We start from the raw sequence: 115,343 nt of genomic DNA on the forward strand, positions 1-115,343 counted from the left end.
GCGCAGCCGCTTTATTCATTATTTCTGGCTTCATTGGTGTTCAAAAGAGTGAAATTATTGGTGGAATTGCCGTTGGATTGATCCTCTTACAATTAATTTATGTACAAATAAAAATGGTTGTCTAGCAAAAGAGGTGCGACAAAAGTCGTTTTGCTCTGAAAAACTGGAAGGAAATTGGAACAATCGACTTTTTCAATTGCTCGAATTTCGTGAAGTTTCCGAAAGAGCAGCCTTTTGTTGCCCATTTATCCACCTAACGTTCGTAAATACCCAGGGACTGTGACAGATGTCATAGTCCTTTTTTTAAAACGCCCATGTTTCAAGCGTAATCGTAAAGAATTGTTCTTGAAAAGATACGGCAGATAAGATTTCTTCCTTACTAAAAGTTTGGCCGATTGGAGCAACTACCCATTTTGTTTCAACATCTTCTTGACGGTGAATAACCCCTATCACTCTTCCTCTAAAAGAAGTCACGGCCTGATTGATACCAATCAGGTAAGCGTCCTGGTCTTCCCCATCTGGAGCCATGATTCCTTTGATAAAGCCATAATTTATCGGATAAACAAGTAGAGGGAAATCCGGATGGTGACTCCCCAATGCGCGGTCCACCGTAACAGTTACAATTTTTCCTAACATCATTGCCTCCTTTAAATAAATATTCGACGGATCAACGGTCTATCACTTTCCTCACTTCAAGATATTCTTTTTTCCACTTCTTCCAAGCGATTAAATAAGCAGGTAAATCAATTGGATGATGGTAGAAACAGCGGGGGAAGCGAAAGTATAACCCCATTAATACTTCTTCCACTAGATTCCTTCTTGACCATTGCTCGCCTGCTAAATTACTTGCGGCAGTAGCGATCACCTCGTAAGTTAAGTCTTTTGGAGTCGAACAAAAGGCACAAATTAAATCATATATTCTCGGTCCGATAAGGGGCTCTGGATCAATCACACCGACTAATTCCCCTTCTTTTTGCAAAAAATTATGTACACCACTATCTCCATGAAGCAAATAAGGCTTGCTCGAATTCTGCATTATCTTTTGTCCAATTTCTTTTATGAGTCGATCATCCTCTGGCGTCAATATCTGGCGATTCACTTCTTTGACAACTTCCATTTCTGTCAGTAAAAAATCTTGCCAATTTTTTTTCGGCTCATTCACCCATCCCCAAGGACCTTCTTCCACGACTTGATAATTGTTCAGTACTTTGATAACAAAATCTGTCAGAATCTTTTGTTTATCCAGCATTTTCTTTTCCACCTGACCAGGCATAAAGGAATACAAATACCCACTTCTTTCCAAGTCGCAATATAAAACACGAGGGAAAAGGGAAATTTTTGAATATTGCGTAAGGTAGTCAATTTCTTCTCTAATATTGTCGTTGCTTTTGAATACATAGCTTTCTTGCTGCGCATCTGTTAATAAAAAAACTTGACTTGAAGTACCTCCAGTCAGCGGTTGACAATCAATGATTTCAAAACCGAATGCTGCTTTTCCAAGATATTCTTCTATTTTATGAGGTCGCATCAAATCCTCCTTCCCTTTCAAAGACTTTAAAATAAAGACTCTTCTTTTCTTCTATCATACCACGAATAGACCAAAAACACTTGATGCCTCAGTCGTGAAACTTTGGCACCAAGTGTCTTTCACTGATCGATTCGGACAAAATGTTCAAACGCAATTTCTCGCCATTCTGCCTTTTCTGACAGGATTATTTTGTCTTGAATCACTTCTTCTTGCATTCTTTTACGAGCAGTTTTCGGATCTGCGACTAGAGCCGCTGCTAGTAATTTTTTCGTATACGGATGTTGGGGATTTTCAAAAAGAGTGTCTGTTGGTGCAAGCTCCACCAACTTCCCTTGATACATGACTGCGATTCGATCAGAAATATGACGGATGACTGATAAGTCATGAGAGATAAAGAGATAAGACAAGGCGTATTCTTTTTGCAAAGTCCGTAACAATTGAATAATTTGTGCTTGAATCGAAACGTCTAAAGCAGAAGTTGGTTCATCGCATAAGATAAAGGAAGGGCGATTGACAACTGCTCGGGCGATGCCAATTCGTTGACGTTGTCCGCCGCTAAAATGACGGGGGATTTTATGGATATCGTCACCAACAATCCCAACAACCGCTAAGATTTCCTCCGCTTTTTTTTGAGCACTTGCTTTGGCTTCTTTTTTTAATAGTGGTTCCATCACTAGTTCTAAAGCCGTTAATCGTGGGTTTAATGCCGAATAAGGGTCTTGAAAAATAATTTGCATTTGCTGATAGATGGATTGTCCTTCCTGTTTCGATAACTGGCTCAGATTCTGTCCTTCATAAAACACATGGCCTTCTGTTAGTTTTTCCAAATTTAGGATGCTCCTGCCAAGTGTTGTCTTTCCGCTACCAGATTCACCGACTAAACCTAAAGTTTCTCCTTTATGAATGATTAAGGTCACGTCATCCACTGCACGAACTTCTGTTACGGCTCCATGCCAGTTTTTCGATGTGAAAATTTTCGTTGCTTTTTCTATACGAATCAGTTCACTCATTGATTCCCCTCCTCTTCCACCCAAATGCTATGAGTATTGGAAATTTCCACTTTCTCCAATGAAGCAGGTAATGTTTCATGATAATCAAAGGTTGGTAAATGAGCCTCTTTCTCTCCTAAATGAGCCGCTTGCAACAATTGTTTGGTATAAGGGTGCTGGGGTTGATAGAAAATTTCTTCCGTTAGCCCCTCTTCTACAATTCTCCCTTGATACATGACCTTGATTTCATCACACATACCAGCGACCACCCCTAAATCGTGGGTAACTAAAATAACTGATAGGGCTTCTTGTTGTTGCAACTTTTGAATCAATGCTAAAATTTGTGCCTGGATTGTGACATCAAGAGCCGTCGTTGGTTCATCGGCAATTAACAATTTCGGTTGGGCCAACAAAGCCATGGCAATCATAACCCTTTGTCGCATCCCACCAGACAGCTCGTGGGGATACTGTTTCATTCGTTCTTTCGCTAAGGGAATCCCAACTTTTTCAAGTTCATTCACTGCTAACTTTCTCGCTTCTTTTTTCGAAAGCTTTTTTTCACGACGAATGACTTCAATCAAGTGATAGCCAATCGTTCGTAATGGGTTGAGAGAAGTCATTGGATCTTGAAAAATCATTGCAATTGGCAAGTCCATATTTGGAGTTACTTTTTGTCCATCAAAGAAAAAGGAGTCAAAGGTAGCCGAAATATTGTCCGGTAACAGGTTCATCATACTTTTCATCGTCATACTTTTGCCGCTGCCGGACTCACCGACGACACCAACTACTTTTCCTCTAGGTATTTTTAAAGTGATGTCTTTGATCAAGGTCTGCACTTCTTTTTTATGGTATAAAGTTGCTTCTAAGCCTTCAATCGCCAATAAATTGTGATCCATCGACTAGACCTCCCTTTGTAAAATTGCTTTGATCATATCGCCTAAATTATTAAATGAATAAATGGTGAAAACAACAAATAAGCCTGGTAAAATCGCCATATATGGCGCTCTTTGTAAACTACTCTGGGCATTTTGTAGCAAACTCCCCCAGGAAGCCATGGGTTGTTGAATCCCCATCCCTAAAAAACTGAGCGCAGACTCTGTCATAATTGCTCCTGAGATACTTGCTGAAGCCGCAACGATTAATGTTGGTAAAACAGAGGGCAAGACGTGTTTTACAATAATTTTAGCTGGAGAAACTCCAATAAACTGGGCGTAAACGACATATTCCCTTTCTTTGGCGGCTAAAGTTTCCCCGCGAATCAATCGGGCAATGCTCATCCATGAAAAACCACCAATGACAATAATAATGGTGGTCAAACCCGGTTTTAAAAAAACACTTAAGACAATCACAAGGACTAGCCACGGAATTGCGGATAAAACATCCAATAGTCGCATGAGAAGGTTATCAATCCAACCACCAAAATAGCCTGCAATTAAACCAACCACTGTTCCAATCGTTGTTGCTGTCAACATTGCAAGAACACCAACAAGTAGGGACACTCGACCACCATGAACCACGCGGATAAAGTAATCGCGACCGACTTCATCAGTACCAAACCAATGAGTCAAGCTGGGTGGTTGCGACATATTACTGACGTCTGTCGCATTTGGATCTAAAGGAAGCCAGGGAGCAATCAGTGACAATAAAATTAATAGCATTAGAAAAAAACAAGAAAATGTATAAATTGGTGAAGAAAAAATAACTTGTCGAATTTTAACAACTTTCCCCATTATTTTTTCCCCTCCTTACGAATTCGTGGATCGACAATCGAGTAAAGAACATCTGATAATAAATTCCCTAAAATAACTAACGTGGCCGACAAAAGCATCAGCGCCATAATGATTGGATAATCAAGACTTTTTGTCGCACTCATTAAATAAGGGCCGATTCCAGGCCAAGCAAAGATGGTTTCAGTAATGATAGCACCTGTTACAAGCATCGGTAACGCTAAGCCAATCTGTGTCACAACAGGGATTAATACGTTGCGACTAATGTGCCGACTAAAAATCTCCCATTTTGTTGCGTGAAAGGCTCTTTGAACCATGACATAGTCCTCCGAAACTTGCTGGGTGGCTGAAGCACGAATATACCGAGTCAATTCTGGGAAAAAAGCGACGGTTAAGGTCGTATAAGGTAAAATAAAGTGATTGAAATAATCGCCAATTTCTCCTTCTTTACCAACAGTATGCATCCCAATAATTGAGAACCAATTGAAGCGATAGCCAAAGAAATAAATTAAAATCATGGCAAACCAAAATGTAGGAACGGCAATTCCTAAAGAAGCAATCCAATCAATCAAACGGTCCAAGAATTTCCCTTTATTTGCAGCAGCAATTAAACCGAAACTAATCGCCAACAACAATGCCGTTAAATACGCAGGTAAAACTAAACGGATAGTATTTGGAATGCGAGTGACTAATTCTTGAGTAATACTTTTTTGTGATACTAGTGAATAGCCTAAATCTCCAGATAAAATATTTTTAACCCAGACAAAATACTGCACCAAAAAGGGCTCATTTAACCCATAGCGTTCCCGTAATAAATCAATTTGAGCTTGTGACATATTGGGTGTCGTTACCGAATCGATGACGTCATACGGTGCGAGTTGAATTAAAGAAAAAACAATAAAAGAAATAAGAAATAATAAAGGAATTGCTTGTAAGATGCGTTTTAAAATATATTGGAACACAATTGACTCTTCCCTTCTGTTTTTATTTTAAGCAGCATACATTCAAAAAATAAGCTGTGACAAACTGATGTCACAGCTTATTCAAAACAAATTACTGAATTTTTAATTTAGACATGTCTTCAAATGTATAAATCGGGATTAATCCAGCTGCTTCAACGTCCGTAATGCGCTTGTTCACTGCTAAAATTTTCTTATTATCGACGATTGGGTAAATACGGGCATCTTTCGCAATCTCCCTTTGTAATTCGTTGTATAATTCCTGACGTTTTTCGCTGTCAAGTTCCACCGCTGCTTTTTCAAATAGCTCATCAGTGATGGGATTGTTTGCTTGGAAGTAATTGGCGCTACCATCCGATTTAAATAGCGATCCATATAAGTCAGGATCGTTCCCCATAATATAGCCGCCTGTAAACAGGTTATACTTGGTCGAACCTTTTTTTCCGAGTTCCGTATAAATCGCAGTGCCATCGCCACCTTCTAAGGTTACTTGAATCCCTGCTTGTTGCAATTGTTGCTGAGCAAGTGTTGCTTGGATTGTCTGAGCCGGGTCTGTTGAAGCAAAAGCAATATTTAACTTCAAATCAGTGACTCCTGCTTCTTTTAGTAACGCTTTTGATTTTTCGATGTTTGTCTCATACTTTTCAACACCTTCTGTCGTTGCATATGGATTATTTGGTGGTAGGAAAGTATAAGGTTGTTCATAATAGGCTTTGTCTAAATAAGCAGCTTGATTTAATTCTTCCTTATTCAATGCAAAGAATACTGCTTGGCGAACTTTTTCGTCCTTTAGTTCTTCTGATTGCGTATTGACACCAATATAGCCTACTCGATTTTCAGAATAAGGATAAATTTGCAACTGTTCTGTATCTAGGTCTGCGATATCAGAAGGTAAAACAACCGCCGCGTCAACTTCTCCTTTTTGTAATGCCACTTTCGCTGTATCCGAACTTTCGATGATGCGCAAGGTCACATTTTTTATCCCTGCTTTACCACCGTAATAATGTTCATTTGCTTCAAAGGTTAAGTATTCCCCACGTTTATATTCTTTCAGCTTATAAGGGCCTGTTCCAACGGCTGCCACAGGTAATTCATTGACTGAAAAATCTTCGACCTCATGAAAGACATGTTCTGGAATAATAAACGTTTCTGTCACAATATTTTGGAGAGCGGCCGCACTCGCCGATGGTAAGACAAATTTCACTGTATAGTCATCGACTTTTTCGATTGCAATCGGTTGGTCCCCTACCCATAACTGATCCGCGTTTCCGTTTTCTTTTTTGACTTTTTGTTCATAGGTAAAGACCACATCATCTGCTGTAAAGTCTTCTCCATCCGACCATTTAACGTCTTCACGCAACTTCACTGTCAAAGAAAGACCGTCAGCTGCTGCCTCAACGGATTTTGCCAGAGCATTCTTTTCCGTCCCGTCCGTTTCAACAATAACTAATGGTGAGTAAATCATTTGATTAATCGTCAGTCCCCAACGGTCACTTGCGTTAATCGGATTTGTTGCAGAAGGGTCACCACTAATTGCGTAGGTAAAGGTCTCTTGCGCACCTGCACCGCTTGCCCCCTCACTCTTTGGTGTCTCTGCTTTTCCAGCACAAGCCGCTAATAACAATCCTGCAAGAACGAAACCACTGACTAACCATTTTTTCCTTTTAAACATTTTCCAAACGCCCCCATTTTCTTAAAATAAAATAACAGTTACTAAAAGTCATGCAAGAAAAGAACCACTTTCTCTTGCCTAGTGAAGCAAATACAACAACACTCCCCTAAATCATCTTGACACATTGATTTACCTCACCTCCTTTAAGTAAGCCAAATGTTTTTTAGAAAAACTAGCAAATAATCGGATATTACATCATACTTTCCGAATATAAGTATGAATTACTTTATCTCATGTCTTTCTTAGTGTCAATCAAAACCACTTCATATGAAAAAAATAGGCTGAAAAAAATTGAAGTCTTCCCATACTTACAATTTTAAAGGAAAAATGGAGGTATTTCGATCCGAACAATTATAAGAGATTGGTAATGCAGCTTTTTCAATCCATTGACCGCCCATTTTCTGATAAAATGCATGAAATCTTTGCACTTTTGCTAGGCTATCTAAAAGCAAGGTCGTTCTCTTTTTTTCCAAAAATTCTAAGAACATCTCCTAAAGCTTTTGGGAAACGCCAAACGCTCATCTTCGAAAAATTTTGTACGATTTTTTTTAACAGCCAATTTCTTCGGGCACTTTTTGTAAAGCAATTGTGCCTGGCACTTGTTCTTCTTGATTCAAAGCCACCAAAACCCTTCCTCTGTATCTAGATAATTGCAAGTAATTTGTATAAGACCTGGTTGCTCATTTAATGGGGGCCCTAAATGGAATTCCTTATTTTGAATTCCAAGAATCAATCGAATCAAAGCTGTTTGATGTTGTTCTTGATAGGAAATAATCATAGACATACACGCCATTTTTTAATCTGCGGTGATTTCAACTTTTATCCGATCTGGGTCTTCAAAGAAAACCAGATAGGTGCCTAAACCACCCGCGTGAGGATGTAGATTTTCATACAAGATTGGACATCCTTTGGCTTTTAATTTTTCCGTGATTTCATCGACAAATGCTCGACTCCCACCATGAAAAGCTAAATGGTTCAAGCCTCCTCGTCGACGGTGATAAGGGACATCTAAATATTTATCTTCTACTTGAACAAAGACAAGATAGGTTGCACCTAAACGATAACTCACCCCTTTATCCCATTTTTGGTATTCCTGATAACCTAGTTCAGCTAGTAGCCAACCCCAGAATTCTTTTGAGACAGCTAAATCCTTCACATTGATCTCAAGATGATGCAATTGTCCTTTCATTTTGGCCTCCTTCTATGATTACGATAATTTTTCTAACTCCTGCTGGAATGCGCGCTTTCTTTTATATTTTGCTGATAAAAAGACCGAACGTCCTTGCTTTCTCCTATACCGTTTGAAGCCTTCACTTCATCTAGTAAATGCACAATTGAACCTCTCACGACTAAAGCCACGAGTGTTCTCGGCTTAAGCATAAAAAGAGCCGGTCCTTACTTTTTCACACCAGCTAGTTAGCTTTTCTTTATCAAAGTCCGTTTTTGAAATTTGAAAGTGGAGCGAGTCTAAAAAGGATTCCCACTCATTCTCCTGCTTTTTTCGAGCAAGCTGCTGAATCCACTCTGTTTTTTCTTGCTCGGTCATTTGATTCAAACGTGTTTTAATGTCATTAGTCTAACAAAAAAATAAGCGTATGCAATCTTAAAATAATGTAAAACGCTTTTCTACACACTCTCCTTTATTGTAAGAAAAAAGCGTAGAAAGTGCAAATAAATGCCTTTTCTACGCCTTTTTAATTGGATGTAAAATACTCTAAGGTCTTCCCTTTTAAAATGATGTAAAGACCAAGAAAAACACAAGCGAGTCCTGTTAACATCGTCAGTAAAATATAGCAGAGAATCAGATACCATGGATCGCTACCGATTTTCTGGACAACTTCTAAGGAGAAGGAAGAGAATGTCGTTAGCCCCCCACAAAATCCCGTCGTGATGAGTGTTTTAGCTAAGGGAGATAGGTTTTTGTACTTGAGAAAAACTCCCGTGGTCAGACCGATAATCAAGGTCCCTAAGATGTTTGCCGACAAGGTACCAAAAGGAAAGACACTCGTTGAGAGATTCCATTTTGTTTCTAAGAAAAAGCGGAGCATGGCCCCTAACCCACAACCAATTCCAATGATAAAATAATTCTTGAAATGCTTCATCCAATCACCTCTTCATTAAAAGATTTTTCGTCCAATATTATAAGTCAGCCACACGAGACATAGGGATATTACGAAGCTGACAAACCAATAAGCCAGGGCTAAATTGAGCTTCTTACGAAAGAATAAAGTCATGGTTTCCATTGTAAAGGTTGAAAATGTTGTTAATCCACCACAAAAACCAATCACCAATAATTGATTCTCGGCAACTCCGATTCGTTCTTTTTGTACAAACAGCGCTGAGAGAAAACCGATTAAAATGGCTCCTAGCATATTTGCCAGTAGCGTCCCCTTTGGAAAGGTCGTGTCCTTTCCATTAAACTTATTTCCTAGCATGCCTCGAAAAACACCACCGAAGAAAGCACCTAGTCCGACTAAAAGATAACTTGCCACCAACTCTCCTCCTCGTATAATATGTTTATCCCTTATTTATGAAAAATCTATTTTTTTCCCCTTGCATTAAGAATAAAGAAGCATTTTGTCCCATAAAAAGAGCTTCCTGGGTATAGAATGTTTTCGACATTACCTCTTCAAATCCTAAAGCAATCAATTCTTGTCTTAAATCTTCTTGGACAAAGCCATTATGAACCAAATCCGAATCTACTTTTTTATTTTTATCAAAATCAACAATCAACAACTGTCCCTGGTTATTTAACACATGGTAGAGACGTTTTAACAAAGAGATTGGGTCTTTAATATGTAAAAGTACTTGAGACATAAAAATCACATCGACTTTCTCTTTAAAGGGCTCATTATTTTCAAAATCAAAGCATTTAACCGCACCATTTAAAATTTCTTGTTGATGAAGCTTTTCTGTTACAACCTCTAACATATTTGCCGACGTATCTACAAATAAGATCGATTGTAAATTCCCAATTAATTCCAAACCGACGAGACCCGTTCCACAACCAAAGTCCATTGCTGTTTTATCCTTAGTGTCATTTAATTCTTGACGGATGGCCGTCGCGATTACTTTCGCCACTTCTACTCGCTCGGCAGTATCGTATTTACGAGCCATCTTCTCAAATTCATCCGTATTTCCCATTATTTTTCTCCTTTGTTTGGAACATTATTTTTAACTATACCTTAAAATTAAATGTGCGCTTTCACTTTATTTACGGTTAAACAGACAAAAAAAAACGAAGAACCCTTCGTTTTTCATCTGCATGCATTATTTTATTTCTTTGACACGTCCAACAATACCACTTTCTAGCATCACCTTAATCCCATGAGGATGTTCTGGAGATTTCGTCAATAAACGTTTGACGACACCTTCTGTTCGTTTCCCTGTTCGTTGATCTTGTTTTTGAACAACGAGTACGGTTGAACCGATGTGAATATTATTTCTTTTCGTCCCACTCATTTATTCCCTCTATTCTACACCTCTTGGTGACTGACTTGTCCTTTTAAACTCGTTTAAAATTTCTCGCACTTCATCGGTTGTTTTGGTTTGCATTAAGCGCACACGCAAATCACTAGCTCCAGCAAAACCTTTCACATAGATTTTAAAGAAACGATGAAGCCCAACAATTGACCGGGGTACCATTTCGGCATATTGATCTTGTAAGTCAAGTTGCAAGTTCAATAAACCTAGCAATTCTTCACTAGAATGTTCACGAGGGTCTTTTTCAAAAGCATAAGGATTTTTAAAAATACCACGACCAATCATAATACCATCCACACCATACTTCTTTGCTAATTCCAAGCCTTTTGTTCGGTCAGGAATATCACCATTAATCGTAATCAAAGTTTGTGGAGCGATTGCATCACGAAGCGCTACAATTTGTGGAATCATTTCCCAGTGGGCATCGACTTTACTCATCTCATCTCTTGTTCGTAAATGAATTGATAAGTTCACAATGTCTTGTTTTAATAAATGCGTAATCCAAGCTTCCATTTCATCTGTATGACTGTATCCAATTCTCGTTTTGACACTGACTGGCAACCCGCCTGTTTTTGCTGCTTCAATTAATTCTGCAGCAACTTCAGGACGCAAAATCAAGCCACTACCTTTTCCTTGGCGAGCGACGTTTGGGACAGGACAGCCCATATTAATATCGATCCCTTTAAAACCCTTCTCTGCTAAACCAAGACTCATTTGCTTAAAATAGGCGGGATTGTCGCCCCAGATGTGTCCAACAATCGGCTGCTCATCTTCAGTAAAAGCCAAACGGCCTCGTAAACTTTCTTTTCCTGTTGGATGACAGTAACTATCAGAGTTTGCAAATTCCGTAAAAAAGACATCCGGTGCACCCGCTGCTTTGACAACATGGCGAAAAACAACGTCAGTTACATCTTCCATTGGTGCTAAAATAAAAAAAGGCTTTGGTAAATCGGCCCAAAAATGTTTTGTCATACTCTTTTATCTCCATTTCTCTGCGGTTCCTAAAAAACATGTTTATTATACTAGGAATCTTAAAAAGAAGCAAAGTCTAGTCATTCTTAGTATAATGAAAGAAAAGCTTCACTTTTGAAAGGAGATTTCTTATGATTACTTCAACCGATCAAACTTTTTTAAAGCGGAGTATTGCCCTTGCGCAAGCTGCTCTCGCTAGTGGGGACGAGCCCTTTGGTTCCCTTCTTGTTTCAAAAGAAGGAGAAATCCTTATGGAAGACCACAATCACGTTGCAGGTGGCGATCATACGCAACATCCCGAATTTGCAATTGCTCGTTGGGCGGCAGAAAATTTGACGCTTTCAGAACGAAAATCAGCCACGGTATACACTTCAGGTGAGCATTGCCCCATGTGCGCAGCAGCTCACGGATGGGTTGGATTAGGTCGCATTGTTTATGCCAGCTCGTCAAAACAACTAGCTGCTTGGTTAGAGGACTTAGGGGTGCCCCCGACACCCGTAAAAAACTTGGCCATTCAGGAAATTTTGCGCGATGCTGAAGTCGACGGCCCCGTACCCGAACTTGCCGAACAGGTCCGGCAACTCCATCTAGCTTTTCACCAAAAATTATTCGAATAAGAGATGTGACAAAAATCGTTTTGCCCTGAGAAATGGGAGAGTCATTCGAACACTCGAACCTCGTGAAGTTCTCGAAAGCGTTCCCTTGCGTTGCCCATTTATCTGTCATAGCCTTTTCCTTCTAAGGAAATATGAAAGCAGCCCTTCATTTGAGTGAAAGGCTGCTTTCATTTCCGAAATTTTACTCTATGACTACCACTCAATTACGAGGCGATGATTGTCCGAAATATTCTCATCCTCGATGGAACGAAGTACCCTTAACCATAATTGTGGTGCTTCTTCCCTTAGTTTTTTTGCTGCTGGTGTTTGAAACAACTGCTCTTTTTCTTCTTGCGTTACAGACGTTTTACCGGTAAAATAGCGCAAATTTGCCTCACCTACTAAGGCTGCCATCCCAATGTCATCTTTGATTTCCAGCTGGGCCAGCATATTTTGAGCGAGTTGCTCTCCGACCGCACGGTACTTCTGTCTCAAATATTCAGGGTAATTTTTTAAATCCGGTTGCTTCAGCTGCACTTGATTCAAGTAAGGACGTGGGTCAAATGACTCGACCTCATAGGAAAGACGTTCCGGCTCTAACATTAAATGACCTATATGACTGTCCGCAGTACTAAAAGAAGACGTGCTAATCTCATAAAAAGCAGGATTATCATTCGACTGCATAATATCTTGTAGATGCAAATGGCCACTCATGGCAAGCCGCACTTGGTATTTCTCAACTAGCTGTAAAACGACCTCTGCATTATTTAAAACAAAGCCTTTCGTAATCTTAGGATTATGTTCCAACAAACTATGATGTAAGAATAACAACGGCTTTTTTCCTAATCGTTTCCCTTCTGCAAATCCAGCCTCAAGCCAAGCAAGTGTCCCTTCACTCAATCTTCCCTCCGTCACGGGCTCTGTTTTGGAAAAACGGTCTGTATAAAGATTGCTATCCAAAAAAAAGAACCGATAGTCACTAAAATCAAGTGAATAACTCAAAGAATCAACTGCTGGTTGTTGACTCAAAGTATAACCATCTGGAAAGGCCCTTTGAAAATCACTCGGACTGATTTGATGGGTTGTTATTTGTTGCTTATTTTGAAATTGACGCGCCCAACCATTATAAATGTCATGATTACCTGGAATCGCAAAAACAAAGATTCCTTGTTCTTTTAACGGTTGAAATATTTCAGCCATCTGTTCCAAACTTCTTTTCTCTCCATTTAGCGTGACGTCACCTGTTAAAATAATCCCTGTCGGCTTTTCAAGTAACGCTTTTTGAACCAGTGCTTCTAAGACCGCTGATGTGTATCGAATATCTTTGCCAATCGAAGTTTTTTCAAAACTGCGAAACTTCTCACTCTCTTCAATTAAGTCATCCGCCAAAAAGTGATTATCTGAAATCACCCAAAAATGAGGAGCCTTTATTTCTAACAAAGACGCTTGCTGTACTTTTTTCACGGTGGATTCAGAAACGATTTGGCGACTAAAAAAAACGAAGAAAGCCATCAGACTGATAATAAAGAAAAGTAGGAACACTTTTGATTTTTTTTGCATTCAATTTCCTTCTTTCAATCAATGATAGTCATGGAAAAAACAAGAAGGACGCACGCGAAAAAATAGAACTTCTGTGATTGTCACCTTTGTAATTCCTTTAAAATATCCATGTAGCCTAATTCTTTGGCATAGTCTTCTGCCGTTCGACCACTGTTGTCGCGTAGGCTTGCATCTGCCTTGTATTTCAACAATTCTTGAACAATTTCAAGATAGATTGGCGAACCATCGCGCAAGGCAACCGCTTCAATCAGTGCGGTGTAACCAAAATTATTTTGATGATCAATCGCGACACGTCCATCTGCCAATAACAATTTCACATTGGCTACATGTCCTTTTTCCGCAGCCGGAATGAGGGCATTTCCTCCATATCGATTAACAATTTGTTGGTCAGGTGTTGCCTTTTCAAGCATATAGGCTAAAATTTCTGTCCGCCCTTGGGCCCCTGCATATAAATAGGGACTATCTTGAATCGTATCCTGTAAATTGATATCCGCTCCGGCATCTATTAGTTGTTTGGCGATTGCGACTTGATTTTGCTGAGTCGCAAATAATAAGGCTGTTTCTCCTTGTGCGTTTTGTTCATTCACTAACTCATGCTTTTGCTTTAAAATCTCTTTGACTTCTTCGATTTGATTTTCTTCCACCGCTTTGATTAAATCTTCTACTGAATAAGTCACTGACACTCGCTCCTTTGTTGTTTCTGTCGTTTCGCTAATTTTTACTTGAGAGGATTGACTTGTTACTTGCTCAAACGCAGCGTCCTCAAAAGCTGGCTTGTCATGCGTACAACCACCTAACAAAAACGCTATCAACCCAATCACAAAAAAATATTTCATTGAAAAGCCACCTACTTTACTTTTTGACGATGCATTCGATTTCAATATCTGCACCTAGAGGCAGTTCATATACTGCAACACACGTTCGAGCTGGATATGGTTTTGAAAAACGCGATTGATAAACAGTATTCATGGCATCAAAATGCTGCATGCTTGTTAAATAAACATTAACCTTTACTACTTGCTCCAAAGACACGTTTGCAGCTTCCATGACATCTTCTAAATAGTCAAAACACTTTTGCGCTTGTGTCGCAATATCATACTTTTCTCCCTGGTAATCTTGGCCATTGTAAGCTGTTTGACCGGAAAAATAAATAAAATCACCGCTATCAACTGCATGTGAGTAAGGGCCTGACGAAGCGATATTTTTTCCTGTATAAATCTTTCTTTTCATAAAAAACTCCTCCCTTTCGATGCTATTCATTTTAGCATAGATTCTCTTTTGTTGCTTTTATTCACTTTTTTCACCCCGTCAGACGTCACTTACTGTTATACTATTTGTAAATAAATGAAAATAGGAGTTAAAAATATGAATGAAAAAGAAAAATCACTTGCTGGACTACTCTATCAACCAGGGGAAAGCGAACTAACTGCCGAACGAGAAATCACTGTTCAAAAGCTTTATGAATTCAATCAGCTGCATCCTTTAGATCGTGCTGCGAAAAAACAAGCCATTCGCCAGATTTTCGGAAATTCTGGCGAAAACTGTACCGTAGAACAACCCTTTTTTTGTACCTATGGCTCAAATATCTCAGTTGGAGACAATTTTTTTCTCAATGTAAACTGCCGCCTAATGGACAGCGGGAAAATTACAATTGGCCATAACGTGATGATTGCACCAAATGTTTCTTTGATTACAGAAGAACATGCGATGGATGTCAAACAGCGATTGGAAGGACTAGAATACACACGCCCAATCACCATTCAAGACAACGTATGGCTTGCCACCGGTGTTTTGGTTTTACCAGGAGTGACAATTGGTGAAAATAGTGTGATTGGTGCTGGCAGTGTTGTAACCAAAGATATTCCTGCTAATTGTTTGGCTGTCGGTAATCCTTGTCGCGTCGTCAAACCAATCAACAACGAACAAAAGCAGTCGACTTAATGAGGGATTCCCTTTTATGACTCATGGGAATGGTTCAAATCCTTTCATCCGATTTCTTTGAGCGGTTTTCGATTAAAAAAAGAGGCGCGGCTTTCGTTAGCCGCAACCTCTATTATTTTTGTTCGAACCTACTTTTTTATTTCTTAAAAATCCCAAATGGTTTCCCCACAGGTAAGAATGTTTGTCCGAAATGGGTATTTAACACGGCCGCGCCACAACCGTAAAATGACACGAGGGCAATTGCTAATTCTGCATATGCAGCCATTTGATGCATTGCGTGTTCCATAATACCAAAAGCCGAACCTGCTAGGCCTAAAAACAGGAAATCGATTAGAACAAAAATTGTGAATAAGACCTTGTGTGTTTCCATTGCACCAATTGTCATAAAGACCGTAAAAATAAAGTAACCGACAAAAGCAAAACCAAGTTGTTTTGGATCCGCATTTACTGCTAAGGTTTCTCCAAAAATGCCATTTTGAATTAACCAAGTGAAGCCCATTGCAAACCAGAAAAAGCCATATGCGCCAAAAGCGGTCGCGCCAAAAGTATTGTTATGCTTAAAATCGTAAACAGCTGCCATTAACTGAGCAGATGCCCCCAAAAAAATGGCCCAAGGTAAAACCAATGACACATCTGAAGTCAACCCTAACTTTTGTGAAGATGCGACTAAGGTCACCATTGCGAGTCCAAACAGACCTAGTGCAGACGGATCTGCGACGATTACTTTAACTTTTGTTTCTTTCATAATACCAACTACTCCCCATATCCAATCTTGATATTTTATATAACAAGATTTTTTTATTATAATTAATCGTAAGAAAAAAGCTTTTCTTACGAGTGATTATCACAATTAAAATGATTTTGTCCAATGATACAGACAAATTATCATAACATGATCGATGAAAAAAAGAAAGTTTTCCTGAATAAACTATTATTTTCAGAAAATAGTTGTTTCGAATCTTTATTAATAAGTCATGCTTCCATAAAGGAGATTATAAAAGAGAATCTCCCCTATTGAATCAAAATGATTTTGCATGAGATAAGTATGATAGAATGAACATTGTAAGGAAAGCAAAGCTTGAAAAATAATTTTACCACTTTCGTTTATCTAAAACAGAGAAAAAGATACACTTAAATAAAGATTCTTGTTCTAAAAATTTCAAGAAAACCTTCAATGGTGTTTTTTGTAAATGTGTCCTCGTCGTTTCTTTATTGGTTAGCTTAAAGTAGTAGTGATTTCAATCTCTTAATTCACGAATCTACAAAAGTGGAATAAAACGGCTCAATAATAAATCATGTTTGAATAATTCGGCAATCCATCCCAAAGTACTACTTAGAAGTCTGTGACGTATGCACTTACTCACTTGCCCGTGATTTGTAGTGTGAGCGGTTGTTTCTTAATTAGAATATAAGATAAAAAAAGGTTCAAAGTATAACAATCATTTTCATGACGTGTTGTACCTTGAGCGAAGCGAAAGGAATATATTATAAAAATGAAAAAACAAATTTTTACCCTATTTGGCTTCTTTTTATTAGCTGGTTGTTCCAGTAATCCTCAAAATAGTCAAATTGACCCAGTAAATCCTTCAGAAGTCAAAACAAACGAAGGTCTTGTAATTACTCATGATACACAATCTACAGTAGAAACGAACACTGTTGCTGAAAGCGAAGAAAATTTCGAAGCTCAACAAACCTCAAATAGCCAGGGAACAAAGCAGATTTCTGTCAATAATGAACATCTAAAAAACTTCGTGGAATTTGATATTTTAGTACAAGAATTAGACTTAGAACACTATGAAGGTGTTATCAAATCCGACAATAGAGGAACCCGTACGATTCTTTTTCAAACTGCTGATGGAAAAAAAGAATACAAAAGTATTTTTATTAAAAATACCAACCGGCTAAAAATTGTTCATTTTAATGATGAAGAGAATTTACTATATAACAAAATCATTTCTTGAACCTCTCACGACTAAAGTCACGAGATTCTTGGGAATAGAGCGTACTTGCAAGTGTATTTCTTTACTCACAGCGGTTTCTCTTATTTACCAAGCGATCCCCGTAGCTCCTATGGTTCTTGATTTCATCTAAGCGAATGATTGTATTCTTAGACCTTCCGCCAAAATGTTGATACTCGCGTTGATATCTCAGTCACGATGGGTATGACAAATCGGCACGTCCATTCTCGAATTTCGAAAGTGGACGTGTCCGATTTATGTCCACAATTCGAACAGATTTGACTAGATAGAAACCATTAATTCACTTTGATGATTTCCCGACCGTCCCAGTCAACTTTGTCACTAGTGGTGCAAAGAATTTTTCACACTAAAAATTGCGATTATTACTATCCAGACGTAAAAAAGTCCTTTATACTGAATCAAGGATGATTTATCCAAGACCAATAAAAAGGACTAACCTATGGATAAGCATAACAAAAAACAACTTTTCAGAAATGGTTTTCTACGATAAATTTCAACGAATTGTCTAAAAAATCCCAAAATGCCATTAAATATTTTGATTATTACCAAAAAAAGAAAAAAAGGTTATTTTGAAACGACACTCAAGATTCTCTTACACGCTGCCTACGAAGAATTACCTAGTTATAGTGAAATCACTCCTGCCTCTATCGATAAACATTGGTGTCAAGAAGTTGGGATTGACTCCCTCCCACACCACTCTTTGTCTTGTCTAGGTACAGAAATGAAGATGGAGGTCTTGATGGAAATCTTTTTGAATCTCGTAAAAAGATTACTGAGTTTCAATCCAGTAAAAATAAATGCCTGCTTTCTTATTTTCTAACTTTCCGCCATTAGACTCAATTACTTTTTTAGAAGCCATATTATTCTCATAGCAAGTTAATAAAACTTGCTTGATACCTTTTTCTTTCGATTCTTGGATTAATTTTTCCAGCAGTATTTTTGCATATCCTTTTCCTCTTTCTGTCGGACGAATGACGTACCCAATGTGACCGCCACGCTGTAACAAATGTTGATTTAAGTAATGTCGTAATTTGCCATAGCCCACGGGTTTTCCGTCTATATATAGCCAGTAAATCGTTTGTGGAACAAATTTCGGTTCCAAATTTATCCCTTCCGACATGTCAGCATTTTCAAGTACATTTATTTGAAATGTAAAAAAGTCATCTGAGTACAAACTATTTGTAAAGCCATTTTCTCCTCTTCCAATTTCATGGACCATTTCAAATACAAAGCAAGTAGACACAAGCCTTACTAAGAAGGATTCGTTAATTTCTTTGAAAGTCTCACTCAATTACTCGATTATCCGCTAAAACTTCTGGTTGATATTGCATGCTTTCTTGTTCCGTAATCTCTCGAATCACCTTACAGGGATTCCCTGCTGCAAAGTGATTACTTGGAATATCCTTCACTACAACACTACCTGCTCCAATCACACAATTATCGCCAATCGTTACGCCAGGACAAATCACAACATTCGCTCCTAACCAACAGTCATTCCCAATGGTTACTGGTTTGGCATAACACATATGTTTCGCTACTCCGTCTTTATCCATCATGCTCCGACGCTCATTAGGCAGCATGGGGTGCACTGGCGTGACAATCGTTACATTTGGACCGAAACTACAGTAATCACCAATCGTCACCCTTGCATCGTCTTGAATGGTTAAATTGAAATTACCAAAGAAATGCTTGCCAATTTTTGTATGCTGTCCATAGTGGATATAGATTGGCCCTTGTAGAAAGCTATTTTTTCCTACTTCATCAAAGATAGCTGAAACAATTTCTTTTCTTTTTTCTTCTTCATCCTCAAAAGTAGCATTGTATTCAGTGCATAAGTTATGGGTTTTCAGCTTAATCTTTCTTAATTCTGGATCTCCTGGGGCAAAAAGAATGCCTTTAAAGATTTTTTCTTCTTCGCTCATTTCATGTTTCCCTCCTTTTTTATTTTGTTAAAACGCTATCAAACAAGCAAGTCAAAAAAAAGCCACTTTCTTCAATCTTCCCGAAAGCATTCACTAAATTTTGAAAGAGAGATTTTTCAATTCCAAATCGAGTGTCCCAAACGGTCCTTTAATCGAAAGTGAACTTGTCTTTTTTCAGATTTCAACCTTACGCTAAATCATTAAAAAATGAACCCAATCAGGATATAAAATATCTTGTCCAATCATAGAACTAACTATCTTGAGCATTCATTTTTTTACTTTTGTGCAATGTATGCTGTATTCCCCATTCGTTCATCGCTTCTAAAATGGGTTCTAAACTCTTTCCATATTCAGTAATCGAATATTCAACTTTCGGGGGTACTTGAGGATAAACCACACGTTCGATAATATCTTCTTCTTCTAGCTCTCGCAATTGTTTCGTTAGCATTTTTTGAGTAATATTTGGCATACTTCGCTTAAGTTCACTAAAGCGTTTCGTGCCTTCTTTCAGTAATTTTAACAAAATGATTGGTTTCCATTTTCCAACTAAAATACCCAAAGCATCCTCAACACGACAATATTCCGTTACTTTATTCATGATCATTCCCCTTAGTATCTTTTTGTATACTATACCACTTTAAAGTGCGTACTTCCATTAACTATTACTTCGATTATAATATATTCATATTTGAATGAAACAAAGGCGTTTTTAATTCATTTAGATAGTTGACAAGATTTCTATAGAAGTCTACAACGAATACAGCTTATAGAGGTGAAAAAACAATGGAAAAATATAGGATTAATCAAAGTAAAGGAATGGAATTTGGGATGTACACTCTAGGGGATCATTTCCCTAATCCCCATACAAAAGAGCAGGTTTCAGCAGGACAACGAGTACGAGAAATTATTGAATATGCAAAACTTGCGGAACAGGCGGGACTTGACTTTTTCAGCGTTGGAGAAAGCCATCAAGAATATTTTGTTTCGCAAGCACATGGCATTATTCTTGCAGCGATTGCTCAGGCAACAGAAAAGATTAAAATCGGCAGTTCCGCTACGATTATTAGCACTTCTGATCCTGTACGTGTCTATGAAGATTTTGCAACAATCGACTTAATTTCAGGGGGAAGAACTGAAATTATTGCAGGTCGTGCTTCTAGGGTGGGGCTTTATGAGTTATTGGGTTATAACCTTCGCGACTACGAAGCTTTGTTTGAAGAGAAATTTGATCTATTATTACAAATAAATCAAGAAAAAATAATTAATTGGGAAGGAGAATTTCGTGCTTCTTTAAAGAATGCAGAAATCCTTCCACGTCCTACAAATGGAAGCTTGCCAATTTGGCGTGCGGTAGGCGGTCACCCTGCTAGTGCAATTAAAGCGGGGTACGCAGGTGTTCCAATGATTCTTTCCATGTTAGGTGGTCCGGCTACAATATTCAAACAGACGATCGAAGCTTATCGAAATGCTGCACAAGCCAAAGGATTTGATCCTGCGAGTTTGCCAGTTGGAACGACCGGCCTCTTTTATGCAGGAGAAACATCACAACAAGCATTGAAAGAGATGTATCCTCATATTAACGAAGGCATGAAAAAAGCCAATGGCCAAGGGTTTCCAAAACAGCTTTTTGCACAATCAACAGATCCACACAATGTGATGAATATCGGAAGCCCTCAACAAATTATTGAAAAAATTCTGTATCAACACGAACAATTTGGTCACCAACGTTACATGGCACAAATTGATTTTGGTGGTGTTCCTTTTAATAAAGTAATGAGAAACATTGAACTCATCGGCACAGAAATTTTACCAGCTGTCAAAAAATACACGGCAAACAAAGAGGAGAGTGTAAAATGAAAATTGTAGGACTTTCCGGCTCAAATGTTGGGACAAAAACGAGAATTGCCATGGATTACGCACTTAACTTATTTCAAGAGAAATACCCAGATTTTGAAGTTCGATTAATTGATTTGGCCGAATATGATATCCAGTTTAGCGATGGCCGGAACTACTTAGAATATAGAGGTGATACGCAACATGTTACTCAAACTTTGATGGAAGCAGATGCAATAATTATCGGATCACCCGTTTTTCAAGCTTCAATTCCGGCTGCGCTGAAAAATGTCTTTGACCTCCTTCCTATTCATGCCTTTCGTGATAAGGTTATCGGTATGTTCATGACTGCCGGTTCTCCAAAACATTACCTAATCGCTGAACAACAATTAAGACCCATTTTACTTTACATGAAGGCACAGGTTGTTCCATCTTACGTTTTTATTGAAGAAAAAGATTTTTATAAAAAAGAAATTACCAATGTTGATGTTTTATCACGAATGGAACGTCTAGTGGAGGACACGGTTTTATTAACAAAAACCTATGCTAACCTGCGGGCAGAAGCTGAAGAAGCATATGATTTCTAGCAAAAAAATAAATGGCTCTATCATTTATGGGACTGATGATTCAGAAATGGATCAATCAGGCCCTTTTTTTGTTTTTAATGAAAAAAAACATACCGTTCCCTAGTATGATTGATTCACTACACCAAACCAATTGGAGGGAACGATATGTCTATATCTCGTGATAGCAAAAAAATGCTCGCAATGATAGATAGAAATCTTCAAACTTCAAAAGTAGATTACGAAAAATAGAAAAACTTGATTCATTAAACAACGAGTTTCCCTAAACTAAGGGGTAGCAAGGCTACAATTTGAACACTTCTTATGAATCGCTATCGTCGAATACAAATACCCTTCGTCCGATGATTTCATTTCCAGCTTTTACTGTCTTGCTTGGTACAACTTTGCTTGATGCATTAACAATCTATTTTTGGGGAGTCTCGCAACCACTTCCGCACTACAGCTCGCATCGACAAATACAAAACTCGCTTCATCGCCGACAACCGGCCACACCTGTTTTCCTTTATCATCAAGCGGTGTCAGGCCTTGTGTAACCAAGCTCAAACTTTCCCGCAAGGAACGTTCGCTCGATTTCCCGGTATAAACACAGTAATTGTATAGTTTTTCTAAAAGATCTCCTGAAACATAAGGACTCCAAGAATCAAAGAAACCATCGCAACCTAATGACACGTTCACACCTTCTTCTCTCATAATGTCAATTGGAATGAGTTGAGAATGAATGGCAATAGGAATCGTAGACATGATTTCTACCTTGTGTGCACGTAGTTTTTTAGCAAATTGCTTTTGCATCGGAGGCGCCAATTTACTTAAACCAAAGGCATGACTAAAAGCAGTCTTCCCTTTATAATTTTGTTCTTTCACCATCTCCAACCATTTATCCATCGTATAAAAGCCGACTTGTCCACGGTCATGCAAGTGGAAATCAACATCCACACCATACTCTTTCGCTAAATCCATCGTCATTTGTAAGGACTGATTGATTTCTTGATCAATACCTGCTGGATCAAGCGCCCCTAAGATTGTTGCACCCGATTCTAGCGCCTGTCTCAATAAATCCGGCATTTCTGCATGAGCCAACAAACCATGTTGTGGAAAGGCTACAATGTCATAAGTCAGATCATCCTTATACGCCTCAAGTGCTTTTTTTACCCCTTCTAAATTTTTCAATTTAATAAAGGGATCAATATTGACATGTGTTCGAATATGGTTCACGCCGTGTTTCAAATGCAATTCAATCATCGCAGAGGCTCTTTGCTCGACGGTTTCAGCCAGTTCTTCTAATTCAGCAGCTTCTAAATCGAGTCGTTCGGATAAACTTTTTACCGGACGACAAGCTCGCCATCCTAAAGACAGATAGGTTTTGTCCAAATGGTTATGCATTTCTTTAAAAGGAGGAAGTGCTAGCTTTCCTTCCATGTCGATTGCATCTTCATCCATTATGTTTTCAGAGATAGGAAGAATCGATTGAATGCCTTCTTTTGCCACTTGAATATGAAACAAATCGGTTTGGGTTTGAATACTACCATCGTCAGCTACGACTTCACCAGTCTCCAATCGGACGTTTCGTAACCACGTACTCATCGAAATTCCCCCCTTACTTCTATTTCTTCTTCATGAATAATGTTTCCTTTTGCAATCACCATTGAAATCGGGCATTGTCTAGCGATCAAATGGGCAGAACTAACTGCATCCACAAGTAAGGCATTTGCGGTATCCCCATTTTTTGGCCATTGCGGGTCACCATTACCATCCAAGGGTGTTATCCCACCTGTCGCATATTTTAAGGATTGTCCAATATGCCATTCATCAATGTAACCAAAACGCTGAATAAATTGATTTAATTTTTGAATGGTATCTCCACTTCCAAAAGGAGACCAATGATCCATTAAACTATCATGCCCAAAAGAAACGTCTACGCCACGATCATAAAGATCCTTCACCGGAATGGTAATGGGGTCTGCACCTATCGGAACCGAGGTTGTCACTTTCAGCCCTTTTTCAGCCGCCTGATTGATTAACTCATCAAGTGCTTGCTGGGGTAAATCGGCAAAGGCAAAAGCATGACTGATAGTAACCTCCTTGTCAAAGGCTCGTTGTTCCATTTCATTTAGAATTTGTCGAATCGAGAATTCGCCTAGTGTGTTGCGTTCATGTAGATGAATATCGATTCCTAGACCATACTTTTCAGCTAATTGAAAGGTTGTTTTTAACACTTCTCCACTGTTGCCATCAATCGAAGCCGGATCCACTCCTCCAATATGCGTAGCCCCCATCTGTAAGGCCTCCTCAAGAACGATTAAGAAATCTGGGCCATTACGTAAAATACCATGCTGTGGAAATGCAACAATTTCATAGGTTATTTGATCTTTATACTGTTCCAAAACACGCTGGATCATTTCCATATGTTTTGTTTTAATTTGTGGATCCACGTTTATATGTGTTCGAATATGGGTATGCCCATGTTTCATATAATGTTGAACCATTGTATGCGCACGCTCTTCCGCTACATCCAGTTGTTTAGGTAATAGCGTGGCTTCCTCTTTTAGACGCGTAAAAATTCCTTCTGTTGCTGGAATGGGTGCTTTCCATTCACCGCCAAAATATGTTTTATCGATATGGGTATGCATCTCCTTCAATGAAGGAACAAGTAGTTGTTTCTTGGCATCGACTACTTTTGCATGCTTTGCTTCAATCGTTGGAGCAATTTCAACAAACTTGCCATTTTCAATTAAAAGATCAACAATTTCTGTTTCAGTCGCGGTAACAAAAGACTCCTCGTAGATATAACTTGTTTCTAAACGTACATTCTTTAATAATAACGTCAAAAAGAATCTCTCCCTTAGCAATTTTTTCAAAACTCTAAGCACTCTGCCTAAGTGGCAAACTTCTACAAGCGGATTCAAGACAGGTGTCTGTGGATAATCTGTATTTACCGACAGATTGTGATCGCTATCTGTCAAAAATGATTACCAAGACGAGACCGAAAAGAAAGCCTAAATTTACTTGCCATCTTAAAACAAAGGCTTCTAGCAAAGGACCCAGGTATGGAATGGAAGAAAGCATCGAATCCATTGATAAAAGTCCATCCCTTGTCCCCTACTATGTTCAAACACTCTTTTACGGTGTGCCCGTCGAGTCGTGACTTAGATGAAATTTTTATTTATTGATAAATTGCCGAATTTCTTCTTCAGGCATCGCTGAATGACACTTGACCTTGACGACTCCTTCATTTGTATAGAGAAGTCCTGGAACTGTTGGAATTTGATATTTCATTCGAAAATCGCTGATATTCTGATCGTCGGCAATATTTGAACTTTCAATATAATAAATGTCCGTCTGTGTCTGATCAGCGACCACTTTCAATTTTTGCACAAACATACGACAAAATGAACATGTCGGTCTTCCGATATAAATCACTGCTTCTTGCTTTTCCTTTATCATTTCCTCTGCTTTTTTACTGTCAATTATTGTAAAATTCGCGGTATTTTCTTCGTATGTCAATGGCATGTCTCTTTTCTCCTAACTTGTATGTTAATTCTTTAAATAATTTTTTAAAGTTCGATTTCCAAATAAATCGGGGTGTGGTCCTGTCTTGTTCCGGAATCAATCATCTCGGATTTTTGAATTTTGTCTTTTACTCGCTCACTCACGAGCCAATAATCAATTCTCCAACCAGAATTATTTATTTTGCTTGTTTTTGCCCTTTGTGCCCACCAAGTATAAAGTCCAACAACTTCACCATGAATATAACGAAAACTATCAATAAATCCTTCATTTAAAAGGAAAGAAAATCCTTGGCGTTCTTCATCGGTAAAACCAGCTGATTGACGGTTACCGTTGGGATTTGCTAAGTCAATTTCTTTATGAGCCACATTAAAATCACCAGTGGCTAGAACAATTTTCTCTTGATCCAGTCCTTTTAAATAAGACCTATATTTTTCATCCCATATTTGTCGATCCCCTAACCTTACCAGTTGATCCCCAGCGTTTGGTGTATAAACTTGTGTCACATAAAAGTCTTCAAATTCCAAGGTAATCATCCGGCCTTCATCGTCCATCGTTCCAGGTGCACCGATTTTAGGATAGGTAATTTGGGGGCTTAGATGATTTTTATAAAGAAACATTGTCCCCGCATAACCCTTTCGCGCAGGTTCAACAGAGGATCGCCAAATAATTTCATAAGACGGGAAATATTCCTCTAATAATTGCAAATGCTTTTTACTTGGCCCACCTTGTGGTAGCTTTGTTTCTTGAATGGCAATGACATCTGCATCATATTTAACGATTGTTTGTAAAACTTCTCGTGACAACTGCGCACGACTTGAATCACTGGTTAATGCTGCATTGATTGAATCTATATTCCACGAAATTAACTTCATTCTTTTATGACTCCTTTTTTATTTTCTTGATACCAAACCCGGCAAATCAAAATCTTTAGCGATACATTTTCTAGCAATTTGCTTGGTTTTACTCGGGGGAAAGGGCGCATTTTTCTCAGAGTAATACTCAATGTTCACGACCTTTGCCACAGCAAGGTGATTCGCCTTGTCAGTAGAAACCAAGACAATCCATCGACTTCAATCTTTTCATCGCCTGTTAAATAATGATAATACGTTTTATGTCCCTCGTCAAAAGAACAATTCCATAAATGGCTTTACCTCTCCATTTTTTTATTAAACAAGCTTTGATAAATTAAGCGAGAGAATTGTTCTTCATTTTCATAATGGCACAGAAATCTTATCATTTATTCAGTAGTTTAGTGCTTTTTTTAAAGGCAACATTCCAATTTGAGTGTTAGCCGCCTGCTTTTTATTTATCTCGTTTCATTTTACAATGAGTAAAACACGTATAAGAAGAATACATCAACTCCTCAAGAGACAAAAAACCGGCAGAGTCTTCTCTACCGATTTTTTGGATTCTTCAAAACGGGTTTCGATTGATGAGGGGATACGTGGATTAGATCCTTTCCAACAACGTCACACTCTCCACATGATGTGTCTGCGGGAATAAATCGACTGGTTGAACCACTTTCGCTGCATAGCCTTGTTCTGCAAACAATACTAAATCACGAGCCATCGTTGCTGGGTTACATGAAATATAAACGACTTTCTTTGGTTTCATTTCACATACCGCTTCAATAAAGGGTGCTTCTAATCCTTTACGTGGTGGGTCAACAAAGACGACATCGGCTTCAATTTCTGCTTTTTCCCATTGTTTCATTGTTTTTTCTGCATTTCCAACGAGGTAAGTGGCGTTTTCAATGTGATTGATTTCGGCATTTTTTTGTGCATCTTCAACGGCTTCTTCAATAATTTCCATGCCGTAAACGTGACGCACTTGATTCGCAATACTTAAACCAATCGTACCAATTCCAGCGTAAGCGTCAATGACGACGTCTGTTGGTTGTAGGTCTGCCAGTTCAAATGCCTTTTTATAAAGCGCTTCTGCTTGGACTGTATTGACTTGGTAGAATGATTTAGCGGAAATTCGATAGGTATTGCCTAATAATTGATCCTCAATATAGCTTTTACCAAATAATACTTTTTCTCGCGCGCCTAGGATGACATTGGTTTTTTCCTCATTGATATTTTGAATGACAGAAACTACTTCTGGAATTTCTTCTTTAATAATCGCTGCAATTTCTTCTCCTTTAAAGAATTTCGCACGGCGAGTAACTAAAACAACCATCATTTCATGGCTGTAATGGCCGCGACGAATAATGATGTGGCGTAAGAAGCCTTCATTAAACTCTTCATTGTAAGCAGTAATATTAAAGCGTGCCAGAATTTCTCGAACTTTAATAATTGCTTCGTCGATTGCTTTTTCTTGGATATAAAAATCTTCAATTGGAATCATATCATGGCTATTTTTGCGATAAAAACCTGTCACTAATTTTCCTTCTTTTTTGCGAACAGGGATTTGTGCTTTGTTACGGTAGGCAAGCGGATTTTCCATACCAATTGTTGGTAAAACCTCTACTTCTGGCATTTTTGCGATTTTCGTCATGACTTTTGTCACTTGTTCTTGCTTGAAAAGTAATTGCTTATCGTATGCAAGGTGACTTAACGGAGCGATACCCGTTCGTAGCAAATCAGCATTCGTTGTTGCTTGACGGTCTGGACTTTCTTGTAGGATTTCAACAATCCGGGCATAACCAAAACGTTTACCGACTTTCATGACTTTTACTTTTGCTGTTTCGCCAGGTAAGGCATTTTCGATAAACAATGGATAATGGTCTACTTTTGCGACACCTAAACCTTCGTGAGACAAGTCAATGATTGCGACTTCCAATATTTGGTTCTTTTTTAAATTAATGGTATTCATTCTTTTTTCTCCTCATTCGCTTTTTAGCGAGTTACTTCTTCTATTCTAAAAAACATTCGATTAAAAGGCAACAAGAAAGGAAATACGAGAGAAAACAAAAGTGTTTCTTTCCTATTTCCTTCCTCAACTATTCTTCTAATTCTTTCTCGTAGTCGCTGCCTTGCAGGCGTTCAACTTCTTCAAGGAAATCCTTGCTAACTTCGTCGTAGTCACCTAAAACAGCCTCATTCGGGATGGCATCGAGATCACCATAAAATTCAATGTGGTGATGCAAATTTTCAAAAGTCATGGGCGCATCACCACCATATTCTCCATCTAAATTAATCATCAAGCGTTTTTCTGGATCTGTAAGATTCACTTCTAACTTCGATGTCTTTGTATAGATAATTCGTCGGTCGTTGACGTGTTTGCCACCGTTAATCATTAAGCCAACCAAGTGTAAAATTTCAAAAACATTGGCTGTTTTTACAATGATTAATGAGAATTTTCCATCATCAAGCTTCGCATCGGGGACAATTTGTTCAAAACCGCCAACGGAATTCGTTAAGCCTAAGAAAAACATGGAAGCATCGCCATCATAGACACCTTCATCGTATTTTAAATGCATATGAATCGGTTTGATGCGTGGCAATAATTCCGCGCCTTTCGCTAAATAAGCTAAATAGCCAAAAACACTTTTTAATTCTGAAGGCACATCATAAGTTAATTCCGTTAAATGGCCACCTGCGGCAATATTAATAAAATAGGAAGCGTCCGCTTTTCCGATGTCCATTTTAATGGTTTGGTTTTTAAGAATCACTGCTGCCGCTGCCCGAATGTTGTCTCGCGGAATTTTTAGGGCACGAGCATAATCGTTCGTTGTTCCACCAGGGATAATTGCCATTTTGGGGCGGTTGGCTAGCGGTGCAATGCCGTTAACCACCTCATTAATCGTACCATCGCCTCCAGCTGCAACGACTAAATCATACCCCGCTTCTGCCGCTCGTCTTGCTTCGTTCTTCGCTGAATCTTCTTCAGCTGTCGTTGCAAAGGCGCTTGCTTCAAAACCTGCCTCCTCTAGAACATCGAGAATATCCGCTAAATTTTTCTTCATCAATTCTTTTCCAGAGACTGGATTATAAATCACACGCGCTTTTTTCATGTTGCACCTCTTAACGTTTTGCTAACTCTTCTTGCAATAATTTATTAACAATTCCAGGGTTTGCCTGCCCTTTCGTCGCTTTCATGATTTGTCCGACTAGGAAGCCTACTGCACGATCTTTCCCGTTTTTAAAGTCATCAATGGATTGTTGATTATTATCTAAAACCTCATTAATCATTGGTAATAGTTGACTTGGATCTGATAATTGAATCAAACCTTTTTCCTTCACAACTTGCTTGGCATCGCCACCGTTTATAATTAACTCACGGAAAACTTTCTTCGCAATTTTCGAACTAATCGTACCATCTTCAATTAATGATAGCATACCTGCTAGGTTCTCAGGGGTTAGTTTTGTGTCGTGTAATTCGATTTTTTCACTATTTAAATAGGCAGATACTTCACCCATTAACCAGTTCGATGCTTGTTTCACATCGCCACCTGCTTGGATGGTTGCTTCAAAGAAGTCGGACATTTCACGAGTAAGAGTTAGTACCATCGCATCATACTCTGGTAATTCTAGTTCTTTAATGTAACGCTCGCGACGTGCTTGTGGCATTTCCGGTAAGCTTTGACGAACACGTTCAACCCATTCATCGCTAATATCAAAGCGTGGCACATCTGGTTCTGGGAAGAGACGGTAATCTGCTGATCCTTCTTTCACACGCATTAAACTCGTTGAATTTGTTGCTTCTTCAAAACGACGCGTTTCTTGTTGAATTTCGCCACCTGCTAATAAAATTTTCGCTTGACGCTTTTCTTCAAAGATTAAACCTCGTCGCACAAAATTTAACGAGTTCAAGTTTTTGATTTCTGCCTTTGTACCAAAAGCTTCTTGCCCGTATGGACGTAAAGAAACGTTCGCATCACAACGCATCGAACCTTCTTCCATCCGCACATCAGATACGCCTGTAAACTGAATGATTGCACGTAAAGCTTCTAAAAAGGCATAGGCTTCGTCCGGTGAACGCATATCTGCTTCCGTTACGATTTCGATCAGTGGTGTTCCTTGACGGTTTAAGTCAACATGAGAATACCCATCTTTTCCGTGTAAGTTTTTCCCTGCGTCTTCTTCTAAATGGACGCGTTCAATCCGGATAATTTTCTTTTTCCCTTCCACTTCAATTTCAATCCAACCATCGTGCCCAATTGGTTTGTCATCTTGTGAAATTTGATAGGCTTTTGGATTATCTGGATAGAAGTAATTTTTACGGTCGAAGTGGGTATCTTGTGAAATTTGGCAATTTAAAGCTAAAGCCGCCCTCATTCCATATTCGAGCGCTTGTTTATTCATAACTGGTAAAACACCAGGGTAACCCCAGTCAATTACATGCGTATTGCTATTTGGTTCTGCGCCAAAGTGAGCCGGCGCTGGCGAGAAAATTTTTGAGTTTGTTTTTAATTCTACGTGGACTTCTAGCCCAATGACTGTTTCGAAGTTCATTATTTATCTCCTCCTAGAATCACTGGTTTTTTCGTATGAAAATCCGTCGCTTGTTCAAAGGCAAAGGCCGCTTGATACATGGTTTGCTCGTCAAAGTGCTTCCCAATAATTTGTAAGCCGATTGGCAATCCTTCTGAGAAACCTGCAGGAATGGACATACCTGGTAAGCCTGCTAAATTCACAGGGACGGTTAAAATATCACTTAAGTACATTGCCAGTGGATCTTCATCATTTGCACCGAAAGCATAAGCAACGTTTGGTGCAGATGGACCGATAATTAGATCAAAATCATCAAATACTCGATCAAAGTCTTGTTTAATCAATGTCCGAACTTGCCCTGCTTTTTTAAAGTGAGCATCATAGTACCCAGAACTTAAGGAGAAATTCCCTAACATAATCCGACGTTTGACTTCCGCACCAAAACCTTCACTACGCGAGTTCACATACACATCTTCCAAGGTTTGCACATTTTCTGAACGGTAGCCAAAACGAATCCCATCAAAACGTTGCAAGTTCGTTGCTGCTTCTGATGAGGCAATAATATAGTAGGCTGCGACTCCATATTTTGAATGCGGTAAACTTACTTCTTCAACAGTTGCTCCCAGTTGACGGAAAGTCTCTGCTGCTTTTAAAATCGCTGCTTTGATTTCTGGTTGGATGCCTTCACCTAAATATTCTTTTGGTAAAGCAATCTTCATGCCTTTGATTTCTCCTGTTAATTTTTCAGTGAAATCGGGAATCGAACGCCCCGCCGAAGTGCCATCTTTTGCATCGTAGCCACTAATTGCATTTAAGGCATAGGCGTTGTCTTCTACGTTACGTGTTAAGGGACCAATTTGGTCTAAAGAAGATGCAAAGGCAATTAAGCCATAGCGTGAAACACGTCCATAAGTTGGTTTCATCCCAACAATCCCATTGAATGCTGCTGGTTGACGAATGGAGCCTCCTGTATCGGTTCCTAGTGAAACAGGGATTTGACCCGCTGCAACTGCGGCTGCTGACCCACCTGATGACCCTCCTGGAACTTTGGTTTGATCCCAAGCGTTTTTCGTTTTCTTAAAATAAGAAGTTTCTGAACTACCACCCATCGCGAATTCATCCATGTTTAATTTTCCAACTGGAATCATGTCTGACTGGTAAATTTTCTCCATCACGGTTGCGTCGTAAATTGGATTGAAGTTATAAAGCATTTTTGAAGCTGCTGTTGTTAAAAGGTCTTTTGTCACGATGTTGTCTTTAATCCCAATTGGAATGCCTGCCAAGACATTGTTTTCAGTAATCCCTTTTAAATCAATTGCTTTTGCTAATTCAAGTGCTTTTTCTTCATTTAATGTAATAAACGATGCGACTTGTGGTTCGGTTTCTTTCACTCGGTCAAAAGTAGCACGTGTTAAATCTGTTACGGTGATTTCTTTTGATACTAGTAAATCATGTAATTCAACTAAACTTTTATCGTATAATTTTGTCATTAGGCTCCGGCCTCCCCATTATCCATAATTGCCGGTACTTTAATGAAGCCATCTTCTGATTCCGGTACATTTTTCATTAATTCTTCTCGATCCCAACCTTCAGTTGGTACATCCTCACGCATGACATTGATCAAATCGGTTACGTTTGAGGTGAAGGGTACACCTTCTGTATCTACTTCTTCTAATGTTTCAACCATATCAATGATATGACCTAACTGGACAGTAAATTCCTGTAGTTCATCGTCATTAAATGACAATTTTGATAGGTTAGCGACATGTTTTACTTGTTCTGCACTAATTGTCAATATTATCCCCCTCTTATCATTTCATGCATCTTTGCATTTTCTTTTCACCACATTGTATCATTTTATCCCTCATCTTGAAACGTTTATCCCATTTTTTTCAGTAGTTTCGTGTTTTTTTCAAGAAAAGAATTGTTTCCTTCATGCTTTGATCGCTCTTTCAATGAACAAATCAATTACTGAAAAAACAACCTTTAAGTTTTGACAGACATCGCTGCACCTAAAGGCTGTTCCAATTTTTTAGTTAAAAAGATGGGAAGTCACCGTATCTTCTTTAAGCAAAATCAAAGATTGAGGCATCCCCAGGGCATGAATTTCAACAGAAACATCTGCGCCAAGTCCTTTAAATAAAACTTCGACTTGTTTGCCGACATATTGCGTGTAACTTGCAATTTCGGATTGACTAAAATACTTCGAATCAATCTTAATCGTAAAATCAATCAATTGTTCATCGACAAAAAGTGCTTGCCCTGTTACCCCAACTAGATCGGGGAAAGCGGTTTGAATCGCACTTTTAAAAGTTAAGAAAGGTTGATTGATGCCTTTTTCCGTCGCTAAATTTTGCACGTTTTCAGAGACAGGAAGTAAAAGCGTCACTTCCCTAACTTCTTCATATTCCGCAATGGATTGCTCCCCTTTTTGACTAACGGCGGTATAAATATATTTTCCACCAAGTAATTGATTGGCGGGTGCTTGTTCGTAAATATTCACTTGAATCGGTAATCTCTCATAACCTGGTTGTTTCCGAATCCGAGTCAAGCTACTGTTCACCGTTTTATGGACTTGCTTCATCATCGCTTCTCTGGAAATTTCCTGCTTGCTTCCTTCTTGTTCAAAATGACGAGTGAAGGCAAACCCTAGACTTACTCCTGCCAAAGTCTGACCGTCTTCTTCCATCAATTCATAGGCCAAAAACTGTTGGAAAATTAGTGGTGTTTGTTCATCTTCTGCGTTTAAGCCTTGTGGGTTGTCCTCTGACTCTCGTCCTAACCAAGACTTCATCGTCACTTCATCGACAACTTGGCCTTCTCGGAAATAATATTCATCCGCCGAAAATTGTTCGTGAGCGAAGCGTAAGAGTCCCTTTTCAAAATTCTTTTGATTATAGCCACTTTGCAGGCCGCTCGCCGTTAAACCATGAACGGGATTTTTTTGATAGGTGCCATCTTCTAGCATACTCTGATAAATCGTGCGATCAATTCGTCCCGTTGTCACGGTTTGATTAGCCAGTTGTTCTTCTCTTACGGGCTTCATTTCTTTTTCGAGATTGCCACAACTTGTCAAAATGAAGAAAGCCAAACTTAATGGCAAGAGTTTAAATGGTCGCTTCATTGGCTTCCTCCTTCTCAAAGGCAGTGACTAAGTCCGCTTCTGTCCAAATCTCAATCCCGAGCGTTTGAGCCTTTGTTAGTTTACTTCCGGCATCCGTTCCGGCGATCACCAAGTCCGTTTTTTTTGAGACACTTCCAACCAGTTTTCCACCAAGATCTTCAATTTTCCCCTTTGCCTCTTCTCGAGTGAAATGAGCAAGTTTTCCAGTTAAGACAATTCGTTTCTCCTTAAAAACCGACTCAACCGCTGCTAAATCACTAACAGTTTTACCTAAGTAGGCCAAATTGACTTTTGCTGCTTGAAATTCCGCTAACAATTCATGAACTTCACGGTTATCAAAGTAGTTGACGACACTATCGGCAATCACCTCACCGATTGAAAAAATTTGACTGATTTCTTCTTTTGTTGCCTGACTCAAAGTCGGAATATCCCCATAATTTTCAAGCAAGATTTTGGCTGCTTTTGCACCGACGTGACGAATTCCTAAACCAAAAAGTAACTTCTCAGCCGAATTGTCTTTACTTGCTTGAATCGCTTGTAAAAAATTATTGGCTGATTTTTCTTTTACTTTCTCTAGGCTCAAAAAGTCAGCTTCCGTCAACCGATAGAGATCTGCGACGTCTTTTACCAGTCCCTTATCATACAACTGTTCCAAAACTTTCGGTCCTAAGCCATCAATATTCATGGCGTTACGTGACACAAAATGATTGAGGCCTTCTTTCATTTGTGCCGGGCACTTTGGATTAATACAACGCAAAGCAACCTCCTCTTCTAAATGAACGAGTGCGCTATGACAGATTGGGCACTCGGTTGGAATTGGATATACTTCACTTTCTTCCGGGCGTTTGTCAAGCAATACATACGCCACTTCAGGAATAATATCTCCTGCTTTATAAATGACGACATGATCGTGCAAACGAATGTCTTTTGCTTCAATATAATCACGGTTGTGTAAACTCGCTCGACTGACCATAGTTCCAGCTACTTGTACCGGAACCATGACTGCAGTAGGCGTGACTACACCTGTTCGCCCAATGGTCCACTCAATGTCTTCGATAGTCGTTTCAACTTCTTCCGGTGGAAACTTATAGGCAATCGCCCAACGGGGAGCTCGAACGGTAAAACCTAAATCTTCCTGGTCTGAAAATTCATTCACTTTGATGACAACTCCGTCAATTTCATAAGGCAGTTCCATTCTTTTTGCCTGGTATTCTTCAATATATTGCCAAACTTCTTCAATCGATGTACAAAGGCGCGATTCGTGATTGGTTTTAAAGCCTAATTCAGATAATTCTTTTAACGCATCTGCTTGGTTGGTAACATGTAGCATGCCCGCATCAGCGACCGTGTATAAAAAACTACTTAGTTGTCGTTTGGCTGTGATTTTTGAATCCAGCTGCCGCACACTACCTGCAGCTGCATTTCTTGGATTAGCAAAAACATCCAACCCTGCTTCTTCTCGCTCTAAATTTAATTGCAAAAAAGAATCTTTAGGCATAAAACATTCTCCACGAACTTCCATCGAATAGGGTTGATTGAGTTCGAGTGGAATCGAACGAACGGTCTTTAAATTTTCCGTAATATTTTCACCGATTGTTCCGTCGCCTCGGGTCGCCCCTCGAACGAACTTCCCTTCTTCATAGCGTAACGAAATCGATAATCCATCAATTTTTAGTTCACAGATATAACTTGCTGCATGGCCAAGCGCTTTTTTCACGCGTTGATCAAAAGCCACTAAGTCTGCTTCACTAAACGCATCATTTAAACTATACAAGGGAATTTCATGTTGTACCTTTTCAAATCCGGTAGAGACAGTCCCACCTACTCTTTGGGTAGGTGAATCTTGCGCAATTAAGTGCGGGTGGGCAGCCTCTAGGTCAACCAACTCTTGATACTTCCGGTCATAAACAAAATCTTCAACGGTCGGTCGATCTTGGACATAGTATTCATACGCATATTGATTTAATTCTTTCACTAATTGACTTATTCTTACTTGTATTTCTTGCTGATTGGTCACAAAACAACCCCCTTGTCTCTTAAAGTTTTTCAATCGGTGCAAAAGCAGCTAATAAGCGTTTGACGCCTTGCTGCGGAAAAGCAATAAATAATTCACTATCTTTGCCTTCATTAATCATTTTCACAACCGTACCTTGTCCCCATGTTTTATGCAACACTTTATCGCCAATTGCCCATTCTTTAGCTTCTGCACCAGTTGCTTGTTTGTTTGTCCGGCTCGGACGTGGCGCTTGTTGATGAAAGACTGGTTTTAAAACCTGAGCTTGCCCTTGCGGACGACCATATGAATTCGCAGCAGGTCTTGACGTTTGTGCTTGCAATAAAGCCGTATCAATTTCGCTAATAAAACGTGAAGGCGAATTGTATTGGCTACGTCCATAAAGCATCCGTGAAGAGGCATTGGTTAAGTACAATTTTTCCTCTGCCCGTGTAATTCCCACATAGGCCAAGCGACGTTCTTCCTCTAAGTCTTGTTCCTCCGTTAGCGAACGAGAGGACGGAAAGACATTTTCTTCCATCCCAATCAAAAAGACAACTGGAAATTCCAACCCTTTGGCTGCATGCAAAGTCATTAACGTCACTTGGGCACTCTTTTCCTCGTAAGAGTCAATGTCTGATAACAATGCTAAGTCATTCAAGAAGATAATCAAGCGTTCCTCGACTGCTGCACCTGATTCTTCGGCTTCCATTTTAAAGCGTTGGTCAAACTCTTGCGTGACAGTTAAAAACTCCTCTAAGTTTTCAATTCTCGCTTGAGACTCTAAGGTGTTTTGAATTTTCAACTCGTCTAAATAACCACTTTTTTCTAAGACCTGTTCCGTTAATTCTGTTACGGATAAATAAGGAATCATTTTAGTGAAAGCCATCATCATTTCCCCAAAGGCTTTGAGTTCTTTTCCAGCTTTTCCTCCGATATTGGCTAAATCCGCTTCTTTAGCCGCCTCTAATAGCGTCCAATCATGCATCGCTGAAAACTGTTGAAGCTTGGTGAGTGACGTTGGACCTACACCGCGTCTTGGCGTATTGATGATCCGTTCTAAACTAATGGAATCACTTGGATTGGCAATCGCATTTAAGTAGGCCAGCAAGTCTTTAATCTCCTTACGATCATAGAACTTATGCCCACCCACCATCGTATAAGGGATATTGGCCTTTAATAAAACATCTTCAATTGCTCGTGATTGCGCATTTGTCCGATACAAAACTGCAAAATCATTGTAGCTACGGTTTTCATTTTCGATTGCCTGGCCAATTTGGCTGACAATAAATTGACCTTCTTCTCTTTCACTTTGGCCTCGGTAATAAGTAATTTGTTGTCCCGCTTGATTATCCGTCCATAACTTTTTCTCGCGACGATTGCGATTGTTTTGAATCACCTGGTTGGCGGCCTCTAAAATGGTCTTCGTCGAACGATAGTTTTGTTCAAGTAAAATGACTTGGGCATCTGGGTAATCTTTTTCAAAATCTAAAATATTTTGCATGTCTGCTCCACGCCAACCGTAGATGCTTTGGTCCGCGTCCCCTACGACACATAAATTACGAAACCGAGCAGCCAATAAATTAACGAGTGTATATTGTGCATGGTTGGTGTCTTGATACTCATCGACATGAATATAATGAAATTTATTTTGATAATAACTGAGAACTTCTGGCACTTCTTGAAACAGACGAATTGTATTCATAATCAGATCGTCAAAATCCATGCATTCGTTTCGATACAGTTCTCTTTGATAACGAGCATAGCATCTGGCAACAATTTTTTGGTAATAATCTCCTTGTAAGGCTTCATATTTTTCGGGTGTTAAAATTTCGTTTTTGGCATTCGAAATCGTCGATAAAATACTTCTGGCATCATATTTTTTGGGATCAAGATCTAATTCTTTTAACACCCGTTTCATGACTGATAATTGGTCGGAAGAATCTAAAATGGTAAAGTTTTTTGAGTAACCAATATGATCAATGTCTCTTCTTAAAATTCGCACGCACATGGAGTGAAAGGTAGACACCCAAACATCTTCTCCACGACTGCCAAGTAAATCAACAACCCGAGCCTTCATTTCTTTTGCGGCTTTGTTGGTAAAAGTAATCGCCAAGATATTCCATTGGTTGACCATTTTTTCTTCAATTAAGTAAGCAATTCGGTGCGTCAATACGCGGGTTTTCCCACTACCTGCTCCAGCCATTAATAAAAGCGGTCCATCAATTACTTGGACAGCTTCTTTTTGTCTTTCATTCATTCCATCAAGTAAATACTGCTTGGATGACATTTAATTCAACATCCTCTCTATTTCGATTCCTTTGACAAGTATAGCATTTTCCGATTTCACCTGAAAGAGAACAAACATTAAAATTTCCCTTCCTTTCTTATTTATGACTGATTATGATTGTTTATGATTGTTATTGGTTGATTTTATGAAAAATTCATGCTAGACTCTTCTTTGAAGGGGGGTTGAAAATGCTTACAACAGAGAGACATCAATTCATTCTTAAATTTTTGGAACAAAACGGAACGATTACCATTCACGAGATTGCGGCTGCCTTAAATACTTCCGATTCTACGATTCGTCGCGATTTACAATTTTTGGAAGACGAAGGGTTATTACTAAGAGTTCATGGGGGTGCGAGAAAAAAAACACCCTTGGTTTACGAAGCAACCATGAGTGAAAAACAAGCACTAAAACAAGAGGAAAAACAACAGATTGCAACATTCGCAGCCGATTTGATTCAGGCTTATGACACAATTTTCTTAGATGCGGGTTCAACAACCCTCACTATGATTCCCTTCTTACCTGAGAAGCTTTCATTAAAAGTTGTGACCAATTCTGTGACACACGCCCGTCAACTCCTCGATCGAGGTTTCGAAACCATTGTTTTAGGAGGCAATATTAAGCCAACAACAAATGCCATCTGGGGGGCTGCCGCTGGTCAGCAACTCCAGCAACTCTATTTCGACAAAGCCTTTCTCGGGATGAACGGCATCGATCCTTTCGCTGGTTACACGACGCCTGATCCAGAAGAAGCTTTTATCAAAAGAACGGCCGCCTTACAAAGTCAAATGACTTACGTCTTAGCAGATCAATCAAAATTCGGTCATCGAAGCTTCGCAAAAGTCATGCCTCTCAAACAAGCCAAAATCATCACTGAATCTTGTCCCCAAGAGGTCCAAAAAGCGATACAAGAACAAACAACAATATTGGAGGTTTTTAAATGATTTACACTATGACGCTGAACCCTTCCATTGATTATATTGTCCATACTGACACAATCAAATTAGGAGAGCTCAATCGTATGCAACGAGATTTAAAATTACCTGGTGGTAAAGGAATCAATGTTTCACGAATCCTGCAACGACTGGCGATTCCCAATTGCCCACTTGGTTTTTTAGGAGGGTTTACAGGCTCGTTTATTCAAGAATGGTTAGAAAAAGAGCAAATTACTGGCAATTTCACAAAAATCGCTGCTGATACTCGTATCAATATTAAATTAAAATCAGGAGAAGAAACAGAAATCAACGGCGCAGGACCTGAAGTCTCTTCCGCAGAAGTTGACGCCTTAAAATCGAGTCTCTCTCATTTAACAAAAGAAGACATCGTGGTACTATCGGGCAGCACCTTACCTTGCCTACCAACAGGCTTTTATCAAGAATTAATTCGTTTGATTAAAGAACAAGGCGCAAATTTTGTGATTGATACGACGGGCCAAGATTTGCTAGATGCCTTACCCAGTCAACCACTTCTTGTGAAACCAAATAAGGAAGAACTCGCTGAAATCTATCAAACCGATTTCACTTCTTTGACCGACTTAATCACACACGGAAAAAAACTTTTAAAAGACGGAGCACAACATGTGATTCTTTCAATGGGTGGTGAAGGTGCTCTCTTGTTTACTAAGCAAGGCGTCTACCAAGCTGCCGCTTTAAAGCGTCCTTTAAAAAACTCTGTTGGCGCAGGAGATTCCATGATCGCTGGTTTTATTGGCCAGTGGAATAAAAACAAAAATGCCATCGAAGCCTTTAAATGGGGCGTCGCTTGCGGAAGCGCGACCGCATTTTCTGATGATTTAGCAACGCAAAGTTTCATTCAAGAACTCTTACCTGAAGTAAAAATTACAACTCTGGAGGGAAAAAACAATGAAAATCAATGATTTACTTTTAAAAAATGCCATGATTATGGATTTAAAAGCAAGGAGCAAGCAAGCTGCCATTGAGGAAATGGTTGATAAACTTTTTGAAGTCGGCAGTATTTCGGATATTGAAACCTTTAAAGCGGGGATTCTCACTCGTGAAGCACAAACTTCAACCGGACTCGGTGATGGTGTGGCTATGCCTCATGCCAAAAATGAAGCCGTGACTCGTCCGACCGTCCTCTTTGCAAAAAGCGCGCAAGGCGTGGACTATGAAGCGTTAGACGGGCAACCGACTTTTCTCTTTTTTATGATTGCTGCACCTGAAGGAGCCAACGATACACACTTACAAGCATTAGCTGCGCTTTCTCGTCGCTTGATGGAGCCAGAATTTCTTCATCAATTGAAACAAACAAAAACACCCGATGATGTGACAACCTTATTTGAAAAAGAACCTGAAGAAGAACCTTCTGTTGAAGTGGTTCCAAACGCAACCCACCGGCCTTTTCTTGTGGCGGTTACCGCTTGTCCAACGGGAATTGCCCATACCTTTATGGCAGCTGATGCTTTGAAAAAAAAGGCAAATGAAATGGGCGTGGAAATAAAGGTAGAAACGAATGGTTCGGAGGGCATTAAAAACCGCCTAACAACCGAAGACATTCAACGAGCAGAAGCAGTCATTGTTGCAGCAGATAAAAAGGTGGAAATGAATCGTTTCGATGGCAAACGTTTAATCAATCGTCCAGTCAGTGACGGCATCCGTAAAACAGAATCACTCATTGAAGAAGCACTTAGCAAGCAGGCACCGATTTTTCATGGTGATGGGCCGTCCAGTGAGGAAAATGAATCGACCCGCACTTCTTTCGGACAAGACCTCTACAAAAATCTGATGAATGGGGTTTCTCACATGTTGCCATTTGTCATTGCAGGGGGAATATTGATTGCCATTTCATTTATGGTCGATCAATTTCTCGGTGTCCCTGTTGATTCATTAAACCAACTAGGTTCGTACCATCCTCAAGCTGCTTGGTTTAATGAAATTGGTGGTGCAGCGTTTGGCTTTATGTTACCTGTATTAGCTGGTTTTATCGCGATGAGTATCGGTGATCGTCCAGGATTGGTAGCTGGTTTTGCAGCCGGTGCCTTGGCGAATGCTGGTGGTGCAGGATTTTTAGGGGCCTTAGTTGGTGGGTTTCTTGCCGGCTATGTCATTGTTTTCTTACGTAAAGCGTTGGCCGGACTCCCTAAATCATTGGATGGCATTAAAGCAATTTTATTTTACCCTTTCTTCGGTTTGCTGATTACAGGCTTTTTGATGCTTTTAGTCAATGTTCCAATGAAAATCATCAATGATGGCTTAAATCACTTTTTAAGTGGACTCGATGGCACAAACGGCGCTCTCCTTGGAATTTTATTAGGAGTGATGATGGCAGCCGATTTAGGTGGACCAATTAATAAAGCAGCCTATGTCTTTGGGACAGGAACTCTCGCAGCAACAGTAGCTAGCGGCGGTAGTGTCGTCATGGCCGCAGTAATGGCAGCCGGCATGGTGCCTCCACTTGCCATTTTTGTTGCGACTCGTTTATTTAAAAATAAATTCACCCAGCAAGAACGTGAAGCAGGATTAACAAACATTGTGATGGGCCTTTCCTTTGTAACCGAAGGAGCGATTCCTTTTGCCGCGTCCGATCCGTTACGAGCAATCCCAAGCTTTATGGTTGGCTCTGCTCTCACAGGTGGTTTAGTAGGGGCTTTTAGTATCAAACTACTCGCACCTCACGGGGGGATTTTCGTCCTCTTCCTATTAAATAAACCCTTCCTCTTCTTAGCCTTTATTTTAGCTGGGGCGATTGTTTCAGGAATTGTATTAGGAACTTTGAAAAAACCATCGAACTAAGAAATTGTTTCGCCATCAAAAAAATCATGAAATCAGATTTTAATAACTGATTTCATGATTTTTTCTTTTTTTATTCGATACCGATTTCTTCACGAACAACGGTTGCAATTTTTTCAACATAGTACTCGACGAGTTCATCTGTTTCCGCTTCCGCCATCACTCGTAGCAAAGGCTCTGTTCCAGAAGGTCGCACCAAGATACGGCCGTTTCCGTTCATTTCTGCTTCGGCTTCCTCAATCACGGCTTTAATTCTTGGAACTTCCATCGCTCCATCTTTATCAGATACCCGGATATTAACGAGTTTTTGCGGATAAATCGTTACTTCTGCTGCTAATTCAGAAAGTTTTTTACCCGTTTGTTTCATGACGTTTAGCAATTGAATCCCTGAAAGCATGCCATCGCCGGTTGTATTAAAATCAAGAAAAATCATATGCCCGGACTGCTCGCCACCAAAATTGTAATCATTTTTACGCATTTCTTCAACAACGTAGCGATCCCCTACTTTCGTGATCACGTCTTGCATGCCTGCCGCTTCAACGGCTTTACGGAAACCGAGGTTACTCATTACGGTCGTCACAATCGTGTTGTGTTTCAAACGTTTTTGTTCTGCCAAGTATTTCCCACAAATATACATAATTTTATCGCCATCAATAATCTTCCCTTGTTCATCTACTGCAATGATTCGATCGCCATCACCGTCAAAAGCTAAGCCCACATCTGCTTGCTTTTCTAAGACAAAGGCCGCTAATTTTTCTGGATGTGTTGATCCAACACCGTCATTAATGTTTAGACCATCTGGTGAAGCACCCATCGTATAAAATTCTGTTTCTAAATCAGCAAATAAACGATTCACAGAAGTTGCAGTTGCTCCATTCGCTGCATCCACGCAAACTTTCAAGCCTGCTAAATCTCCGGTGACTGTTTGTTGTAGAAATTGAGCATAACGCAACAACCCTTCTGGGAACTCTTCCACTGTTCCTAGACCTTGAGCTGAGGGTCTTGGCAAGAGGTCCTCTCCTGCATCCAATAGTGCTTCAATTTCTAATTCTTGCTCGTCATCCAGTTTAAATCCATCATTACCAAAAAATTTAATGCCATTATCTTCTGCTGGATTGTGCGAAGCAGATATCATCACTCCCGCACTGGCTTTTTGCGTTCGGGTCAGATATGAGACCCCCGGTGTCGCAATTACGCCTAGTTGAAAAACTTCAATCCCAACCGATAATAAGCCAGCAATGAGTGCGTGCTCCAACATTTCACCAGAAATCCTAGTGTCACGTCCAACAAGGACACGTGGACGTTTCTCGCCTGCCTCATGTTGACTTAAAACGTAGCCGCCAATCCGACCCAAGCGAAAAGCTAATTCTGGTGTCAATTCTTTATTTGCTTCTCCTCGCACACCGTCTGTTCCAAAATACTTACCCATGTTTAATTGTCTCCTTATTTATTCCTTAGTTTTCTGCCTGCGCAGATGGTTGCGTTTCATCAACAAGTGCTTCTTCTCCCGCCATGCCAACCGTTTTTTCCTCTTGTCGTGCACTCGTTTCTGACGACTCAGTGGTTGACACGCCTTCTTCTTTTTCAGACGAAGGCGCAGGTGGCGTGGAAGTTTTACTCTCCTTACTGTCTTCTACCTTTATGAAAACAGGTGTGATGGTAACCATCACCTGTTGAGGATGAACGAACATCCCTTTTTCAACTTCTAAACTGATTGTTTGCTGCGTTTGTTTTTTTACTTTCGAAACGTCTACCGTCAGCGTCAAATGATCATATTTTTCTAATAACTCTGGTGAGCCAATGATTACGGCGGTTGACTGGCTGAGCGAGAGTTCAAAATGGGAAATATCAGCTGGCAATTCACCAACTTGTTCCAGATAAAGCGGCACTTCTTTTTGCGGTGCTTTAATCTCAACCGTCACCGTCACCTTCTCAGATGACAAAATCGCATTCATAATCTCACCCTCTTTATTCACCGCATAAACAGGCACTTCTTTCGCTAGGTTTTTATCAATCCCTTCTAAATTATCTAAATTCGCCACGACTTTCGTAATTTCTTGCATACTCAAATTCCCTGTCGTGACTTCTATTTGTTCGGGATTCACGCCTAAACCTGCTAGTTGATAGCCTTTTGCTAAATTTTCATCTGAAATGTTGACTTCAACTGGGAAGCTTTTGGTTTCAAGTTTTTCAATCGTAACAATAATACTGGCCGGTTCCAATGTCGCGGTCACGCCTGTCGTGAGGTTTTGTACTTTTAAAGGAACCGTGTGTGTTCCTTCCCCGAGGTTCGTCAGATCGGTCACTACTCGAAAGGTCCGGGTTTCTTCATTGACTTCGCCATTTAATAAAATCCGATTTAAACTACTTAATCGAACCGTTGCGGTTGGCTCATAACCTTGGATGAAATACTGCTCCGTATCATAAATCGGTTGAATGGGGACTTGAACCGTTTCTTCTAGCGTATTCGGCGATAAAATCGTCTTGGAAATGGAAGCACTATTCGGATTAAAAAATAGAATCAAGGCAAATAAAAGCGAAAGCAATGCATATAAAATATTACTAATTCGTTCTTTGGTAAACATTACTTACCTCCTCGTGTCGTTCGATTCAGTTCTTTCCATAAGGTTGTAAAGAAATTCTTTTTATCGGTACTACCCTCTTCCGGTAAAAGTATCTCTTTTAACATTTCAAGATATTCTTCTCGCGTTAAGTTGGCATAAAGATGATTTTTATATGCAATACTTACTTCTCCCGTTTCTTCAGACACAATCAGCGTTAACGCATCACTGACTTCAGAAACACCGACGGCCGCCCGGTGCCGGGTACCAAAGTGTTTTGGAATAAGTAGACTTTCTGAAAGCGGTAAGTAGGCACAGGCTACCGCTATCTTTCCTCCTTGCACAATTACTGCCCCATCGTGTAAAGGAGTATTCGGAATAAAAATATTTATCAATAATTCTTCTGAAATATCTGCGTCTAAAGGAATCCCCGTTTCGATATAGTCTTCTAATCCAGTATGTCCTTCTACCGTGATTAAAGCGCCAATTTTTCGTTTCGACATATATTGTAAGGCACGATCCATATCATGGATCATTTGATCATTTTCATTTCTTTTTTCTTTTGGTGCATTCAGTAAAGTCGTTCGTCCCAAATGCTCTAAACCACGCCGGATTTCTGGCTGAAAAATGACAATTCCTGCAATAACCCCATAAATAATCACTTGATCCATCAGCCAAGAAAGCGTATGGAGGCCAACCAATTCTGAGAAAAATCGAATGCCAATAAAAACGGCGACACCTTTAAATAATTGGATGGCTTTCGTTCGTCGTAGCAACTGAATGAGTTTATAAATAATAAACCAGACAACAAGAATATCCAAAATATTGATCAAAAAAGAACCGGTAAAAATATCTTGTGAAAAGAGTTTTTGCCAGTATTCTAGACTAAAAACATTCCCCAAATTGATCACCTCGCGCTGCCTCCTTTTCTACTTTATTTATTCATTAGTATACCATAGCTTTTATGATTTTTTGGAATTTTTCAGTAAAAAATCAATTCGATTGCTTATCTCTTATCAGATATTCTTTTTTTTAATGTCGTTTATGGAAGTCCAAAACTTAAGCCGATACCTATATGCTTGAACCTCTCATGACTAAAGTCACGAGTATTCTCAGCTAACGGATAACAGTATTAGATGTGACCAATCATACTGGTTTTTTTGTTGGGAAAACATCTAACATGCAATGGAAAATTTTCTTTCCGAAAAATAACTACAACCTAAGAAAAACTCAGGAGCCGCTTACTACGCTCCTGAGTTTTTCTTTTTTTATTTCTCGCTACGCAACGAAAGTGCACGTTCAATCGTACGATCAACCAAAACCGATTGGGCATCGACCACGGGATAGCCATGTTGATGAAATGTCGCTTCCATTAACGACAATTCGGTGCACCCTAAAATGATTTGCTCACAACCTGCGGCAACCGTTTCGGCCAAAATTTCCAAATAGAGTGCCTCATTCAAATAATCATTTTCTTTAATCTCGTGGTAAATTAAGTGATTGATTTTTTCTTGGAGGGCATCTGTCGGTAAATAAACTTCAAATCCCGCTGCCTGTAATTCTTTTTCATACACTTGCGCACGAACACTGCCTGTCGTTCCTAAAAAAGCAACTTTTCCGACACATCCCAAGCGAGCGACTTCTGCAACTGCTTCTTTAGGCATGTGTAATAATGGAATGGGTGTTGCTGCTTGCAAGACATCAAAAAAGTGATGCGCCGTATTGCAAGTTAAAACGATAAAGCCAGGTTGTAACAAGTTTTGTTTTTGAATATCGTCTAGTAAATAAGGTAAGGGACTTTCTTTCGTTTCATCTAAAATATAGGCCGTCCGATCTGGAACGGTCGCATGGTTAAACAACACATAATTCAAGTAGTCTTGATCTTTATGAGCGATGACTCGTTGGTTTAACAAATGAACAAAGCTTTCTGTCGCCATGGTTCCCATCCCACCAAGAATACTAAAAAAATGCTCCATAGTTAACCTTCTTTCCCTTGAAAATATTTTTTAAAGCGTTCATGATACGTGTAAAAAGCACGCTGCATGAGTCCCCAGCGGCGCAATGACCAGTCTTTGGCATAAAACACCGTGGTTCCCCATTGACCGTTACGAAGAAGCATTTTCGCTCGTTCTTTCTCTGCATTTTCTTTTGCATAGGTTAAGAAGACCTTTTTAGGGGCTCCCAGCCACAGACGATCGTTGGAAGTTCCTTTTTGACCATACACTGTTTTCGTAAATGGGACATTTAGAATCAAGTCTTCTGTAATAAACTTCGCTAAGTTCAAACCGTTTAAAGTTAAAAAGAAGCTACTTCTCCCTTGGCGTAAGTTGATTTCAAACAATTTATAGGTCTGGTCACGTGAATCATATTTCATATCAAAATTTGCAAATCCAACGTAATGAATTTGCTTTAAAAAAGCCTCAATTTGTTGATAAACTGCTTGATTCTCATCTGGTAAAATCACAACATAATTGCCAACAGACCCTGGAGTCGGATCTTCCAATAAGGGGTGGCCTAATCCCATCATTCGGACTTGTTGCTTGTGATCGATGTAGGCATTTAAGACACGCATATTGCTATCGTCTCCAGGAATAAAGTCTTGGGCAATCATATCACTTTGATAACCTGCTTGATAAATGCGTTCGATAATCACATCAAACTCCGCTCGTTCCTCAATAATAAATGCTTTTTTCCGCCCTTCAAAATCAATGGAGAGCCATTCAACACTATTGGCTGGCTTTAAAGCGACAGGAAATTCAAATGGAAGCGAATCGATAAACTTACCTTCAACCAGCGAGTCCTTACTAATAATCAAGGTTTTAGGATAAGGCAGTTGATAGGTTTCGCAGACTTCATAAAAGCTCACTTTATTGACTAATTTTTCAAAAAGAGCATAATCATTTGCAATAAACGTATAGTATGGCGCTAACTTTTCTTTATTTTTCGATAGTAGTTCTGCATAACCATCGCCACAAGGAATTAATAAGTATTGCATTTCAGGGTTGTTATACGTTGTTTTCGCTAATTTTAGTAAGGTTTCTGTAAAAACGGGATCTTCTTCAAATCCAGGTGTCGGATGAACCGTTACGATTTTACTATATCTCGTTGGCGCTAAGACATGTCCTGCGTAAGCTACCGACTTCATGCCATAAGCTTCATGAAATGATTTCGCCATTCCGTACACATTCATGTCACTTCCTAGTAAGATAGGAATGAATTTCATTTGTTCCATCATACAACACTCTCTTTTTTAAAGATTTTTTCAATAGGCTTATCATATCATAAACAAATAGACAAACAAAGTCAGATTGTCGCTCACTTATTGAATTTCTAAATTTTTGATGCGAAAATGAACGCTAATGGCTACCTTCTCTTAGTTTTTCAGCAAACTCATTAATTTTTCGAATTCGATGATTAATTCCTGATTTCGAAATTGCTCCAGTTGGGATCATTTCACCTAGTTCTTTTAAACTGACCTCAGGATTTTCTAAACGCAACTCTGCAATTTCTTGTAATTTTTCCGGGAGGGCATTCAAACCCACGCGTTCTTCGATGTAGCGAATATTCTCTATCTGCTTTGAAGCAGCATCAATCGTTTTGTTCATATTTGCTGTCTCACAATTGACGATACGATTCACCGAATTGCGCATATCTCTAACAATCCGAACATCTTCAAATTTTAACATCGAGTTCGTCGCCCCAATTAACGTTAAGAAATCGGCGATATGTTCAGCACCTTTCAAATAAGCGATATAGCCATTGCGACGCTCTAATGTCCGACCATTTAATCCATAGTAATTTAACATATCACAAATGTCTTGATTATGTTCTTCATAAGTAGAATAGATTTCAAGATGATAGCGACTTGTTTCTGGATTATTAACGGATCCAGATGCCATAAAGGCGCCTCTTAAATACGAACGCATTTTTTGAGAATTGCCCATAATTTCCTCCGAAACGTGGCTGTGAACCATCATTCCTTCAAAAATGCCTAAATCTTCTAAAACGTCTCGCGTTTCCTGTTTTAGGCGAACAATATAAACATTATTTTTCTTTAATTTCATTTTGCGTCGCACAAGTAATTCACTTCGGACGTGATAATGATCTTTTAGTAACGAATAAATCCGCCGAGCAATTGCTGCATTTTCCGTTTGTACGTTTAAAATAAATTGTTGATTCAAGATATTCAGTGACCCGTTCATTCGTATTAAGGCAGCTAATTCTGCTTTGGCATGTTCTCGATGCACTTCGAGACTCGTTAATTCTTTTTTGACTTCGGCTGCAAAAGACATTCCTTCACTCCCTTATTTCTTACACTTTCGCACCATAAACAATGCGTAAGAGTTCTTCAATGACTTTTTCCCCATCATGAAAAACACCGCCATTTTCCAACTTTAAGAAGTCCGTCGATACGACTCGACAGCCTTGGTCTCTTAAAGCTGAGAAATCGTGGACGACTTGCACTAGGTATTCGTCGTAGACTTCAAAGTCCATATACCCTTCTGGTACTTTTTCGGTATTAACCAATACCGTACTAATAAAAGGTTTATTCAGATGTTGATTCAAGACACGGACATGATCGGCATCGGTAAAATGCTCGGTTTCGCCTTTTTGCGTCATAATATTGCACACATAGACAATCTCTGCCTGTGTTTTCCCTAGCGCTTCGTTAATTTCAGGAATCATGAGGTTGGGTAAAATACTTGTAAAAAGGCTGCCTGGTCCCAAAACAATCATATCGGCATCCATAATCGAAGAAACCACTTTTGGTGCTGCTTTGGGTGCTGTTTGATTGTTTTGATTTGAGACATACACGTGATCGATCGTTTTCCGGCTTAAGGCAATTTTAGATTCTCCAACAGCGGTTGAGCCATCAGTAAAAACAGCATGGAGTACGAGCGGTTCATCCGAAGAGGGATAAACTTTCCCATCAACGTGCATCATTTTAGTCAATAATTGAATCGCTTCATAGGTACTTTGGCGCATTTCTGACATCGCGGCAATAATTAAGTTCCCTAAGGCGTGATTGGCTAAAAATTTATCTTCTTTTTTAAAACGATATTGAAAAATATCTGCATATAATTTTGGCATATCAGATAAGGCCACCAGAACATTGCGTAAATCTCCGGGTGGTGTCATATTTGTTACGGACTCACGAAGTTCACCACTACTGCCGCCATCATCGGCAACCGTCACAATGGCTGTAATATCAACACCTTGATTTCTCAAGCTTTTCAATAAGACTGGTAAGCCTGTCCCCCCACCAATAACAACCACTTTTGGTTTCCGAATCCGATAGGTCTTCATTTTCATGAGCGGTTAACCGTTTCTTTCCGTTTATCCTTATCGCGGTGGGTAACATTGACGCGATAAGTTTGTCCTAATGATTCTGCCAAACGTTTTGATAAAGCAACCGAGCGATGTTGTCCACCAGTACAGCCAATCGCCACCGTCAAGCTACTTTTTCCTTCTTGAATATAGCCCGGCATGATGCTTAAAAGTAATTGATTGAATTGCGAATAGAAGGCTTCTGTTTGCTCAAAGCTCATCACATAATCATAGACTTCTTGATCCAGTCCCGTTTTTGGTCGCAATTCTGAAATATAGTGGGGATTTGGTAAGAAACGGACATCCATGACGATATCCGCATCAATCGGGATGCCATACTTAAACCCAAAGGAAACGACTTCTACTCGAAAACCTACCTCTTTCGAAGCGATAAATTCTTGATTGATTTTTTCACGCAATTGACGAGGCGTCAAATTGGTCGTATCAATCACAATTGAAGCTTGTGTTTTTAAATCTTCTAATATCGCTCTTTCTTTTCGAATCCCTTCTGTAATTAACCCATCCATTGCTAACGGGTGGGTTCTTCTCGTTTCTTTATAACGTGAAACCAGTTCATTATCTGCCGCATCTAAAAAGAGAATGCGTGTATCAATAAATGCGGTATTTTCAATATCAATTAACATACTTTGAATTTCTTCGAAAAAAGAACGCGAGCGTAAATCAACAACAAGAGCGATTTTCGTTACTTTTCCAGTTTCTTTTACGAGTTCCCAAAATTTCGGAATCAAATTCGGTGGCATATTATCAATACAAAAATAGCCCATATCTTCAAAACTTTGGATTGCAACTGTTTTTCCTGCACCGCTCATCCCAGTAATAATTACGAGTTCTAAACTTTCTGCCATTCCAATCATTCCTTTATCATTTTCTATCCAATCTATTGTAACACCCCGAGCGTATCATAGCTATTCTTTTTCATTGAATTCTTACCGCAAAAAACTTTTGAAAGCAAAAAATAAGGTTTCGCCTCGTTTTCAAAAGAGTTGTGGACGCACAAATAGCGGTGTGACAAAAGTTGTTTTACCCTGAGAAACTGGAAGGGAATTCGGACAATTGTTTTTTGCAATTGCTCATATTTCGTGAAGTTTCCCAAAGCGTAGCCTTTTGTTGCCCGTTTATTCGCCAAATATTCGTAAAATACCAAGGGCCTGCGACGATTGTCACAGACCCTCCTCACTTATTTTGGTTGTAAGACACGCTTTAAATATTGTCCAGTATAACTTTCTTCGACAAGAGAGACTTCTTCTGGCGTCCCAACTGCCAGTATCGTGCCACCGCCGTCGCCTCCTTCAGGACCCAAATCAATCAGATGGTCTGCCGATTTGATAACATCTAGATTATGTTCAATGACGAGCACCGTGTTTCCTTGTTCAACCAAGCGATCTAAGACAAGCAACAATTTGGCTATGTCTTCAGAATGCAAACCCGTCGTTGGTTCATCCAAAATATAAAGACTCTTGCCATGCGATTTTTTATGTAATTCGCTCGCGAGTTTCATACGTTGCGCTTCGCCGCCCGACAGTGTAGTCGCGGGTTGGCCTAAAGTGACATAACCTAAACCAACGTCCACAATGGTTTGTAGCTTGCGATGAATCTTTGGTATCGCTTGAAAGAAGGCCACCGCATCTTCTACGGTTAAATCAAGAATTTCAGAAATGTTTTTCCCCTTGTATTTCACTTCAAGCGTCTCAGAATTGTAGCGTTTGCCTTGACATACTTCACAAGGAACATATACATCTGGTAAGAAGTGCATCTCTATTTTTAAAATACCATCGCCTTTACATGCCTCGCAGCGACCACCTTTAACATTAAAGCTGAAGCGTCCCTTTTTATAACCACGGATTTTCGCTTCATTGGTCGCAGCAAACAAATCACGAATGTCATCGAAAACACTGGTATACGTCGCTGGATTACTTCTTGGTGTTCGACCAATTGGACTTTGATCGATATCAATCAAGCGCTCAATCTGTCGATACCCAGTGATTTTTTTGAATTTCCCAGGTTTATTTGTATTTCGGTTGATTTTTTGTGCCAGAGCCTTTTTCAAAATTTCATTGACTAAAGTTGATTTTCCTGAGCCTGAGACGCCGGTAACTGCGATAAATTCTCCTAAGGGGAAAGTCACATCCACATTCTTTAAATTATTTTCAGTTGCACCTGTTATTTTTAATGCTTTTCCATTCCCCTTCCGCCGCTCTTTCGGGATAGGGATGACACGCTGACCAGATAAATATTGACCGGTTAAAGAATTCGGATTGGCAATCACTTCTTGCGGTGTACCGCAAGCCACAATTTCGCCACCTGCGTGACCGGCTCCAGGACCAATATCAATCAAATAATCTGCCGCTCGCATGGTGTCTTCATCGTGTTCTACCACGATGAGCGTATTTCCTAGATCACGCATTTTCCTTAATGATTCAAGTAAACGATCGTTGTCTCGTTGATGCAAACCAATTGATGGTTCATCTAAAATATACAATACCCCTGATAAATTCGAACCAATTTGTGTCGCTAACCGAATTCGCTGTGCTTCTCCACCAGATAGACTACCTGATGCTCGACTAAGTGTTAAATAATCTAACCCCACATTTTGTAAGAAACTCAAACGATCTTCAATTTCTTTCCGAATCGGCTTAGCAATCATTTGTTCTTGTTCGGAAAGCGTTAATTTTTCGATAAAAGTCAAACATTGATTAATGGATAACTGACTGACTTCCCCAATATGCGCACCATTGACTTTCACAGATAGGGCCTGTGGATTTAAACGATAACCATGACAAGCTTGGCATGTTAATTCTCGCATATACAGACGCATTTGTTCACGGGTAAAATCACTATTTGTTTCATGATAGCGTCGATTAATATTGGTAATAACCCCTTCAAAAGCCACTTCCACATCACGTACTCCACCAAAATCATTTTCATAATGAAAATGAAATGTCTCCCCATCTGATCCAAACAAGATGAGGTGACGGTGCTCCTCAGGTAACTCTTCAAAGGGGGTATCCAGATCAATATGAAACTCCTGGCACGCTTGTTCAAGCATTTGAGGGTAATATTGGGAACTAATCGGATTCCAAGGAACAAGTGCTCCTTCACGCAATGTTTTTCCTTGATCGGGAACAACCAAATCGATATCGACTTCTAGCTTTATCCCTAACCCATCACATTCTCCACATGCCCCAAATGGCGCATTAAATGAAAAGAGACGCGGTTCCAACTCTCCGACAGTAAAGCCACAATAAGGACAAGCATAATGTTCGCTAAATAACAATTCTTCTGACCCAATCACATCGACGAGGGCATACCCTTGTGCTAAATGTAGGGCATTTTCTAAAGAATCAAACAAACGGGAGCGGATACCTTCTTTCACGACAATCCGGTCAATTACGATAGCAATGTCGTGTTTTTTATTTTTTTCTAATTCCGGAACTTCACTTAAGTCATAAATTTCACCGTCGACTCGAACGCGAACGTAACCTTCTCGTTGAATCATTTCAAAGACACGCTTATGTTGCCCCTTTTTTTGATTGACGATTGGCGCTAAAATCTGCAACCGGCTACGTTCTGGTAGAGCTAGCACTTGATCGACCATCTGTTCAATGGATTGACTTGTAATTTCAGTCTGATCATCGGGACAGATTGGATGCCCAATTCGAGCATAGAGCAGCCGTAAGTAGTCGTTGATTTCCGTCACCGTACCAACGGTGGAACGAGGATTTTTACTCGTTGTTTTTTGATCGATTGAAATCGCTGGGCTTAAACCGTCAATACTATCCACATCAGGCTTATCCATTTGACCTAGAAACTGACGCGCATAAGCAGAAAGACTTTCGACATAACGTCGCTGTCCTTCCGCATATAGTGTATCAAAGGCTAAAGAACTTTTACCTGAGCCTGACAAACCCGTAATCACCACTAATTGATCTCTTGGAATTGTAACATCGATATTTTTCAAGTTATGGGCACGAGCCCCTCGAATGACTATTTTATCATTTGCCATAACATCAAACTCCTTTTTATTGTGCTTTTAATTCTAGGATGGTATCTCGTAAAGTCGCAGCTGTTTCGAAGTCCAGTGTTTTGGCTGCTTCGCGCATTTCTTGTTCTAATTTTACAATTAACAATTCTTTTTCTTCCTTTGATAATTCCGTATATGATTTCGTTAAATAGCCAGCTTCTTCTTCTGCAACTTTCGAAATCTTAATTAGCTGACGGATTTCTTTAATAATCGTGGTCGGGGTAATTCCGTGTGCTTCATTATAAGCTTCTTGAATTCCACGTCGTCGAGCCGTTTCATCGATTGCTTTTTGCATCGAATCCGTCACCTTATCCGCATACATGATAACTTTTCCAGAGGCGTTACGAGCGGCACGTCCAATCGTTTGGACTAAGGAACGCTCGCTACGTAAGAAACCTTCCTTATCTGCATCAAGAATGGCAACCAACGAAACCTCAGGCACGTCAATCCCTTCTCGCAATAGATTAATTCCTATTAAAACATCAAATTCACCCAAACGTAAGTCACGAATAATTTCCGTTCGTTCGAGCGTTTTAATATCACTATGTAAGTACTTCACTTTGATTCCTAATTCTTTAAAATAATCCGTGAGGTCCTCTGACATTTTCTTTGTTAAGGTCGTAATGAAAACTCGCTCATTTCGTTCGACTCGTTCGTTAATCTCGCCAACTAAATCATCGATTTGCCCCATAATTGGGCGGACTTCAATCAGTGGATCAAGCAGCCCTGTCGGTCGGATGATTTGTTGAACGACATGGTTTGTTTGCTCTGCTTCATAGGGCCCAGGAGTTGCAGATACGTAAATAATTTGATGGACGTGTTGTTCAAATTCTTCTAAACGTAAGGGCCGATTATCCAAGGCTGACGGCAACCGAAAACCATAATCAACTAGCATTTGTTTACGCGCGCGATCCCCATTATACATTCCTCGAACTTGTGGCATGGTCACATGCGATTCATCAATGACAATCAGGAAATCTTCTGGGAAGAAGTCAATCAAGGTGTAGGGGGGTTCTCCTTCTTGGCGCCCATCTAAATGACGGGAGTAGTTTTCGATACCCGAAGTGTAGCCCATCTCTCGCAACATTTCGATGTCATAGTTCGTTCGTTGTTCTAAACGTTGTGCCTCTAGCAATTGATCGTGACTCCGTAAAATTTTTAAACGTGCGTCAAGCTCCGACTGGATGGCTGCAATCGCTGTTTCTAGATGGTCCTCATCAGTCATAAAGTGTGTCGCGGGGAAAATAGAAATATGTTCTACTTCACTAATAACTTCGCCTGTAAGAGCGTCCACTTCCCGGATTCGATCAATTTCATCACCGAAAAATTCAACTCTTAATGCACGTTCATCACGAGAAGCTGGAAAGATTTCAACAACGTCACCTCTGACTCGGAAACGACCCCTTTGAAAGTCGATGTCATTGCGCTCAAATTGAATTTCTACCAATGCTTTTAGTACCTGATCACGTGAAATTTCCATCCCAGTTCGCAAAGAAACCACTTGCTTTTGATATTCTAATGGCGAACCTAACCCAAAAATACAAGAAACCGAAGCAACGACAATGACATCATTGCGTTCGAGCAAGGCCGAAGTGGCAGAGTGGCGTAATTTATCAATTTCATCATTGACACTCGAATCCTTTTCAATATAGGTGTCGCTTGAAGGGACGTAAGCTTCTGGTTGATAGTAATCGTAGTAACTAACAAAATACTCGACCGCGTTCTCAGGGAAAAACTCCTTGAATTCCCCATACAGCTGTCCAGCTAAGGTTTTATTATGAGCCATAATTAGTGTTGGCTTATTCACTTGTTCAATCACATTTGAAATCGTATACGTTTTCCCGGTACCTGTTGCACCAAGCAAAACTTGTGCTTTTTCTTTTTTGTTAATCCCATTCACTAGTTCTTGAATCGCTTGCGGTTGATCGCCAGCAGGTTGGTATTTAGAAACTAATTTAAATCGACGGGAAGTATCTCTTTCAATCATACTTTGCGCCTACTTTCTGTGGTTTTGCTCAATAATACCTATTCTACCATAGCGAACATACTTTCGCTATTTATTTTATTTATTTTTTTTACTCTTTACTCTTTTTTAATGACAGCATTCCTTACATGAAATGTCATTAAATAGATTAAATTCCGAAATTTTTTTCTCATTTTCTTGCTTATTTCAAATTCAATCAGTTATAATGCTAAAATATATGTTAATTAGGAGGTATCATCACATGAAAAAGAGACTATTATGGTTATCACTCTTTTCTATACTACTGTCTGGCTTGTTTTTGTCTACAAAAAATGCCTCTGCAGAAGAACAAACGTACAAAATCGGAACAGATGTCACATTTGCTCCCTTCGAGTTCCAAGATACAAATAATGAATATGTCGGCATCGACATTGATTTATTAAAAGAAATTGCCCAAGATCAAAACTTTAAGGTCGAGTTTAAACCTTTAGGCTTTAACTCGTCGATTCAAGGAGTACTCTCCAACCAACTGGATGGAATGATTGCCGGCATGAGCATTACTGAGGAACGAAAGAAAACGTTCGACTTTTCTGACCCTTATTTTGATAGCGGGATTCAAATGGCTGTAAAAGAAGATGACAACCACATTCAATCCTACGAGGACTTAAAAGGCTTCACCGTCGGGGCGAAAGTTGCCACAGAAAGCGCCACTTTCCTTGCTGAAAACCAAGAGAAATATGGATACGAAATCAAGCTTTACGAAGATGCAACTGGGTTATATGGCTCTTTGAAAAATGGGGCCTTACAGGCGATTTTTGATGATTTCCCGATTTTAGGTTATGCCATTAACCAAGGAGAGGCTTTCAAATTAGTTGGACAACCCGAAAAGGGAAATGCTTACGGTTTCGCCGTAAAAAAAGGCGAAAACCAAGCACTCTTAGAGAAATTCAATGCTGGTTTAAAACAACTAAAAGCTTCTGGACGCTACGATGAAATCATCTCAACTTATATCGTTCAAAACGAAACGCAAGAAACAATGAAACAAGTGACACCCAAAAAAGAACTTTATGTCATTGCGAGCGATTCTGCTTTTGCTCCTTTCGAATTTCAAAACGAAAACAATCAATATGTCGGAATTGACGTTGATTTAATGAAACGTGCTGCCGAGCTCCAAGGGTTCAATGTCAAATTTAATCACATTGGATTTTCTGGCGCTGTGCAATCTGTAGAAAACAACCAGGCCGATGGGATGATTGCTGGGATGACAATTACAGATGCCAGAAAACAAGCTTTTGATTTTTCAACACCTTACTTTGATAGCGGCATTCAACTAGCAATCAAAAAAGGCAATACGAAAGTACGATCATTTGACGATTTAGCAGGAAAAAACGTTGGCGCGAAAGTGGGAACCGAAAGCGCTGATTATTTGGAGCAAAACAAAGAAACTTATGGTTACACACTGAAATATTTTGACGCAGCAGATCAACTCTATGACGCATTAAGAGTCGGTGCTGTTGAAGGAATTATGGATGATTACCCTGTGATTGGTTATGCTATTGCTCAAGGGCAAGAAATCGAAACGCCCATCGAACGCATTCCAGGAGGACAATACGGTTTTGCCGTGAAAAAAGATCAAAATCCAGAACTACTCGAAATGTTTAATGAAGCACTCGCTGAAATGAAACGAACGGGAGAATACGATCAAATTCTTTCCACCTACATCCAAGATGGTAAACCGACGGATAAAACCGTAGATGAATCTTCTTTCATGGGCATTCTAAAAAACAATTATCAAGTGTTGCTTGTCGGATTAGGAAAAACCATACTCTTAACCTTGGTTTCCTTCGCTCTTGCGCTTGTCGTTGGAATTATTTTCGGATTAATGAGTGTCTCACCAATCAAAGCGCTCCGTTTCGTTTCGTCCGTTTACGTTGATGTTATCCGTGGAATTCCGATGATGGTTTTAGCTTTATTTATTTATTTCGGTTTATCTGATGCAATTGGCATCACGATTCCTGATTTTACAGCCGGCGTGATTACCTTAACGCTGAATGCAAGTGCCTATATTGCAGAAATCGTCCGCGGAGGAATTAATGCGGTCCCAGTCGGTCAAATGGAAGCGGCTCGTAGTTTAGGCTTATCTTACATGCGAACCATGCAAAAAATCGTACTCCCACAAGCCATTCGTATTATGGTCCCATCTTTTGTCAACCAGTTTGTCATCTCATTAAAAGATACAACAATTATTTCTGTCATCGGAATTGTCGAATTACTACAAACAGGAAAAATTATTGTTGCTCGGACCATGCAAACGACTTACGTTTATCTCATTATCGCCATTATGTACTTAATTGTCATCACGGCCTTAACCAAGCTTGCGAAAGTCTTAGAAAAGAGAGTGAATTAACATGAAAGAAAAAATTATTGTGAAAGACTTAGTGAAAAAATACGGAGAAAATACAGTTTTAAATCAAATTAATACGACGATCCATGAGGGAGATGTCGTGTGTATTATCGGACCTTCTGGTTCTGGAAAATCGACTTTTCTCCGTTGTTTAAATCGTCTAGAAGAGATTCATAGTGGAACGATTTTGGTCAATGGAGAAAACTTAACGGCTGACAAGACGAACCTGAATCAAATTCGGCAACACATCGGGATGGTTTTTCAACATTTTAATCTCTTCCCTCACCTATCCATTCTCGAAAACATTATTTTAGCACCGATGGATTTAAAAAAGATCACACGGAAAGAAGCCGAAAAAAAGGCGATTTTACTACTGGAAAACGTTGGTCTAGCAGATAAAAAAGATGCGTATCCTGAAAGCTTGTCAGGTGGTCAAAAACAACGTGTTGCGATTGCTCGAGCCCTTGCAATGGAACCAGATATCATGCTTTTTGATGAACCAACCTCTGCTTTAGACCCTGAAATGGTGGGCGATGTCCTAAATGTCATGAAACGTCTAGCTAAACAAGGTATGACAATGGTCATTGTTACCCACGAAATGGGCTTTGCCAAAGAAGTGGCCAACCGCGTGATGTTTATTGATGGTGGAAACTTCTTAGAAGACGGTAGCCCCGAACAAATTTTTGATCATCCACAAAATGAGCGAACAAAGGATTTCTTAGATAAAGTCTTAAATATTTAAATAAAAAATGAAGAGGCCCCAGGAGTGATTGAAATCGTTCAGGGAACTTCTTCATTTTTTTGATTTTCTGACGAGAGAAAAAGAACTGATTCCAAGAAGTGTCAAAAACGGGATAAAAATACAAATAAGTAACACTCTTGAAGAGGGATCGCTTAGTTCCAACTGATTGACCCCTGCTTCTGACAATAAAATGGGTGTGCCGATATCCGTTAGATTCAGTTCCTGATGCTCCCGTTCTTTTTGATTGTAGACAACCTTCGTCCGTTCATAAACGACAACTGGCAGATGCACCTCTTCTCCCGCAGTTGCCTCCCACGAGACGATTAGTTTTCCATCGACCACTTCTTTGGTGAATTTTTCCGATTCATTTTGATCAATCACCAAAACCTTGTATTGATTGTATTTATTTAAACCATTCTCTTGGTAAATCGGTAAATAATCTGGGGTTGATTTTTGAATCAGCGCTAACGTCTTGCTTTTATCCGTTTGAAAAAAAGAAGACGTCATTTCATCACGACTTTCTGAAAAAAGATGCGTATGACGACTTGCACGCACCGGTTTTTCCGCTGTTTGCCACTGATGATAGGCAGATAGCGTAGTGACCGATAGTTGGATCACTGCCAAGAAGGTCATCATTCGTAAAAATGAAAGTGTCCAATCCTGCCGCTTCAATACCAAGCGACCGTTCCGACCAATAAAAACCAATAGCAAAACAGTAAATGGAACAAAAAAACGAAAAGGAAATTGTATCGTTTCGATGATCGTCCAATTTTTCCCTGCTAGAAACTTCCAAGGCACGAGATTCGTTGATAAAATAAGAAAAACAAGCCCCACACTTGCAATAGCTCGATCAAAATCGGCTAGTTGCTTCCAATCTTTGCAGATTTTCCGAAGATAAAAAAGCAATAAAGGGAAAAGCGCAACCGGAGTGACTAACCAATAAACACTGCGAAACGTTGTTGTATTTTTGTACATACTTCGATTGACAAATGGCGAAAGCAATTCATTCCCTCGATACAAAGTCCAAAAACCATACCAAACATTCAGCGTCAACGTAAAGAACAAACCAACCGATAAAATTCCTTGGATCAGCAACTGCTTTCGAACTTGTGGTTTCTTGAAAAAGAGAAAGCCATAACAAACAAAATAGACAATCAATAATAAAACGGAAGAAAATAAGTGAATTTGAAATATCAAAGCCATCAAAAAGCCGACTTTTATCGGTGGAAAACGCTCTTCTTCAAACAAATCAACGATTGGGACAAGACATAGGGGGAAAACAGCCGCTCCCCAACTGGTAAATCCTTGCCTAGAAACCCAATAAATAATTGAAAAAGAAGTCATGTAGAGCACGCTAAGATAAAATGCTTTTTGTTTTTTTATCGTGCATTTTTTTAGTAAGAAATACATACAATTTCCAGCTAAAACAAATAAGAGAAAGTTTGCTAACATCTGGTAGACGAACCAAGAGGAACTTAACCAAACAAGTCCTCCGTGAATATAGGCCATTAACGGCCCATATAGGGCATTGACAATTCTTCCTGATTGCTGAAAACCATATTGATTCATGAAATACTGAAAATTATGTTGTTCAATCTGTTGAGAAACGTCATAGAAACGATTGAAATGAAAAATAATATCCGATCCGACGATCATACTCTTTGTCAAATACTGAGGAAGGACGAAGAAAAAAGCGAGTATGATTAACCATAGTCGATAGAAACCATTCTTCTCACTCATTTTTTTTAAACTAATGAACACTTGTTGACACCTACCTTACTTTTATAAATAACAATTGTAACAACAAGCAAACTTTCTTGAAAGTTCCAATTGAAAAAAACAAGGTTTTCTTAACATTATCAAAAAGTCATTCAAACCGTTCGTTTTATCGAACAATTCCTTACAGATCAGTCACTTTTATCACCTGAGTCACAGATGGACAAAAAAAACAAAAGCTTTTCCTTCCGAGTGATTCGAAAGAAAAAGACTTTTGTTTTTGTATCGTTACTTCATTTATTTTTTCTTGTGTCCACCAAAGGCGTCTTTGACTTTATCAAAGAAGCCATCCGATTGTTCTTCAACACTAGAATGACCGCTCGCTTTTGAAAAAGCTCTTAAAGCGTCTTTTTGTTCCTCGTTCAAGTTTCTAGGTGTCATAACTTTCACTGTTACTTGTTGATCGCCATTGCCACCACCACGTAAACGCGGCGCGCCTTTGCCACGCAAACGGAATTTTGTTCCCGTCTGAGTGCCAGCTGGAATTTTCAGCTTGACATCACCGTGGACGGTCGGCACATTGACTTCATCGCCTAAAGCCGCTTGTACGAAGTTCAATGGTAATTCATAGTAGATTTCTCCACCATCACGATCAAAAATATTACTTTCTGCAACATAGAAGACAACATATAAGTCACCGTAAGGGCCGCCATTAACTCCTGCTTCCCCTTGGCCTGCTAGCCGCATTTGTTGACCATTTTCGACACCCGCTGGCACATTAACCTTGACATTATGCGCTTTTTTCTCATGACCGCTGCCATGACAAGTTGGACATGGTTCCTTGATTTCTTTCCCCGAACCATGACACACATCACACGTTTGACGGCTCATCACACGTCCAAGCGGTGTCTGACGTTCGACATTAATCGTTCCTGAACCATGACATTTATGACAAGTCGTTGGTTCCGTTCCTGGTTTTGCACCATTTCCATGACACGTGTGACAGGTTTCTTCACGATTGTATTTAATATTTTTTTCAACACCAAAAATCGCTTCTTCAAACGTTAAGTTAATGGTGTATTGCAAATCTTCTCCTTGACGAGGGGCGTTCGGATTTGCCCGACGACCACCGCCACCACCAAAGAAAGATTCAAAAATATCTTCAAAGCCACCAAAACCACCCGCACCAGAGAAGCCGCCGCCAAAGCCGCCACCACCAAAGTTTGGATCGGTACCCGCATGACCATATTGATCATAAGCAGCCCGTTTTTGCGGATCACTTAAAATTTCATAAGCTTCTGAAACTTCTTTAAATTTTGCATCGGCATCGGCTTCTTTATTAATATCTGGATGATATTTTTTTGATAGTTTTCGATAAGATTTTTTAATTTCGTCATCTGAGGCACCTTTTTGTACTCCCAGAACTTCATAATAATCACGTTTTGCTGCCATTGGATTCCCCCACTTTTCAAACATTTCGAGTCCTTCATATTTTAGCACAAAAGACTCCGAAGAGATATCTTTTTACCATTACAATAGAAAAAGCCAAAGTTTGTTGGCTTTGGCTTTTTCAAAGACAACGGGATTAGTCGTTATCTACTTCTTCAAAATCAGCATCAACGATATCGTCTGCGCCACCTTGTGCCGCTTCTGGATCTTGTTCTGCTTGTTGTTGCGCAGCTTGTTCGTATAATTTAACCGTTAAGTTTTGTACGATTTCATTTAACGCATCACGTTTTGTTTTCATTTCTTCAATATTATCTGCTTCTACTGCTGCTTTTAATTCATCGCGAGCTGCTTCTGCTTTTTGAACTTCTTCTGCATCCACTTTGCCTTCAAGTTCTTTTAATGTTTTATCAACTGTGAATAGTAAGGAATCCACATCATTACGTAAGTCAACTTCTTCTTTACGTGCTTTGTCAGCTTCTGCATTTGCTTCCGCATCTTTTACCATACGATCAATTTCTTCATCTGTTAAACCTGAAGAAGATTTAATCGTAATCGTTTGTTCTTTTTGAGTCCCTAAGTCTTTGGCAGATACGTTTACAATACCATTTTTATCAATATCAAACGTTACTTCGATTTGAGGTACGCCACGAGGTGCCGCTGGGATATCTGTTAATTGGAAACGACCCAATGTTTTGTTGTCTGAAGCCATTGGACGCTCCCCTTGTAATACATGAATATCCACTGCTGGTTGGTTATCTGCTGCTGTTGAGAAAACTTGTGATTTACTTGTTGGAATTGTTGTGTTACGATCAATTAATTTCGTAAATACGCTACCCATTGTTTCAATACCTAATGATAATGGTGTGACATCCAATAGGACAACGTCTTTCACATCACCACTGATTACGCCACCTTGAATCGCAGCACCCATTGCAACCACTTCATCTGGGTTGACCGATTTATTTGGTTCTTTGCCAGTTTCTTTGCGAACTGCTTCAACCACTGAAGGAATACGAGTAGAACCACCCACTAGGATGACCTCGTCAATTTCAGATTGAGAAATTCCTGCATCTTTTAACGCTTGGCGTACTGGAATTTTCGTGCGTTCAACTAAGTCAGCTGTTAATTCATCAAATTTTGCACGAGTTAGGTTCATCTCTAAGTGTAATGGACCCGCTGCTCCTGCAGTGATAAATGGTAAGCTAATTTGCGTGCTTGTTACACCAGATAAGTCTTTTTTCGCTTTTTCTGCTGCGTCTTTTAGACGTTGAACCGCCATTTTATCTGCTGATAAATCAATGCCATTTTCTTTTTTGAACTCAGCAACCATGAAGTCAATGATCTTATCATCAAAGTCATCTCCACCTAAGTGGTTATCGCCTGCTGTAGATAACACATCAAAGACGCCATCTCCTAACTCAAGAATGGAAACGTCAAATGTTCCGCCACCTAAGTCAAAAACCAATACTTTTTCTTCACGATCTGTTTTGTCTAGACCATAAGCAAGTGCCGCAGCAGTTGGCTCATTGACAATACGTTCAACTTCCAAACCAGCAATTTGACCAGCGTCTTTTGTCGCTTGACGTTGAGCATCGTTAAAGTAAGCTGGAACTGTAATCACAGCTTTCTCGACTTTTTCACCTAAATACTCTTCAGCAAAACCTTTTAGGTATTGTAAAATCATTGCTGAAATTTCTTGTGGTGTATATTCTTTTCCTTCCGCTTCAACTTTATACCCTGCTTCACCCATATGACGTTTCACAGATGAAATGGTATGAGGATTAGTGACTGCTTGACGTTTTGCTACTTCACCTACTTGAATCTCACCATTTTTGAATGAGACAACTGAAGGAGTTGTACGATTTCCTTCTGGGTTTGTGATAATTTTCGCTTCTCCGCCTTCTAAAACAGATACTGCAGAGTTTGTAGTTCCTAAGTCAATTCCGATAATTTTACTCATATTAAAAATCTCCTTTATCATTTACATTTTTATTGGGCAACAATAACCATACTTGCTCTTAACACACGATCTTGTAGTTTGTAGCCTTTTTGTAAAACTTCCACAATCGTGTCCGCTTCGGTATCATCATTCAACGGGACAATTTGAACTGCTTGATGCACGTTTGGATCAAACTTTTCCCCTTTTGCTGGAATTTCTTCAATTCCTTCTTCTTTTAAAGCGGCATTTAAACTTTCTAAAACCATTTCGACGCCTTTTTTCAAGCTAATGCTTTGTTCGTCTGTGACTTCAGCTGCGATTGCTCTTTCAAGATTATCAATTGCTGGTAATAATTTCTTACCCAAATCTTGTGAACGGTATTTTTGTAATTGTTCACGTTCATTGCGATTTCTTTGAACGATATTCGCTAATTCAGCTGAAACACGTAAAAACTTGTCTTCCATCTCATCTAATTTTTGTTTTAGTTCATCAACTTCCGATAGCTCTGTTGTTTCAACTTCTTCGACTTCTTCAACCGCTTGATTGTCATTCACCGCTTCAACAGGTGTGTCTTCGACGATCTCTTTTTCTTTTTCTTCTGACAATTGTCGACCATCCCTTCTCATATTGACGCTTTATATTGTTACTCACTCACTAGACGAATCTAATATTCGATAGTAGTCAGCCAACTTCATTGCAAGTTCTCGACTAAAGGTATCCACCAATCCGAACATTTTTGAATAAGGCATACTGGCTGGTCCTAGTAAAGCGATTGTCCCTTTTCCATGCCCTTGAATGTCATAACTTGCTTGAATTAAACTCATGTTTTCTAGCAACTCATGACCGAGTTCGGAGCCAATCTTAATTTGAATCATTGGATTACGTGGTCCCAGTAACTGGGTAAGTTCTTCCGGATTTTTCATAAATGAATACATCGATTTAAATTGGATTTTGTCTTGTTTGGTTTCAAAATCTAAAAGATTCATTTGTCCACCAACATACACTTTTTCTTCAAAAAGATGATTCAACATTTGATGAAACAAATCCAAGATTCCTTCGGTCGTTTGAAAATACTTGTGTAGAATCATTGGTATTTCCGTTCGTAGCCGATGATAGACCGTAATTAACGGTTCACCGATTAGCCGATCATTAATAATTCGAACAACGATTTCTAGTTCTTCACTTCGAATATGATGTGGCAAGGTAAAGACTTGATTTTCTACATTTCCCTTATCTGTTACGATAATGGCAACAACTTGTCGATGATTCAAAGGAACAATTTTAAAACTCGTCAACCGTCTTTCATTGACGTCTGGACCTAATGAAAGTGCGGTATAACTGGTTAAACTTGATAAAACTTCGGCAGAGTGTTGAATAATATCGTTAATTTCATGAAATTCTTGACCAAATCCTTGGCGAATTCTTTGAAGTTCTTCTGGTTGCACTTGCATGGGATTTAGCAAATGATCGACATAATAACGATACCCCTTCATCGAAGGAATTCTACCGGATGAAGAATGCGTCTTTGACAACAAAGACATTTCTTCTAATCGTTTCATCTCATTACGAATCGTTGCTGAACTTGCAGCAACCCCGTCTTCCATTAAGGTTTTTGAACCAACAGGCTGACCAGTTGTGGTGTAGTTCTGAATGAGTACACGTAAAATTTCTCCTTGTCTTTCAGTTAACAAATTTATCACCCCTTATTAGCACTCTTTTACCTCAAGTGCTAATACGACTATAAATATACCACATCTAGATTTCTTGTCAAGCATTTTACTCGTTTTTTTAGCACTCAATACTCAAGAGTGCTAAATCCTTTTTTATACTTGTTCTAAAAGAAATTTTTCAAAGACTTCGTTCCCTACGAATAAACCTTTCGCGGTTAAGCGGAAAAAATCTCCTTGAACTTCAGCCAATCCCTGCGCTTTTAATTCGGGTAGGACCGCAGCATAGACACTCGTTAATTTTTCATTAAACTTTGCTTCAAACCGACTCAATGAGATTCCTTCCGTTTTTCGTAGTCCTAAAAATAATTCTTCTTCGATTTGATTTTTCTTTGACAATTTTTCAGTTTCTAAAATCGGTAAACGCCCTTCCTTCAGTGGGTTCATGTAGTGCTGAATGGGGCCATAATTCTTATAACGAGTTTTCCCCAGATAACCACTGGCGCCGGCTCCAAAACCATAATAATTTTCATTATCCCAGTAGACAAGATTATGTAATGATTCTTTACCTGGCTTTGCAAAATTACTCACTTCATACTGATGATGTCCTGACTTTTCCATGGCTTCAATCGCTTCTTCAAACATCTGGGTCTCAGCTTCCTGATTCGGCAACTCCAAACGACCTTGACGCACCCAATTCATAAACATTGTTTTGTTCTCTAAAATCAGTGAGTACATTGAATAATGCGGCAAATCAAAAGCGAGGGCTCGATGCAAGGTATCTCGAAAACTTTCAATCGTTTGTCCAGGTAAAGCATAAATCAAGTCAATACTAATATTATCAAATTGCTTCTTCTCTAACAGTTTAATTGTGTCGTAAACATCTTGCACAGAATGCTTGCGTCCAATTTTTTTCAATAAGCGGTCATCAAAGGTTTGCACCCCCATTGAGAGGCGATTCACGCCATGAGCCTTCAAAACATCAAGTTTTTCAGCCGTCAAATCTCCCGGGTTGGCTTCCACCGTAAATTCTCTCGTCGTTGTTGTCGGCAAATAACGATGGACACCAGTTAATAAAACATCTAATTGCTTCGCTGTTAACGACGTCGGTGTCCCACCGCCAATATAGATTGTTTCTGAAGCGACAGTAGGTGATTGGGCCAACGTTAACTGAATCTCCTTTAACAAGGACTCAATGTATTCATCCACCGGTTGGCCTTCTAAAAAAACTTTATTAAAATCACAGTAGTAGCAAATATGCTCACAAAAAGGAATATGGATGTAGGCAGAGGTGCTTGAACCGGGATTAACGATTCTTTCTTTCACTATTAAAAACTCCTCAATTTCTTTTTTTCATTTCTTGCCTTTCAATTATAACACAAAAACAAAGCCATTCTTTCGACAAACCTTCGCCAAGTTCGCAAAAGGATTTTAATTCGCCCCAAAAAAATAACCCTAAAATAGGGTTACTCTCTTAAGATAAATTTTGAATCCAAGCGCACTTGTTTTTGCTTAGATGGATCAATAACCATAGCGAATGCTTGATGCCCGATTTCTCTCAAATGATGATCAATCGTTGAAAAATTCAATAACTTCCCACTCAATTGATTTTCTTGTCCAACAATCAAGGGAACCGACGCACCCGCCGTTAAAAATTGTTCACGCACACCTGCGGCTATATCATCGACATTAACAAAAAGGCAATCCAATGGTTGTTTCCTATTCAATAGTTCCTTACCTACGCGAAGACCATCTTCATAGGTCGTACTGTTAAGAATGATGTCCTCTTTCTCAGGATAGTAACCAAAGACTTCACGAAAGGTATCTAAGGTAATTTGACTGGTCACACTTGAATGATAATCACGGCTTAATAAGATGCCAATCCGTTTCATTCCTTTTTCTTTTAACCAGTAAAAAGCCTCACGATATGCCGGCTGTCGATTGGAGTAGACTGCAAACAAGTCTTTTCGTTTAGGATCTTCGCAACAAACGATGGGCCCAAATTGAGAATACTCTGCGATTTTTTCTAATGTTATCCCTCTAGAAGTAAAAATCAATGCGTCGACAGCCTTTCTCCGTAATTGCTCCAAATATTCAACTTCGATCTCCTCATCATATTCTGATGGCAAGATGACGATGCGATATTTCGTTGAAAAAGCACAGTCAATAATCCCATTCACAATTTCACGAAAATAAGGATGTTTCGTATGGGGCAAAACAACACCGATATTACCATTTTTCCCTCGACTCAAATCGCGTGCAATTTTATTAGGAACAAAATTTAATTCTTCAATCACCTGCTCAATTGCTTGTTGTGCTTGTTTCGAAACATGATTTTTTTGATTTAACACTCGGGAAACGGTTGACACCGAGTAGCCACTTTTACGGGCAACATCATGAATGGTTACCATAGCGATTGCCTCACACTCACTTTCTTTTACTTTTTACTTGTCTTCTTTATTATAAGAGCTAAAAGCGGTTTTAGGTCAAGTCCTTTAAAGTATTTCAACTTTTACAAAAAAAGAGTTTGCTATCAATCAAGATAGCAAACCCTTCGTTCATTTATGCGAATAATAAAGGTTCGAGTTCAAGCGGGTGTACCGGTTCCTCGCCTTTAAAAACACGCATGTTTCCACCAGACAGTTCATCAATTAAAATGATTTCTCCAGCTTGTTCTCCTCGACCAAATTCCAGCTTGATATCGTACAAAGTTAACCCTTTTTGAGCTAATTCATGTTGAACGAATGCGCAAATTCGTTTCGTTTGCTTTTTAATGATGGCATACTCACCTTCGGATAATATCCCCAAAGCAAGCAGACCATCTTCCGTCACTAACGGATCTTGTCTTTGATCGTCTTTCAAGGTGATTTCAACATAGCCATCCAGATCGGCACCGGGTTCGATGTAGGCTCCATACCGACGTACAAAGCTCCCCACTGCTTTATAACGACAAATGACCTCAAGCCCTCGGCCGAACATCACCGCTTTTTTTACATCCATCGACTTTTTCTCAAGGTCCGCCCCTAAATAATGCGTCGCAATGCCTTCTTGGTTCAATCGTTCGAAAAAGAATTGACTTACAGCTAAACCAGAACGGCCCGAACCTTCAACAGTTAACCCGACTTGATTCTCACCAGGATCAAATACGCCATCTTTCCCAGTCATTTCATCCTTAAAAATCAATCGAATGGTTCCATCTTCTTTCTCATAAACATCTTTCGTCTTACCTTGGTAAATGCGTTTCATAAGGCACCTCTTTAAGTTCGTTTTTTAATGTTTTACAAGAATAGAATACCACAAAAAAAAGCTTTTGAGAATATAAATACGAACTTTTTAAAAGGTTTTACGGAGAATCAATTGGCTATCAAACATCTTTTAGCTCTCGGTTTCTACGATAAACTTGCGTGCTTCTTTCAAGTCTTTAGGGACGAAGTACGTGTCTTTGCTGATTTTTTCTAGTTCAAAGAGCGCCAACTTGCGAGCAATCCCGCCACCGTAACCGGTAATACTCCCTGATTTTCCAATCACTCGGTGACAAGGGATGATTATCGAAATCGGATTCCTTCCAACTGCCCCACCGACCGCTTGTGCGGACATTTTTTCTTTTCCCGACTCAAGGGCGATTCGTTGAGCAATTTCTCCATATGTCACCGTTTGACCGTATGGAATTTCCGTTAAAATCTTCCACACTTGGTGTTGAAAGGCTGTCCCTTCTGGAGAAATTGCAAAATCAATAGCTGGATTCTCACCAGAAAAATAAGCGGCTAGCCATTGTTTCACGCGTCGAAACAATGGCAAATCCTCACCAGGGGTTACTTCCGCTTTGCAAGTCGCTTCAAATTCCTTTTTTCCAAAATAAGCCCCTGTTAAGGCATCGCCATCACTAGTTAAATACAGAGGACCTAGGGGTGAAGGTGTCACTACTTGATATGTTTTCATTCAAACTCTCTCCTAACTGCATGTCGCTTAACGCCTGATGACTTATTTTTGAAAATAATCACGGGTATGTTGTTCATCTTGTTTTAGTTGGGCAATCAACGCATCGACACTCTCAAAAGCCACTTGTCCTCTTAAGTAGTGTAACCAACGAACAGATACCTGTTCCCCATAGATATTTCGATTGAAATCTAAGAGATTGACTTCCACCGTCACGGGTCGATTTTTTTCAAAAGTATCGTTTCGACCAATTGACCCCATCGAAGGATACCAGTGATCGCCAACTTTGATTTCTGTCACATAAACGCCTTCTTTTGGTAATCGAGTCGTACTTTTAACTTTAACATTGGCTGTTGGATAGCCAAGTGTTCGACCGCGAGCATCGCCATGAACAACGACCCCATCAATGCGATAAGGGTAGTTCAGTAACTCTTGAACCTTTTCTAAATTCCCAGCATCTAATTCTTCACGAATACGTGTTGAACTCACTTTTTCCCCATTCAGCGTCTCTTTTGATACCGTCACAATTTCAAAGCGCCCTTGTCCATAGGTAGGCAAACAAGTCATATTGGCAATTTCTTTTGGACCGTACGTATAATCAAAGCCTGCGACAACTGTTTTTGCATGCAAGCCGACCATATAAGTGTCAACAAATTTTTGTGGACTCAAGCTGGCAAAATCAGAAGTGAACTCAACGATATATAAATAATCAACGCCTAGCGAAGCCATTAACGCTTTCTTTTGCTCTAAACTGGTTAAATATTTCATTTGTTCCGCAGGGAGTTTTTGAAAGACGATCGATGGGTGATGATTAAAAGTCATTAGTGCTAGTTTTAAGCCTTGTTCTTGGGCGATTTTACGACCTTCCGCAATCACTCGTTGATGGCCTTTATGAACCCCGTCAAAAAAGCCTAGCACTAAAACTACCGGCTCTCCGGGGATTTGTTTGTCATCATAAGGATGACGGATTTCAATTGTTTGCATAACATTATTCCTTTCCTTACTCGTTTCTTAATACTTTCCGTGGTTTTAAAATCCCCATTTTGGTCGGATGCGCTTCATATAGACTAACGACACGCCCTTGATAAAAAAGAGCGAGTAAATCCGTTGGAGCAGCGTGTAATCCTAGTTCTTCATATTCGAGTCGGGCACCATTTTTCACTTTTATCCATAACGCTTCCGATAAATCAATACGTTCAAAATCTTGCACACCGAATTCAACGGGCAAAAGCGCTTCTGACAACATCTTTTTTTCCATTAAATCAGCAACTTGTGCGAGTGTGAACGCTTGTTCTTTTAAAAAACCTCCACTGGCGATTCTCGTCAAGTCAGACATGTGAGCAGGCACGCCTAAAAGCTGGCCAGTATCGACCGCTAGCGTTCGAACATACGTCCCTTTGCCACAATCAACAGCAAAACGCCAGGTTTGCGTTTGTGTTTGCGTATCCCAAATTGGAGGGGTTGTTCGTTTAAAGGCAGCAATTTCTGCCGTTCGCTTGGGCCGTTCAACGGTTTCATTTTTTCGAGCATATTCATATAATCGTTTTCCGTTGACCTTCACGGCAGAATACATGGGTGGTATTTGGGTAATCGTTCCCGTCAGTTGTGCCATTGCAGCATCAATTTCTTCTTCCGTAAACGGTTGCTCAATCCCCTTTCGTTCGACAACCTCTCCTGAGGCATCCTCCGTTGTGGTGCTAAATCCTAAAGTGATTTCTCCCACGTATTTTTTTCCTGAATCAGTTAAAAATTCAATTACCTTGGTTCCTTTTCCTACGCAAATGGGTAAAACACCATCGACATCTGGATCTAAGGTCCCGCCATGTCCGACTTTTTTGGTCCCTAGTATTTTTCGTAATTTAAAGACGCAATCGTGGCTTGTCATGCCACGTTCTTTCCATAAAGGTAAAATGCCATCCATCATATTTTTACACCTTCATTCCATTTTTTTCTCGTTTCATTATAGCATGTTTCAAGATTTTCGCGTAAAAAAGAGGGTGTGACCAACGCCACAACCTCTTTTTACACTTAATCTCGATTTAAATCACGTAACATTTGATCGATTTTATTGCCGTAAGCCACAGATTCATCTAACTCAAAGAGAATTTCAGGGGTTTTGTATAGCGTTAACGCTTTGCCAATCTCCCGACGAATAATCCCTGTCGCTTTTTCTAGCCCTTCTTGCGCGGCTTTTTTATCAGAAGCGAGATCTGATAAAATACTGTAGTATACTGTTGCTTGTTGTAAATCACCCGTTACATGAACATCTGTGATATTCACATCGGCAACTCGAGGATCGCGAACGGTTTTACGTAAAACTTGGTTCACTTCTTTTAAGATTTCTTGAGCTACACGACGATCACGATAGTTAGCCATTGGAAACTCCTCCTACCTATTTTTTATTTTGCTTTTACTTCTTCCATGATGAAGCCTTCAATGATGTCATCTTCACGAATATCATTGTATTTTTCAATCATTGCACCACATTCGAAGCCTAATTTGACTTCTTTTGCATCGTCTTTAAAGCGTTTCAAGCTTGCTAGGTGTCCTTCATAAATAACGATACCATCTCGAATCACACGAACGCCGCTATCTCGGCGGATGTACCCTTCTGTTACATAACATCCCGCAATTGTTCCAACTTTTGAAACTTTATAGGTTTCACGAACCAGCATTTGACCTGTAATTTTCTCTTCAAATTCTGGATCAAGCATCCCTTTCATTGCCGTTTCAATTTCATCGATGGCGTTATAAATAATTCGGTGTAGACGAATATCAACTTGTTCCGCATCCGCTTGTTGACGAGCTTGCGGCGTCGGACGAACATTAAAGCCAATAATAATCGCATTACTTGCTGCAGCTAAAGTAATGTCACTTTCATTAATTGCACCAACCGCTGAATGGACGATGTTCACACGTACACCCTCGACATCAATTTTTTGCAAGGATGCGGCTAAAGCTTCTGCTGTTCCTTGAACATCTGCTTTAATAATTACATTTACCTCACGAATTTCGCCTTCTTTTAGGCTATCAAATAAGTTGTCTAAGGTCACGCGTGTATTGCTGCCACGTTGTTCCAATAGCGCACGTTTGGCACGTTCTTCACCCGCTGCACGCGCCGTTTTCTCGTCTTCAAAGGTTACAAAGCGATCACCTGCTTGAGGCACATCATTTAATCCTGTAATTTCAACTGGCGTTGCTGGTCCTGCTTCTTTGTCTCGACGACCAATATCATTCGTCATCACTCGAACACGTCCAAAGGTGTTTCCTACAACGATTGGATCACCGACTTTCAAGGTTCCTTGTTGAACTAATAGTGTTGCTACTGGCCCTTTTCCTTTGTCTAAGCGTGCTTCAATGACCGTTCCAATTGCACGTTGCGTTGGATCTGCTTTTAAATCTTCCACTTCAGCAACTAATAGAACCATTTCTAACAATTCATCAATATTTTGAGCGAATTTTGCAGAGATTTCGACAAAAATGGTATCGCCGCCCCATGCCTCAGGGATTAATCCATGTTCACTTAATTCTTGCATCACATGCGGAGGGTTCGCTGCTGGCTTATCTACTTTATTGACTGCGACAATAATTGGAACACCCGCTGCTTTTGCATGGTTAATTGCTTCAATTGTTTGTGGCATCACACCATCATCGGCTGCAACAACTAAAATTGTAATATCTGTGATACTTGCTCCACGCGCACGCATACTTGTAAACGCCGCGTGTCCAGGTGTATCTAAGAATGTGATTGGTTTGCCATCAATATCAATCTGATAGGCACCAATATGTTGGGTAATTCCACCGGCTTCTCCACTTGTTACTCGTGATTTGCGTAATGTATCAAGTAAAGTTGTTTTCCCGTGGTCAACGTGTCCCATAATGGTAACAACGGGCGGACGAGAAACAAGTGCTTCTTCGTTCATTTCTTCTGGTTCAAAGAATTTATCAATGTCCGCAATATCCACTTGCACTTTCTCATGTGCTTCAATACCATAGTCTGTTGCTAATAATTCAATTGTTTCTGCATCTAGTGGTTGGTTTTGATTGACCATCACACCCATCATAAAGAGTTTCTTAATGATTTCAGCAGGCTCACGATAAATCTTCTTGGAAATATCTGCAACATTCATGCCATCTGTGTATTCAAGCACCTCTGGTAATTCACGGAATTTACGTGCAGGCACTGCTGGTTTATTTTCAGATGCTGGATGTTTCCCTTTCCGTCCACGTTTGTTGAAACGATTTCGGTTTTGGTTACCCCAACCTTGATTCCGCCCTTGATTTGAGTTTTGGCGAGCGGGACGATTTTGATTTGTTCCTTGCTCTTGACGATTTTGCGTTGTTGGTTTCGTCGTCGCTTGATTTGATGCCGAGCGATTTTGTTGGGTCGCCTGGTTTTGTGAACGATTTTGATTGTTTTGCGACCCTTTGTTTTGGTCAGTTGCTTTATTTGTTGGTTTGTTACCACCTTGTTGCGGACCTTTATTCACTGGTTTTCCTGAATGATTTCGATTTCCTTGTGTGGTTGTTCCACCTTTGTTTTGACGGTTTTGGAAATTCGGATTATTTTTTTGTGTTTGATATTTCTTTTCAGTCGGTTTCGCAGAAGCAGTTGTTGCTTTAGCATTTCCTTCTTTTTTCGGTGTCGAACGATTTCTTAATGCCTGGCGCAACGATTTTTCTTGTGATTCAGAAATCACCGCCATATGGTTTGATACATTAAATCCTAAAGATTTTGCTTTATCGACGATTTCTTTACTCGATGTATTCATTTCTTTTGCAATTTCATAGACTCTTTTATTCGTCATGCAATCACCTTCCTAACTTAATAATAGTTCCTCGATCTTCTTTGCAAAGCCTTGATCTTTCACCCCAACAACCATTCGATTTTTACCAATCGCTAAACTTAGTTGCGTTGAATCAAAACAATCAAAGCAAGGAACTTTGTAATACGAACTTTTATCTTTAATACTTTTTTGTGTATTTTTTCCTGCATCTTGAGCAATAAAAACCAAACGCACTTTGTTCGCCCGAATGTCTTTTAAAGTCAACTCTTCACCCGTAACCAATTGACCTGCACGCATTGCTAGACCTAACAGATTCAGTGCCTTTTCTTTACTCATTGGCAAACAACTCTTTTCGTGCTTTTTGATGCGTCACATAAGCAAGTAATTCTTGATAAAACGCATCGGATATTTTTGTTTCTAAGACACGATCAAGAATCTTTTTGTCCCAAGCCGCCTGTGCCTCCGCTGGTTCGAGTGCAAGATAAGCGCCTCTTCCAGGTGCTTTTCCTGTGGGATCAATTGATACGACACCTTCTTTTGAACGTGCGATTCGCAAAAGATCTTTTTTAGGAAACATTTCGCCCGAAACAACGGATTTTCTTAAAGGTATTTTTCTTTTTTTCATATCCATCCCACCTTGAATTATTCTTCATCAAATTCAACGTTTTCATAATCGTCCGCAGTCATGTCTGGATTGGCCATTATTGTTTCATCGATTAGCATTGCTTCTTCCATTTCGCTTTCCGCTTCCACTTCTGCTTCTTGTTGCTCTAGTGCTTCATAAAAACTGACCATATCGGATTCTGATTTTATATCAATCTTAAATCCAGTTAGTTTCGCTGCCAAACGAGCGTTTTGACCACGTTTTCCGATAGCTAGTGACAATTGATAGTCTGGTACAACAACCGTACACGCTTTTGGATTTTCTGCATCAAAAATCACGTCGCTGACTTCTGCTGGATTCAACGCATTGGCAATGAAGACAGCTGAATCTTCATTCCACTCAACAATATCCATGTTTTCGCCTTTTAACTCATTTACTAAGGCTTGCACTCGTTGACCCTTTGGCCCGACACATGTTCCAACTGGATCGATGTTTGCATCGTGAGAGCGAACAGCAATTTTCGAACGGTCACCTGCTTCACGCGCAATACTCACAATTTCTACCGTCCCGTCATAGACTTCTGGCACTTCTTGTTCAAATAAACGACGTAATAAATCTGGATGGCTTCGACTAACAAAAACTTGCGGCCCTTTTGAAGTGTTTTCCACCTTCGATACATAAACCCGAATGCGATCATGAGGTTGGTAAAATTCATTGGCCATTTGATCTTGTTTTGATAAAACTGCTTCAATTTTTCCTAAGTTTACATAAATATAGCGATTGTCCTGACGCTCAACAATGCCTTGCATAATATCATTTTCATAGGCACTAAACTCGGTATAAATAATATTACGCTCCGCTTCACGTACACGTTGTAAAATGACTTGTTTTGCGGTTTGTGCTGCAATTCGACCAAAGTCTTTTGGGGTTACTTCAAAACGGATTTTGTCTCCAATTTCGTAAGCTGGATTAATTAAAATGGCATCTTTTAATGATACTTCTAACTGAGAATCCATCACTTCTTCAGTGACTTCTTTCACTGAATAGACATGAATATTTCCCTTTTTTTGATTGAATTCAACTTCCACGTTTTGTGATTGGCCGTAGTGACGTTTATAAGCAGAAATTAGCGCTGCTTCTAAAGCTTCAATCACGATTTCTTTTGATATTCCTTTTTCTGCTTCTAAGGCATCTAAAGCATTTAACATTTCTTTACTCATTTTCTTTGCATCCTCCGTAATTAAAATTGAACTGCTAAACGAGCATGGGCAATATTTTTGCGATCAAGGGTCAGTTCTTTTTCTCTGGTTTTAATTTTAACTTTTAAAACTAATTGTTCTGCATCAAACGATTGCAAGAACCCTTGATATTGTTTTTCACCATCGACTGCTTGATAGAAAGAGACATGGATATAAGCGCCTAAAGCTTGTTCATAATCTGTTTCTTTTTTTAATGGTCGTTCTGCACCAGGAGAAGAAACCTCAAGAAAATAAGCTTGTGGGATTGGGTCCGGTTCAATTGTATCAAGGGAGTCACTCAAACGCTCACTGACAAGGGCACAATCTTCTAAATCAATTCCGCCTTCCTTATCAATAAAGACACGTAAAAACCAGTTTTTACCTTCTTTAACAAACTCTACCTCAACTAACTCAAATTTTTCCGCTTCCAAAATTGGTGTTACTAAATCTGTAACAGTTTCCACAACCGTACTCAAAATATGATCCCTCCTTTAAATAATCGTAACGAAATCCATTTCATGCCATAAAAAGAGTGAGGGAAAAGACCGCCCTCACTCAACTCTAGTATCATTACAGTTAGAAATATAACATATTTTTTCAGAAAACTCAAGAGATTCCTATTTTCTTAACATTTCGTTTTCATTTTCTTTAATTTTCCCGTTATTTACTACGATTTAAGACATCGGCTACCATCGCATCAACAAAAACATTTAAGTTTTCCACTTGGGTTGCTTTCGAACCATAACGGCGAACATTGACGGTGCCTTCTGCGACTTCTTGGTCACCCACAACAATTTGATAAGGGATTTTTTGTGTTTGAGAAGCACGAATTTTATATCCAAGTTTCTCATTGCGGTCATCTAATTCAACTCGAATGCCTTGTTCTTGCAGGCGTTCCTTCACAGTCAGGGCGTATTCGTGATGTGCCTCCACAGAGACTGGAATGATAGTTGCTTGAATCGGTGCCAGCCAAGTTGGAAAGGCTCCTTTATAGGTTTCGGTTAAATAAGCAACAAAACGTTCCATCGTAGAAACAATCCCGCGGTGAATGACAACTGGTCGATGCGTGTTTTCCCCGTCTTCACCCACATAGGTCAAATCAAAACGTTCAGGTAATAAAAAGTCCAACTGGATCGTTGAAAGTGTTTCTTCATTTCCCAAAGCCGTTTTTACTTGAACGTCTAATTTCGGTCCATAAAAGGCCGCTTCACCTTCTGCTTCAAAGTAATCGAGACCAGTTTCATCCATTACTTCTTTTAACATTGATTGTGCATGGTCCCACATTTGATCGTCATCAAAGTATTTTTCAGTGTTTTTTGGGTCACGGTAACTAATACGTAATCGATAGTCGGTAATGTCAAAATCTTCATAGACAGCAATCATTAAATCAAGTGTGCGGCGGAATTCCTCTTTAATTTGATCTGGACGAACAAACGTATGCCCATCGTTTAAGGTCATTTCTCGTACACGTTGTAAGCCCGACAGCGCTCCTGATTTTTCATAACGGTGCATCTGTCCCAACTCTGCAATACGAATCGGTAACTCGCGATAAGAGTGGACGTCATTTTTATACACCATCATATGATGTGGACAGTTCATTGGACGCAACACTAACATTTCACCATCGCCCATATCCATCGGCGGGAACATGTCTTCATGGTAGTGTGCCCAGTGCCCTGATGTTTTATAAAATTCAACGTTTGCCATAATCGGCGTATAAACGTGCTGGTAGCCTAAGGCAATTTCTTTATCTGTAATGTAACGTTCGATTGTTCGACGAATTGTTGCCCCCTTTGGCAACCAAAACGGTAAGCCTGATCCTACTTCAGGTGATAACATAAATAAATCTAATTCTTTTCCTAACTTGCGGTGGTCACGTTCTTTTGCCTCTTCACGCATTTGAATAAAAGCTTTCAGTGCTTTTTTGTCAAAGAAAGCTGTTCCGTAAACGCGTTGCATCATGTGGTTATCGGAATTGCCTCTCCAGTAAGCGCCTGCTACTGATAAGAGTTGGAATACTTGAATGCGCCCAGTTGTCGGGACGTGAGGCCCACGACATAAATCAACAAAGTCCCCTTGTTCATAGGCAGTGATAATTTCATCAGCTGGTAGATCTTGAATCAACTCTTCTTTGTAAGGATCGCCGGCAAACAGTTCGAGTGCTTCTTCTTTCGTTAGTACACGACGCGTAATGGGTAAGTTTTGTTTGACGATTTTCATCATTTCTGCTTCAATCGCTGCCAAATCTTCGGCAGTGACTGGCTGTTCACCATTATCGGTGTCATAATAAAAACCAGAGTCAATGGCTGGTCCCACACCGAACTTAATTTCTGGATACAAATGGCGCATGGCTTGTGCCATTAAATGAGCCGTCGAGTGACGCAAAAGTCCGAGTGCGTCTTCATGGTCCGGTGTGACAATTTCAATCGTTGCATCTGCCTCAATCGCACGATCAAGGTCAATCAATTCTCCGTTCACCTTTCCAGCTAGTGCTTTTTTTGCAAGTCCTTTTGAAATACCTTCCGCAATTTCCTTTGTTGTAATGCCCGCCTCGTATTCACGAACGGCACCATCTGGAAATGTTATTTTAATCATTTCGCTTCCTCCTTTTATTTTCCTTTTATTACAAATTCCTGTTTTTTTGCAATAAAAAAGTCCTAATACTGTAGCAAGTCTACAGTATTAGGACGACTCATCGTGGTTCCACCTAATTTTAAATACAATCATTGTATTTCTCAAACGTGTTAACGGTAACGACCGCCTCTGTTTCAACAAAGGTCTGAAAAAGTGGTCATTCTTTGGTTTTCTCCCGGAAAAGTTTCAGCCACGCTTTTCCTCTCTTTTCGAAGACTCTCAAATGCAGGTGTCTTTTTCATTAATCAAATATGTTCTTATTTAATCACTTTTTCTGAAAAATTGCAAGGATTTTTTACTTCTTTAAATCTTCTTGTAATTTTTCTTGCAGGACAACGGCTTGATTATGGGTTTCATCTTTCGCACCAAAAAGTAAAAAGACATTTTCGTTTTGTAACCAGTGACGAATTTGTTCCAGAAAAGAGGGATAAATTGGATTGTTCTCAAGCTCCTTTTCATACTGCGCTTTAAACCAAGGATACTTTTCCGGGACATGCCCAAAGTTTTTCCTCAGTTCACTTGAAGGAGCAATTTCCTTTTCCCATAAATCCAAATGCAGCGTTTCTTTCTTGATTCCTCTTGGCCAAATCCGATCAACCAACACTCGTTTGCCGGCAATCGACGTCAAATCTTCATAAGCTCTTTTGATTTTTAATTCTCCCACTTCAAAAACCTCCTTCGGTCTCTCTCTTCATTGTACCCCTAATTTTCTTTAAATAAAAAGATTTCGCTTTCACAGTAAAGGTTTTTTACGCTTAAATTTGCTAGAATAAAAAGAAAAAGGAGGGAAAAAAGCAATGAATCTTTTACAACAAGCACAACGACTTTTGGCCATCGCACAAAGCGGCCTCACATTTGGAAAAGATCCTTATGATCACGAAAGGTATACGGAAGTCAAACAAATTGCACTCACCTTACTTGCAGATTGTGGGAGTGCCTCACTGCCCACAATCGAACAACTTTTTTCTCAAGAATCCGGTTACCCAACGCCCAAAATTGATGTCCGCGGCTTTTGCTTAAACGAACAGCACGAGATTTTGCTCGTACAAGACGCCACAAGTCTAGAGTGGTCTTTACCCGGTGGTTTTGGCGAAGTTGGTTTCAGCCCCAGAGAAAATATCGAAAAAGAAATGTTGGAGGAAACAGGCTATCAGGTAGACGTTTCCCATTTGTTAGCTGTCTTTGACACAAACTTAAATCTGGAAGTTCCCCAAAGTTTTCAATACTATAAACTCGTCTTTGCTTGTCACTTACTTGATGGTGCATTTCGTCCAAATATCGAGGTTCGCAAAATAGCTTATTTCCCCCTGACTCAGCTGCCGAGACTTTCGGAAAAAAGAACCACAAAAGAACAGTTAACACTTTTAAGTCAACAAACGTCCCTCACTTACTTTGATTAAAAAAATAAAAGAATGATTTCTGACAACTCGTTAAGATTTCGTTCTTTTTTTCGTATTCTTTACGGTTCTATGCTATACTTTTAGGGTCAAATTTTTAGGAGGTATGCCAAAATGACTGCCCGTGAATTCGAAAAAAAACAACTGAGTCAAACCATTCAGTTGATTCAAAAAGAACAAGATATTATCAAAAAACAACAAGAAGAGGTTGAAAACACTTTACAATCGCAACTAAAGGAAGTAGCAGATAAAAAAATTAACGCAGGCTCTGAAGAAGCTTTTTACGAGTCCGTGGTTGAATATCAACAGCATGAACAAGATTTGCTTTTACGCTATCAAACGACCGAAGCACAAAAAAAGCGTTTAAAAACTTTAAGCGTTATGGAAAAATCGCCCTATTTTGCCCGAATTGATTTTAAAGAAGGCATTGAAGCACCAGAAACACTTTATTTGGGGATCGCTTCCTTACGTAACCAAAAGGAAGATACCCTTGTAATCGACTGGCGTGCTCCCATTGCGAACCTTTATTACGAAGGGGAACTAGGAACGACCTTTTATGAAACAGATACCGATCGTTTTGAAGTTGAGCTATTATTAAAACGTCAATTTAAAATTCAAGACGGTGAATTGCTCTCAATGGTGGATACGACGGAGATTATTAATGATGATTTTTTATTGGAAATTTTAGATGAAGCCTCTTCGGGTCAGATGAAGAATATTGTATCAACCATTCAAAAAGCCCAAAACGAGATTATCCGTGACACGACCAATCGGATTTTATTAATCGAAGGAATTGCAGGAAGCGGAAAGACTTCTGCCTTACTGCAACGCATTGCTTATATGATGTATCGGAATCGTAAATGGTTAGATGACGAACAAATTTTACTTTTTTCACCCAATCACTTGTTTTCTGATTATATTTCCCAAGTCCTGCCTTCGCTAGGAGAAAGTGAAGTCCCAACGCGCACTTTCCGTGACTTCTTACAACAACTATTGCCACGTTATGAAATTCAAAAAGAAGCAGCAGAAGAGATTCATTTCTTAACTGGAAAAGATAACAAAATCGAAAAACTAATGAATAGCCTGTCTCTTGTGAGTCTAATCTCGGATTATTTAGAAATGATTACCCCTGTCGGCCCCCTCTTTAGAGACTTAAAAATCAAAGGGGAAACGTATATTACCAAACAACAGATTCGTCGTTGGTATGAAGAAACAAATAGCCAACTGCCCTTACACCAACGCAGCCAATTATTACAAACAAAGCTCCTTAAGAAAATTGGTGGCTTAGAAAGAGATGAATTACGGAAACAATGGGTAAAAGATGAAACGGAGGAGCGTTTACAAGCACTTTTCGAAAACGATCCAACTCAGGATTACACTGAGGAAAACGAACGTCGTCTGCGTAAAAAAATTCGCATGCAAATTGTTCGTCGAAAATTCCGTGCACTGACTCGAGGCGTTCAAAACTATCAATTTATTAATCGACCGAAACAATACGTGCATTTCTTGCAACAAATCCCGATGGAAACTTTCACTCGTTTCAACTTGTCACAAACCGAATGGAATGACCATTTGAATACGGTCAAGCAACAATTTAGAAGTCGGGAATTAACGGAACAAGACGGAATTTTATTCTTCTTACTATCACGAGGCCTACACCCGATTGACGTGGAGCAAAAAGCACGCTTTATTTTTGTCGATGAAATGCAAGATTTCCCACCTGCACAAGTGGCTTTATTACGTACCTTATATCCCAAAGCCGGCATGAGCCTTTGCGGGGATTTAAACCAAAAAGTTTTCGGTAACGAAACGATTGTTAACTCTCTCGATTACTTGTTCCCAGAAGAAAATATCGCTCGCTATCAATTAACGACAAGCTATCGTTCCACGCAAGAGATTACAGCCTTTGCGAACCAATTTTTATCTCAAGAAGAACAGGTACAAACAACCGCCCGAAACGGACAGTTACCTATCCTCTTACAGGAAACAACCTTGGATGCTTTGCGCGAGAAGCTCCTCCGGCAAGTCCAAACAACTAGCCAAAAGAATCCTTATTGGCGGATTGCCATTATTGGTAAGTCCATTCAAGAATGTCAAACACTTTATGAACAATTCGATGAGACAACACAAAGGGAAATTCAATTAATTACTTCGGAAGATGCTTTTATGAAACGTCAAGTGATGATTATCCCTGCTTTCTTGGCCAAAGGGCTAGAATTTGATAGCGTCTTTGCTTGGAATATCGGGGACAATTTCACGTCAGCACAAGACCAACTCATTCTCTACACCATTGCGACCCGCGGCATGCATGAACTTACCGTGCTTGTTCCGGCAACCCCGAGTCCACTTTTAGAAAACATCGACCAGACAACCTATCAAACGATTCGTTGAGAAAGTACCACACGATTGAACACTCGAAAAAAGGGCCTGATTGATTCATTTCTGAATCATCAGTCCCATAAATTATAGAGCCGAAAAAAGCCAGCGCCACGGGATGCATCGAACACCGTGACACTGGCTTTTTTGTTTATTTTATTACATCAACGGAGCAAATATTTTCATTATCCATCCTAGAAGCTTTGTAAAATCTTTCTCGTTTCGAACATCATCTAGCGTGATTCGTTGAGAAAGTGCCAGCGTTTCAGCGAAGTCGATTGCCATTTTTTCGATTTCCTTGACCCCCTCAAGATAAACGCCACATTCAAAATGATGATAAAAACTACGATAATCCAAATTAATGGTCCCCACCGTCGCTTGATAACCATCCACGATAAAGTTCTTGGCATGAACAAAGCCTGGTGTGTATTCGTAAATTTGAACTCCTGCTTCAATTAATGTTTTGTAATGACTCTTAGCCAAAGCAAAGGCGTACTTCTTATCTGGAATATGTGGCAAGATGATTTTTACATCAACGCCTCTTTTAGCGGCAAAAGTTAAGGCCGTCTCCATCTCCCCGTCCAGAATTAAATAAGGGGTCATAATATGAACATATTTTTGTGCTTTGTTCAAGAGATCAAAATAAACCATCTCTCCTACTCTTTCATCGTCAAGCGGAGAATCTGCATAAGGCAACACAAACCCTTCCTCAACGCTGTCATCTGCCTCCTCAACTGCTAACGAAAGCCAAGGTTCAAAATCAATGTCGCTGCTATCCATGGCCCACATTTTTAAAAACATCAACGTAAAACTTTCTGCTGCTTGTCCTGTAATTTTAATCGCTGTGTCTTTCCAATGGCCAAACCGTTCGATTTCGTTAATGTATTCATCGGCCAAATTCACTCCCCCTGTAAAGGCGACTCGGCCATCAATGACGCAAATTTTCCGGTGGTCACGGAAATTATAGACGGTCGAGACGAAGGGCTGAATGGGGGAAAAGACTTTGCACTTGATCCCATATTTCCTTAATTCATCTGGATAAGAACGTGGCAACAAAGAAAATTCACAAAAACCATCATACATAAAACGAACTTCCACCCCAGCTTGGGCTTTTTCAATTAGAATTTCTAAAATCTGACCCCACATACGACCTTTTCCAACAATAAAATACTCCATAAAAATAAAGGTTTCTGCTTGTCGTAACTCGTTAAGTAAATCTTCAAACTTCGCTTCTCCAGATGGATAGTAGCAAACCGCATTGTTTTGATAGATCGGGTACGAACCCGTTAAATTGACAAAATGATGCAGGCCTTTTAGATTAGGATACTGCTCTAAGGCTACCAAGACCTCCTTTTTTGTTTGAATCCGTCCCTTGCTCTTCTTTCCAATTTCAACAAGTCGGCGGCGTTCCAAGCGATGCCCAATTTCTAAACGGGTATAAAAATAAAGAAAGATGCCAATAATTGGCAAGACGCTGAATAAAACTAACCAAGTTAATTTCACACTATTGTCACTTTTACTGTTAAATAAGGCGACACAACCAATAACTGTCACAACAAGCGAACCACCATAATAAATATGCACATAATTGGTCGAAACATAGTTCATCCCGAGAAACAATAACCCAATCTGAATTATTAATAATAAAAGAATAATGCCGACACGACTAAAGACCAATTGTAAGAAGCTTTTTTTGCTTCTTTTAAACAATTCGTTCTCATCAATTTTCATACATGACCTCCAAATAATCAAGTAAAGGGAGTGTTGGATACTTTAATTGAATAATTTGTAAAATTACTTTTAGTTCCGAATAATTCTTCGGGTTTTCAACATCAAAAATCCGGCTATGACGTCCGATGCCACCGTTATCAATCAATCGATTGCTGCGATTCCAATCAATAAATTCTTCCAAATAAACAAATTGACTGAGTGGAAAACCTGCACCATCAATAATCTCAGATAGGCGAAAGGACAAAAAGGCACTATCAATGACTGATTCACGATTGATTCGTCCTTTTTGATTCCCAAAGTTGTGTTCTTTGACTAAAACCTTTTCCCGGTCATTGGCGAGGTACCAATCTAAAAGATAAAAAAAGCCAGTCAGACGGGTCGACTCTTCAAAGAGTAGCCAGGAATCTTCTGATTCACGGAAAACCAAGGGAATTAAGTAATCTTTGCGATAAATTAACATGGGTGCTTGTTTTACGGCACACGTTAGGTAACGATTTAAATAGCTAACGCCTCGAAAATCGCCCAATCGATAGCCTTGCACACCAAACTCACGGTAACGTGAACAAAGTTGTGAACAATCACTAATAGCTACAGAAATTTCCGTTATTTTCTCATAGCCACTTAAAATCCGATCAAAGGGTTCTAAAATAATTGTCTCCACCAATATTCCTCCTCGTTCTATTCTCCTAGCGGACGATGTTTAAACTTCATCGTTGCCTCAACCGCTTCTTGCCATCCAGCGTATAAATTCTGGCTTACCTCTTTGGTCATCCTAGGATGAAAGGTTTCAGCTTTTGCATACACCTCTTTTATTTCATCAAAATCTTGCCAAAAGCCCGTCGTTAACCCCGCTAAAAAGGCAACACCTAAAGCTGTGGTTTCTAGAAATGCCGGTCGCTTAACATCTGTCTGCAAAATATCTGCTTGAAATTGCATTAAAAAATTGTTCTTTGATGCGCCTCCATCTGCTTTTAACAAGCTGATTGGCAGGCCAGCCTCATAAGACATTGTCTGAACGACATCACAAGTCTGATAGGCTAATGATTCTAATGTGCCTCGAATAAAATGTTCTTTCGTCGTTCCTCTCGTAATCCCAAAGATTGCTCCTCGAGCTTCTTGATCCCAATAAGGAGCACCCAAACCTGTAAAAGCTGGAACGACATATAGTTGATTGCTGTCTGGTACACTCATCGCTGCACTTTCAGTCGATGTCGCATCATTAATTAATCTTAGGCCGTCTCGTAGCCACTGAATGGCAGAACCAGCAACAAAAATACTCCCTTCCAATGCATAGGTTACTTCATGACCGATTCCATACGCGATTGTTGTCAGTAAGCCATTTTCCGAAATAATTGGTTCTGTCCCAGTATTCATTAATATAAAGGCACCTGTTCCGTAAGTGTTTTTTACCATGCCTTCTTCAAATGCCCCTTGCCCAATTAAAGCGGCTTGTTGGTCGCCCGCAATCCCAGCAATGGGGATTTGTTGACCATAGAATAAATAATCGTCTGTGTAACCAAAAATCTCTGTATTGGAGCAAACTTCGGGTAGCAGACTTCTTGGAATATCGAATAAATCTAATAGTTCTTGATCCCATGCCAATTCGTGAATATTAAATAACATGGTTCGACTGGCATTGGTATAGTCAGTCTTATGGACCTTTCCTTCTGTCAATTTCCATAATAACCAAGTATCAATCGTTCCAAATAATAGTTCGCCTTTTTCGGCTCGAACTTTCAAGTCTGGTCGTTGTTGGAACAACCATTGAATCTTTGTCGCTGAGAAGTAAGAATCAATCGGCAAGCCTGTTTTTTCCTTGACTCGTTGTTCATAACCAAGCGCCTTCCACTCATCGGCGACCTCACTGGATTGTTTTGATTGCCAAACAATGGCATGATAAACCGGTTCCCCAGTTTCTTTCTCCCATAAGACCGTTGTTTCTCGTTGATTGGTGATCCCGATTGCAGCAATTTCTTCAGGCTGAATCTTCCCGGCAATTAAAACACCGGCAATCACATTTTGAACGGAATGCCAGATTTCAATGGGGTCGTGTTCCACCCATCCAGGCTGTGGGAAAATTTGGGTAAATTCTTTCTGACTCGTCGCGTAAACTTCGCCTTTTTTATTGAAAATGATGCCGCGACTACTTGTCGTTCCCTGATCAATGGCTAAAATATATTTTTGGGTCATTGGCTTCTCTTCCTTTATAAAATATCATTCATTTTACAATTATAGCATACCCACTTAGAGATAAGAACAGCTGTTGATTCATTTCAATCGCGACAATAATCGAGGGGTTACACTTAATATTTTCTTAACTTTATTTGACCCCTTTTCAAAAGAACGCTATAATTGGTTTACACGAAAGATATTATTAAGCAATAATTTTAATTTGTTTTAAGGAAATTTATTCAAACTGGCGTAACAGAGGGTTACAAGGATGTATTAGTGGTTAGGGAATATGTCGTTTAAATGAGAAATAATTAATTTTTAAGTAATAGTGTCCACCAACTTTAAAATAATAACTATTGATTCGTTAGATAGCCTTCTCTTCATTAAGAGAGGGCTATTGTCCATTTCAGCGTTCAAATAGTAGACACCCCCGAGGAAGAACGAGTCATCATCCTTCCCCGGGGGTGTTTTTTAAGCAGAGTTATTTATAAATTGACGTATTCCTTTCAAGGTTGGTTCTGTTATTCTACTTCGCTCACATTATGATAAATTTTTTGAACATCTTCTAAATCTTCCAAGGCGTCAATCATCTTTTCAAAAATAGCCTGATCTTCTGCACTTAATTGGACTTCATTTTGTGGCAACATTTCCATCTCAGAAAGATTGAATCGCTCGATGCCTTTTTCTTTTAATGCCTCTTGAATGGCATGAAAATCCTCGGGTTCTCCATAAACCATGATTTGTCCGGCTTCTTCTTCAACATCTCGCACATCAATTTCTTTTTCCATTAGATACTCTAAGATGCTATCTGCGTCTTCGCCTTCAAAGCCAAATAGAGCCGTGGGTTCGAACATATAGGCAACCGCACCCGAAACCCCCATGTTTCCACCATTTTTTCCAAATGCTGCGCGCACATCTGCTGCCGTACGATTGACATTATTTGTTAAAGTATCTACGATAACCATCGCGCCATTGGGACCAAAACCTTCATAGCGTAACTCATCATAATGTTCCTCGCCCGAACCTTTAGCCTTATCAATTGCTCGATCAATAATGTGTTTTGGAACATTATAAGTTTTGGCACGATCAATAACAAATTTTAATTTTTGATTTAAGTGAGGATCCGGCTCTCCCGTTTTTGCTGCTGCATAAATTTCAATTCCAAATTTTGCATATGTTCGACTCGTATTCGCATCTTTTGCGGTCTTCTTTTCTACAATATTTTGCCATTTACGACCCATGGTCTCACTTCTCTTTCTACTAATTTCCAATGACTCAGCATTGGGGAATCATCCTTTATTATTATACTTGCCAATCGGTGTTCTGTGAAGCATTTTTTACGCCTTTTGTTTTTTTATAATCGGAGATCGGCCGTAATTTTGTTCAAAAATTTGGTCGTTTGCCAGCGCATAAATCGTATCGCAACGGACTGTCAAGTCATAGGTTTGTCCTTCTTTTTTTCCAATGCGTGAGAGAATGGGGTAGGGACAAGATTTTTTTATTTGTTTTAAGTAAGCTTTTCCTTTTTCGTTCATGCCCAAAACGCTTAGATGTTTTTTATCCCAAGCCCCATGAACCTCCTCTTGTGTAATCCCTAGTAAAACATAGGTACATAATCGTTGCAATCGCGCTTGCGAGTAACGTTTTGTCTTGACCGTTTGAATAAATGTCTCAAAATCATCCGCCGTTTTTGCCGCCTCTTTTAATCGGTATTCTAATCCTTCAACCATTTGGTAAATTTCTCGCATTTTTTTTAATGGCATTACCTTTAGTTGATACCTCAAGAAAGGCCAAAAATCTTGCCAAGTCACTTGATAATCTTCTAAATCTTTTGCTGTTTTAAGCGGTACAACATCTGCGATCTTCGCATTTTCAGCAACCCCTCGACGAATGGCAGTGGCACTTGCAATTTCTCCCCGAATTTCCTCCGAGTGATAGGCTGCTTGAATCCTCTGAATCGGATGCATCCTCATCGGTTGCGGATAATGAGCATTGGCGATACTATAACTCATCCCTAAAAGATGATTTGGTCCTTCAAGAATTGGTGCTTCTGGGAAAAAATGTCCCAGTGTTTGCGCCATTTTTTCAGGATAAGATTGATTCTTCTGATGATTTTCTTGAAAGTACCGATCAATGTCGGCTTGATTGGCTCTTACAAATTTACCAAAGGTCGCATAATCAAAAGGTGTCTCACGGTCCGTACCAAAACAAAAACTCTCACAAGCCAATGCTTGTAACAGCGCGATCGCCCCTTCTGCAAAAAAATCAGCGGATTGCACAGCCCATTCAATAGGTAGTTCAACGACTAGGTCAACGCCATTTTCCAAAGCAGCTTCCGCGCGCCGCCACTTATCTAAAATGGCTGGTTCTCCTCTTTGTAAAAAATTCCCGCTCATGACAGCAACGACGACTTCTGCCTGAGAAACTTCACGTGCTTTTTTGGCATGGTATCGGTGCCCGTTATGAAAAGGATTGTACTCGACCACTAGACCACAAGCTTTCATCGACTCGCCTCCTCTTTTATCTATTTTCGGAAGAAAAAAATGAGAAAAAGTGTCCTGAACTTTTTCCCATCTTCCTCCTATTATTTATGACAAACAAAAAACCATCGACGGCTTTTTTCATTTGGCTCACTATCAATGAAATCTGCATAAGTTGAGACCTGTTGAAAGCCTGCGTTTTCTAACATTAATAAGTAGGTTTTTAACGGGTAGGTTCGTTCGCGATGAAGTTCATCTTCACGAACAAATTTGCCGTTTTCCTCCTGAACAAAAAAAGTTAAAAAATGTTCGATGCTATGCTGCTCCTCTCCAGGATAACTATCCCACAAAAAAGCAAACTCCTCTGTTTGGTAATGATAACTGTAGCTGGGGAATACTTCGTCCACTTGATACGTTGAGTGAACGTCAAAAATAAAGATCCCCTCATCTTCAATTACTTGATAGACTTCATCAAACACTTGTTGAATTTCTTGTTCGCTTTGCATATAACAAAGCGAATCAGAAAAACAAGTGACTGCTTGATAAGTACCTATATCGGCTAAATCAAGCATATCACCTGCAACAAATTGAATCGCTACTTCATTCTCTTGTGCCCGTCCACTAGCGATCATTAACATTTCTTCCGAAAGATCCAGCGCCGTCACATCAAAATCATTTTTTGCAAATTCAACAGCCAAGGCCCCTGTCCCACAAGCCAACTCTAAAATTTGTTTTTTTCCTGCTAGATGTCGCAAAGAAAAATCTAACCAACGTTGGTAGAGACTTGTGTCCATGACCTCATCATACACAAAGGCAAAGGTTTCGTATGCAGCCATTTTACTCGTCAATCCAATCAGTGATCGAAACAAGTGGTGCATCCGACCATAATTTTTCTAAATTATAGAATGAACGTTCCGAAGTACTAAAGACATGAACCACGACATCGCCTAAGTCAATCAAGATCCATTTCCCGCCTTCTTTTCCTTCCACTCGCTTAACTTGCACTTGGGCTTTTTGTTCTTCTTCAATAATCGCATCAACAATTGCGGAAATTTGACGTTCTGTATTTGCAGAACAAATGAAAAAATAATCGGCTAATAATGATACTTCTCTAACGTCTAACGCTAATAGATCTTCCGCCCGTTTACTATCGGCGGCTTTTACAGCAATCTCTAAAATCTGCTTACTTTCTATGATAATCTCCTCCTATATTTGTTTCGTTACCCAGCGATTATACGTTTCAATCGTTTTCGGGTAAATCGGGTATTTTCTCTCAATCAGATACAATAATGTTTGCTGGGTTTCATAAGCTACCGCTTGGTCAAGATCGACCTCTGCCAAAGTTCTCGCTTTTGCTACACCGGGAAAAGTTCGACCTGGCTCAATGTAATCGGCAACATACAAAATTTTATCGAGGACACTCATTTCTTTGGCACCTGTTGTATGCACGCGTACTGCTTGTAAAATTTCTTCATCCTGAATACCTAATTCATGTTCCACTAGGTACGCGCCTATGATGCCATGCCAAATGGCGTTTCCCCATTGTAATAATGCTGGATCAAAGTTTTTTTCTTCAATGAGAGAACGAAATTCATCGTCACTACGTTCTTTGGCATAATCATGTACGAGTGCCGCGATGCTCGCTTTTTTGACTGAACAACCATATTTCTCGGCAAGTGCAACAGCGGTTTGTTCAACGCCTAACACATGCTTAAAGCGTACCTCACTCATCTGCATTTGGACCTTTTGCATCAGTTGAATTCTGGTTTCTTTTGTATCGTTTGTCCAATCAATCATGCAAATATAACCCCTTTTCTTGAATATAGTGTATCACACTTTCAGGTAAGAAGTAACGAACCGAGCATCCTTGTGCAATTTTTTGACGAATCATCGTTGAGCTAATTTCCGTTGATGGGACGTCGACCCAAATAATCGGGTAATTGGTTTCCTTTGGATAACCCGGACGCTGAATCCCTACAAACTGAACAAGTTGCATCAGTTCGTCTATTCGATGCCACTTAGGCAAGTACTCTACCATGTCACCACCAATAATAAAAAAATAATCGGTATCGGGATTTTGTTCCCTCAAAGCCACCATGGTATCGTAAGTATAACTTGTTCCCTCCCGTTGAATTTCGATATCTGTGATGCCTAAAAGCGGATTGTTCTCAATCGCACGCTCCAGCATCGCCAGACGATGTTCAGCAGCAATTGCCGTTTTTACATCAATATGCGGTGGGATAAAAGAAGGCATGAGTAAAACTTTCTCTAAGCCTAATGCATGTCCGACTTGATCGGCGGCAATCAGATGAGTTAAGTGAACGGGATTGAAAGAACCACCTAAAAGACCAATTTGTTTTCGCTTGCCTAGAATTTTTTTTTCTGTTTGTGCAAAAGACAATGCTTGATATTGATTTTTCATCCCTCCCATTCTCATCCTTTCATTAAATTTTGTTTACTTCAAGTGACAAATTCCGGTATTTATCGGTCATCGATGGTTTATAGACCACCAAAACCTTACCGATTGTTTGGACTACACGACATTTCAAAGCCTCTTCAAGTACTTGAGTGACTTCTTCTGGTGTTTCATCCGTATTTTGTAAGAGACTAATTTTAATGAGTTCTCTCTTTTCTAGCGCCTCACCAATTTGGTGGACCATTGCCTCATTTACGCCGCCTTTTCCTACTTGAAAAATCGGGTTTAAATGGTGCGCTTGACTCCGTAAAAATCTTTTTTGTTTTCCGCTTAATGCCATTATTTTCTCCTTATATTAACGCTTTTCTTTTTAATACAGCGACCCCTTTAGGAGCCCAACCAGCGACTACGCATGGTTTTGCAATTGTAATCCATCCCAAACCAGAAAAAACGATATCGGTTTTTTCTTTAATCGAAAATTCATAACGTACCAATTCCGGAAAGTCTTCGACCTCATTGGGACGTGGCGGCTGTAACAGCCCACCTCGATGTTTTTCATAAAAAGCATCTGCTTTTTCTAATTTTGTCCGATGGATGGCTAAATCATTGGATAAGTACGCTACAAAAGAACTTCTTTCTCCTTGAATAAAATCAAACCTTGCAAGCCCCCCTAAAAATAAGGTTTGTTCGGGGTTCAATTGATAGGTTTTTGGTTTGATTTCTTTATGTGGCGTCACAATTTTCAAATCTTTTTCACCAAGATAGTGAGCCATTTGATGGCGATGAATAATTCCTGGTGTATCAATTAAAGATTGGCCATCATCCAAGGGGATTTCAATTTTATCTAATGTTGTTCCAGGAAAACGAGAAGTCGTGATTAACTCTTGAATTCCAGAAGATTGTTTAATAATTTGATTAATTAACGTGGACTTGCCGACATTGGTCACACCGACAACATAGACATCTTTTCCTTGACGGTGTTTTTCAATCGTATCAAGCAAATGGTGCAGCTCTTGGGGCTTTTTGGCACTCGTTAGCAAAACATCCACGGGACGTAAGCCAACTTCATGTGCACGTTCTCGCATCCACTGAATCATTTTTGGTGCCTTTAAAGACTTTGGTAACACATCGACTTTATTGCCGACAAGTAAGACAGGGTTGTCACCCACAAAACGATGCAAGCCTGGAATTAACGAGCCGTTAAAATCGAAAATATCGACCACGTTGACGATCAATGCTTCTTTTTCTCCAATTTCATTTAAAAGACGAAGAAAATCATCATCGGTCAAAGCAACATCTTGAATTTCATTATAGTGACGCAGACGGAAACATCTTTGACAATAAACCTCGCCGGATTCCAGTCCTTTAGCTAAAGCAGAATCTGGGGTATACCCAATTGCTGTTTTATCTTTCGTTTGAATCGTAACGCCACAACCAATACATTGGATTTTTTCTGTCATTTTAACTCCCCTTGCCATTTCATTTCTGGGTTTTGTTTTTTGAGTTGTTTCATTACTCGTCGTTCGACAAATCGATTGAACTGTGTTTTCCAGCTATCCGTTGGAATGACTGGTTTGACTAGTACACTACGCACTCCTGCGCCATGTGCCGCTCGAATATCTGTCATTAATTGATCGCCGACCATAATGACTTCTCTTTCAGACAGCTTTAATTTTTTTAGTGCTTGATGAATTCCTTTTGGAAAAGGTTTTAGTGCACGAGGAATAAAATCAAGCTCCAATGCTTCCAGCGCTTTTTCTACCCGATCGTGATTATTATTCGATACGACAATTACTGGTATGCCCGCAGTTGCCATTTTCTCTAACCAGAGGCGTAATTCTTCGGTCCCATTTGGATTATTCCAAGCAATCAAAGTATTGTCTAAATCAGCTAAGACGGCTTTGATTCCGTGTTGAGCGAGCTGTTCAGGTGTAATTTGATAGATGGCTTCTAACATCCAAGTTGGCTTGTATTTTAAAAACATATTTTCTCCTTTAATAAAAACAATCAAGAGCTTCCTTCTCACTCTTCAATCCTTGATTATACAACAAACAGCCTCTAAAAAAAAGTTCTAACGATTGTTTTCTTCATTATTCTTATTTTTCTTGGGTCATTGCTAAGATTTGTTGATAGGCAGTCGGTGTGGCAGCTAAAAAAGGGACTCGACCATTTAGATTCAGCGGCGCGCCATCAAGTTGTGACATTTTCATGCCAAAAGTTTGAAGCAAAACACCACCTGCAGCATAATCCCAAGGAGCGAGGTTGGAGATGTACCCTACACGGCGCCCCATGACAAGATGAACCAGCTCTACTCCCGCACAGCCAGACATCCGTACGCCCATCGAATGGTTCGATACCTTCTGGACATTCGCATAATTCTCACGGTACATGGCGGTATTCACTCCCAGCAACCCTGCTTCTAATGGTAAGTCAACTGGCATTTCTACTCGCTCTTCATTAATGTAGACACCAATGCTCGGTCCTCCCCATAAAAATTCGCCTTTCATCACATTATAGACAAAGCCTAAGATGCCTTGACCTTTTTCATAAACCGCCAACATAATACAAAAGTTTTCACCCTCTAAGACAAAATTCATCGTCCCGTCAATTGGATCGATGATATAGACACGACCGGAAAAATCATCCAGCGAATCTCGTCCATTTTCTTCAGCAAGAATCTTCGTGGCCGGATCAAAAGCTTCAATTTCTTTAATTAAAAAATTCTGAATTTCACGATCTAAATTCGTGACTAAATCCATCCGACTCGTCTTCGTTTGAACAACCAGAGCCTTTTCCTGCAAAGCGTATTTGAGCTTTTCTCCCGCTTCTGTCATCCAGCGTTTGACCTCGTTAATTAAAATCTGCATTTTCTCACCCTTTCATCCTTAATGTCATTTTCTCATTATTTTTCGCTGTTTTTACGGCTTGATAAAGGGAATAGCCTGAAATCAGTTCAAAGTCTTTCCCAATTCGTCTTTCTTCACCAATGCTTTTAACAACTGTTTTAAATAACTGATATTTTTTCAAAAATTCTTGATTCGAAATCCCTTGTTCGTAAGCTTGCTCTAAGGCCGACCATAAGTCCATCACCCGAATCATTTCCTCTGTACTCCACTCTATATCTAACGGATAAGCATAATCTTTCATCGTCTACTTCCTTTACAGTTTTTCTTACTTTTAGTTTACCATAGTTTAGAAACAAAAAGAATCAAAGCAAGAACGGACATTTTGAAAATGACCAGCATCTAAAAAAGCTTTTCTAACGATGCAACGTTAGAAAAGCTCCGTTTCTTATTAAAAATCAGACCAGTCTTCGCCTTCTTGTGAAGCGCAGTGATTTTGCTCCTTTTCTTTACTCTTTCTTTGTTGCTTCATTTTACGTAGGAAAATCAATAGATAACCGGCTCCTAGCATTAAGATAAAAAACCGAAGAATAAAAAACAACATGGTTACTCACCATCTTTAATAACGGCATTTGCCCCATTTACAGTAACCCATCCGTGTTCTTTCCGGGCTTGCGCCTCTTCATATTTTATCAAATTTTCTGTCACCGATTCCGCGATTTTTTTATTCGCTGCCGCCTCTGCTTCTGCTTGCTTCGTAATTTCATAAGCTTTTGCATCTGCCTGTGTTTTTTTTGTTTCTGCATCTAGTTTCGCTTTTTCATTTTCTTGTCCCGATAACACGATCGCATCAATTGATTTTTGTGTTTCTTCATCAATTTCTGGTACGCCAACAGTTACATCTTCCACAACGAAGCCTTTTGTTTCAACTGCTTTCGAAAAATTTTCTAATAATTTTGCTTCTGCTTCTGAAGATTTTCCAGATAAAATATCTAGTATGGTGTACTCAGAATAGACTTCGCGAGCCTCTTTTTGCAACTTTGATTTCACCCAACCTTCTTCAATGTCTTCTGAGGTGATGTTGCCAAACTCTTTATACATCGCTGAAGTTTTAGTCGGATCGATTTTATAATCATATTTAATACTGACTGCTGTTTTCTTCCCATCGGATGTCGCAATTGATAAATTTTCTGCTTGAATGGTTTGGAGTCGAATCGGATACTGGGTCACTTTATCTAAACCGACAAACTTAATTCCTTGCCCTAGCGTTTCATCACGAACGCCGCCATTGATTGAATAGCGGACACCTACATACCCATTTTCAATTTTTTCAAAAAATAAGAAGGCTCCTGCTGTCGCAATTATTGCGAACAATATTACAAAGAGACTTGTTTTAACCATGTTATTCTTATCATTCTTGGTCATTCTTCATTTCACTCTTTTCTTCATTCATCAAATTTTATAACTATTATTATGACCTATTTTTTCAATCGTTTCAAGAAATTTTCTTTTATTTTTTTCAATTTACTAAAAAAAAGCTTCCTAATAGCATAAGCTACTAGAAAGCTTTTTAACAGAATATCTTAAGCGTGAATTGGTAAGCCTAAAGCTAATTCTGCTGCATCCATTACGATTTCTCCTAGGGATGGATGTGGATGAATTGTTAAAGCGATGTCTTCTGCGTTCATGCCAGATTCGATTGCTAAAGCCAATTCAGATACCATATCAGAAGCACCAACACCAGCAATTTGCGCGCCAATGATGACATGATCTTCCACTGTTGTAACTAGACGGATGAATCCTTCAGATTTACCTAAAGATAATGCACGTCCATTACCAGCAAACGGGAATTTAACTGCTTTCGCTTCAATTCCTTGTTCTTTTGCTTCTGCAATGGTTAAACCAACGGATGCCAACTCAGGATCTGTAAAGGCTACTGCAGGCATTGCCTTGTAGTCTACCTCAACTTTTTTACCTGAAATAGCTTCTGCAGCAATTTTCGCTTCATAGCTCGCTTTATGTGCTAAAGCAGCTCCTGGTACGATATCACCAATTGCATAGATATTTGCTACATTTGTACGACCTTGTTTGTCAACTGGGACTAATCCGCGTTCGCCGATTTCTACACCAGCTAATTCTAAGCCCATATCATCCGTATTTGGACGACGACCAACTGTTACCATTACATAGTCAGCAGTAATCGTTTCTTGTTTTCCATCCACTTCATAAGTGACTGTTACATCCTCACCGTTATCAACTGCTTCTTTCGCCATTGCTTTCGTCACAATTGTAACGCCTTTTTTCTTGAAGTCATCTTCCACTACTTTTACCATATCTTTTTCATAAGTTGGTAGAATTTGTGGTGAACCTTCTAAGATCGTTACTTCTGAACCTAAGTTTGCATAAGCGCCACCTAATTCAGCTCCGATTACGCCACCACCAATGATGACTAATTTTTTAGGAACTTCTTTTAAGTTTAGTCCACCAGTGGAATCAATTACACGGCCTTTAAATTTAAAACCTGGAATTTCAATTGGACGAGAACCTGTTGCAACAATCGCATTCTTGAATTCATACGTTTGTGCCGCATCTTCAGTGATGACGCGTAATGTTTTATCGTCAACAAAGAAAGCCTCCCCTTCAATGATTTCTACCTTGTTTTTCTTTAGTAAGAAACCAATCCCTGAAGTTAATTTGTTCACTACACCGTTGTCTTTCCACTCTTGTGTTTGTGCAAAGTCCAAGGTCACATCTTTTGCTGTGACACCAAACATTTGAGAGTTTAATGACTCTTGGTAATGGTGACCTGCAGCAATTAACGCTTTCGAAGGGATACATCCAACGTTTAAACAAACGCCTCCGATGTATTCTCTTTCAATAATTGCTACTTTTTGGCCCATTTGAGCGGCACGGATGGCAGCTACATAGCCACCAGGTCCCGAACCGATTACAACTGTATCTAATTCTAAAGCGAAATCTCCAACTACCATGTGTTTATCATCCTTCCATTAATAATAACTCTGGATCTGCTAACAGACGTTTAATATTGTTCATTGCTAATTGAGCAGTTGCTCCATCAACAATACGGTGGTCAAAGCTTAATGATAATTTCATTACGCGACCCACAACAATTTCGCCTTCTGCATTCACAACCGGTTGTTGAGCGATTGTTCCAACACCTAAGATTGCTACTTCTGGGTAGTTAATGATTGGCGTGAAGAATGCTCCACCTACAGAACCAATGTTACTGATTGTAACTGTACCATTACGCATATCTTCTGCAGCTAATTTTCCTTCGTGCGCTAATGCTGCTTTTCCATTAATTTCATCTGCAATAGCAAACAATCCTTTACGGTCAGCATCTTTTACGTTAGGTACATATAATCCATGTGCAGTATCTGTTGCAATACCGATATTGTAGTAGTTTTTGTAAACCACTTCTTGTGTTGCATCGTCAATTGAAGCGTTCATAACTGGGAATTTCTTCATTGTTGCTGTTAATGCTTTTACAACATATGGTAAGAAAGTTAACTTCGTATCTTGTGCTGCAGCAACGTCTTTAAATTTCTTACGTTGATCCCATAAGTTTGAAACTTCCACTTCGTCATGTAAGGTCACGTGAGGTGCTGTATGTTTGCTGTTCACCATCGCTTTAGAAATGGCTTTACGCATTGGTGTTAATTTCTCACGCGTTTCCATTTCAACTAAGTTTGATTGGAATGGTTGTGGCGCTGCTTTCGGTGCGGCAGTTTCCGTTGTTGCTTTCGGAGCTGCTGCTTCAACTGCTACAGGCGCACTTGCTTCAACTGCACCACCAGCTAAGAATGTTTGAATATCTTCTTTTGTGACACGGCCGCCTTTACCAGTTGGCGTCACTAAAGTAATATCCACATCATTTGTACGCGCAAATTGACGTACAGATGGCATTGCTAAAACATTTTTACTTGGTTTACCTGATGCTACAGCTGGTGTTGCTGGAGCTGCTGGTGTTGCTGCTGCTACTGGAGCTGCTGCTTCTGCAACAACTGAAGTTGCATTGTTATGGCCAGGTGCATCAATTTCAATTAATACATCACCAACATTTGCAACAACGCCTTCTGCGACAACAATATTTGTTACAGTACCAGTAACTGGAGATGGAATCTCTTCAACGGATTTGTCATTTTGAACTTCTAGAATCGTATCATCTTCTTTAACCGTATCGCCAACACTTACGAACCATTTTACGATTTCACCTTCTGCAATTCCTTCACCAATGTCTGGTAATTTGAATTGGAATACGCCTGCACTTGCTGCAGCCGGCGCAGCAGCAACTTCTGCTGGAGCAGGGGTTGCTTCAACTGCTGGTGCATCATTGTCTTCATGGCCAGGTGCATCGATTTCAATCAACACATCGCCCACGTTTGCGACCACACCTTCTGCAACAACAATATTTGTTACTTTCCCAGTTACCGGAGACGGAATCTCTTCAACGGATTTATCATTTTGAATTTCTAATAGTGTATCATCTTCATTGATTGTATCGCCAACGCTTACGAACCATTTTACGATTTCGCCTTCTGCGATTCCTTCACCAATGTCTGGTAGTCTAAATTGAAATGCCATGTTTGCTATCTCCCTTTCTCGTCATCGCTATCTTAGAAGTTTGCGATTTCTCTTACTTTATCTTCAATATCTTTTGCATTCGGTAACCATGCACTTTCTGCTTGTCCGAATGGGAATACTGTATCCGGAGCAGAAACACGACCGATTGGAGCTTCTAAAGAAAGAATTGAGCGTTCTGCGATTTCAGCAGCTACTTGTGCGCCAACACCTGCTTGTTTTTGAGCTTCTTGAACAACAACGACGCGACCTGTTTTTTCAACAGATGCAATAATTGTTTCTAAGTCTAAAGGTGCTACCGTACGTAAGTCGATGATTTCAACATCAATGTTTTCTTTTTCTAAAACTTCTGCTGCCTTGATTGCTTCACGAACCATTGCACCATAAGTGATAATTGAAACATCTTTTCCTTCACGAGTGATACCTGCTTTATCTAATGGCACTTCATATGCTTCTTCTGGCACTTCCTCACGGAAAGAACGATAAAGTTTCATATGCTCTAAGAAAACAACAGGATCGTTACTTCTAATTGAAGCAATCAATAACCCTTTTGCGTCATATGGATTTGATGGAATAACGACACGGATACCTGGTGATTGCGCAATTAAACCTTCTAAGTTATCTGAGTGTAGTTCTGGTGTATGTACGCCACCACCAAATGGTGAACGAATTGTAATTGGTAATTGACGCGTACCACCCATACGGTAACGAGTACGAGCCATTTGAGCAACCACTTCATCCATTGCTTCAAAAACAAAACCAAAGAATTGTAATTCTGGAACAGGACGGAAACCTTCTAAAGCTAATCCAAATGCTAAACCAGCAATTCCTGATTCTGCTAAAGGCGTATCAAATACACGGTCTTCACCGAATTTTTCTTGCAGGCCTTCTGTTGCACGGAATACCCCTCCGTTTTTACCAACGTCTTCACCGAACATTACTACGTTTTCATCAGCAGCTAACTCACAAGCAAGTGCATCTGTGATTGCTTGAATCATTGTTTTTTGTGCCATTGTTTATTTCGACTCCTTCGCTTCAAATATTTCAATTTGCTCTTTAATGTTTTGTGGTTGAACTTCGAACATTGATTTTAAGAAATCAGAAACTTTTTGTTTTGGTTGCTTGTCTGCTTCTGCAATTGCTTCTTTGATTTCTTCTTTTGTTTGTTCGATAATTTCGTTTTCTTTTTCTTCACTCCATAAACCTTTTGCTTCTAGATAGTTACGGAAACGAATTAAAGGATCTTTTGCTACCCACTCATCGTCCATTTCTTTTGAACGGTAACGGGTTGGATCATCACCTGATAAAGTATGTGCACCATAACGGTAAGTCATCGCTTCAATTAAGACTGGACCGTTACCAGCAACAGACCACTCACGAGCCATTTTAGTTACAGTATACATTGCTAATGGATCCATTCCATCAACTTGGATACCAGGAATTCCAGCAGCAACTGCTTTTTGCGCTAAAGTAACAGCTGCAGATTGTTTTTCGCGAGGTGTTGAAATCGCAAAACCATTATTTTGAATGAAGAAAACGGCATTTGCTTTGTAAGCACCCGCGAAGTTAATTCCTTCATAGAAATCTCCTTGAGAAGAACCACCGTCACCTGTATAAGTAAATGCAACGTTTGGTTTGTTACGCATTTTCAAGCCTAATGCTACTCCAGCTGCTTGAACGTATTGTGCTCCAATAATAATTTGTGGAGGTAATGCTTTTAAATCCTCTTCATAGTAGTTACCTGCTGCATGTCCACGAGACCATAGGAATGCTTGTGATAATGGTAAACCGTGTTTAATTAATTGTGGTACATCACGGTAACCTGGTAATAATACGTCGTCTTTTTCAAAAGCAAAATGACTTGCTAATTGACTTGCTTCTTGTCCAGCAGTTGGAGCGAAGAATCCTAGACGGCCTTGACGATTTAATGCAGTTGAACGTTGGTCCAACACGCGAGACCACACCATACGAGTCATTAACTCTACTAATTCATCATCTGATAGATCTGGTACTAACGCTTCGTTTACTACTTTCCCATCTTTGTCTAATGCTTGATACATCGGGAAATCCGAATGTGCCTTGTCAAGTAACGCTTGGAAGTCAATTGTTTTATTCTTTGCCATCTTGTCACACTTTCCTCTCTTAAATAAGTTCTTTCTATTTGTTAAATTGCAACAGCAGTCTTTTTCTGTACCACTGTTATTATCAATTACACTAATAAATTATCACTTTTAAGAAAAAAAGACAAGTAATAAGTTTCAAAGAAATCCTTTTGGTATCATGAAAAGACGTATTCTGAAAAGATTCATTCGTGAACAACGTCACAACGTTACTTGTGTTTCTTTTTCTGAATTTAAAATAATACAGTAAAAACGCTTGTATCAAAAGGGAACCTTTGATGTTCTATTCTTTTTCATCAAATTTTTAAATGTGAAGCGAAACACATTAAAAGGCAATTCGCTCTTTTTGATTCTCTTTATAAGACAGAATAAGAAAAAAAAGAAACAGTTCTTCTTTGATTTCCCAAAGAAGCTGTTTCTTTTTTTCATTTTATTCCCTTTTTTCTCATGACTGTCTCATTTTATAACCATTCTTTCGTAAAATGAATGTAAATTCGTTTGGACAGCTCTAACGTGATTAAGTACGCAATCACAATTCCAACAAACCAAACCCAATAAGTCATTGGCAAGGCAGCAAAATCAAACAATTGACGTAAGGGGGTTAGGATAATCGCAAAAGCAGCACCCACCGCAGCTAAACTAGATAGTATAACAGGGAACGAAGCGACACTTTGGATAAAAGGCATTTTCTTTGTACGTACTACATGAACAACTAAAACCTGTGTTACTAAACCAATCATAAACCAACCCGCTTGGAAGAATGATTGCTCGGCTACGGTGTTCGCTGAAAAGACATTCCACAAAATAACAAAGGCCAAGATATCAAAGATACTACTTACCGGTCCTATATAAAGTGTAAACTTGAGTAAGCCGCCGATTTGCCATTTAACAGGTGTTGCTAACTCCTCTTCGTCAACATTATCCCAAGGAATCGTTAATTGTGCAATCCCGTAGATGAGGTTTTGTACGAGCAATTGAATCGATAGCATCGGTAGGAATGGTAAAAAGGCACTCGCCGCTAAAATAGAGAAAACATTCCCGAAGTTTGAACTAATCGTGATTTTAATATACTTCATGATGTTACTAAAAACGCGCCGTCCTTCAACCACTCCATGATCTAATACATCTAAACTTTTTTCTAATAGGATAATTGAACTGGCATCCTTTGTGATATCGGCTGCCGTATCAACTGAAATCCCAACATCTGCCATGCGTAGTGCAGGCGCATCATTAATTCCATCACCCATAAAACCAACTGTATGTCCTTTGCTTTGAATGGCTTCAATGATCCGTGATTTTTGCATAGGATGCAACTTCGCAAATAAATTCACTTCTTCTGCAGCTAAAGCTAACTCTTCCATAGACATGGCATCCACATCGGTTCCTAATAGGAAACGTTCTGCATCAATGCCAACATCGCTACAAACTTTTTGCGCAACAATTTCATTATCTCCGGTTAAGACTTTCACGTTCACGCCATGACCTTGTAAGGATTTAATCGCCGTACCTGCACTTTTTTTCGCCGGATCTAAAAAGCCCATGAAACCAACAATGGTCATTTCTTTTTCATCCGCAACAGAATAAATTGCATCACTGTGCGCATCTTGACGCGTGGCAACCGTCAGCACCCGCATTCCCTGCTCATTTAATCGACGGTTGACGCGACGCATTTGATCGCGTAGTTCATCCGTAATGACCATAACTTCTCCATCAATTTTCACATGTGAACAGACCTCTTCCATCTCTTCTACGGCACCTTTCGTAATCATTAATTGGTGTCCGTCGGCTTCTACCACTACCGTTAAACGGCGACGAGAAAAATCAAATGGAATTTCATCAATTTTTTCAATTTTTTGATAAGGCAATTGAACATTATTTTCTTCAAAATAATTAATTACAGCGATGTCCATCAAGTTTTTCCAACCCGTTTGATACGAAGAATTTAAATAAGCAACATTTAAAACTTCTTCATTATCTTCTCCCAAGGGGTTCAAATGTTGCACTAAAACCACTCGGTCTTCGGTAATCGTTCCTGTCTTATCCGTACATAAAACATCCATACTTCCTAAGTTTTGAATGGAGGGCAATTCCTTTACAATCACCTTTTCGCGTGACAGCGATAAGGCACCTTTGGCTAAATTACTCGTTACAATCATTGGCAACATTTCAGGAGTTAACCCTACTGCAACAGCAATCGCAAAGAAAAAGGCTGCGCTCCAATCTCCTTTGGTTAGCCCATTTAATAAAAAGACAATTGGGAACAGTACCAGAACCATCCGCAACAGTAACTTGCTGACACGAATCAAGCCATCATCGAAGGTTGTCCGCCCACGTTTTTTCGTTGCATTTTTAGCAATATCACCAAAGAAAGTATTTTGACCGGTTTTTAAAATAATTGCTTTCCCTTGACCGCTTAAAACATCGGTCCCCATAAAAACTAAATCTTGCATGTCTAAAGCAGAAATTTCTTGATTATTTTTTTCAATCCCTGCTTCTGTAAATTTCTCTACTGGCATAGATTCGCCCGTGAGTGAAGATTGATTGACGAATAAATCATTCGTCCAAATTAAGACCGCATCGGCTGGAATCATATCACCCGTTGCTAAATTGACAATATCACCAGGGACCACTTCGTCCATTGGTATTTCTTTCAATTCATTATTTCGAATCACGCCACATGTATTTTCAATTAACTCTTTTAAAGCTTCACTTGCTTTTTGTGAACGGTAATTTTGTACAAACGTAATACTAACGCTCGCAAAAATCATCACCGCCATAACAATTGCCGCTTCATAGTCTTTCACCAAATAGGAAACAATCATTAGCCCGGATAAAACTAGGACAAAGGCATCTTTAAATGCCGAGAGAAAAATCAACCATGCAGGTGTTGGTTTTTCTGCATTAATTTTATTTGGACCATATTCCTCTAGCCGCTCTTTTGCATCCTCTTCAGATAGCCCTTGAGGAGACGAGCGTAACTCCATGTACAATTCACGCTCCGATAGCAGCGCCAATTTCTTTAATTCTTGTTCTTTTAATTCTGGTTTCTTCAACATCCGATAGACCTCCTACTTTTTTCGTTAGGATTCTCGTTTAGGTCCTCCTAACAGTTGAATCATTTGATCCTTTTTCTGTGAATTGGGACTGGGACTTGGATTGTCCATTTCATCGACCGCCTTTCTTGTTTCTGGTGAGACGAAAAAAAACGCACACTCAAACAATGAGTATGCGTTTATCACGGCAACATAGTCATCGTTGAGCTTTAGCACTATAAAGCGTAGACAAGCAGTATTGCTTATCAGCTGCATTATGAATGACCTTCGCGACCATCCCTGTTAACCAACTAAGAATCTCTCGATACTTTCGCGGCAGCAGCTTGTTTCTTTATAGGAGCCTCACCTAACAATTATTTACTTCACTTATCACTATAACGATGATTTCATTGCTTGTCAAATGACTAAAGAGAAGAAATGTCGTTTTCTTCGCGACACTCCTCTTTTTTCGAACATCATCTTTGGTAAAAAACCGTTCAACTACTTGTTTGATTGCGATTCCACTGCGCCTGAATGATAAAAATCAGCAATTATCCTCAAAATCCGTTGGCTGGCTTGACCATCACCATACGGATTTTTCGCCTGGGCCATTTTTTCATATGCAGCGCGATTACAAATAAACTCTTTGGTTTCTTGATACACCACCTCTTCGGATGTTCCAACTAATTTAAGCGTCCCTGCATCAATCCCCTCTGGTCGCTCCGTTGTTTCCCTTAAAACCAAGACAGGAACGCCTAAAGAAGGGGCTTCTTCTTGAACCCCACCTGAATCACTTAAAATCAAATAGCTTCGTGCAAGTAAATTGTGAAAATCAACCACATCCAATGGTTCGATTAATTGAACGTTTGTCAAATGTCCCAGTTCCACTTTTGCCAATTGGCGAACTTTAGGATTTTTATGCATCGGGAAAATGATGGTGTAATCAGGAAACTCCAAGGCAATGCGCTTAACCGCTTTAAAGACAGATTGCATAGGTGCCCCCAAATTTTCGCGACGATGCATCGTTAAGACAATATTCTTTTTACCAGCCAAATCAAATAAATTGGAAGTATAAGAACTTTTCACCGTATATTGCATTGCATCAACAGCTGTATTCCCTGTAATGAAAATCTTGTCAGCAGGCTGATTTTCTTGTAATAAATTCGCTCGACTTTTTTGTGTCGGCGCAAAATAAAAATCCGCCAGACAGTCAACCATTTGACGATTGGCTTCTTCCGGGAAGGGATTATTTTTATTCCATGTCCGTAAACCTGCTTCTACATGTCCGATTTTGATTTGTTGATAAAATGCAGCCAGGCTCGCAGCAAAGGTTGTCGTTGTATCGCCATGTACAAGCAGTAAATCAGGCTGTTCTTCTTGTAAAATTGGTTCTAAGGCAACAAGCACCTTCGTTGTAATCTCTGTTAAGGTCTGGTTCTCCGACATCACCGCTAGATCGTAGTCTGGTTGAATTGCAAAAATAGCCAATACTTGATCGAGCATTTCGCGATGCTGTCCTGTGACAACTACTTTTGACTCAAACCGAGAATCAGCTTCGAGAGCTTTGATTAACGGGGCCATTTTGATTGCTTCTGGTCGTGTACCAAATACAGAAAACACTTTAATTGCCATTTCTATCCTCACTCCTTTAGTCTTCTTCTATTTTATTATAACAAAGTTTGTTTGATCCTACAGGAAAAATAGACGGAACCCTTCCTACATCGCTTTATGAAAAAATAGGAGCTATGACTAGCGTCACACCTCCTACTCTTTTTTTGATTTAAATCGTATCACCATTAAAGATTGAGTTTTTCACAATCACGTAATCCACTTTGCGGATTGCTTCTAAATCTTTTCCTCCCGCATAGGAAATGGATGATTGTAAATCTTGTTGCATTTCAACTAACGTATCTTCTAAAGAACCTTTGTGTTTTACCCAAATTTTCTTACCTTCGACGTTTTTCTTTTCACCTTTTTGAAATTCAGATGCTGAACCAAAGTATTCTTTCATCACAACGCCATCTTGCACAATGGTTTCACCTGGAGACTCATCATGTCCTGCAAACAAGGAACCAATCATAACCATGGACGCTCCAAAACGAACTGATTTCGCGATGTCGCCATGCGTACGAATGCCACCATCTGCAATAATTGGTTTACGAGCTGCTTTTGCACACCAACGTAACGCCGCTAATTGCCAACCACCTGTACCAAAACCTGTTTTTAATTTTGTAATACAAACTTTTCCTGGACCAATCCCAACTTTCGTTGCATCTGCTCCAGCATTTTCTAATTCACGAACTGCTTCTGGTGTTCCAACGTTTCCAGCAATGACAAAAGTTTGAGGAATAATTTTTTTAATGTGTTGAATCATATTAATCACGGCTGTCGAATGCCCGTGAGCGATATCAATTGTAATATAATCAGGAACAACATTTTCTGATGCTAATTTCTCGACAAAAGCATATTCATATTCTTTTACTCCAACACTAATGGAAGCAATTAGGCCTTTTTCGCGCATTTTTTTGATAAAAGGAATTCTTCCTTCTTCATCAAAACGGTGCATTATATAGAAATAGCCTTTTTCTGCTAGGAACTCAGCAATTGACTCATCGACAATCGTTTGCATATTTGCGGGAACAACAGGCATTTTAAAAGTGTGATTCCCCAATTTTACTGTTGTGTCACACTCCGAACGACTACTCACAATACACTTATTTGGAACTAACTGAATATCCTCATAATCAAAGACTTGCATATCAAACATCGAAAACATCCTCTCAAATTTTCTTAACTTAAAAATGATTGGGCTTTTGTTGACGCCCTAGATACTTTAGCCGATATTTTCAGAAAATGCAAGAAGATTACCCTTTCTTTCAAATGAGCACCTTCGATTGTTCGTGTTTAAGGCAAAACATTCCCTGCCGCCAAATAAATAGCATACCAATCTCTTCGTGATAACTGGATTTCAGAAGCTTGGGCAATTTCTTGAATTCGTTGTAGATTCATTGTACCAATAATCACTTGCATATTCGCTGGGTGTCTTAGAATCCAAGCCGAAGCAATCCCTGTTGGCGTCGTTCCATATTTTTCCGCCATTTCACGCAAGGTTTGATTAAGTTCCGGAAATTTCTCGTGACCAATAAAAACCCCTTCAAAAAATCCGTATTGATAAGGTGACCACGCTTGAATCGTCATGTCATTGATTCGAGAATATTCTAAAATTTCCCCATCTCGATCAACCGCAGCCGCATCGCTCATATTTACATGAAACCCTTGATCAATCATTTCTGTATGTTTTATCCCGAATTGCAATTGGTTGGCCACAAGTGGTTGGCGGACATATTTTTTTAATAATTCAATTTGACCTGGTTTTTGGTTACTAACGCCAAAATATTTCACTTTTCCTTGAGCTTCTAATAAATCAAAAGCTTCCGCCACTTCTTCAGGCTCAAAAAGAGTATCTGGTCGATGCAGCAACAAGGCATCGAGCTGTTCAATTTGCAGACGCTTTAAACTTCCTTCTACCGCGTCCATAATATGCTCTTTTGAAAAATCAAACATTTCACCAGGGACAATGCCACATTTTGATTGAATAAATAACTCTTCCCGCTTCAAAGAACTGTCTTTTAAAGCTTTCCCAAAGATTGACTCACATTCTCCTGCTCCATAAATATCTGCATGATCAAAGAAAGTGACCCCTTCTTCGACCGCTGTTTCTAAGACTTTCACAGGACTATCTGTTGAAAGAATTCGCATACATCCTAAGATAATCGATGGTACGTTCCTTTCGGTTTGACCAAATTTTACTTGTTTCATTTATATCCTCCTTCTTTCAAGTAGCTCTTTTAAAACACTCGAATGATTTCCTAAAAAACCACATACTTATTTTACCACAGATGACTGAAAACGCGACAATTTCACAAATAAAAAAACACAAATGACACCCCATAACAAGCAAGGATCATTTGCGTTTTTCTTTTAAGTCAATGCTTTATGCCCAATATCTTGACGATAAAACAATTCTTTGGTTTCCAATTTTTCTAACGCGCGGTAAACTTTTTCTTGCGCTTTTGCTATCGTCGCTGCATGACCTTCAACTAACAACACACGGCCACCATTTGAAACAAGTGTCCCCTCATTTTCTGCTACCCCCGCATAAAAGACTGCTGTGTTTTCATCTTCTAAATTTGGTACAAACACACCTTTTGTCTCATTTGCTACAGGATAACCTGAGGCAGCAACGACTACTCCGACGGATGCTTGATTGTTCCATTCGATTTTTGGTGTTCGATGGGCAATTAAATCGGAAATAATATCTGCTAAACTACTATTTAAACGAGCTAAAACGACTTGTGTTTCCGGATCGCCAAAGCGCGCATTGAATTCAATGACTTTTGGTCCGTCTGTCGTAGCGATTAATCCCGCATACAAAATGCCATGATACGGCGTCCCACGCAGAATCATTCCTTGGACTGTCGGATACAAAACCTCTTTCACTGCTTGTTCGACCATCGATTCAGGAATTTGTGGGACCGGAGTATAAGCACCCATCCCACCGGTGTTCGGCCCTTGATCACCATCGTAAGCCCGCTTATGATCTTGAGCAATTACCATCGGATAGACGCAATCACCATCAACAAAGGCTAACAAAGAAAATTCTTCCCCTACTAGAAACTCTTCAATTACCACACGGGCACTACTTTCACCAAACTTTTGCTCTTCAAGCATTTCACGCAAAGCGGCTATCGCTTCATCAACCGTTTCAGCGACAACGACCCCTTTACCTGCTGCCAATCCATCTGCTTTAATCACAATAGGTGCACCTTGGGATAAAACATAGGTTTTGGCTGCTTCAAAATCAGAAAAAGTTTCATAGGCAGCTGTCGGAATTCCCATTTCTGTCATTAATTCCTTTGCAAACTCTTTTGAACCTTCAATGAAAGCAGCGGCTTGATTCGGACCATATATTTTAAGACCTGCTGCTTGAAAGTCATCTACAATTCCATTTAACAAGGGAACTTCCGGTCCAACAAAGGTCCAAGCAATCCCCTTATCTTTTGCAAATTGAATCAACGACGGATGATCGTCTTCCGCAATATCAACAATCTCGATTCCATCACGCTTCATACCAGGATTTCCTTTGGCACAATAGACCGTTGTTACTTTGTCGTCTTCTAAAAGCTTCTTCGATAAAGCATGTTCACGACCCCCACTACCAATGATTAATAGTTTCATCTCAATCTCCCTTATCTTTTAAAAGTCTTTTAATGTTTAAAATGACGAACATCAGTAAAGATCATTGCAACTCCATATTGATCAGCCAGATCAATGGATTCTTGGTCTTTAATGCTTCCACCAGGTTGGATAATGGCTTTAATGCCGTTTTTCGCTGCGTATTCCACACTATCCCCCATTGGGAAGAATGCGTCACTTGCTAAAACGGCTCCTGTTAGCCTTCCATTAGCCCTTGCTTGTTCAATCGCAAGTTTCACCGAGCCCACCCGATTCATCTGTCCAGCACCAATACCAACCGTTCCTGCTTCATTAGCTAATAAAATTGCATTTGATTTTACGTGTTTGACGGCTTTCCAAGCAAAATCTAGCATTTCAACTTCCGCTTGTGACGGTTGACGTTTGGTCACAACTTTCCAATCCGCTGGTACTTCTGCTAAATGATCCGGACTTTGGACTAGTAAGCCTCCCAAAACAGAAACCACTTCTTTTTTAAAACGAGCTGGCGTCTCAAAATCTAACGTCATCAAGCGTAAGTTTTTCTTTTTCGCAAGTTCGGTAAAAGCTTCCTCTTCAAAAGCCGGTGCAATAATCATTTCTAAGAATAATTTTTTCATTTCATTTGCTGTCGCTAAATCAATCGGACGGTTCACCACGACAATTCCACCAAAAATAGAAACAGGATCTGCCTCATAAGCGTTCATGTATGCCTCATAAGCCGTCGCTCCTGTCCCAATTCCACAAGGGTTCATATGCTTCACAGCCACTGCAACAGGTTTCGCGTATTCTTTGGCAATCCGAATTGCGGCATCTGCATCACGAATATTATTATAGGAAAGTTCTTTTCCATGTAGTTGTTTTGCTTGGGCAATCGAAAAGGAAATCGGTAGCGCATCTTGATAAAACGCGGCTGCTTGATGGCCATTTTCTCCGTATCGAAGCGATTGCTTTAAATCATAAGTCAGTGTTAATTTTTCAGGTTCTTCCTCACCAACCAAATCGGTTAAATAGCTCGCAATTAAGGCATCATAGGCTGCAGTATGACGGAAGACTTTTGCAGCTAGGCGCTGACGAGTGGCAAAAGTTGTTTCATTTTTTGCTTTTAATTCCCCAAGAATAAGGGGATAGTCAGCTGGATCAACCACAACAGTGACAAATTGATGGTTTTTAGCTGCAGAGCGTAACATGCTTGGTCCGCCAATATCAATATTTTCTATCGCTTCGGCTGCGGTGACGTCTGATCGAGCAATCGTTTCTTTAAATGGATACAAATTCACAACAACCAAATCAATCGGATGTATTTGATGATCCACCATCGCTTGCGCATGACTGTCTAAATCCCGACGTCCGAGTAAGCCTCCATGAATTTTTGGATGGAGTGTTTTGACACGACCGTCCATCATTTCAGGAAATCCCGTCACTTCTTCAATCCCAATTGTTGCGATTCCAGCTTCATCTAGAGCAGTTTTTGTTCCACCCGTTGAAAGAATCTCAAAACCTAAACCGACTAATTCTGTTGCTAAGTCTACAATACCCGCTTTGTCAGAAACACTAATTAATGCTCTTTTTAACATGTCAATGAAACTCCTTTTTGCGTAATTTCGGCTAATACTTTTGGATACCACTCATGTTCCAATTGATGAATTTTTTCCTCTATACTCTCCAACGAATCCGAAGGTAAGATCTCCGTCGTTGCTTGTGCGATAATCGGCCCTGTGTCAACTCCTTCATCGATGTAATGAATCGTAATGCCGGTCACTTTCACCCCATACTCAAAGGCGTCTCGAATCCCATGCAACCCAGGGAAACTTGGAAGTAATGAAGGGTGAAGATTAATGATTTTATTGGGATACGCTTGTAATAAGGTATCACCAACAATCCGCATATAACCTGCCATAACCACTAAATCGACCCGATGTTTTTCTAAGGCTTCTTTGATTTTTTCTTCATATGCAATTTTCGAATCAAACTCTTTGGGTGAAAAAGAAAGGCATGGGATGCCATGCCTTTTTCCTCGTTCAAGGACATAAGCATCTTTTTTATCACAAAAAAGAAGCGCCACTTCTCCTTGAATCTCCCCATTTTTCACACCTTGCACAATCGCCTCAAAATTACTTCCGTTTCCTGAAGCGAAAATAGCCATCCTCATCATTTCGCTTCAATCCATTCAATTTCTGTTTTTTCTTTCGTTTTAACTGACCCAATCACAAAAGAAGTTTCTCCTAAATCAGTGATCATCTTTTGAACGGTAGCTACCTTATCTGGAGCGACTGCTAGAACCATCCCGATACCCATGTTAAAGATTTCATACATCTCCATCGTTGGAATTTGACCGTATGTTTCTAAATCTTTAAAAATCGGAAGCACAGGCCACGAGCCTTGTTGAACCACTACTGCGAATTCATCAGAAAGCATACGAGGCAAGTTTTCGACAAAACCACCTCCTGTAATATGCGCCATTCCATTGACCAATCCCGCTTTGACTAACGGCAAAATTTCTTTTACATAGATTTTCGTTGGCGTTAACAATTCTTCTCGTAAGGTTTTTTGACTCGCTTTTAACCTGTCCGTCCCTTTTAATCCATGTTTTTCAAAAAAAATTTTACGTACTAGAGAATAACCATTTGAATGAATGCCTGAAGACGGCAAACCAATTAACACATCCCCGGCAGCTATTTTTTCGCCGGTGACAAGCTGGCTTTTTTCAGCAATCCCAACAGCAAAACCTGCCAAGTCATAGTCGTCTGCACCATACATTCCGGGCATTTCTGCTGTTTCGCCACCGATTAAAGCGGCTCCTGCTTGTAAACACCCTTCTGCAACCCCCGCAACCACGGCCTCTAATCGCTCAGGATGATTTTTCCCCGTGGCAATATAGTCTAGAAAATAAAGCGGTTCTGCTCCTTGGGCGATAATATCATTCACACACATCGCCACGCAATCGATTCCGATGGTTGCGTGTTGATTTTCTTGAATTGCCACCATTAATTTTGTTCCGACGCCATCTGTTCCAGAAACTAATACTGGTTCTTTTACGTCTAACAAACTAAGGTCAAAACAGCCACCAAAACCACCTAAAGCTCCCATCACACCTAAACGTTCTGTTTTTTTGACGTGTTTTTTTATGCGTTCCACAACTTCATATCCTGCTTCGACGTCAACACCCGCTTGGGCATATGCATTTGGCACTTGTCATTCCTCCAATTAAAATTTTGATTTTTTATCTTTCAATGATGCTTGGTATTTGGATTCATAATCATACAGCGGCGTTGGATAGTCGCCATTAAAATAAGCCATGCATAATCCGGTATACGGCGCATCAAAATTCAGTCCGATGGCATCAATCAATCCTTGTTCACTTAAAAAGGCGAGCGAATCTGCACCAAATCGCTGGTTCATTTGTTCAATCGTTAAATCAGCCGCAATTAATTCCTTTCGCGTCTTAATATCAATCCCATAAAAGCATGGGTATTTGAGCGGAGGCGAAGCAATGCGTAAATGAACTTCTTTAGCTCCTGCTTCTTTTAACAACTGAACAATTCGACGACTTGTTGTTCCTCGAACGATTGAGTCATCGACTAAAATCACACGTTTTCCCTCAACAACACCTCGAACAGCAGAAAGTTTCATTCGAACACCTTGTTCACGCAATTCTTGGGTCGGTTGAATAAAGGTTCTGGCAACATACTGATTTTTAACAAGCCCTAACTCATAAGGGATGCCCGAACGTTCTGCATAACCACTAGCGGCAGATAACGAAGAATTTGGCACCCCAATGACCATATCAGCCTCAATTGGCGCTTCTTCCGCTAAACGAATCCCCATATTTTTTCGAGCGGTGTGTACATTGACTCCAGCGATATTCGAGTCCGGACGAGCAAAGTAAATATATTCCATTGAACAAATTGCTGGCTGGACTTCTTCGGTGAAGGTCTCAATATTTAATCCTTGGTCACTAATAATCACCACTTCGCTTGGTTGAACATCGCGAACAAAGCGTGCACCGATTGCTTCCAGCGCGCACGTCTCCGAAGCAATGACGTATGCATCATTCTTCATCTGACCGATTGAAAGTGGCCGAAATCCGTTTGGATCAAGCGTGGCATACATCGCATCTTCCGTCATTAAGATATAAGCAAAGCCACCCTTTATTTGATTCAAGCTTTCTTTTAGCCGCTCTAAAAAAGTCTCCGCTGTACTTTTACGAATCAAATGCATTAAAATTTCTGTATCAGAACTCGAATGAAAAATTGCTCCTGCTTCTTCCAATTCTCGTCTTAGTGTTTTGGCATTGGTTAAATTGCCATTATGAGCCAAACTCACATCGCTATCAAAAAAACGAAATAGGAATGGTTGAATATTATCTACATGGCCATTGCCCGACGTTGCATAACGCACATGACCAATCGCTGCAGAACCACGTAGTTTATTTAAACGCTTTTCGTTTGCAAAAACTTCAGATAATAACCCTAGTCCACGCTCGCCATATAATTTTCCTGCTTCATTTGAAACGATTCCTGCGCCTTCTTGCCCACGGTGCTGCAAGTTATGCAAGCCAAAATAGGTCACACGAGCCGCCTCTTCATGTCCCCAGACGCCAAAAATGCCACATTCTTCATTCAGACTTCTTACTTCAGTAGACATGGAATCGCATCCTCCCACAATTGCTTCGCCGCTTGGGTTGCTACGTGAATCGCACCCTCTTTCGCGGTCATTTTCAGCTGACCATCTGACGTCACTGTCCCGATTTTTGTTGCGAATGTTCCTGCGAGTGTTTCAAAAGCAACTTGGTTTTCTGGTTTCACACTAAGGACGAAACGTGATTGTGTTTCTGAAAATAAAGCTTCTTTCGGCATGTCAAGCGCCACCTCTACCCCAAGACCTTGTCCAAATGCAGATTCGGCCAAGGCAATCGCTACTCCACCTTCTGCACAATCATGCGCACTTACAACAAGACCGGCTTGAATCGCAGCTAAAACAAGTGCTTGATTTTCTTTTTCTGCAACCAAGTCAAAAGGCATCAATTTCCCTTCGATTTTGCCAAGTTGAACTTTTTGAATTTCACTTCCATTGAAATCCAATCCGGTCTGTCCCACTAAATAAATCGCATCGCCGGCTGAACGAAAATCTTGTGTCGTAATATGGGCAAGGTCTTCGATAAGCCCAACCATACCAATGACCGGTGTCGGGTAAATCGCTTCGCCTTCTGTTTCGTTGTACATTGAAACGTTACCTGAAATAACCGGCGTTTCTAAGACGCGACAAGCTTCGGCGATTCCATCTGCAGACGTCCATAGTTCCCAAAAAACATCCGGTTTTTCTGGCGACCCATAATTCAAACAATCCGTCAAAGCCAATGGTTTCCCACCCGAAGCGACAATATTACGTGCCGCTTCCGCAACCGCTATTTGGCCACCAATTTCTGGATTCAAATAAAGATAACGGCTATTACAATCAACGGTCATCGCTAACGCTTTATTGGTTTCACGAATTCGAACAATCGCCGCATCGCTACCTGGTCCAACCACTGTATTTGTGCGAACTTCTGAATCAAACGTTTCGTAAACCGCTTTTTTTGAAGCGATTGTTGGTTGTTGCAATAAGGTTAGGAATGTTTCATTTGCATCAGTGATAGTCGGCATAAAGTCAGCCATTTCAGAGAATTCTTTGATCCTTGTAGGTTCTTCATAGGGTTTATAATAGGTCGGAGCATCTTCAGCGAGAGCATCGACGGGTAGATTCGCGACTTCGATTCCTTTGTGATAGAGGCGATACAAGCGGTCATCCGTTACTTCGCCAATCGTTACTGCTTCTAAACCAGCTTTTTCAAATAAATCAATTACTTCTTGTTCGGCACCTTTTTTCACACAAAGTAACATCCGTTCTTGTGATTCGGAAAGCATCATTTCATAGGCTGACATCCCTACTTCTCGTTGTGGTACCTCATCTAAATACATTTTCAAGCCAGAGCCAGCTTTTGAAGCCATTTCAGAACTAGAAGAAACCAGCCCCGCTGCCCCCATATCTTGGATTCCAATTAAAATATCACGGTGTTCTAAAATCAATTCTAAACAAGCATCCATCAATAGCTTCTCTAAGAAAGGATCTCCTGCTTGTACAGCTGAACGCTCTTGTTCTTCGTC

The 115,343-nt window shown here is 39.7% G+C and carries 103 protein-coding genes, 1 pseudogene and 1 riboswitch (2 of these 105 cut by a window edge); of the genes and pseudogenes, 13 read left to right on the forward strand and 91 right to left on the reverse strand.

Going from position 1 to position 115,343, the window contains the following annotated elements; translation table 11 throughout:
• Positions 1–125, forward strand: the end of a protein-coding gene (locus ACYSNO_RS01630; protein ID WP_461729319.1) for a DUF3784 domain-containing protein. The gene continues 154 nt to the left of window position 1, outside the view; only the last 125 of its 279 coding nucleotides appear in the window; the start codon falls outside the window, past its left edge; the stop codon is at positions 123–125.
• 178 nt (positions 126–303) lie between these two features.
• On the opposite strand, the gene ACYSNO_RS01635 is transcribed toward ACYSNO_RS01630, so the two are convergent.
• From ACYSNO_RS01635 to ACYSNO_RS01695, 13 genes are all read right to left on the reverse strand, one after another.
• On the reverse strand, positions 304–636 hold the full coding sequence (locus ACYSNO_RS01635; RefSeq protein ID WP_461729320.1) for an inorganic diphosphatase: 333 nt from the start codon (positions 634–636) through the stop codon (positions 304–306).
• Positions 637–667: 31 nt separating this feature from the next.
• Positions 668–1,528 (reverse strand): phosphotransferase, encoded by an 861-nt coding sequence (locus ACYSNO_RS01640; protein ID WP_461729321.1) that lies wholly within the window; start codon positions 1,526–1,528, stop codon positions 668–670.
• Positions 1,529–1,647: 119 nt separating this feature from the next.
• Positions 1,648–2,538, reverse strand: coding sequence for an ATP-binding cassette domain-containing protein (locus ACYSNO_RS01645; RefSeq protein ID WP_461729322.1), 891 nt, complete (start codon positions 2,536–2,538; stop codon positions 1,648–1,650).
• Positions 2,535–3,413, reverse strand: coding sequence for an ABC transporter ATP-binding protein (locus ACYSNO_RS01650; protein WP_461729323.1), 879 nt, complete (start codon positions 3,411–3,413; stop codon positions 2,535–2,537). The genes ACYSNO_RS01645 and ACYSNO_RS01650 overlap by 4 nt, the downstream gene beginning before the upstream one ends.
• A 3-nt stretch (positions 3,414–3,416) precedes the next feature.
• Complete coding sequence (locus ACYSNO_RS01655) at positions 3,417–4,247, reverse strand: ABC transporter permease (protein ID WP_461729324.1); 831 nt, start codon at positions 4,245–4,247, stop codon at positions 3,417–3,419.
• Entirely contained in the window at positions 4,247–5,206 is a 960-nt protein-coding gene (locus tag ACYSNO_RS01660) for an ABC transporter permease (protein ID WP_461729325.1), read from the reverse strand. Before ACYSNO_RS01660 ends, ACYSNO_RS01655 begins: the two co-directional genes overlap by 1 nt.
• A 91-nt stretch (positions 5,207–5,297) precedes the next feature.
• Positions 5,298–6,875, reverse strand: coding sequence for an ABC transporter substrate-binding protein (locus ACYSNO_RS01665; RefSeq protein WP_461729326.1), 1,578 nt, complete (start codon positions 6,873–6,875; stop codon positions 5,298–5,300).
• Between the two features lie 796 nt (positions 6,876–7,671).
• Complete coding sequence (locus tag ACYSNO_RS01670; RefSeq protein WP_461729327.1) at positions 7,672–8,064, reverse strand: VOC family protein; 393 nt, start codon at positions 8,062–8,064, stop codon at positions 7,672–7,674.
• Positions 8,065–8,569: 505 nt separating this feature from the next.
• Positions 8,570–8,977 carry a fluoride efflux transporter CrcB gene (gene crcB, locus ACYSNO_RS01675; protein ID WP_461729328.1) on the reverse strand — a complete coding sequence of 136 codons (408 nt, stop codon included), beginning with the start codon at positions 8,975–8,977 and terminating at the stop codon, positions 8,570–8,572.
• A 15-nt stretch (positions 8,978–8,992) separates the two neighbouring features.
• Positions 8,993–9,367 carry a fluoride efflux transporter CrcB gene (gene crcB / locus ACYSNO_RS01680; protein WP_461729329.1) on the reverse strand — a complete coding sequence of 125 codons (375 nt, stop codon included), beginning with the start codon at positions 9,365–9,367 and terminating at the stop codon, positions 8,993–8,995.
• 25 nt (positions 9,368–9,392) lie between these two features.
• Complete coding sequence (locus ACYSNO_RS01685; RefSeq protein WP_461729330.1) at positions 9,393–10,019, reverse strand: class I SAM-dependent methyltransferase; 627 nt, start codon at positions 10,017–10,019, stop codon at positions 9,393–9,395.
• Positions 10,020–10,145: 126 nt separating this feature from the next.
• Positions 10,146–10,337, reverse strand: a complete 192-nt coding sequence (locus ACYSNO_RS01690) for a YwbE family protein (protein WP_461729331.1) — start codon at positions 10,335–10,337, stop codon at positions 10,146–10,148.
• Positions 10,338–10,346: 9 nt separating this feature from the next.
• Positions 10,347–11,330 (reverse strand): tRNA dihydrouridine synthase, encoded by a 984-nt coding sequence (locus ACYSNO_RS01695; RefSeq protein WP_461729332.1) that lies wholly within the window; start codon positions 11,328–11,330, stop codon positions 10,347–10,349.
• Positions 11,331–11,461: 131 nt separating this feature from the next.
• On the opposite strand from ACYSNO_RS01695, the gene ACYSNO_RS01700 reads away from it, so the two are divergent.
• Entirely contained in the window at positions 11,462–11,947 is a 486-nt protein-coding gene (locus tag ACYSNO_RS01700) for a nucleoside deaminase (protein WP_461729333.1), read from the forward strand.
• A 192-nt stretch (positions 11,948–12,139) separates the two neighbouring features.
• Here the strand turns inward: ACYSNO_RS01700 and ACYSNO_RS01705 are convergent, their stop codons facing one another.
• The 3 genes from ACYSNO_RS01705 to ACYSNO_RS01715 all read right to left on the reverse strand — a co-directional run bounded on the left by ACYSNO_RS01705 (position 12,140) and on the right by ACYSNO_RS01715 (position 14,716).
• Positions 12,140–13,486: a metallophosphoesterase gene (locus ACYSNO_RS01705; protein ID WP_461729334.1), complete on the reverse strand. Its 1,347-nt coding sequence runs from the start codon at positions 13,484–13,486 to the stop codon at positions 12,140–12,142.
• Between the two features lie 80 nt (positions 13,487–13,566).
• The gene (locus ACYSNO_RS01710; protein ID WP_461729335.1) at positions 13,567–14,322 is read right to left on the reverse strand and encodes an ankyrin repeat domain-containing protein; all 756 of its coding nucleotides are present in this window, start codon (positions 14,320–14,322) and stop codon (positions 13,567–13,569) included.
• 16 nt (positions 14,323–14,338) lie between these two features.
• Positions 14,339–14,716: a RidA family protein gene (locus ACYSNO_RS01715; RefSeq protein ID WP_461729336.1), complete on the reverse strand. Its 378-nt coding sequence runs from the start codon at positions 14,714–14,716 to the stop codon at positions 14,339–14,341.
• Between the two features lie 135 nt (positions 14,717–14,851).
• On the opposite strand from ACYSNO_RS01715, the gene ACYSNO_RS01720 reads away from it, so the two are divergent.
• A complete protein-coding gene (locus ACYSNO_RS01720) occupies positions 14,852–15,427 on the forward strand; it encodes a sugar O-acetyltransferase (RefSeq protein ID WP_461729337.1) in 576 nt (191 codons plus the stop codon).
• Between the two features lie 136 nt (positions 15,428–15,563).
• Here ACYSNO_RS01720 and ACYSNO_RS01725 read toward each other — a convergent pair whose 3' ends face one another.
• Positions 15,564–16,172, reverse strand: coding sequence for an acetate uptake transporter (locus tag ACYSNO_RS01725; RefSeq protein ID WP_461729338.1), 609 nt, complete (start codon positions 16,170–16,172; stop codon positions 15,564–15,566).
• A 748-nt stretch (positions 16,173–16,920) separates the two neighbouring features.
• On the opposite strand from ACYSNO_RS01725, the gene ACYSNO_RS01730 reads away from it, so the two are divergent.
• On the forward strand, positions 16,921–17,388 hold the full coding sequence (locus ACYSNO_RS01730; RefSeq protein ID WP_461729339.1) for a hypothetical protein: 468 nt from the start codon (positions 16,921–16,923) through the stop codon (positions 17,386–17,388).
• A gap of 186 nt (positions 17,389–17,574) precedes the next feature.
• Here the strand turns inward: ACYSNO_RS01730 and ACYSNO_RS01735 are convergent.
• The 4 genes and pseudogenes from ACYSNO_RS01735 to ACYSNO_RS01750 all read right to left on the reverse strand — a co-directional run.
• Positions 17,575–17,723 (reverse strand): annotated as a pseudogene (locus tag ACYSNO_RS01735) (zinc ribbon domain-containing protein); the annotation flags it as partial.
• A gap of 452 nt (positions 17,724–18,175) precedes the next feature.
• Positions 18,176–18,697 (reverse strand): GNAT family N-acetyltransferase, encoded by a 522-nt coding sequence (locus ACYSNO_RS01740; RefSeq protein WP_461729340.1) that lies wholly within the window; start codon positions 18,695–18,697, stop codon positions 18,176–18,178.
• The gene (locus ACYSNO_RS01745) at positions 18,690–19,328 is read right to left on the reverse strand and encodes a sugar O-acetyltransferase (RefSeq protein WP_461729341.1); all 639 of its coding nucleotides are present in this window, start codon (positions 19,326–19,328) and stop codon (positions 18,690–18,692) included. The genes ACYSNO_RS01740 and ACYSNO_RS01745 overlap by 8 nt, the downstream gene beginning before the upstream one ends.
• A gap of 250 nt (positions 19,329–19,578) precedes the next feature.
• On the reverse strand, positions 19,579–19,926 hold the full coding sequence (locus ACYSNO_RS01750) for a winged helix-turn-helix transcriptional regulator (RefSeq protein WP_461729342.1): 348 nt from the start codon (positions 19,924–19,926) through the stop codon (positions 19,579–19,581).
• Positions 19,927–20,111: 185 nt separating this feature from the next.
• Here ACYSNO_RS01750 and ACYSNO_RS01755 point away from each other — a divergent pair, with 185 nt between their 5' ends.
• On the forward strand, positions 20,112–21,185 hold the full coding sequence (locus tag ACYSNO_RS01755; RefSeq protein ID WP_461729343.1) for an LLM class flavin-dependent oxidoreductase: 1,074 nt from the start codon (positions 20,112–20,114) through the stop codon (positions 21,183–21,185).
• Positions 21,182–21,748, forward strand: coding sequence for an NADPH-dependent FMN reductase (locus tag ACYSNO_RS01760; protein WP_461729344.1), 567 nt, complete (start codon positions 21,182–21,184; stop codon positions 21,746–21,748). Before ACYSNO_RS01755 ends, ACYSNO_RS01760 begins: the two co-directional genes overlap by 4 nt.
• 357 nt (positions 21,749–22,105) lie before the next feature.
• On the opposite strand, the gene ACYSNO_RS01765 is transcribed toward ACYSNO_RS01760, so the two are convergent.
• From ACYSNO_RS01765 to pcrA, 12 genes are all read right to left on the reverse strand, one after another.
• Positions 22,106–23,326, reverse strand: a complete 1,221-nt coding sequence (locus tag ACYSNO_RS01765; RefSeq protein WP_461729345.1) for an amidohydrolase — start codon at positions 23,324–23,326, stop codon at positions 22,106–22,108.
• Positions 23,323–24,570 (reverse strand): amidohydrolase, encoded by a 1,248-nt coding sequence (locus ACYSNO_RS01770; RefSeq protein ID WP_461729346.1) that lies wholly within the window; start codon positions 24,568–24,570, stop codon positions 23,323–23,325. Before ACYSNO_RS01770 ends, ACYSNO_RS01765 begins: the two co-directional genes overlap by 4 nt.
• Positions 24,571–24,901: 331 nt before the next feature.
• Entirely contained in the window at positions 24,902–25,252 is a 351-nt protein-coding gene (locus ACYSNO_RS01775; RefSeq protein ID WP_461729347.1) for a DUF6568 family protein, read from the reverse strand.
• A 44-nt stretch (positions 25,253–25,296) separates the two neighbouring features.
• Positions 25,297–26,124, reverse strand: coding sequence for an exodeoxyribonuclease III (locus ACYSNO_RS01780; protein ID WP_461729348.1), 828 nt, complete (start codon positions 26,122–26,124; stop codon positions 25,297–25,299).
• Positions 26,125–26,701: 577 nt separating this feature from the next.
• Positions 26,702–28,069, reverse strand: coding sequence for a 23S rRNA (uracil(1939)-C(5))-methyltransferase RlmD (rlmD, locus tag ACYSNO_RS01785; protein WP_461729349.1), 1,368 nt, complete (start codon positions 28,067–28,069; stop codon positions 26,702–26,704).
• 127 nt (positions 28,070–28,196) lie between these two features.
• Positions 28,197–29,210: a diacylglycerol kinase gene (locus tag ACYSNO_RS01790; protein ID WP_461729350.1), complete on the reverse strand. Its 1,014-nt coding sequence runs from the start codon at positions 29,208–29,210 to the stop codon at positions 28,197–28,199.
• Positions 29,211–29,220: 10 nt separating this feature from the next.
• On the reverse strand, positions 29,221–30,651 hold the full coding sequence (gatB, locus tag ACYSNO_RS01795) for an Asp-tRNA(Asn)/Glu-tRNA(Gln) amidotransferase subunit GatB (RefSeq protein WP_461729351.1): 1,431 nt from the start codon (positions 30,649–30,651) through the stop codon (positions 29,221–29,223).
• Positions 30,651–32,120, reverse strand: a complete 1,470-nt coding sequence (gene gatA / locus ACYSNO_RS01800; protein WP_461729352.1) for an Asp-tRNA(Asn)/Glu-tRNA(Gln) amidotransferase subunit GatA — start codon at positions 32,118–32,120, stop codon at positions 30,651–30,653. The genes gatB and gatA overlap by 1 nt, the downstream gene beginning before the upstream one ends.
• A complete protein-coding gene (gatC, locus tag ACYSNO_RS01805) occupies positions 32,120–32,425 on the reverse strand; it encodes an Asp-tRNA(Asn)/Glu-tRNA(Gln) amidotransferase subunit GatC (RefSeq protein ID WP_461729353.1) in 306 nt (101 codons plus the stop codon). Before gatC ends, gatA begins: the two co-directional genes overlap by 1 nt.
• Positions 32,426–32,662: 237 nt before the next feature.
• On the reverse strand, positions 32,663–33,754 hold the full coding sequence (locus ACYSNO_RS01810) for a CamS family sex pheromone protein (protein ID WP_461729354.1): 1,092 nt from the start codon (positions 33,752–33,754) through the stop codon (positions 32,663–32,665).
• The gene (gene ligA / locus ACYSNO_RS01815; protein ID WP_461729355.1) at positions 33,738–35,771 is read right to left on the reverse strand and encodes an NAD-dependent DNA ligase LigA; all 2,034 of its coding nucleotides are present in this window, start codon (positions 35,769–35,771) and stop codon (positions 33,738–33,740) included. The genes ACYSNO_RS01810 and ligA overlap by 17 nt, the downstream gene beginning before the upstream one ends.
• Before the next feature lie 19 nt (positions 35,772–35,790).
• Positions 35,791–38,037, reverse strand: coding sequence for a DNA helicase PcrA (gene pcrA / locus ACYSNO_RS01820; RefSeq protein ID WP_461729356.1), 2,247 nt, complete (start codon positions 38,035–38,037; stop codon positions 35,791–35,793).
• A 188-nt stretch (positions 38,038–38,225) separates the two neighbouring features.
• On the opposite strand from pcrA, the gene ACYSNO_RS01825 reads away from it, so the two are divergent.
• The 3 genes from ACYSNO_RS01825 to ACYSNO_RS01835 are packed head-to-tail and all read left to right on the forward strand — an operon-like array spanning position 38,226 to position 41,789.
• Positions 38,226–38,981: a DeoR/GlpR family DNA-binding transcription regulator gene (locus ACYSNO_RS01825; protein WP_461729357.1), complete on the forward strand. Its 756-nt coding sequence runs from the start codon at positions 38,226–38,228 to the stop codon at positions 38,979–38,981.
• On the forward strand, positions 38,978–39,913 hold the full coding sequence (gene pfkB, locus ACYSNO_RS01830) for a 1-phosphofructokinase (RefSeq protein ID WP_461729358.1): 936 nt from the start codon (positions 38,978–38,980) through the stop codon (positions 39,911–39,913). Before ACYSNO_RS01825 ends, pfkB begins: the two co-directional genes overlap by 4 nt.
• The gene (locus ACYSNO_RS01835; protein WP_461729359.1) at positions 39,900–41,789 is read left to right on the forward strand and encodes a PTS fructose transporter subunit IIABC; all 1,890 of its coding nucleotides are present in this window, start codon (positions 39,900–39,902) and stop codon (positions 41,787–41,789) included. The genes pfkB and ACYSNO_RS01835 overlap by 14 nt, the downstream gene beginning before the upstream one ends.
• Positions 41,790–41,859: 70 nt before the next feature.
• Here the strand turns inward: ACYSNO_RS01835 and glmM are convergent, their stop codons facing one another.
• The 10 genes from glmM to uvrB form a co-directional block, all read right to left on the reverse strand.
• The gene (gene glmM / locus ACYSNO_RS01840) at positions 41,860–43,215 is read right to left on the reverse strand and encodes a phosphoglucosamine mutase (RefSeq protein ID WP_461729360.1); all 1,356 of its coding nucleotides are present in this window, start codon (positions 43,213–43,215) and stop codon (positions 41,860–41,862) included.
• 25 nt (positions 43,216–43,240) lie between these two features.
• Positions 43,241–44,371 carry a CdaR family protein gene (locus ACYSNO_RS01845; RefSeq protein ID WP_461729361.1) on the reverse strand — a complete coding sequence of 377 codons (1,131 nt, stop codon included), beginning with the start codon at positions 44,369–44,371 and terminating at the stop codon, positions 43,241–43,243.
• A complete protein-coding gene (cdaA, locus tag ACYSNO_RS01850) occupies positions 44,371–45,258 on the reverse strand; it encodes a diadenylate cyclase CdaA (protein ID WP_461729362.1) in 888 nt (295 codons plus the stop codon). Before cdaA ends, ACYSNO_RS01845 begins: the two co-directional genes overlap by 1 nt.
• A gap of 357 nt (positions 45,259–45,615) precedes the next feature.
• Positions 45,616–46,323: an amino acid racemase gene (locus tag ACYSNO_RS01855; RefSeq protein ID WP_461729363.1), complete on the reverse strand. Its 708-nt coding sequence runs from the start codon at positions 46,321–46,323 to the stop codon at positions 45,616–45,618.
• Between the two features lie 2 nt (positions 46,324–46,325).
• The gene (locus ACYSNO_RS01860; protein WP_461729702.1) at positions 46,326–47,579 is read right to left on the reverse strand and encodes a carboxylate--amine ligase; all 1,254 of its coding nucleotides are present in this window, start codon (positions 47,577–47,579) and stop codon (positions 46,326–46,328) included.
• A gap of 124 nt (positions 47,580–47,703) precedes the next feature.
• Positions 47,704–48,639 (reverse strand): DNA-binding protein WhiA, encoded by a 936-nt coding sequence (gene whiA / locus ACYSNO_RS01865; RefSeq protein WP_461729364.1) that lies wholly within the window; start codon positions 48,637–48,639, stop codon positions 47,704–47,706.
• A gap of 19 nt (positions 48,640–48,658) precedes the next feature.
• Positions 48,659–49,660: a gluconeogenesis factor YvcK family protein gene (locus ACYSNO_RS01870; protein WP_461729365.1), complete on the reverse strand. Its 1,002-nt coding sequence runs from the start codon at positions 49,658–49,660 to the stop codon at positions 48,659–48,661.
• Positions 49,657–50,541, reverse strand: a complete 885-nt coding sequence (gene rapZ, locus ACYSNO_RS01875) for an RNase adapter RapZ (RefSeq protein ID WP_461729366.1) — start codon at positions 50,539–50,541, stop codon at positions 49,657–49,659. Before rapZ ends, ACYSNO_RS01870 begins: the two co-directional genes overlap by 4 nt.
• Before the next feature lie 332 nt (positions 50,542–50,873).
• The gene (gene uvrA / locus ACYSNO_RS01880) at positions 50,874–53,699 is read right to left on the reverse strand and encodes an excinuclease ABC subunit UvrA (RefSeq protein WP_461729367.1); all 2,826 of its coding nucleotides are present in this window, start codon (positions 53,697–53,699) and stop codon (positions 50,874–50,876) included.
• Between the two features lie 16 nt (positions 53,700–53,715).
• Positions 53,716–55,704 carry an excinuclease ABC subunit UvrB gene (uvrB, locus tag ACYSNO_RS01885; RefSeq protein ID WP_461729368.1) on the reverse strand — a complete coding sequence of 663 codons (1,989 nt, stop codon included), beginning with the start codon at positions 55,702–55,704 and terminating at the stop codon, positions 53,716–53,718.
• 238 nt (positions 55,705–55,942) lie between these two features.
• On the opposite strand from uvrB, the gene ACYSNO_RS01890 reads away from it, so the two are divergent.
• Both ACYSNO_RS01890 and ACYSNO_RS01895 read left to right on the forward strand, forming a co-directional pair.
• A complete protein-coding gene (locus ACYSNO_RS01890; RefSeq protein ID WP_461729369.1) occupies positions 55,943–58,087 on the forward strand; it encodes an amino acid ABC transporter substrate-binding protein/permease in 2,145 nt (714 codons plus the stop codon).
• Between the two features lies 1 nt (position 58,088).
• Positions 58,089–58,826, forward strand: a complete 738-nt coding sequence (locus tag ACYSNO_RS01895) for an amino acid ABC transporter ATP-binding protein (protein WP_461729370.1) — start codon at positions 58,089–58,091, stop codon at positions 58,824–58,826.
• A 51-nt stretch (positions 58,827–58,877) separates the two neighbouring features.
• On the opposite strand, the gene ACYSNO_RS01900 is transcribed toward ACYSNO_RS01895, so the two are convergent.
• From ACYSNO_RS01900 to ACYSNO_RS01990, 19 genes are all read right to left on the reverse strand, one after another.
• Complete coding sequence (locus ACYSNO_RS01900) at positions 58,878–60,587, reverse strand: hypothetical protein (RefSeq protein ID WP_461729371.1); 1,710 nt, start codon at positions 60,585–60,587, stop codon at positions 58,878–58,880.
• 252 nt (positions 60,588–60,839) lie between these two features.
• Positions 60,840–61,994, reverse strand: coding sequence for a molecular chaperone DnaJ (gene dnaJ / locus ACYSNO_RS01905; protein WP_461729703.1), 1,155 nt, complete (start codon positions 61,992–61,994; stop codon positions 60,840–60,842).
• A gap of 133 nt (positions 61,995–62,127) precedes the next feature.
• On the reverse strand, positions 62,128–63,951 hold the full coding sequence (gene dnaK / locus ACYSNO_RS01910) for a molecular chaperone DnaK (protein WP_461729372.1): 1,824 nt from the start codon (positions 63,949–63,951) through the stop codon (positions 62,128–62,130).
• 29 nt (positions 63,952–63,980) lie between these two features.
• On the reverse strand, positions 63,981–64,535 hold the full coding sequence (gene grpE, locus ACYSNO_RS01915) for a nucleotide exchange factor GrpE (protein WP_461729373.1): 555 nt from the start codon (positions 64,533–64,535) through the stop codon (positions 63,981–63,983).
• A 42-nt stretch (positions 64,536–64,577) separates the two neighbouring features.
• Complete coding sequence (gene hrcA, locus ACYSNO_RS01920; RefSeq protein ID WP_461729374.1) at positions 64,578–65,621, reverse strand: heat-inducible transcriptional repressor HrcA; 1,044 nt, start codon at positions 65,619–65,621, stop codon at positions 64,578–64,580.
• A gap of 132 nt (positions 65,622–65,753) precedes the next feature.
• A complete protein-coding gene (gene hemW, locus ACYSNO_RS01925) occupies positions 65,754–66,911 on the reverse strand; it encodes a radical SAM family heme chaperone HemW (RefSeq protein WP_461729704.1) in 1,158 nt (385 codons plus the stop codon).
• Between the two features lie 152 nt (positions 66,912–67,063).
• Positions 67,064–68,008, reverse strand: a complete 945-nt coding sequence (locus ACYSNO_RS01930; protein WP_461729375.1) for a LacI family DNA-binding transcriptional regulator — start codon at positions 68,006–68,008, stop codon at positions 67,064–67,066.
• Positions 68,009–68,159: 151 nt separating this feature from the next.
• Positions 68,160–68,843, reverse strand: a complete 684-nt coding sequence (locus ACYSNO_RS01935) for a phosphoribosylaminoimidazolesuccinocarboxamide synthase (protein ID WP_461729376.1) — start codon at positions 68,841–68,843, stop codon at positions 68,160–68,162.
• A gap of 129 nt (positions 68,844–68,972) precedes the next feature.
• Complete coding sequence (locus ACYSNO_RS01940; RefSeq protein WP_461729377.1) at positions 68,973–69,536, reverse strand: methylated-DNA--[protein]-cysteine S-methyltransferase; 564 nt, start codon at positions 69,534–69,536, stop codon at positions 68,973–68,975.
• Between the two features lie 42 nt (positions 69,537–69,578).
• Positions 69,579–70,517: a riboflavin biosynthesis protein RibF gene (gene ribF, locus ACYSNO_RS01945; RefSeq protein ID WP_461729378.1), complete on the reverse strand. Its 939-nt coding sequence runs from the start codon at positions 70,515–70,517 to the stop codon at positions 69,579–69,581.
• Positions 70,518–70,533: 16 nt separating this feature from the next.
• Positions 70,534–71,454, reverse strand: coding sequence for a tRNA pseudouridine(55) synthase TruB (gene truB, locus ACYSNO_RS01950; protein ID WP_461729379.1), 921 nt, complete (start codon positions 71,452–71,454; stop codon positions 70,534–70,536).
• Positions 71,455–71,561: 107 nt separating this feature from the next.
• On the reverse strand, positions 71,562–71,909 hold the full coding sequence (gene rbfA / locus ACYSNO_RS01955) for a 30S ribosome-binding factor RbfA (RefSeq protein WP_461729380.1): 348 nt from the start codon (positions 71,907–71,909) through the stop codon (positions 71,562–71,564).
• Positions 71,910–71,932: 23 nt separating this feature from the next.
• The gene (gene infB, locus ACYSNO_RS01960; protein WP_461729381.1) at positions 71,933–74,341 is read right to left on the reverse strand and encodes a translation initiation factor IF-2; all 2,409 of its coding nucleotides are present in this window, start codon (positions 74,339–74,341) and stop codon (positions 71,933–71,935) included.
• A gap of 12 nt (positions 74,342–74,353) precedes the next feature.
• Complete coding sequence (locus ACYSNO_RS01965; RefSeq protein WP_461729382.1) at positions 74,354–74,656, reverse strand: YlxQ-related RNA-binding protein; 303 nt, start codon at positions 74,654–74,656, stop codon at positions 74,354–74,356.
• Positions 74,649–74,945, reverse strand: coding sequence for an RNase P modulator RnpM (gene rnpM, locus ACYSNO_RS01970; protein WP_461729383.1), 297 nt, complete (start codon positions 74,943–74,945; stop codon positions 74,649–74,651). The genes ACYSNO_RS01965 and rnpM overlap by 8 nt, the downstream gene beginning before the upstream one ends.
• A 17-nt stretch (positions 74,946–74,962) precedes the next feature.
• The gene (gene nusA, locus ACYSNO_RS01975) at positions 74,963–76,144 is read right to left on the reverse strand and encodes a transcription termination factor NusA (protein WP_461729384.1); all 1,182 of its coding nucleotides are present in this window, start codon (positions 76,142–76,144) and stop codon (positions 74,963–74,965) included.
• Between the two features lie 20 nt (positions 76,145–76,164).
• Positions 76,165–76,638: a ribosome maturation factor RimP gene (gene rimP, locus ACYSNO_RS01980; protein ID WP_461729385.1), complete on the reverse strand. Its 474-nt coding sequence runs from the start codon at positions 76,636–76,638 to the stop codon at positions 76,165–76,167.
• A 184-nt stretch (positions 76,639–76,822) separates the two neighbouring features.
• A complete protein-coding gene (gene thrS, locus ACYSNO_RS01985) occupies positions 76,823–78,757 on the reverse strand; it encodes a threonine--tRNA ligase (protein ID WP_461729386.1) in 1,935 nt (644 codons plus the stop codon).
• 334 nt (positions 78,758–79,091) lie between these two features.
• The gene (locus ACYSNO_RS01990) at positions 79,092–79,460 is read right to left on the reverse strand and encodes a DUF488 domain-containing protein (protein WP_461729387.1); all 369 of its coding nucleotides are present in this window, start codon (positions 79,458–79,460) and stop codon (positions 79,092–79,094) included.
• A 133-nt stretch (positions 79,461–79,593) separates the two neighbouring features.
• Here ACYSNO_RS01990 and ACYSNO_RS01995 point away from each other — a divergent pair, with 133 nt between their 5' ends.
• Both ACYSNO_RS01995 and helD read left to right on the forward strand, forming a co-directional pair.
• Positions 79,594–80,196: an NUDIX hydrolase gene (locus tag ACYSNO_RS01995; protein ID WP_461729388.1), complete on the forward strand. Its 603-nt coding sequence runs from the start codon at positions 79,594–79,596 to the stop codon at positions 80,194–80,196.
• A 111-nt stretch (positions 80,197–80,307) separates the two neighbouring features.
• Entirely contained in the window at positions 80,308–82,584 is a 2,277-nt protein-coding gene (gene helD, locus ACYSNO_RS02000; RefSeq protein WP_461729389.1) for an RNA polymerase recycling motor HelD, read from the forward strand.
• A gap of 144 nt (positions 82,585–82,728) precedes the next feature.
• On the opposite strand, the gene cls is transcribed toward helD, so the two are convergent.
• From cls to purL, 29 genes are all read right to left on the reverse strand, one after another.
• Positions 82,729–84,300: a cardiolipin synthase gene (cls, locus tag ACYSNO_RS02005; RefSeq protein ID WP_461729390.1), complete on the reverse strand. Its 1,572-nt coding sequence runs from the start codon at positions 84,298–84,300 to the stop codon at positions 82,729–82,731.
• Positions 84,290–84,964: a hypothetical protein gene (locus tag ACYSNO_RS02010; protein ID WP_461729391.1), complete on the reverse strand. Its 675-nt coding sequence runs from the start codon at positions 84,962–84,964 to the stop codon at positions 84,290–84,292. The genes cls and ACYSNO_RS02010 overlap by 11 nt, the downstream gene beginning before the upstream one ends.
• Before the next feature lie 14 nt (positions 84,965–84,978).
• On the reverse strand, positions 84,979–86,490 hold the full coding sequence (gene glpK, locus ACYSNO_RS02015) for a glycerol kinase GlpK (protein ID WP_461729392.1): 1,512 nt from the start codon (positions 86,488–86,490) through the stop codon (positions 84,979–84,981).
• Positions 86,491–86,993: 503 nt separating this feature from the next.
• Positions 86,994–87,713: a YebC/PmpR family DNA-binding transcriptional regulator gene (locus tag ACYSNO_RS02020; protein ID WP_461729393.1), complete on the reverse strand. Its 720-nt coding sequence runs from the start codon at positions 87,711–87,713 to the stop codon at positions 86,994–86,996.
• Between the two features lie 96 nt (positions 87,714–87,809).
• Positions 87,810–88,976 carry a nucleotidyltransferase gene (locus ACYSNO_RS02025; protein ID WP_461729394.1) on the reverse strand — a complete coding sequence of 389 codons (1,167 nt, stop codon included), beginning with the start codon at positions 88,974–88,976 and terminating at the stop codon, positions 87,810–87,812.
• Between the two features lie 80 nt (positions 88,977–89,056).
• Positions 89,057–89,788 (reverse strand): class I SAM-dependent DNA methyltransferase, encoded by a 732-nt coding sequence (locus ACYSNO_RS02030; protein ID WP_461729395.1) that lies wholly within the window; start codon positions 89,786–89,788, stop codon positions 89,057–89,059.
• Between the two features lies 1 nt (position 89,789).
• Positions 89,790–90,131, reverse strand: coding sequence for a ribosome silencing factor (rsfS, locus tag ACYSNO_RS02035; protein ID WP_461729705.1), 342 nt, complete (start codon positions 90,129–90,131; stop codon positions 89,790–89,792).
• Positions 90,132–90,158: 27 nt separating this feature from the next.
• Positions 90,159–90,749 carry a bis(5'-nucleosyl)-tetraphosphatase (symmetrical) YqeK gene (gene yqeK, locus ACYSNO_RS02040; protein WP_461729396.1) on the reverse strand — a complete coding sequence of 197 codons (591 nt, stop codon included), beginning with the start codon at positions 90,747–90,749 and terminating at the stop codon, positions 90,159–90,161.
• The gene (locus tag ACYSNO_RS02045) at positions 90,742–91,374 is read right to left on the reverse strand and encodes a nicotinate-nucleotide adenylyltransferase (protein WP_461729397.1); all 633 of its coding nucleotides are present in this window, start codon (positions 91,372–91,374) and stop codon (positions 90,742–90,744) included. The genes yqeK and ACYSNO_RS02045 overlap by 8 nt, the downstream gene beginning before the upstream one ends.
• 22 nt (positions 91,375–91,396) lie before the next feature.
• Complete coding sequence (gene yhbY, locus ACYSNO_RS02050; protein ID WP_461729398.1) at positions 91,397–91,708, reverse strand: ribosome assembly RNA-binding protein YhbY; 312 nt, start codon at positions 91,706–91,708, stop codon at positions 91,397–91,399.
• A 10-nt stretch (positions 91,709–91,718) separates the two neighbouring features.
• Positions 91,719–92,828, reverse strand: coding sequence for a ribosome biogenesis GTPase YqeH (gene yqeH / locus ACYSNO_RS02055; protein WP_461729399.1), 1,110 nt, complete (start codon positions 92,826–92,828; stop codon positions 91,719–91,721).
• Positions 92,825–93,352, reverse strand: a complete 528-nt coding sequence (locus ACYSNO_RS02060; RefSeq protein ID WP_461729706.1) for a YqeG family HAD IIIA-type phosphatase — start codon at positions 93,350–93,352, stop codon at positions 92,825–92,827. The genes yqeH and ACYSNO_RS02060 overlap by 4 nt, the downstream gene beginning before the upstream one ends.
• 112 nt (positions 93,353–93,464) lie before the next feature.
• Complete coding sequence (locus ACYSNO_RS02065) at positions 93,465–94,235, reverse strand: inositol monophosphatase family protein (RefSeq protein ID WP_461729400.1); 771 nt, start codon at positions 94,233–94,235, stop codon at positions 93,465–93,467.
• 4 nt (positions 94,236–94,239) lie between these two features.
• Positions 94,240–94,515 carry a UPF0223 family protein gene (locus ACYSNO_RS02070; protein ID WP_461729401.1) on the reverse strand — a complete coding sequence of 92 codons (276 nt, stop codon included), beginning with the start codon at positions 94,513–94,515 and terminating at the stop codon, positions 94,240–94,242.
• A 302-nt stretch (positions 94,516–94,817) separates the two neighbouring features.
• Positions 94,818–95,612, reverse strand: a complete 795-nt coding sequence (locus tag ACYSNO_RS02075) for an SPFH domain-containing protein (protein ID WP_461729707.1) — start codon at positions 95,610–95,612, stop codon at positions 94,818–94,820.
• 182 nt (positions 95,613–95,794) lie between these two features.
• Positions 95,795–97,201, reverse strand: coding sequence for a dihydrolipoyl dehydrogenase (lpdA, locus tag ACYSNO_RS02080; protein WP_461729402.1), 1,407 nt, complete (start codon positions 97,199–97,201; stop codon positions 95,795–95,797).
• A 7-nt stretch (positions 97,202–97,208) separates the two neighbouring features.
• Positions 97,209–98,816 (reverse strand): dihydrolipoyllysine-residue acetyltransferase, encoded by a 1,608-nt coding sequence (locus tag ACYSNO_RS02085; protein WP_461729403.1) that lies wholly within the window; start codon positions 98,814–98,816, stop codon positions 97,209–97,211.
• A gap of 32 nt (positions 98,817–98,848) precedes the next feature.
• Complete coding sequence (locus tag ACYSNO_RS02090) at positions 98,849–99,826, reverse strand: alpha-ketoacid dehydrogenase subunit beta (protein WP_461729404.1); 978 nt, start codon at positions 99,824–99,826, stop codon at positions 98,849–98,851.
• 3 nt (positions 99,827–99,829) lie between these two features.
• Positions 99,830–100,936 carry a pyruvate dehydrogenase (acetyl-transferring) E1 component subunit alpha gene (gene pdhA / locus ACYSNO_RS02095; RefSeq protein ID WP_461729405.1) on the reverse strand — a complete coding sequence of 369 codons (1,107 nt, stop codon included), beginning with the start codon at positions 100,934–100,936 and terminating at the stop codon, positions 99,830–99,832.
• 458 nt (positions 100,937–101,394) lie between these two features.
• A complete protein-coding gene (gene mgtA, locus ACYSNO_RS02100) occupies positions 101,395–103,989 on the reverse strand; it encodes a magnesium-translocating P-type ATPase (RefSeq protein WP_461729406.1) in 2,595 nt (864 codons plus the stop codon).
• 185 nt (positions 103,990–104,174) lie between these two features.
• A riboswitch (M-box (ykoK) riboswitch) is annotated at positions 104,175–104,347 on the reverse strand.
• A 119-nt stretch (positions 104,348–104,466) separates the two neighbouring features.
• Positions 104,467–105,597, reverse strand: a complete 1,131-nt coding sequence (gene wecB / locus ACYSNO_RS02105; protein WP_461729407.1) for a non-hydrolyzing UDP-N-acetylglucosamine 2-epimerase — start codon at positions 105,595–105,597, stop codon at positions 104,467–104,469.
• Positions 105,598–105,745: 148 nt separating this feature from the next.
• The gene (gene guaC / locus ACYSNO_RS02110; protein WP_461729708.1) at positions 105,746–106,723 is read right to left on the reverse strand and encodes a GMP reductase; all 978 of its coding nucleotides are present in this window, start codon (positions 106,721–106,723) and stop codon (positions 105,746–105,748) included.
• Between the two features lie 146 nt (positions 106,724–106,869).
• On the reverse strand, positions 106,870–107,784 hold the full coding sequence (locus ACYSNO_RS02115) for an aldo/keto reductase (RefSeq protein ID WP_461729408.1): 915 nt from the start codon (positions 107,782–107,784) through the stop codon (positions 106,870–106,872).
• 162 nt (positions 107,785–107,946) lie between these two features.
• Entirely contained in the window at positions 107,947–109,203 is a 1,257-nt protein-coding gene (gene purD / locus ACYSNO_RS02120; protein WP_461729409.1) for a phosphoribosylamine--glycine ligase, read from the reverse strand.
• Positions 109,204–109,232: 29 nt separating this feature from the next.
• Positions 109,233–110,774 (reverse strand): bifunctional phosphoribosylaminoimidazolecarboxamide formyltransferase/IMP cyclohydrolase, encoded by a 1,542-nt coding sequence (gene purH / locus ACYSNO_RS02125; RefSeq protein ID WP_461729410.1) that lies wholly within the window; start codon positions 110,772–110,774, stop codon positions 109,233–109,235.
• Complete coding sequence (gene purN / locus ACYSNO_RS02130; RefSeq protein WP_461729709.1) at positions 110,768–111,349, reverse strand: phosphoribosylglycinamide formyltransferase; 582 nt, start codon at positions 111,347–111,349, stop codon at positions 110,768–110,770. The genes purH and purN overlap by 7 nt, the downstream gene beginning before the upstream one ends.
• Positions 111,349–112,389: a phosphoribosylformylglycinamidine cyclo-ligase gene (gene purM / locus ACYSNO_RS02135; RefSeq protein WP_461729411.1), complete on the reverse strand. Its 1,041-nt coding sequence runs from the start codon at positions 112,387–112,389 to the stop codon at positions 111,349–111,351. The genes purN and purM overlap by 1 nt, the downstream gene beginning before the upstream one ends.
• A 15-nt stretch (positions 112,390–112,404) precedes the next feature.
• On the reverse strand, positions 112,405–113,844 hold the full coding sequence (gene purF / locus ACYSNO_RS02140; RefSeq protein WP_461729412.1) for an amidophosphoribosyltransferase: 1,440 nt from the start codon (positions 113,842–113,844) through the stop codon (positions 112,405–112,407).
• Positions 113,829–115,343, reverse strand: partial view of a phosphoribosylformylglycinamidine synthase subunit PurL gene (gene purL, locus ACYSNO_RS02145; protein ID WP_461729413.1) — the 3' portion only. 711 nt of this gene lie beyond the right edge of the window; only the last 1,515 of its 2,226 coding nucleotides appear in the window; its start codon lies off the right edge, out of view; the stop codon is at positions 113,829–113,831. The genes purF and purL overlap by 16 nt, the downstream gene beginning before the upstream one ends.

This window comes from Enterococcus sp. LJL98, from assembly GCF_054871745.1.

Coding starts and splice junctions, on each gene's coding strand:
- thrS (WP_461729386.1), bottom strand. CDS start 78,757: ATGATTAAAATAACATTTCCAGATGGTGCCGTTCGTGAATACGAGGCG.
- lpdA (WP_461729402.1), bottom strand. CDS start 97,201: ATGGTAGTTGGAGATTTCGCTTTAGAATTAGATACAGTTGTAATCGGT.
- gatA (WP_461729352.1), bottom strand. CDS start 32,120: ATGACAAAATTATACGATAAAAGTTTAGTTGAATTACATGATTTACTA.
- helD (WP_461729389.1), top strand. CDS start 80,308: ATGACTGCCCGTGAATTCGAAAAAAAACAACTGAGTCAAACCATTCAG.
- mgtA (WP_461729406.1), bottom strand. CDS start 103,989: ATGTTGAAGAAACCAGAATTAAAAGAACAAGAATTAAAGAAATTGGCG.
- yqeK (WP_461729396.1), bottom strand. CDS start 90,749: ATGATTGATTGGACAAACGATACAAAAGAAACCAGAATTCAACTGATG.
- ACYSNO_RS01780 (WP_461729348.1), bottom strand. CDS start 26,124: ATGAAGTTAATTTCGTGGAATATAGATTCAATCAATGCAGCATTAACC.
- ACYSNO_RS01940 (WP_461729377.1), bottom strand. CDS start 69,536: ATGAAAACATATCAAGTAGTGACACCTTCACCCCTAGGTCCTCTGTAT.
- ACYSNO_RS01705 (WP_461729334.1), bottom strand. CDS start 13,486: ATGCAAAAAAAATCAAAAGTGTTCCTACTTTTCTTTATTATCAGTCTG.
- nusA (WP_461729384.1), bottom strand. CDS start 76,144: ATGAGTAAAGAAATGTTAAATGCTTTAGATGCCTTAGAAGCAGAAAAA.
- ACYSNO_RS01995 (WP_461729388.1), top strand. CDS start 79,594: ATGAATCTTTTACAACAAGCACAACGACTTTTGGCCATCGCACAAAGC.
- ACYSNO_RS01895 (WP_461729370.1), top strand. CDS start 58,089: ATGAAAGAAAAAATTATTGTGAAAGACTTAGTGAAAAAATACGGAGAA.
- ACYSNO_RS02070 (WP_461729401.1), bottom strand. CDS start 94,515: ATGAAAGATTATGCTTATCCGTTAGATATAGAGTGGAGTACAGAGGAA.
- ACYSNO_RS01775 (WP_461729347.1), bottom strand. CDS start 25,252: ATGCCATTGACATACGAAGAAAATACCGCGAATTTTACAATAATTGAC.
- ACYSNO_RS01725 (WP_461729338.1), bottom strand. CDS start 16,172: ATGAAAGAAACAAAAGTTAAAGTAATCGTCGCAGATCCGTCTGCACTA.
- ACYSNO_RS01695 (WP_461729332.1), bottom strand. CDS start 11,330: ATGACAAAACATTTTTGGGCCGATTTACCAAAGCCTTTTTTTATTTTA.
- ACYSNO_RS01745 (WP_461729341.1), bottom strand. CDS start 19,328: ATGAGCGAAGAAGAAAAAATCTTTAAAGGCATTCTTTTTGCCCCAGGA.
- gatB (WP_461729351.1), bottom strand. CDS start 30,651: ATGAACTTCGAAACAGTCATTGGGCTAGAAGTCCACGTAGAATTAAAA.
- ACYSNO_RS02115 (WP_461729408.1), bottom strand. CDS start 107,784: ATGAAACAAGTAAAATTTGGTCAAACCGAAAGGAACGTACCATCGATT.
- ACYSNO_RS01645 (WP_461729322.1), bottom strand. CDS start 2,538: ATGAGTGAACTGATTCGTATAGAAAAAGCAACGAAAATTTTCACATCG.
- yhbY (WP_461729398.1), bottom strand. CDS start 91,708: ATGGCATTAAGCGGAAAACAAAAAAGATTTTTACGGAGTCAAGCGCAC.
- ACYSNO_RS02060 (WP_461729706.1), bottom strand. CDS start 93,352: ATGTTTTTAAAATACAAGCCAACTTGGATGTTAGAAGCCATCTATCAA.
- ACYSNO_RS01690 (WP_461729331.1), bottom strand. CDS start 10,337: ATGAGTGGGACGAAAAGAAATAATATTCACATCGGTTCAACCGTACTC.
- ribF (WP_461729378.1), bottom strand. CDS start 70,517: ATGCAAACAATTGAAATCCGTCATCCTTATGATGACAAACAAATCCCC.
- purN (WP_461729709.1), bottom strand. CDS start 111,349: ATGAGGATGGCTATTTTCGCTTCAGGAAACGGAAGTAATTTTGAGGCG.
- ACYSNO_RS01750 (WP_461729342.1), bottom strand. CDS start 19,926: ATGAATAAAGTAACGGAATATTGTCGTGTTGAGGATGCTTTGGGTATT.
- purF (WP_461729412.1), bottom strand. CDS start 113,844: ATGTCTACTGAAGTAAGAAGTCTGAATGAAGAATGTGGCATTTTTGGC.
- ACYSNO_RS02045 (WP_461729397.1), bottom strand. CDS start 91,374: ATGAAAAATCAATATCAAGCATTGTCTTTTGCACAAACAGAAAAAAAA.
- ACYSNO_RS01730 (WP_461729339.1), top strand. CDS start 16,921: ATGAAAAAACAAATTTTTACCCTATTTGGCTTCTTTTTATTAGCTGGT.
- ACYSNO_RS01635 (WP_461729320.1), bottom strand. CDS start 636: ATGTTAGGAAAAATTGTAACTGTTACGGTGGACCGCGCATTGGGGAGT.
- rbfA (WP_461729380.1), bottom strand. CDS start 71,909: ATGGCTAACTATCGTGATCGTCGTGTAGCTCAAGAAATCTTAAAAGAA.
- glpK (WP_461729392.1), bottom strand. CDS start 86,490: ATGACCCAAAAATATATTTTAGCCATTGATCAGGGAACGACAAGTAGT.
- purH (WP_461729410.1), bottom strand. CDS start 110,774: ATGTTAAAAAGAGCATTAATTAGTGTTTCTGACAAAGCGGGTATTGTA.
- ACYSNO_RS02025 (WP_461729394.1), bottom strand. CDS start 88,976: ATGAAAGCTTGTGGTCTAGTGGTCGAGTACAATCCTTTTCATAACGGG.
- glmM (WP_461729360.1), bottom strand. CDS start 43,215: ATGGGTAAGTATTTTGGAACAGACGGTGTGCGAGGAGAAGCAAATAAA.
- ACYSNO_RS02030 (WP_461729395.1), bottom strand. CDS start 89,788: ATGGCTGCATACGAAACCTTTGCCTTTGTGTATGATGAGGTCATGGAC.
- ACYSNO_RS02065 (WP_461729400.1), bottom strand. CDS start 94,235: ATGCAGATTTTAATTAACGAGGTCAAACGCTGGATGACAGAAGCGGGA.
- purD (WP_461729409.1), bottom strand. CDS start 109,203: ATGAAACTATTAATCATTGGTAGTGGGGGTCGTGAACATGCTTTATCG.
- ACYSNO_RS01860 (WP_461729702.1), bottom strand. CDS start 47,579: ATGGAACAAATGAAATTCATTCCTATCTTACTAGGAAGTGACATGAAT.
- dnaK (WP_461729372.1), bottom strand. CDS start 63,951: ATGAGTAAAATTATCGGAATTGACTTAGGAACTACAAACTCTGCAGTA.
- pfkB (WP_461729358.1), top strand. CDS start 38,978: ATGATTTACACTATGACGCTGAACCCTTCCATTGATTATATTGTCCAT.
- ACYSNO_RS02085 (WP_461729403.1), bottom strand. CDS start 98,816: ATGGCATTTCAATTTAGACTACCAGACATTGGTGAAGGAATCGCAGAA.
- ACYSNO_RS01845 (WP_461729361.1), bottom strand. CDS start 44,371: ATGTTTACCAAAGAACGAATTAGTAATATTTTATATGCATTGCTTTCG.
- ACYSNO_RS01760 (WP_461729344.1), top strand. CDS start 21,182: ATGAAAATTGTAGGACTTTCCGGCTCAAATGTTGGGACAAAAACGAGA.
- ACYSNO_RS01870 (WP_461729365.1), bottom strand. CDS start 49,660: ATGAAAATGAAGACCTATCGGATTCGGAAACCAAAAGTGGTTGTTATT.
- ACYSNO_RS01930 (WP_461729375.1), bottom strand. CDS start 68,008: ATGGTAACCATTCATGATGTTGCCCGTAAAAGTGGCTACTCGGTGTCA.
- ACYSNO_RS01670 (WP_461729327.1), bottom strand. CDS start 8,064: ATGAAAGGACAATTGCATCATCTTGAGATCAATGTGAAGGATTTAGCT.
- ACYSNO_RS01765 (WP_461729345.1), bottom strand. CDS start 23,326: ATGAGTACGTGGTTACGAAACGTCCGATTGGAGACTGGTGAAGTCGTA.
- infB (WP_461729381.1), bottom strand. CDS start 74,341: ATGACGAATAAAAGAGTCTATGAAATTGCAAAAGAAATGAATACATCG.
- ACYSNO_RS01720 (WP_461729337.1), top strand. CDS start 14,852: ATGAATGAAAAAGAAAAATCACTTGCTGGACTACTCTATCAACCAGGG.
- ACYSNO_RS01650 (WP_461729323.1), bottom strand. CDS start 3,413: ATGGATCACAATTTATTGGCGATTGAAGGCTTAGAAGCAACTTTATAC.
- ACYSNO_RS01855 (WP_461729363.1), bottom strand. CDS start 46,323: ATGGAGCATTTTTTTAGTATTCTTGGTGGGATGGGAACCATGGCGACA.
- guaC (WP_461729708.1), bottom strand. CDS start 106,723: ATGCAAGTCTTTGATTATGAGGATATTCAGTTAGTTCCAAATAAGTGT.
- ACYSNO_RS01755 (WP_461729343.1), top strand. CDS start 20,112: ATGGAAAAATATAGGATTAATCAAAGTAAAGGAATGGAATTTGGGATG.
- ACYSNO_RS01715 (WP_461729336.1), bottom strand. CDS start 14,716: ATGAAAAGAAAGATTTATACAGGAAAAAATATCGCTTCGTCAGGCCCT.
- ACYSNO_RS01665 (WP_461729326.1), bottom strand. CDS start 6,875: ATGTTTAAAAGGAAAAAATGGTTAGTCAGTGGTTTCGTTCTTGCAGGA.
- ACYSNO_RS01685 (WP_461729330.1), bottom strand. CDS start 10,019: ATGGGAAATACGGATGAATTTGAGAAGATGGCTCGTAAATACGATACT.
- ACYSNO_RS01700 (WP_461729333.1), top strand. CDS start 11,462: ATGATTACTTCAACCGATCAAACTTTTTTAAAGCGGAGTATTGCCCTT.
- pdhA (WP_461729405.1), bottom strand. CDS start 100,936: ATGGCAAAGAATAAAACAATTGACTTCCAAGCGTTACTTGACAAGGCA.
- rlmD (WP_461729349.1), bottom strand. CDS start 28,069: ATGAATACCATTAATTTAAAAAAGAACCAAATATTGGAAGTCGCAATC.
- ACYSNO_RS01655 (WP_461729324.1), bottom strand. CDS start 4,247: ATGGGGAAAGTTGTTAAAATTCGACAAGTTATTTTTTCTTCACCAATT.
- uvrA (WP_461729367.1), bottom strand. CDS start 53,699: ATGGCAAATGATAAAATAGTCATTCGAGGGGCTCGTGCCCATAACTTG.
- ACYSNO_RS01810 (WP_461729354.1), bottom strand. CDS start 33,754: ATGAAGCGACCATTTAAACTCTTGCCATTAAGTTTGGCTTTCTTCATT.
- wecB (WP_461729407.1), bottom strand. CDS start 105,597: ATGGCAATTAAAGTGTTTTCTGTATTTGGTACACGACCAGAAGCAATC.
- ACYSNO_RS02090 (WP_461729404.1), bottom strand. CDS start 99,826: ATGGCACAAAAAACAATGATTCAAGCAATCACAGATGCACTTGCTTGT.
- ACYSNO_RS01890 (WP_461729369.1), top strand. CDS start 55,943: ATGAAAAAGAGACTATTATGGTTATCACTCTTTTCTATACTACTGTCT.
- ACYSNO_RS01825 (WP_461729357.1), top strand. CDS start 38,226: ATGCTTACAACAGAGAGACATCAATTCATTCTTAAATTTTTGGAACAA.
- pcrA (WP_461729356.1), bottom strand. CDS start 38,037: ATGTCATCCAAGCAGTATTTACTTGATGGAATGAATGAAAGACAAAAA.
- ACYSNO_RS01790 (WP_461729350.1), bottom strand. CDS start 29,210: ATGAAAAAAGCGCGTGTGATTTATAATCCAGTCTCTGGAAAAGAATTG.
- rnpM (WP_461729383.1), bottom strand. CDS start 74,945: ATGAAAAAAAGAAAAATACCTTTAAGAAAATCCGTTGTTTCGGGCGAA.
- ACYSNO_RS01935 (WP_461729376.1), bottom strand. CDS start 68,843: ATGAAACGCATTTACCAAGGTAAGACGAAAGATGTTTATGAGAAAGAA.
- dnaJ (WP_461729703.1), bottom strand. CDS start 61,994: ATGGCAGCAAAACGTGATTATTATGAAGTTCTGGGAGTACAAAAAGGT.
- ACYSNO_RS01965 (WP_461729382.1), bottom strand. CDS start 74,656: ATGAGTAAAGAAAAGGCACTGAATCTGTTAGGTCTAGCAATGCGTGCA.
- yqeH (WP_461729399.1), bottom strand. CDS start 92,828: ATGACAGAAAAAATCCAATGTATTGGTTGTGGCGTTACGATTCAAACG.
- ACYSNO_RS02075 (WP_461729707.1), bottom strand. CDS start 95,612: ATGGTTAAAACAAGTCTCTTTGTAATATTGTTCGCAATAATTGCGACA.
- ACYSNO_RS01835 (WP_461729359.1), top strand. CDS start 39,900: ATGAAAATCAATGATTTACTTTTAAAAAATGCCATGATTATGGATTTA.
- ACYSNO_RS01710 (WP_461729335.1), bottom strand. CDS start 14,322: ATGAAATATTTTTTTGTGATTGGGTTGATAGCGTTTTTGTTAGGTGGT.
- ACYSNO_RS01640 (WP_461729321.1), bottom strand. CDS start 1,528: ATGCGACCTCATAAAATAGAAGAATATCTTGGAAAAGCAGCATTCGGT.
- ACYSNO_RS02020 (WP_461729393.1), bottom strand. CDS start 87,713: ATGGGTCGTAAATGGCAAAATATTGTAGAAAAGAAGACCGCAAAAGAT.
- truB (WP_461729379.1), bottom strand. CDS start 71,454: ATGGATGGCATTTTACCTTTATGGAAAGAACGTGGCATGACAAGCCAC.
- rapZ (WP_461729366.1), bottom strand. CDS start 50,541: ATGGCAGAAAGTTTAGAACTCGTAATTATTACTGGGATGAGCGGTGCA.
- crcB (WP_461729328.1), bottom strand. CDS start 8,977: ATGAAGCATTTCAAGAATTATTTTATCATTGGAATTGGTTGTGGGTTA.
- whiA (WP_461729364.1), bottom strand. CDS start 48,639: ATGTCTTTTGCAGCCGAAGTCAAAAAAGAATTAACGAGTCTCGAAGTG.
- cls (WP_461729390.1), bottom strand. CDS start 84,300: ATGAAAATTGATGAGAACGAATTGTTTAAAAGAAGCAAAAAAAGCTTC.
- uvrB (WP_461729368.1), bottom strand. CDS start 55,704: ATGATTGAAAGAGATACTTCCCGTCGATTTAAATTAGTTTCTAAATAC.